Source organism: Bradyrhizobium sp. 63_E2_N1_3 (assembly GCF_052076005.1).
In the GTDB taxonomy this organism is placed as follows: Bacteria; Pseudomonadota; Alphaproteobacteria; order Rhizobiales; family Xanthobacteraceae; genus Bradyrhizobium; species Bradyrhizobium barranii.
The window spans coordinates 4,244,367-4,357,380 of record NZ_CP197235.1 but is presented as its reverse complement, the minus strand read 5'-3'; the positions used below and the strand labels follow the sequence as shown (position 1 = coordinate 4,357,380).

The 113,014-nt window shown below is 64.0% G+C and carries 107 protein-coding genes (1 of these 107 running past the window's edge); 37 read left to right on the top strand and 70 right to left on the bottom strand.

What is annotated here, in order from left to right; translation table 11 throughout:
* Positions 1-120: 120 nt before the first annotated feature.
* The 8 genes from AB7531_RS20715 to AB7531_RS20680 all read left to right on the top strand — a co-directional run bounded on the left by AB7531_RS20715 (position 121) and on the right by AB7531_RS20680 (position 6,810).
* Complete coding sequence (locus AB7531_RS20715) at positions 121-1,254, top strand: alpha-hydroxy acid oxidase (RefSeq protein WP_063983051.1); 1,134 nt, start codon at positions 121-123, stop codon at positions 1,252-1,254.
* 13 nt (positions 1,255-1,267) lie between these two features.
* A complete protein-coding gene (locus AB7531_RS20710; RefSeq protein WP_063983050.1) occupies positions 1,268-1,894 on the top strand; it encodes an HAD family hydrolase in 627 nt (208 codons plus the stop codon).
* Between the two features lie 197 nt (positions 1,895-2,091).
* Positions 2,092-2,244, top strand: coding sequence for a hypothetical protein (locus tag AB7531_RS20705; protein ID WP_207794746.1), 153 nt, complete (start codon positions 2,092-2,094; stop codon positions 2,242-2,244).
* 231 nt (positions 2,245-2,475) lie between these two features.
* On the top strand, positions 2,476-3,687 hold the full coding sequence (locus AB7531_RS20700; protein ID WP_063983048.1) for a molybdopterin molybdotransferase MoeA: 1,212 nt from the start codon (positions 2,476-2,478) through the stop codon (positions 3,685-3,687).
* A gap of 176 nt (positions 3,688-3,863) precedes the next feature.
* Complete coding sequence (gene lexA / locus AB7531_RS20695; RefSeq protein ID WP_014494969.1) at positions 3,864-4,565, top strand: transcriptional repressor LexA; 702 nt, start codon at positions 3,864-3,866, stop codon at positions 4,563-4,565.
* Between the two features lie 207 nt (positions 4,566-4,772).
* Positions 4,773-5,018, top strand: a complete 246-nt coding sequence (locus AB7531_RS20690) for a hypothetical protein (RefSeq protein WP_063983047.1) — start codon at positions 4,773-4,775, stop codon at positions 5,016-5,018.
* A 192-nt stretch (positions 5,019-5,210) separates the two neighbouring features.
* The gene (locus tag AB7531_RS20685; RefSeq protein ID WP_063983046.1) at positions 5,211-5,645 is read left to right on the top strand and encodes a hypothetical protein; all 435 of its coding nucleotides are present in this window, start codon (positions 5,211-5,213) and stop codon (positions 5,643-5,645) included.
* A gap of 223 nt (positions 5,646-5,868) precedes the next feature.
* Positions 5,869-6,810: a GAF domain-containing protein gene (locus AB7531_RS20680; protein WP_063983045.1), complete on the top strand. Its 942-nt coding sequence runs from the start codon at positions 5,869-5,871 to the stop codon at positions 6,808-6,810.
* A 9-nt stretch (positions 6,811-6,819) separates the two neighbouring features.
* Here AB7531_RS20680 and AB7531_RS20675 read toward each other — a convergent pair whose 3' ends face one another.
* The 4 genes from AB7531_RS20675 to AB7531_RS20660 all read right to left on the bottom strand — a co-directional run bounded on the left by AB7531_RS20675 (position 6,820) and on the right by AB7531_RS20660 (position 11,646).
* Positions 6,820-9,114 (bottom strand): ComEC/Rec2 family competence protein, encoded by a 2,295-nt coding sequence (locus tag AB7531_RS20675; RefSeq protein WP_063983044.1) that lies wholly within the window; start codon positions 9,112-9,114, stop codon positions 6,820-6,822.
* 95 nt (positions 9,115-9,209) lie between these two features.
* A complete protein-coding gene (locus AB7531_RS20670) occupies positions 9,210-9,443 on the bottom strand; it encodes a DUF2171 domain-containing protein (protein WP_028149639.1) in 234 nt (77 codons plus the stop codon).
* Between the two features lie 126 nt (positions 9,444-9,569).
* Positions 9,570-9,956 carry a nuclear transport factor 2 family protein gene (locus AB7531_RS20665; protein WP_063983043.1) on the bottom strand — a complete coding sequence of 129 codons (387 nt, stop codon included), beginning with the start codon at positions 9,954-9,956 and terminating at the stop codon, positions 9,570-9,572.
* Positions 9,957-9,969: 13 nt separating this feature from the next.
* Positions 9,970-11,646, bottom strand: coding sequence for a glutamine--tRNA ligase/YqeY domain fusion protein (locus AB7531_RS20660; RefSeq protein WP_063983042.1), 1,677 nt, complete (start codon positions 11,644-11,646; stop codon positions 9,970-9,972).
* 143 nt (positions 11,647-11,789) lie between these two features.
* Here AB7531_RS20660 and gltX point away from each other — a divergent pair, with 143 nt between their 5' ends.
* The 9 genes from gltX (at position 11,790) to AB7531_RS20615 (ending at position 21,565) form a co-directional block, all read left to right on the top strand.
* A complete protein-coding gene (gene gltX / locus AB7531_RS20655) occupies positions 11,790-13,217 on the top strand; it encodes a glutamate--tRNA ligase (protein WP_063983041.1) in 1,428 nt (475 codons plus the stop codon).
* Positions 13,218-13,386: 169 nt separating this feature from the next.
* Complete coding sequence (gltA, locus tag AB7531_RS20650) at positions 13,387-14,691, top strand: citrate synthase (protein WP_071913479.1); 1,305 nt, start codon at positions 13,387-13,389, stop codon at positions 14,689-14,691.
* 74 nt (positions 14,692-14,765) lie between these two features.
* The gene (locus tag AB7531_RS20645) at positions 14,766-15,266 is read left to right on the top strand and encodes a GFA family protein (RefSeq protein WP_441280047.1); all 501 of its coding nucleotides are present in this window, start codon (positions 14,766-14,768) and stop codon (positions 15,264-15,266) included.
* Positions 15,267-15,389: 123 nt separating this feature from the next.
* Complete coding sequence (locus AB7531_RS20640; protein ID WP_175627358.1) at positions 15,390-16,568, top strand: ROK family transcriptional regulator; 1,179 nt, start codon at positions 15,390-15,392, stop codon at positions 16,566-16,568.
* Between the two features lie 59 nt (positions 16,569-16,627).
* Positions 16,628-17,914 carry an ABC transporter substrate-binding protein gene (locus AB7531_RS20635; RefSeq protein WP_014494953.1) on the top strand — a complete coding sequence of 429 codons (1,287 nt, stop codon included), beginning with the start codon at positions 16,628-16,630 and terminating at the stop codon, positions 17,912-17,914.
* On the top strand, positions 17,911-18,831 hold the full coding sequence (locus tag AB7531_RS20630; protein WP_063983039.1) for a carbohydrate ABC transporter permease: 921 nt from the start codon (positions 17,911-17,913) through the stop codon (positions 18,829-18,831). Before AB7531_RS20635 ends, AB7531_RS20630 begins: the two co-directional genes overlap by 4 nt.
* A complete protein-coding gene (locus AB7531_RS20625) occupies positions 18,824-19,681 on the top strand; it encodes a carbohydrate ABC transporter permease (RefSeq protein WP_014494951.1) in 858 nt (285 codons plus the stop codon). Before AB7531_RS20630 ends, AB7531_RS20625 begins: the two co-directional genes overlap by 8 nt.
* A gap of 10 nt (positions 19,682-19,691) precedes the next feature.
* On the top strand, positions 19,692-20,801 hold the full coding sequence (locus tag AB7531_RS20620; protein ID WP_063983038.1) for an ABC transporter ATP-binding protein: 1,110 nt from the start codon (positions 19,692-19,694) through the stop codon (positions 20,799-20,801).
* On the top strand, positions 20,798-21,565 hold the full coding sequence (locus tag AB7531_RS20615) for an SDR family NAD(P)-dependent oxidoreductase (RefSeq protein ID WP_063983037.1): 768 nt from the start codon (positions 20,798-20,800) through the stop codon (positions 21,563-21,565). The genes AB7531_RS20620 and AB7531_RS20615 overlap by 4 nt, the downstream gene beginning before the upstream one ends.
* Positions 21,566-21,651: 86 nt before the next feature.
* Here the strand turns inward: AB7531_RS20615 and lpxB are convergent, their stop codons facing one another.
* From lpxB to lpxA, 3 genes are read right to left on the bottom strand one after another with little or no spacing between them, the layout of a single operon-like run.
* On the bottom strand, positions 21,652-22,845 hold the full coding sequence (gene lpxB, locus AB7531_RS20610; RefSeq protein WP_063983036.1) for a lipid-A-disaccharide synthase: 1,194 nt from the start codon (positions 22,843-22,845) through the stop codon (positions 21,652-21,654).
* Positions 22,842-23,699, bottom strand: a complete 858-nt coding sequence (locus AB7531_RS20605) for an LpxI family protein (RefSeq protein ID WP_049807903.1) — start codon at positions 23,697-23,699, stop codon at positions 22,842-22,844. The genes lpxB and AB7531_RS20605 overlap by 4 nt, the downstream gene beginning before the upstream one ends.
* A gap of 19 nt (positions 23,700-23,718) precedes the next feature.
* On the bottom strand, positions 23,719-24,513 hold the full coding sequence (gene lpxA, locus AB7531_RS20600; protein ID WP_063983035.1) for an acyl-ACP--UDP-N-acetylglucosamine O-acyltransferase: 795 nt from the start codon (positions 24,511-24,513) through the stop codon (positions 23,719-23,721).
* Positions 24,514-24,790: 277 nt separating this feature from the next.
* On the opposite strand from lpxA, the gene AB7531_RS20595 reads away from it, so the two are divergent.
* Positions 24,791-25,114 (top strand): KTSC domain-containing protein, encoded by a 324-nt coding sequence (locus AB7531_RS20595; RefSeq protein WP_063986340.1) that lies wholly within the window; start codon positions 24,791-24,793, stop codon positions 25,112-25,114.
* 24 nt (positions 25,115-25,138) lie between these two features.
* On the opposite strand, the gene fabZ is transcribed toward AB7531_RS20595, so the two are convergent.
* The 15 genes from fabZ to AB7531_RS20520 form a co-directional block, all read right to left on the bottom strand.
* Positions 25,139-25,600 carry a 3-hydroxyacyl-ACP dehydratase FabZ gene (gene fabZ / locus AB7531_RS20590; RefSeq protein WP_028151691.1) on the bottom strand — a complete coding sequence of 154 codons (462 nt, stop codon included), beginning with the start codon at positions 25,598-25,600 and terminating at the stop codon, positions 25,139-25,141.
* A complete protein-coding gene (gene lpxD, locus AB7531_RS20585; protein WP_063983034.1) occupies positions 25,597-26,664 on the bottom strand; it encodes a UDP-3-O-(3-hydroxymyristoyl)glucosamine N-acyltransferase in 1,068 nt (355 codons plus the stop codon). Before lpxD ends, fabZ begins: the two co-directional genes overlap by 4 nt.
* A 128-nt stretch (positions 26,665-26,792) precedes the next feature.
* Positions 26,793-29,333, bottom strand: a complete 2,541-nt coding sequence (bamA, locus tag AB7531_RS20580) for an outer membrane protein assembly factor BamA (protein WP_063983033.1) — start codon at positions 29,331-29,333, stop codon at positions 26,793-26,795.
* A gap of 174 nt (positions 29,334-29,507) precedes the next feature.
* Positions 29,508-30,659: an RIP metalloprotease RseP gene (gene rseP / locus AB7531_RS20575; RefSeq protein ID WP_028151694.1), complete on the bottom strand. Its 1,152-nt coding sequence runs from the start codon at positions 30,657-30,659 to the stop codon at positions 29,508-29,510.
* Between the two features lie 43 nt (positions 30,660-30,702).
* The gene (gene dxr / locus AB7531_RS20570) at positions 30,703-31,926 is read right to left on the bottom strand and encodes a 1-deoxy-D-xylulose-5-phosphate reductoisomerase (protein ID WP_063983032.1); all 1,224 of its coding nucleotides are present in this window, start codon (positions 31,924-31,926) and stop codon (positions 30,703-30,705) included.
* Positions 31,927-31,930: 4 nt separating this feature from the next.
* Positions 31,931-32,773 (bottom strand): phosphatidate cytidylyltransferase, encoded by an 843-nt coding sequence (locus AB7531_RS20565; protein ID WP_094184442.1) that lies wholly within the window; start codon positions 32,771-32,773, stop codon positions 31,931-31,933.
* Positions 32,770-33,528: an isoprenyl transferase gene (locus tag AB7531_RS20560; RefSeq protein WP_014494938.1), complete on the bottom strand. Its 759-nt coding sequence runs from the start codon at positions 33,526-33,528 to the stop codon at positions 32,770-32,772. The genes AB7531_RS20565 and AB7531_RS20560 overlap by 4 nt, the downstream gene beginning before the upstream one ends.
* Before the next feature lie 93 nt (positions 33,529-33,621).
* The gene (gene frr, locus AB7531_RS20555; RefSeq protein ID WP_014494937.1) at positions 33,622-34,185 is read right to left on the bottom strand and encodes a ribosome recycling factor; all 564 of its coding nucleotides are present in this window, start codon (positions 34,183-34,185) and stop codon (positions 33,622-33,624) included.
* A gap of 63 nt (positions 34,186-34,248) precedes the next feature.
* Positions 34,249-34,965 (bottom strand): UMP kinase, encoded by a 717-nt coding sequence (pyrH, locus tag AB7531_RS20550; RefSeq protein ID WP_028151698.1) that lies wholly within the window; start codon positions 34,963-34,965, stop codon positions 34,249-34,251.
* Between the two features lie 59 nt (positions 34,966-35,024).
* Positions 35,025-35,948, bottom strand: coding sequence for a translation elongation factor Ts (tsf, locus tag AB7531_RS20545; protein ID WP_028169462.1), 924 nt, complete (start codon positions 35,946-35,948; stop codon positions 35,025-35,027).
* Between the two features lie 134 nt (positions 35,949-36,082).
* A complete protein-coding gene (locus AB7531_RS20540) occupies positions 36,083-37,078 on the bottom strand; it encodes a 30S ribosomal protein S2 (RefSeq protein ID WP_028151700.1) in 996 nt (331 codons plus the stop codon).
* A gap of 219 nt (positions 37,079-37,297) precedes the next feature.
* Entirely contained in the window at positions 37,298-39,811 is a 2,514-nt protein-coding gene (locus AB7531_RS20535; protein ID WP_354102443.1) for a caspase family protein, read from the bottom strand.
* Positions 39,812-39,985: 174 nt separating this feature from the next.
* Positions 39,986-40,756, bottom strand: coding sequence for a carbonic anhydrase (locus AB7531_RS20530; RefSeq protein WP_063983030.1), 771 nt, complete (start codon positions 40,754-40,756; stop codon positions 39,986-39,988).
* A 325-nt stretch (positions 40,757-41,081) separates the two neighbouring features.
* On the bottom strand, positions 41,082-44,585 hold the full coding sequence (gene dnaE, locus AB7531_RS20525) for a DNA polymerase III subunit alpha (RefSeq protein WP_441280046.1): 3,504 nt from the start codon (positions 44,583-44,585) through the stop codon (positions 41,082-41,084).
* Positions 44,586-45,060: 475 nt separating this feature from the next.
* On the bottom strand, positions 45,061-45,780 hold the full coding sequence (locus AB7531_RS20520) for an outer membrane protein (protein WP_063983028.1): 720 nt from the start codon (positions 45,778-45,780) through the stop codon (positions 45,061-45,063).
* Positions 45,781-46,034: 254 nt separating this feature from the next.
* Here AB7531_RS20520 and AB7531_RS20515 point away from each other — a divergent pair, with 254 nt between their 5' ends.
* Together AB7531_RS20515 and AB7531_RS20510 are read left to right on the top strand one after the other, a co-directional pair.
* Positions 46,035-46,355, top strand: a complete 321-nt coding sequence (locus AB7531_RS20515) for a DUF3551 domain-containing protein (RefSeq protein ID WP_063986338.1) — start codon at positions 46,035-46,037, stop codon at positions 46,353-46,355.
* A gap of 1 nt (position 46,356) precedes the next feature.
* Positions 46,357-46,611, top strand: coding sequence for a DUF3551 domain-containing protein (locus tag AB7531_RS20510; protein WP_063983027.1), 255 nt, complete (start codon positions 46,357-46,359; stop codon positions 46,609-46,611).
* An 89-nt stretch (positions 46,612-46,700) separates the two neighbouring features.
* On the opposite strand, the gene AB7531_RS20505 is transcribed toward AB7531_RS20510, so the two are convergent.
* The 4 genes from AB7531_RS20505 to AB7531_RS20490 form a co-directional block, all read right to left on the bottom strand.
* Positions 46,701-47,351 carry a hypothetical protein gene (locus tag AB7531_RS20505; RefSeq protein WP_166341987.1) on the bottom strand — a complete coding sequence of 217 codons (651 nt, stop codon included), beginning with the start codon at positions 47,349-47,351 and terminating at the stop codon, positions 46,701-46,703.
* 29 nt (positions 47,352-47,380) lie between these two features.
* Positions 47,381-47,941 carry a papain-like cysteine protease family protein gene (locus AB7531_RS20500; protein WP_063983025.1) on the bottom strand — a complete coding sequence of 187 codons (561 nt, stop codon included), beginning with the start codon at positions 47,939-47,941 and terminating at the stop codon, positions 47,381-47,383.
* Positions 47,942-48,054: 113 nt separating this feature from the next.
* On the bottom strand, positions 48,055-48,888 hold the full coding sequence (locus AB7531_RS20495; RefSeq protein WP_187387688.1) for a phosphatase PAP2 family protein: 834 nt from the start codon (positions 48,886-48,888) through the stop codon (positions 48,055-48,057).
* 49 nt (positions 48,889-48,937) lie between these two features.
* On the bottom strand, positions 48,938-50,815 hold the full coding sequence (locus AB7531_RS20490) for an adenylate/guanylate cyclase domain-containing protein (RefSeq protein WP_084795119.1): 1,878 nt from the start codon (positions 50,813-50,815) through the stop codon (positions 48,938-48,940).
* 665 nt (positions 50,816-51,480) lie between these two features.
* Between AB7531_RS20490 and AB7531_RS20485 the strand changes: the two genes are divergently transcribed.
* The gene (locus tag AB7531_RS20485) at positions 51,481-52,788 is read left to right on the top strand and encodes an MFS transporter (RefSeq protein WP_063983023.1); all 1,308 of its coding nucleotides are present in this window, start codon (positions 51,481-51,483) and stop codon (positions 52,786-52,788) included.
* Positions 52,789-52,795: 7 nt separating this feature from the next.
* Here AB7531_RS20485 and AB7531_RS20480 read toward each other — a convergent pair whose 3' ends face one another.
* Both AB7531_RS20480 and AB7531_RS20475 read right to left on the bottom strand, forming a co-directional pair.
* On the bottom strand, positions 52,796-53,434 hold the full coding sequence (locus AB7531_RS20480; RefSeq protein ID WP_166341989.1) for an HD domain-containing protein: 639 nt from the start codon (positions 53,432-53,434) through the stop codon (positions 52,796-52,798).
* Between the two features lie 50 nt (positions 53,435-53,484).
* Positions 53,485-53,946, bottom strand: a complete 462-nt coding sequence (locus tag AB7531_RS20475) for a carboxymuconolactone decarboxylase family protein (protein ID WP_063983021.1) — start codon at positions 53,944-53,946, stop codon at positions 53,485-53,487.
* A gap of 109 nt (positions 53,947-54,055) precedes the next feature.
* Between AB7531_RS20475 and pdxR the strand changes: the two genes are divergently transcribed.
* Positions 54,056-55,465 carry a MocR-like pyridoxine biosynthesis transcription factor PdxR gene (gene pdxR, locus AB7531_RS20470; RefSeq protein WP_063983020.1) on the top strand — a complete coding sequence of 470 codons (1,410 nt, stop codon included), beginning with the start codon at positions 54,056-54,058 and terminating at the stop codon, positions 55,463-55,465.
* 138 nt (positions 55,466-55,603) lie between these two features.
* Positions 55,604-56,875 carry a hypothetical protein gene (locus tag AB7531_RS20465; protein ID WP_441280045.1) on the top strand — a complete coding sequence of 424 codons (1,272 nt, stop codon included), beginning with the start codon at positions 55,604-55,606 and terminating at the stop codon, positions 56,873-56,875.
* A gap of 52 nt (positions 56,876-56,927) precedes the next feature.
* On the opposite strand, the gene AB7531_RS20460 is transcribed toward AB7531_RS20465, so the two are convergent.
* Complete coding sequence (locus AB7531_RS20460; protein WP_063983018.1) at positions 56,928-58,541, bottom strand: winged helix-turn-helix domain-containing tetratricopeptide repeat protein; 1,614 nt, start codon at positions 58,539-58,541, stop codon at positions 56,928-56,930.
* 287 nt (positions 58,542-58,828) lie between these two features.
* Here AB7531_RS20460 and AB7531_RS20455 point away from each other — a divergent pair, with 287 nt between their 5' ends.
* The 4 genes from AB7531_RS20455 (at position 58,829) to tnpC (ending at position 62,435) form a co-directional block, all read left to right on the top strand.
* On the top strand, positions 58,829-59,830 hold the full coding sequence (locus AB7531_RS20455; RefSeq protein WP_231142082.1) for a Bug family tripartite tricarboxylate transporter substrate binding protein: 1,002 nt from the start codon (positions 58,829-58,831) through the stop codon (positions 59,828-59,830).
* Positions 59,831-60,049: 219 nt separating this feature from the next.
* Positions 60,050-60,481 carry an IS66-like element accessory protein TnpA gene (gene tnpA, locus AB7531_RS20450; RefSeq protein ID WP_063980519.1) on the top strand — a complete coding sequence of 144 codons (432 nt, stop codon included), beginning with the start codon at positions 60,050-60,052 and terminating at the stop codon, positions 60,479-60,481.
* A complete protein-coding gene (gene tnpB, locus AB7531_RS20445) occupies positions 60,478-60,834 on the top strand; it encodes an IS66 family insertion sequence element accessory protein TnpB (RefSeq protein WP_063980520.1) in 357 nt (118 codons plus the stop codon). The genes tnpA and tnpB overlap by 4 nt, the downstream gene beginning before the upstream one ends.
* Positions 60,835-60,956: 122 nt before the next feature.
* The gene (gene tnpC / locus AB7531_RS20440; RefSeq protein ID WP_063986009.1) at positions 60,957-62,435 is read left to right on the top strand and encodes an IS66 family transposase; all 1,479 of its coding nucleotides are present in this window, start codon (positions 60,957-60,959) and stop codon (positions 62,433-62,435) included.
* A 213-nt stretch (positions 62,436-62,648) separates the two neighbouring features.
* Here tnpC and AB7531_RS20435 read toward each other — a convergent pair whose 3' ends face one another.
* The 4 genes from AB7531_RS20435 to AB7531_RS20420 all read right to left on the bottom strand — a co-directional run bounded on the left by AB7531_RS20435 (position 62,649) and on the right by AB7531_RS20420 (position 65,552).
* Positions 62,649-63,242, bottom strand: coding sequence for a DUF6647 family protein (locus tag AB7531_RS20435; RefSeq protein ID WP_084795118.1), 594 nt, complete (start codon positions 63,240-63,242; stop codon positions 62,649-62,651).
* A 334-nt stretch (positions 63,243-63,576) separates the two neighbouring features.
* Positions 63,577-64,092 carry a hypothetical protein gene (locus tag AB7531_RS20430; protein ID WP_063983017.1) on the bottom strand — a complete coding sequence of 172 codons (516 nt, stop codon included), beginning with the start codon at positions 64,090-64,092 and terminating at the stop codon, positions 63,577-63,579.
* Positions 64,093-64,153: 61 nt separating this feature from the next.
* A complete protein-coding gene (locus AB7531_RS20425; protein WP_063983016.1) occupies positions 64,154-64,615 on the bottom strand; it encodes a YybH family protein in 462 nt (153 codons plus the stop codon).
* A 193-nt stretch (positions 64,616-64,808) separates the two neighbouring features.
* Positions 64,809-65,552: a hypothetical protein gene (locus AB7531_RS20420; protein WP_063983015.1), complete on the bottom strand. Its 744-nt coding sequence runs from the start codon at positions 65,550-65,552 to the stop codon at positions 64,809-64,811.
* Between the two features lie 903 nt (positions 65,553-66,455).
* Between AB7531_RS20420 and AB7531_RS20415 the strand changes: the two genes are divergently transcribed.
* Entirely contained in the window at positions 66,456-67,889 is a 1,434-nt protein-coding gene (locus AB7531_RS20415) for a DUF1254 domain-containing protein (RefSeq protein WP_063983014.1), read from the top strand.
* A gap of 206 nt (positions 67,890-68,095) precedes the next feature.
* Positions 68,096-68,395: a hypothetical protein gene (locus AB7531_RS20410; RefSeq protein WP_063983013.1), complete on the top strand. Its 300-nt coding sequence runs from the start codon at positions 68,096-68,098 to the stop codon at positions 68,393-68,395.
* 89 nt (positions 68,396-68,484) lie between these two features.
* Here AB7531_RS20410 and AB7531_RS20405 read toward each other — a convergent pair whose 3' ends face one another.
* The gene (locus AB7531_RS20405) at positions 68,485-69,258 is read right to left on the bottom strand and encodes a helix-turn-helix transcriptional regulator (RefSeq protein WP_063983012.1); all 774 of its coding nucleotides are present in this window, start codon (positions 69,256-69,258) and stop codon (positions 68,485-68,487) included.
* A gap of 109 nt (positions 69,259-69,367) precedes the next feature.
* Here AB7531_RS20405 and AB7531_RS20400 point away from each other — a divergent pair, with 109 nt between their 5' ends.
* The gene (locus AB7531_RS20400) at positions 69,368-70,447 is read left to right on the top strand and encodes an alcohol dehydrogenase catalytic domain-containing protein (protein ID WP_063986334.1); all 1,080 of its coding nucleotides are present in this window, start codon (positions 69,368-69,370) and stop codon (positions 70,445-70,447) included.
* 130 nt (positions 70,448-70,577) lie between these two features.
* Here the strand turns inward: AB7531_RS20400 and AB7531_RS20395 are convergent, their stop codons facing one another.
* The 11 genes from AB7531_RS20395 to AB7531_RS20345 all read right to left on the bottom strand — a co-directional run bounded on the left by AB7531_RS20395 (position 70,578) and on the right by AB7531_RS20345 (position 81,797).
* Entirely contained in the window at positions 70,578-71,282 is a 705-nt protein-coding gene (locus tag AB7531_RS20395) for an ABC transporter ATP-binding protein (RefSeq protein ID WP_166096967.1), read from the bottom strand.
* 7 nt (positions 71,283-71,289) lie between these two features.
* Complete coding sequence (locus tag AB7531_RS20390; protein WP_014494909.1) at positions 71,290-72,570, bottom strand: lipoprotein-releasing ABC transporter permease subunit; 1,281 nt, start codon at positions 72,568-72,570, stop codon at positions 71,290-71,292.
* Positions 72,571-72,643: 73 nt separating this feature from the next.
* Positions 72,644-73,963, bottom strand: a complete 1,320-nt coding sequence (gene proS / locus AB7531_RS20385; protein ID WP_063983010.1) for a proline--tRNA ligase — start codon at positions 73,961-73,963, stop codon at positions 72,644-72,646.
* Between the two features lie 151 nt (positions 73,964-74,114).
* Positions 74,115-75,677, bottom strand: coding sequence for a copper resistance CopC/CopD family protein (locus tag AB7531_RS20380; RefSeq protein WP_063983009.1), 1,563 nt, complete (start codon positions 75,675-75,677; stop codon positions 74,115-74,117).
* Entirely contained in the window at positions 75,677-76,195 is a 519-nt protein-coding gene (locus AB7531_RS20375) for a YcnI family copper-binding membrane protein (protein WP_063983008.1), read from the bottom strand. Before AB7531_RS20375 ends, AB7531_RS20380 begins: the two co-directional genes overlap by 1 nt.
* Positions 76,196-76,216: 21 nt before the next feature.
* A complete protein-coding gene (locus AB7531_RS20370; RefSeq protein ID WP_063983007.1) occupies positions 76,217-76,651 on the bottom strand; it encodes a hypothetical protein in 435 nt (144 codons plus the stop codon).
* Positions 76,651-77,172, bottom strand: coding sequence for a copper chaperone PCu(A)C (locus AB7531_RS20365; RefSeq protein WP_441280044.1), 522 nt, complete (start codon positions 77,170-77,172; stop codon positions 76,651-76,653). The genes AB7531_RS20370 and AB7531_RS20365 overlap by 1 nt, the downstream gene beginning before the upstream one ends.
* Before the next feature lie 28 nt (positions 77,173-77,200).
* Positions 77,201-77,698 (bottom strand): TlpA disulfide reductase family protein, encoded by a 498-nt coding sequence (locus AB7531_RS20360; protein ID WP_063983005.1) that lies wholly within the window; start codon positions 77,696-77,698, stop codon positions 77,201-77,203.
* A complete protein-coding gene (locus tag AB7531_RS20355; protein WP_063983004.1) occupies positions 77,695-78,906 on the bottom strand; it encodes a sialidase family protein in 1,212 nt (403 codons plus the stop codon). Before AB7531_RS20355 ends, AB7531_RS20360 begins: the two co-directional genes overlap by 4 nt.
* Positions 78,907-78,932: 26 nt before the next feature.
* On the bottom strand, positions 78,933-81,338 hold the full coding sequence (locus AB7531_RS20350; protein ID WP_441280043.1) for a TonB-dependent receptor family protein: 2,406 nt from the start codon (positions 81,336-81,338) through the stop codon (positions 78,933-78,935).
* An 84-nt stretch (positions 81,339-81,422) separates the two neighbouring features.
* Positions 81,423-81,797, bottom strand: coding sequence for a DUF2946 domain-containing protein (locus AB7531_RS20345; protein ID WP_175618088.1), 375 nt, complete (start codon positions 81,795-81,797; stop codon positions 81,423-81,425).
* Positions 81,798-82,295: 498 nt separating this feature from the next.
* Here AB7531_RS20345 and AB7531_RS20340 point away from each other — a divergent pair, with 498 nt between their 5' ends.
* From AB7531_RS20340 to AB7531_RS20325, 4 genes are all read left to right on the top strand, one after another.
* Positions 82,296-82,700 carry a globin gene (locus AB7531_RS20340; protein ID WP_063986333.1) on the top strand — a complete coding sequence of 135 codons (405 nt, stop codon included), beginning with the start codon at positions 82,296-82,298 and terminating at the stop codon, positions 82,698-82,700.
* A gap of 139 nt (positions 82,701-82,839) precedes the next feature.
* A complete protein-coding gene (locus tag AB7531_RS20335) occupies positions 82,840-83,862 on the top strand; it encodes a sugar ABC transporter substrate-binding protein (RefSeq protein ID WP_063983001.1) in 1,023 nt (340 codons plus the stop codon).
* Positions 83,863-83,868: 6 nt separating this feature from the next.
* The gene (locus tag AB7531_RS20330; protein ID WP_063983000.1) at positions 83,869-85,371 is read left to right on the top strand and encodes a sugar ABC transporter ATP-binding protein; all 1,503 of its coding nucleotides are present in this window, start codon (positions 83,869-83,871) and stop codon (positions 85,369-85,371) included.
* A gap of 12 nt (positions 85,372-85,383) precedes the next feature.
* Positions 85,384-86,412 (top strand): ABC transporter permease, encoded by a 1,029-nt coding sequence (locus tag AB7531_RS20325; protein WP_063982999.1) that lies wholly within the window; start codon positions 85,384-85,386, stop codon positions 86,410-86,412.
* Positions 86,413-86,661: 249 nt separating this feature from the next.
* Here the strand turns inward: AB7531_RS20325 and AB7531_RS20320 are convergent, their stop codons facing one another.
* From AB7531_RS20320 to AB7531_RS20305, 4 genes are all read right to left on the bottom strand, one after another.
* Complete coding sequence (locus AB7531_RS20320) at positions 86,662-87,705, bottom strand: medium chain dehydrogenase/reductase family protein (RefSeq protein ID WP_063982998.1); 1,044 nt, start codon at positions 87,703-87,705, stop codon at positions 86,662-86,664.
* A gap of 197 nt (positions 87,706-87,902) precedes the next feature.
* Entirely contained in the window at positions 87,903-88,607 is a 705-nt protein-coding gene (locus AB7531_RS20315; RefSeq protein ID WP_063982997.1) for an L-2-amino-thiazoline-4-carboxylic acid hydrolase, read from the bottom strand.
* Between the two features lie 41 nt (positions 88,608-88,648).
* A complete protein-coding gene (locus tag AB7531_RS20310) occupies positions 88,649-89,035 on the bottom strand; it encodes a RidA family protein (protein ID WP_063982996.1) in 387 nt (128 codons plus the stop codon).
* A gap of 1 nt (position 89,036) precedes the next feature.
* Positions 89,037-90,014, bottom strand: coding sequence for a VOC family protein (locus AB7531_RS20305; protein ID WP_231142086.1), 978 nt, complete (start codon positions 90,012-90,014; stop codon positions 89,037-89,039).
* Positions 90,015-90,034: 20 nt separating this feature from the next.
* On the opposite strand from AB7531_RS20305, the gene AB7531_RS20300 reads away from it, so the two are divergent.
* Complete coding sequence (locus AB7531_RS20300; RefSeq protein WP_063982995.1) at positions 90,035-90,661, top strand: LysR family transcriptional regulator; 627 nt, start codon at positions 90,035-90,037, stop codon at positions 90,659-90,661.
* 108 nt (positions 90,662-90,769) lie between these two features.
* Here the strand turns inward: AB7531_RS20300 and AB7531_RS20295 are convergent, their stop codons facing one another.
* A complete protein-coding gene (locus AB7531_RS20295) occupies positions 90,770-91,045 on the bottom strand; it encodes a hypothetical protein (protein WP_231142087.1) in 276 nt (91 codons plus the stop codon).
* A gap of 258 nt (positions 91,046-91,303) precedes the next feature.
* On the opposite strand from AB7531_RS20295, the gene AB7531_RS20290 reads away from it, so the two are divergent.
* Positions 91,304-91,810 (top strand): methyltransferase family protein, encoded by a 507-nt coding sequence (locus AB7531_RS20290; protein WP_063982994.1) that lies wholly within the window; start codon positions 91,304-91,306, stop codon positions 91,808-91,810.
* Between the two features lie 1,059 nt (positions 91,811-92,869).
* Here the strand turns inward: AB7531_RS20290 and AB7531_RS20285 are convergent.
* The 6 genes from AB7531_RS20285 to AB7531_RS20260 form a co-directional block, all read right to left on the bottom strand.
* Positions 92,870-93,088: a hypothetical protein gene (locus tag AB7531_RS20285; protein ID WP_063982993.1), complete on the bottom strand. Its 219-nt coding sequence runs from the start codon at positions 93,086-93,088 to the stop codon at positions 92,870-92,872.
* A gap of 207 nt (positions 93,089-93,295) precedes the next feature.
* Positions 93,296-94,348: an ABC transporter ATP-binding protein gene (locus tag AB7531_RS20280; protein WP_063982992.1), complete on the bottom strand. Its 1,053-nt coding sequence runs from the start codon at positions 94,346-94,348 to the stop codon at positions 93,296-93,298.
* Complete coding sequence (locus tag AB7531_RS20275; protein WP_063982991.1) at positions 94,341-95,321, bottom strand: ABC transporter ATP-binding protein; 981 nt, start codon at positions 95,319-95,321, stop codon at positions 94,341-94,343. The genes AB7531_RS20280 and AB7531_RS20275 overlap by 8 nt, the downstream gene beginning before the upstream one ends.
* Positions 95,318-96,139 (bottom strand): ABC transporter permease, encoded by an 822-nt coding sequence (locus AB7531_RS20270; protein WP_028149070.1) that lies wholly within the window; start codon positions 96,137-96,139, stop codon positions 95,318-95,320. The genes AB7531_RS20275 and AB7531_RS20270 overlap by 4 nt, the downstream gene beginning before the upstream one ends.
* Positions 96,136-97,059: an ABC transporter permease gene (locus tag AB7531_RS20265; protein ID WP_063982990.1), complete on the bottom strand. Its 924-nt coding sequence runs from the start codon at positions 97,057-97,059 to the stop codon at positions 96,136-96,138. Before AB7531_RS20265 ends, AB7531_RS20270 begins: the two co-directional genes overlap by 4 nt.
* 60 nt (positions 97,060-97,119) lie before the next feature.
* Positions 97,120-98,709, bottom strand: a complete 1,590-nt coding sequence (locus AB7531_RS20260; protein ID WP_187387686.1) for an ABC transporter substrate-binding protein — start codon at positions 98,707-98,709, stop codon at positions 97,120-97,122.
* Positions 98,710-98,985: 276 nt separating this feature from the next.
* Between AB7531_RS20260 and AB7531_RS20255 the strand changes: the two genes are divergently transcribed.
* The gene (locus tag AB7531_RS20255) at positions 98,986-99,837 is read left to right on the top strand and encodes a hypothetical protein (RefSeq protein ID WP_231142088.1); all 852 of its coding nucleotides are present in this window, start codon (positions 98,986-98,988) and stop codon (positions 99,835-99,837) included.
* A gap of 13 nt (positions 99,838-99,850) precedes the next feature.
* Here the strand turns inward: AB7531_RS20255 and mtnK are convergent, their stop codons facing one another.
* From mtnK to nuoG, 14 genes are all read right to left on the bottom strand, one after another.
* Positions 99,851-101,137, bottom strand: a complete 1,287-nt coding sequence (mtnK, locus tag AB7531_RS20250) for an S-methyl-5-thioribose kinase (protein WP_063982988.1) — start codon at positions 101,135-101,137, stop codon at positions 99,851-99,853.
* 89 nt (positions 101,138-101,226) lie between these two features.
* Complete coding sequence (locus AB7531_RS20245; protein WP_014494873.1) at positions 101,227-101,574, bottom strand: hypothetical protein; 348 nt, start codon at positions 101,572-101,574, stop codon at positions 101,227-101,229.
* A 36-nt stretch (positions 101,575-101,610) separates the two neighbouring features.
* Entirely contained in the window at positions 101,611-101,886 is a 276-nt protein-coding gene (locus tag AB7531_RS20240) for a DUF1467 family protein (protein WP_063982987.1), read from the bottom strand.
* An 11-nt stretch (positions 101,887-101,897) separates the two neighbouring features.
* Positions 101,898-102,302, bottom strand: a complete 405-nt coding sequence (mce, locus tag AB7531_RS20235) for a methylmalonyl-CoA epimerase (RefSeq protein WP_028149063.1) — start codon at positions 102,300-102,302, stop codon at positions 101,898-101,900.
* 41 nt (positions 102,303-102,343) lie between these two features.
* Positions 102,344-104,014 carry a ribonuclease J gene (locus AB7531_RS20230; RefSeq protein WP_354102437.1) on the bottom strand — a complete coding sequence of 557 codons (1,671 nt, stop codon included), beginning with the start codon at positions 104,012-104,014 and terminating at the stop codon, positions 102,344-102,346.
* Positions 104,014-104,820, bottom strand: coding sequence for a biotin--[acetyl-CoA-carboxylase] ligase (locus AB7531_RS20225; protein ID WP_063982985.1), 807 nt, complete (start codon positions 104,818-104,820; stop codon positions 104,014-104,016). Before AB7531_RS20225 ends, AB7531_RS20230 begins: the two co-directional genes overlap by 1 nt.
* 1 nt (position 104,821) lies before the next feature.
* A complete protein-coding gene (nuoN, locus tag AB7531_RS20220) occupies positions 104,822-106,258 on the bottom strand; it encodes an NADH-quinone oxidoreductase subunit NuoN (RefSeq protein ID WP_063982984.1) in 1,437 nt (478 codons plus the stop codon).
* 22 nt (positions 106,259-106,280) lie between these two features.
* Positions 106,281-107,789 (bottom strand): NADH-quinone oxidoreductase subunit M, encoded by a 1,509-nt coding sequence (locus tag AB7531_RS20215; protein WP_135216787.1) that lies wholly within the window; start codon positions 107,787-107,789, stop codon positions 106,281-106,283.
* Positions 107,790-109,868: an NADH-quinone oxidoreductase subunit L gene (nuoL, locus tag AB7531_RS20210; RefSeq protein ID WP_063982982.1), complete on the bottom strand. Its 2,079-nt coding sequence runs from the start codon at positions 109,866-109,868 to the stop codon at positions 107,790-107,792.
* 8 nt (positions 109,869-109,876) lie between these two features.
* The gene (gene nuoK / locus AB7531_RS20205; RefSeq protein ID WP_008547737.1) at positions 109,877-110,185 is read right to left on the bottom strand and encodes an NADH-quinone oxidoreductase subunit NuoK; all 309 of its coding nucleotides are present in this window, start codon (positions 110,183-110,185) and stop codon (positions 109,877-109,879) included.
* Positions 110,182-110,820 carry an NADH-quinone oxidoreductase subunit J gene (locus AB7531_RS20200; protein WP_028149057.1) on the bottom strand — a complete coding sequence of 213 codons (639 nt, stop codon included), beginning with the start codon at positions 110,818-110,820 and terminating at the stop codon, positions 110,182-110,184. Before AB7531_RS20200 ends, nuoK begins: the two co-directional genes overlap by 4 nt.
* Before the next feature lie 9 nt (positions 110,821-110,829).
* Positions 110,830-111,318 (bottom strand): NADH-quinone oxidoreductase subunit NuoI, encoded by a 489-nt coding sequence (gene nuoI, locus AB7531_RS20195; protein ID WP_027529879.1) that lies wholly within the window; start codon positions 111,316-111,318, stop codon positions 110,830-110,832.
* A 14-nt stretch (positions 111,319-111,332) separates the two neighbouring features.
* Positions 111,333-112,400, bottom strand: a complete 1,068-nt coding sequence (gene nuoH, locus AB7531_RS20190; RefSeq protein WP_063982981.1) for an NADH-quinone oxidoreductase subunit NuoH — start codon at positions 112,398-112,400, stop codon at positions 111,333-111,335.
* 4 nt (positions 112,401-112,404) lie between these two features.
* Positions 112,405-113,014 carry the 3' end of an NADH-quinone oxidoreductase subunit NuoG gene (gene nuoG / locus AB7531_RS20185; RefSeq protein ID WP_063982980.1) on the bottom strand. It continues 1,466 nt past the right edge of the window, so only the last 610 of its 2,076 coding nucleotides appear in the window; its start codon lies off the right edge, out of view — the gene reads right to left on this strand; its stop codon occupies positions 112,405-112,407.

Here is a 113,014-nt window from a genome sequence, read left to right as displayed (position 1 = left end):
CGCAAGGCGGGAATCGGCCGGCCGGCCCACGCCTCTCAGCTATGCGATTTTAGGATGGTTTTGGAGGGCCGGACACGATAGGCGATGACAATAAGGCTTCAAATTCTCGGGAGGACAACAATGAACGACGCGCCCCGCATCCGGCCGGAAAGGAACGTCGAACTCGGCGCCAGCGCCGAGCCATTCCAGAACCTGCACGAATTCATCCGCAAGGCGCGCGCCAACCTCAACCAGAACGCCTGGGACTATATCGTCGGCGCCGCCGAGACCGAGACCACGATGCGCCGCAACCGCATGGCGCTGGACGAGATCGCCTTCCGGCCGCGCGTGCTGCGCGACGTCCGCGAGGTCGACGGCTCGGTCGAGCTGTTCGGACGAAGGATGCGGCTGCCGGTGGTGCTGGCCCCTGTCGGCGCACTGGAGATCTTCGATCCGGATGGCGCGGCGAGCGTCGCCCGCGCCTGCGGCACCTTCGGCGCGGCGCACATGCTGAGCTCGGTGTCCGAGCCCGGCCTGGAGAAGACCGCCGAGGCCGCCCCTGATGCGCTGCGGCTCTATCAACTCTATGTGCGCGGCGACGACGACTTCGTCGCCGATGTCGTCAGCCGGAGCGAGAAGAACGCCTACGCCGCCTTCTGCCTGACCGTCGACACCGCCCATTACAGCCGTCGCGAACGTGACATTGCCAAGCGCTATGTTCGCGAGAGCCGCCTGCGCGCCACCGGCGGCGATTACCAGAAGGGCCTGGAGTGGCGGACCGTGAAGATGATCAAGGACAAGTTCAAAATCCCGCTCATCCTGAAGGGCATCGCCACCGCCGAGGACGCCCGGATCGCGGTCGATCACGGCGTCGAGTGGATCTACGTCTCCAACCATGGCGGCCGCCAGCTCGATCACGGCCGCGGTGCCATGCATGTGCTGCCCGAGATCGTCGAGGCCGTGAAGGGACGCGCCAAGATCATGGTCGACGGCGGCTTCTGCCGCGGCAGCGACATCGTCAAGGCGATCGCGGCGGGCGCGGACATGGTCGGCATCGGCCGGCTGCAATGCTGGGCATTGGCGGCAGCCGGCGAAGCCGGCGTGAGGCGAATGCTGGAGCTGCTCGAGGACGAGGTGCTGCGCTGCCTCGGCCTCTTGGGCGCCACCTCATTCGCCGAGGTCGACAAGTCCTGCCTGCACCAGGCGACCGCAACGAATGCGCCGAGCGTGTTCAGCGCGTTCCCGCTGTTCGACCACGACCCCTATCGATATTGAGTGAAAGGATGCAATGAGCTCGCTCTCTCCCGGCAGCGCGGACGCGCTCCTGTTCGATCTCGGGCGCGTCGTGCTCGACATCGATTTCTCCAAGGCGATCGCCTGCTGGGCGGGACATGCCGGCTGCAAGCCGGAAGCCATCGTCGCGCGCTATGTGCGGGACAGCGAAGCCTACCGGCTGCACGAGGTCGGCAAGATCAGCGACGAGGCCTATTTTGACTCGCTGCGTGTCGCGCTCGGGATCGGCATTTCGGACGCGCAGTTTTTGGAGGGCTGGAACGCAATCTTCGCCGGCGAGATGCCCGACATCGCCGAGCTGCTGCCGCGCGCGGCGAAGCAGTTGCCGCTCTACGCCTTCTCCAACACCAACCGGCCGCATGTGGACCACTTCTCGAAGGAATATGCTGGCCTGCTCGGCCATTTCCGCGAGCTGTATCTGTCGTCGAGCATCGGCCTGCGCAAACCCGATGTGGAGGCCTTCGACCATGTCGTGGCCGCGATCGGCGTGCCGGCGAACCGTATCGTGTTCTTCGACGATCTTGCCGAGAACATCGAAGGAGCGCGGTCGCGCGGCCTGACCACGGTCCACGTGACCTCGCCCCGCGACGTCGGGAACGCCCTCAAGGCGCTCGGAATCTGATCTCTGACCGGCAAGCCGACGGGCCGCGAATGGAACTATTTTGCCCGGGGGCGAGGAACCAAGTCCCTTTGTGCATTTTTATACAGAGTTCCCGGAACGATTGCCCCTCTCAGGACTCATGAGTCCGTTGGGAATTCTACATCGGGCTTATCGTCGTGTTAGGCAAAACCTACCTTACCAAGCAGGCCTCTCTGCTGATGAAATTCGCCAGAACCACCTCGGATTCTGACCTTTCCGCAAAACTGATCAGCAAGGCCGCCGACCTGAAATCCCAGGCCGACCCGCTGCCTGACAAGGATCAGGGCCCCGCAGCGCCGGACGTCAGTCCGTACAAGCAGCCGGGGGGCTGACCGATGCTGGCCGTGGCTCTCGTCTTTCTCGTCCTCGCCATGGCCATCCTCGTACCGGTCTGTCTCGCCTTCTGGATCATGCCGCGGCGGACTTGATGCTCACCCTTCATCGCAGAGCGGATGACGCAGGATAAATCATCCTGCGCGGCCACTGTTTTGCCTCTGCGCCTGCACTCGGCTAGAACTCTCGCCGCCGATTTGCCCGAACGGGCCCAGCAGGAGTTTTCACCCGTGGCCCTGATGCCGGTTTCCGACGCGCTCGCCGCGGTGCTGGCGGGCGCAGAGCCGTTGCCTGAAGAGATGATCGCGCTCGACGCAGCCTTCCACCGCGTGCTCGCGCGCGATGTCGCGGCGCGGCGCACGCAGCCGCCGCAGGCGATGTCGGCAATGGACGGCTATGCGGTGCGCGCGGTCGATGCGGCGAAGATCGACTCCCAGCTCACCCTGATCGGCGAGGTCGCGGCGGGCCGCCCGTTTGCGGGATCGGTCGGCGCCGGCGAGGCCGTGCGTATCTTCACCGGCGGTGTCGTTCCCGATGGCGCTGATGCGGTCGTGATCCAGGAGGACACGATCGCGGACGGCAAGCGCATCACCATCAAGGAAGCCGCCGTAACGGGGCGGCACATCCGCCCCGCCGGCGTCGACTTCTCGGAAGGCGACGTGCTGCTGCGCAAAGGGGCCCGGCTCACCGAGCGCGACCTCGCGCTCGCCGCCGGCATGAATTACCCGCAACTGCCAGTCCGGCGACGCCCGAAGGTCGCGATCCTCGCCACCGGCGACGAGCTGGTGATGCCGGGTACGACGCCGGGCCACGGCCAGATTGTCTATTCCAACGGCTACGCCCTGCACGCGCTCGCCCGCAGCGAGGGCGCCGATACGATCGACCTCGGCGTTGCCGCCGATACGCTGGAGGCCACCACGGCCGGCATCGGCCGCGCGCGGGAAAGCGGCGCCGACATCCTGATCACGACCGGCGGCGCCTCTGTCGGCGACCACGATCTGGTCCAGCAGGCGCTGAGGGACGAAGGTATCTCGATGGCGTTCTGGAAGATCGCGATGCGACCGGGCAAGCCGATGATGAATGGGCGGCTCGGCGCGATGCGCGTGATCGGCCTGCCCGGCAATCCCGTGTCATCCTACGTTTGCGGCTTCCTGTTCATGGTGCCGTTGATTCGCGCGCTTTCGGGCCGTTCGATGATTCATCACCGCCGCGAACCTGCGGTGCTGGGCCGCGATGTCGGCGCCAATGACCAGCGCGAGGATTATCTGCGCGCACGCCTCGAGCTGCGCGATGACGGCACGCTCCTCGCCCTCCCCGTCAATCACCAGGATTCCTCGCTGCTTGCGAATCTCGCTGCGGCACAGGCACTTCTCGTGCGCGCGCCATTCGCGCCGAAGGCCGAAGCCGGCGCGCCTTGCGAGGTCTTGCGACTGCCCGTCTGATCGCTTCGTTCGCGTGCGTTCCGCGAACTTTGTCGCGTTCACGGTAAATTAAGCAGTTGCGGAACATGTATCGAACATATAGTGTCCGTTCATGATTTGTTTCGAGAATGTAGCGGCTTACTGCTGAATTCAGCGTCTCGGAATCGAACGACATCAACCGGGGGATTTTGGTCGAGATGTTAACGCGCAAACAATACGAGCTCCTGCGGTTCATCAGCGAACGGCTGAAGGAAAGCGGCGTGCCGCCCTCCTTCGACGAGATGAAGGACGCGCTCGACCTGCGCTCGAAATCGGGCATCCATCGCCTGATCACCGCGCTCGAGGAGCGCGGCTTCATCCGGCGCTTGCCCAACCGCGCCCGCGCCATCGAGGTGATCAAGCTGCCCGAGCTTCAGGCCGCCGCCGGCAGCCGCCGCGGCTTCACGCCGAGCGTCATCGAAGGCAATCTCGGCAAGGTCCGCACGACTTCCAGCCCGCCAGCGGACGAGGGCGAGCGCCCCGTCGCGGTGCCCGTGATGGGCCGCATTGCGGCCGGCACGCCGATCGAGGCCTTGCAGACCCGCAGCCACACCATCAGCGTACCGCCTGACATGCTCGGCTCGGGCGAACATTACGCGCTCGAAGTGCGCGGCGATTCCATGGTCGAGGCCGGCATTCTCGACGGCGACATGGCGCTGATCCAGCGCAACGAGAGCGCCGATACCGGCGATATCGTGGTGGCGCTGATCGACGACGAGGAGGCGACGCTGAAGCGCTTCCGCCGCCGCGGCGCCTCGATCGCGCTCGAGCCCGCCAACGCCGCCTATGAGGTCCGCATCCTCCCGCCCAACCGGGTGAAGATCCAGGGCAAGCTGATCGGGCTGTACCGGAAGTATTGATACCGGACGTGCCGGTATCGGTTATTGGGCGCCCCGCGCGCTTTCGATCGGCATCGCCGATCCGAGATTGGAGCGGACGATTGTCCGCTTCCGCTGGATAGTCTTTCTGGTTTCGCGCAGATTATCCGGCCCCTCCTCCAGCGGTAAATCCTCGGCACGCCGCGCGAAGCAGCCCTGCTTCGCGGCCTTCAGGTTCGAGGAGAAGTCATGCGCCGGATCGTTCTGAGCACAGTTGCTGTGGCGCTGATCGCAGCATCAGCGTCGCAAGCCTTGGCCGTGCAAGCCTTGGCCGTGCAAGCCTTGGCCGTGCAAGCCTTGGCCGCGCAATCGCGGCCCCATGTCCGCAAGGATACCGCCATGAGCGAGCAAGTCCGCAAGGCCCTCGACGCCGTCGACCAACCGTCGCGGCCGGGCTGGCAATATTCCGGCTGGTCGGCGCCTCCGGGGCGCTGACACGCGCCTGCAGAATGCAAAGGGGCGGGCTTTGTTCCTGGTGGATTCGGGAAAGTTAATGTGATTGCGGCCTGCGGCGGCGAGCCGTAGATTTGCCTACAACCCGGCAGAACGTTTGGTATTTCCACTCTGATAGAGGCCTGCGCCTCGATTAAGAGACGTGGGTCGCTATCCCTGCATGAGGAGCACCCGATGTGTGACTACAGCCTGCATGCCGTCGCGTCGCGTCCCGCCGAAGTCGGCGAGACGATCGTCACGACAACCTTCCGCGGCACCTCGACGCGCGGCTTTGCCTCCGCGGCCGATCCGACCGTCGCGGTCTGCCTGCTCCCGGGGACGGAGCTCGCCTTCGCCGACAACGTCCGCTACGACAATCGCTGGATCTGGACGCGCACCGTCAATTCGCGCGTCGGCAAGTTCGGCAAGATCGATCCGCACATTCCCGATCGCCATCATGATGCGATCGAATTCCCCGACGGCAAATCCGTGCTGGTGACGCAGCTGGTCGAAGGCCAGCGCGCGACCGTGCTGCAGCTACCGGTGACCCAGCCGCTCGGCGAGCGCGAGCACAAGCCGCAGACCATCACCGACAGCCGGACAACCATCACCCGCCTGCCGATCGGCTGATGCAGCCATTCCCGGCCGGCAGGTCGGGCCAGGATTGAAATCGCCATCGCCGGCCGAGGCCGGCGAGATGGTGTCGTTTGTGTCCCGCGAAACTCCATCGGGCGGACCAAGCCGTGGCGTCTCCCACCGCACGAAGTTTGCGCTGTCCTGCCTGAATTTTGAACGTCCGTTCCGCAGCCAAATGGCCGATGCTTGGTGCGGCTTGAGGCGGCGGGCACGTTCGATGAAGACCTTCATTCGCGTCGTTGAACTCTGGGTGCCTGACCGCACGCGGATGCGGCTGGAATTCGGCGGCGGCCTCTACGGGGAAGGGTTGTCCGCGTTCAGGGACGTGAGCGAGGATCTGCATTTCGGATATGACGAGGGGCTTCCCGGCAAGGCCTGGGCCAGCGGCCACCCCGTGATCCTCACCAGATTCACCGATTCCTACTTCAAGCGGACCGATCAGGCCATCGCCGCCGGGCTGACCTGCGGCGTGGCGGTGCCGGTGTTTTCAGGCGAGTTCCTGCAGGCCGTCATGGTGCTGTTCTGCGGCGACGACGAGGCCCATGTCGGCGCGATCGAGCTTTGGCACAACGATGCCGAAACCTCCCACGAGATGGCGCTCGTCGACGGCTATTACGGCACCGCCGACATGTTCGAATTCAACTCCCGCCATACCAGATTTCCGCGCGGCTTCGGCCTGCCCGGCCGCATCTGGAAAGCCGGCCTGCCGCTGATCATCAAGGACCTGCACGATGCCAGGAGTTTTCTGCGCTGGGAGGACGCCGCCAAGGTCGGAATCAATCTCGGCGTCGGCGTTCCCTACCGGACCGGCACCGATCAGACCTGGGTGCTGACATTTCTCTCCGCGCAGGCGACCCCGATTGCGCGACGCTTCGAGATCTGGGTCCCGGACGAGGCCCGTTCGGCGCTGGTCTTCCGCGCCGGCGATTGCAGCGCGCAGACCGACCTCGCCACGCTCTATGCGACGAAATCCATCGCCAAAGGCGAAGGCAGCATCGGCGGGGCCTGGGCCACCGGCATGCCCGCACTCAACGACGATCTCGCGCGTGACGGCTCGGTCGCGGCCTTGCAGGCCAGCGCCTCTGGACTGAGCCAGATGGTCGTCCTGCCGGTTATCGGCAACGCCAGGCTCGACGCCGTGCTGGCCTGGTATCTGTAACCCGTCCGCTCAATCCTCGGCCTGCAGGTCGGCTTCCGATGGCGTCGCGTCGCGGTTGCGGGGAGCCGCCGCCTGCGGCGCAAGGCTCGCGCCGAAATCCGCCTCGCCGGCGGCCGCCGGCGACCACGGACGGTCTGCCCCCCTTGCCTTCGCCGCCTGAACCGCGAAGCCGTCGCCGCTTTGGGTCAGCGCCAGCGCGCCCTGTCTTGCGAGACGCTGACGGTCGACAACCATCGCCGCGCAATCCGGCGGCGCCGGCCGCGCCGTCACCACCAGCGCGGCCCGGCTGCAATCGTCAGCCAGTGAATCGATGCGCAAGGCTAGCGCGACCAGGCGCCCGTCGGCGAGCGGCGTCACGCAGCCGGCCTCGTCGCACGACACGCCGGCGGCCAGTGAGGCACTGCCGGCGTCGCGCGGATCGGCGTCGGCGGCGAGCCATTCCTTCAGAAGAAAACTGTCCTTGCTCGACCTGATGAGATGCAGGTGCCCATCCCTGCCCCGCACCGCGACGCTCTGGCCGTCACCGGCGATCAGGACATCGGGCTGCCGCGCACACAGTCCCCAGAGGATCGCGGCCAACAGCGCCACCGCGCCGGCCCAGCGCAACGGCGTGCGCAACAGGCCCATCACGATGATCCCCAAGCTTGCCGCGATCAGCGGTGCGATGCCGAAAGCCGAGATGCGGCCGACCGCGCCCGGCAAAGCGGCCACCCAGCGGGAGACCGCAACCATCCAGTCGATGCCGATCCCCATCAGCCACCAGAACGGACCATCGAGTCCGAACGGCGCTGCAATCAAGCCCAACAGGCCCGCGGGCATCACCAGGGCCGAGACCACCGGCATCGCCCCGAGGTTGGCGAGCACGCCGAACGGCGTCACGCGGTGAAAATGGAAGGCGGCATAGGGCGTGGTCGCGAGCCCCGCGATCAGCGAGGCCAGGAACAGCATCGCGATCTCGCGCCCGCCCCACATTGCAACCCGCGCGGTCGCGGAATGATCTGGCGACGCAAACAGGTTCGGCATGCCGATCTGCACCAGTGCCACCAGTCCGAGCGTCGCGGCGAAGGACATTTGAAAACTCGGATGCACCAGCGCCTCCGGCGCGACCGCGAGCACGATCAGCGCGGCCACAGCCAGCGTGCGGAAGGTGATGGCACGGCGATCGACCATGACCGCGATCAACACCACCGCCGTCATGAAGAACGAGCGTTGTGTGGCGACCTCCGCACCCGACAGCAGCAGATAGAACGCGGCTGCGACCAGCGCGGCGGCCGCCGACCATTTCTTGATGGCAAAGCCGGCCGCCATTCCAGGAATCAACGCCAGCAGCGCGCGCACCGCGAAGAAGACCACGCCGGCGACGACCGCCATGTGATAGCCGGAAATCGAGAGCACATGTCCGAGCCCCGAGATGAACATGGCGTCGTTGACGGGCGTGGTAATCGCGTCGCGCCGGCCCGTGAGCAGCGCGGTCGCAATCGCCCGGTTGTCGCCCTCGAGCGTGGCGCGGATGCGCGCGTCGATCGCATCGCGCAGACCCTGCATGAAGGCGGCATAACGCAGCCGCAAGCCGCCGGCATCCGGCGGCACCGATGCCGCAATCGTGCCCATCACGAAGCCGGAGGCGCCGATGCCCTGGAAGAACATGTCGCGCGAAAAGTCATAGCTGCCGGGGCGCACCGGCGACAACGGCGGCAACAGCCGCGCCTTCAACTGCACGAAGCTGCCGACCTCGGGCGCAGTCCCCTTGCGCACGGAGAGGCGCACGCGCTCGAGCTTGACGTCGCTGCGCTGCGCCTCCATCGCGGTGACGCGCAGCACGAAGCGGTCGGTGCGCTCGCGGATGTCGCGGGTCTCGACGAAGCCCGACAGCGAGACGGAATAAAGCGGCTTTGCCAGCACCGTGTGCGCGATCCGCGCCGTCTTCCAGGTCGCCGTGGCAAAGCCGGCCGCGACCGCCGCGATCATGATCGCCGGCGCAAACAACCGGCTCCGCCGCAACAGCACGGCGCCAAGCATGAGCGCGATGGCCGTCGCGGCAACGACCCACAGCACCGGTTCATGATCGGCGGCAAAGTAGAGAGCGATGCCGCCGCCGAACGCGACCGGCACCCATGGCAACAACCGCCCGGCGCCGGCCTCGGCGCGCGCCCATTCGCTCAGGGTCCCGGCCAGCGACGTCCAGAGGTCGAACCCAGCCGGCGCGAGGCCGCCCGCGGATGCAGCTCGGCCGACGGGCCAAGTCCCCGCAATCCAAGTCCCCGCGATCCCCTGGGACCGAACTGGCCGGCCCGGCTCCGCCATTCCCTGCACCTTACGATACGCGACAGGCCAGGAGGCTACCGGAACGTGCGGCTGCGCGAATAGCGGTACGGATCAGGAACGGAGCGAACGGCCCCCTACTTTTCCTCTTCCATCGTCACGGCGACGTCCGCCTTGGCCGAGAGCCGAACCTTGTTGCCCTCGACACCGGCAACGAGGCCCTTGTCGATGAAGTGATGGTGGCCCTTGTGGCTGCCCTCGCCGCTGTCCTTCTTGGTCAGCTTGATGCGATGGCCCTCGACCTTGTCGACCGTGCCGATGTGGACGCCATCGGCGCCGATGACTTCCATATGCTCTGCGATGTTCTGCATGGTGGGTTCCTTGTTGGACCCACCCCAACGCGCGGGAGCAGAGTTCGTTGCTATCGCCATTCCGGGGCGCGCCACTTGGCGCGAGCCCGGAATGACGAAAGAGAAAGAGGCGGAGTAGCGCGACTGCTAGATCAACGGCGCGCGCGACGAGGCGTGGTGATTGACGATCTTCCAGTCGCCGTCCTCGCAGAGGATGACCCAGCTCATCTTGACCGAGAACTCCTCCCTCTCGCCGGCGAGGTCAAACGACACGATCGCGGCCATGTTGATCAGGTCCGGGCTGGCTTGCGTGGCGCGCACCTCGGAAAACACGGCGCTCGGCTGGCGCCAGCGCGGCAGGTCGCTGAAGTAATCGGCGACGCCGTCCCTGCCCCGATAGAGTCTTGGATTCGAGCCGAAGAAGAACGCGTTCTTCGCATAGAGCGACGACAGCGCAGCCGCATCGAGTGTCGCGAAGCCGGCGCACCATTTCGCGATGATGGCGGAAACGATCGCGTCGGCTTCACTGCTCATAGGCCCAATCCCCTCAGCCCTTGGCCACTTCCTTCGCGAACGTGTCGCGCAGGCCGATGGTGCGCGAAAACACCGGCTTGCCCGGCCTCGAGTCCTTGTCGCGCACGAAATAGCCCTGACGCTCGAACTGCATCGGCTCGGTCGAATTGCTCTCCGCAACCGATGCCTCGATCCGCGCGTTGGAGAGGATCTCCAGCGACTGCGGATTGAGATCGGCCGCGAAGTTCGAGGCGTCCGGGCTCGGATTGGAGAACAACTGGTTGTAGATGCGGATCTCCGCCGGCACCGACGTCGCCGCCGGCAGCCAGTGCATGGTCGCCTTGACCTTGCGGCCGTCGGGCGCGTTGCCGCCCTTGGTCGCGGGATCGTAGGTGCAGCGCAGCTCCACCACTTCGCCCGCGTCGTTCTTGATCACGCCGGTGCACTTGACGAAATAGGCGTAGCGAAGCCGCACCTCGTTGCCCGGCGACAGGCGGAAGAACTTCTTGGGCGGATTCTCCATGAAGTCGTCCTGCTCGATATAGAGCTCGCGGCCGAACGTGATCTTGCGCGTGCCAGCCGAGGGATCGTCGGGATGGTTGATCGCCTCGAGCTCTTCGGTCTGCCCTTCCGGATAGTTCTCGATCACCACCTTGAGCGGCCGCAGCACGCCCATGCGCCGCTGCGACGTGCGGTTCAGCTCCTCGCGGATGCAGAATTCCAGCATGCCGACGTCGACGACGCTGTTGGCCTTGGCAACGCCGATGCGCTTGACGAATTCGCGCAAGGCTGCGGGCGGCACGCCGCGGCGGCGCATCCCCGCTACAGTCGGCATGCGCGGATCGTCCCATCCGGCGACATGACCGTCGCGGACGAGCTGGGTCAGCACGCGCTTGGACAGCAGCGTGTAGGTCAGGTTGAGCCGCGCCATTTCGTACTGGTGCGGCTTGGACGGCACCGGCAGCTTTTCGATGAACCAGTCGTAGAGCGGCCGATGGTCCTCGAACTCCAGCGTGCAGATCGAGTGCGTGATGCCCTCGATCGCGTCCGACTGGCCGTGCGCATAATCGTAGCTCGGATAAATCGACCACTTGGTGCCGGTGCGCGGATGGTGCGCATGCAGGATGCGGTACAGCACGGGGTCGCGCAGGTTGATGTTGCCCGCGGACATGTCGATCTTGGCCCGCAGCACGCGCGCGCCGTTCGGGAATTCACCCGCCTTCATGCGGCGGAACAGGTCGAGATTCTCGTCCACGCTGCGGTCGCGGAACGGCGAGTTCTTGCCGGGCTCGGTCAGCGTGCCGCGCGCGAGGCGAATCTCCTCCTGGGTCTGGTCGTCGACATAGGCGAGCCCGTCGCGGATCAGCTTCTCCGCCCATTCGTACAGGCGGTCGAAATAATCCGAGGCGAAGAACAGGTTCTTGCCCCAATCGAAGCCGAGCCAGCGCACGTCGGCCTGGATGGAATCGATGTATTCCTGCTCTTCCTTGACCGGGTTGGTGTCGTCGAAGCGCAGATGGCAGCGGCCCGGAAACTCCTGGGCGATGCCGAAATTGAGCGCGATCGACTTGGCGTGGCCGATATGCAGGTAGCCGTTCGGCTCCGGCGGGAACCGGGTCACGATCTCCTGGTATTTGCCCTGATCGAGGTCGGCCTGGATGATGTCACGAATGAAATCGCGCCCAACCTCGTTCGCCACCGGTTCTGTCATTACGAAAATCCTGTAGGGAAATCAGCGGCCCTTCTGCCAAATTCGCTTGGCTGAGCCAAGAGCTTAGCGGTCCACTGCCGGGCTTTAGTTATGCTCCGGTCCTGTTATATACCACCGCCTCCAATGCATAGGCCCTGCCAAGAATGACCGATTCCGTCGTCACCCGCTTTGCTCCCTCGCCGACCGGCTTCCTCCATATCGGGGGCGCCCGCACGGCGCTGTTCAACTGGCTCTATGCGAAGAAGCACGGCGGCAAGATGCTGCTCCGGATCGAGGACACCGACCGGGAGCGCTCCACCGAGGCTGCGATCGGCGCCATCCTCGACGGCCTCAAATGGCTGGAGCTCGGCTGGGATGGCGACGTCATCTACCAGTTCAGCCGTGCCGCCCGCCACCGCGAGGTCGCCGAGCAGCTGCTCGCCGACGGCAAGGCCTATCGCTGCTACGCGACCGCAGAGGAGCTCACCGCCATGCGCGAGAAGGCGCGCAGCGAGGGCCGCACCCGCCTCTATGACGGCCTATGGCGCGACCGTGACCCGGCAACAGCGCCTTCCGACGTCAAGCCCACCATCCGCCTGCGCGCGCCGCAGACCGGCGAGACCGTGATCGAGGACCAGGTCCAGGGCCGTGTGGTCTGGCAGAACGAGAACCTCGACGACCTCGTCCTGCTGCGCGGCGATGGCAACCCGACCTACATGCTCGCAGTGGTCGTGGATGACCACGACATGGGCGTCACCCATGTCATCCGCGGCGACGACCATCTGATCAACGCCGCCCGCCAGAAGCAGATCTACGACGCCATGGGCTGGGCGCTGCCGAGCATGTCCCACATCCCCCTGATCCACGGCCCGGACGGCTCGAAACTGTCGAAGCGCCACGGCGCGCTCGGCGTCGATGCCTACCGCGCCATGGGGTACCTCCCGGCCGCGCTCCGCAACTATCTTGTCCGGCTCGGCTGGAGCCATGGCGATCAGGAGATCTTTTCAACCGAGGAGATGATCGCCGCGTTCGACCTCGCCAGCGTCGGCCGCGCCGCCGCCCGCTTCGATTTCGCCAAGCTCGAAAACCTCAACGGCCACTACATCCGCCACGCCGACGATCAATCACTCGTGAAGATGTTCGAGGACGTGCTCGACCACGTCGTGCCCAGCCGCAACGAGCTTAAGGCCAAGTTAAACGACACGACGCGGGCGCAGCTTCTCAAGGCCATGCCGGCCCTGAAGGAGCGCGCCAAGACGCTGATCGAGCTGATCGACAGCGCCTATTTCATCTTCGCCGACCGGCCGCTGGAGCTCGATCCCAAGGCGGCAGCGCTGTTGACGCCCGAGAACCGCAAGCTGATCGGCCAGCTTCATTCCGCGCTGGAGAAAGTCGAGACATGGAGTGCGGCGAATGCGGAGGCCGCGCTGCGCGCCTTTGCCGAGGAAAATAGTCTCAAGCTCGGCGCCGTCGCCCAGCCGCTGCGAGCGGCGCTGACGGGACGGTCGACATCGCCTGGTATATTTGAGGTTTTGGACGTGCTGGGACGCCCGGAAAGCCTGGGCCGGCTTAAGGACCAGGCCAAGGACTAGGCCAAGGACCAGGCTACGACGTAAGTCGACCATGCGTGCGGCGATCTTGCAGCGCACACAGCAATAATATACCCATCTCACCCGTACCTTCTGGAATATCCGGCCTGCCCCACCAAGTCATTGGGGCCTTCCGGGTCCGGCCCGTTTCACCACACATCGGGGACCTCTGATGGACGCAAAAGCAAGCAATAAGACCGCCACGCTGACGGTCGGAAACAAGAACTACGATCTCCCGATCCACAGCGGCAGCGTCGGGCCTGATGTCGTCGATATCGGCAAGCTCTACGCCCAGTCCGGGCTGTTCACCTACGATCCCGGCTTCACCTCGACCGCAAGCTGCGAGTCCAAGATCACCTATATCGACGGTGACGCGGGCGTGCTGGAATACCGCGGCTATCCGATCGAGCAGCTCGCCGAGAACGGCGACTTCCTCGAGACCTGCTACCTCCTGCTCTACGGGAACCTGCCGACCGCCGCGCAGAAGAAGGATTTCGACGACCGCGTGATCCATCACACGATGGTGCACGAGCAGATGGCCCGCTTCTTCCAGGGCTTCCGCCGCGACGCCCATCCGATGGCCGTGATGGTGGCTTCCGTCGGCGCGCTCGCCGCGTTCTACCACGACTCCACCGACATCAACGATCCGAAGCAGCGCATGATCGCTTCCATGCGCATGATCGCGAAGATCCCGACGCTGGCGGCGATGGCCTACAAGTACACGATCGGCCAGCCCTTCGTGTATCCGAAGAACTCGCTGAAGTTCGCCGAGAACTTCCTGCACATGTGCTTCGCCGTGCCATGCGAGGAGTACAAGATCAATCCGGTGCTCGCTGACGCGCTGGACAAGATCTTCATCCTGCACGCCGACCACGAGCAGAACGCCTCGACCTCGACGGTGCGCATCGCCGGCTCATCCGGCGCCAACCCCTTCGCCTGCATCGCCGCCGGCATCGCCTGCCTCTGGGGCCCGGCGCATGGCGGCGCCAACGAAGCCGCGCTCGCGATGCTCGCCGAGATCGGCTCGGTCGACAAGATTCCGGAATTCATCGCCAAGGTGAAGGACAAGAACAGCGAAGTCCGCCTGATGGGCTTCGGCCACCGCGTCTACAAGAACTACGATCCGCGCGCCAAGATCATGCAGAAGATGTGTCATGCCGTTCTCAAGGAGACCGGCCATGGCGACGATCCGATGCTGAAGGTGGCGCTCGAGCTCGAGAAGATCGCGCTCAGCGACCAGTACTTCATCGACCGCAAGCTCTACCCGAACGTCGACTTCTATTCGGGCATCACGCTGAAGGCGATGGGCTTCCCGGTCTCGATGTTCACCGTGCTGTTCGCGGTCGCCCGCACCGTCGGCTGGATCAGCCAGTGGAGCGAGATGATCGAGGACCCGCAGCAGAAGATCGGCCGTCCGCGCCAGCTCTACACCGGCGTCACCCGCCGCGACTACGTCGCGATCAAGGATCGCAAGTAAGATCGGCCATTGCGGCTTTTGGAAACGGCGCCATCCTGCGATGGCGCCGTTTTTGTTTTGGAGGACGCCGTAGGGTGGGCAAAGCGAAGCGTGCCCACCACCTCTCCGAGACCGAGCCAGAAACGGTGGGCACGCTGCGCTTTGCCCACCCTACCGATACGGAGAACCCGATGCTGACCGGAAGCTGCCTCTGCGGAGGCGTTGCCTACGAGGTCGATGCGACCCTGGGCACCATCATGCACTGCCATTGCCAGACCTGCCGGAAGACGCACGGATCGGCCTTCTCCACCGTCACGAACGTGCCACGCGACCGCTTCCGCTGGACCAAGGGCGAAGACTTGCTGCGCGGCTTCAAATCCTCGCCCGGCAAAACCCGCTATTTCTGCTCGCACTGCGGATCGCACATCGTCGCCTCGCGCGAGGGCAAGAACACGGTCCTGCTGCGGATGGGCTGCCTCGACACACCGATCGCAGAGCGGCCTGAGATGCACATCTGGCGATCGGATTCTGCCAACTGGTACGACCCGAAGGCCGAATTACCGGAGTGGGCCGAAGGCACCGCACCGAAAGCCTGATCAGTTCTTCGCCTCATCTTGCTGCCACGCACAACAACAAGTCGACTCATCATGTCCGCAATCGCTTGACAGTCGAAACGCTCCGCGCGCAAATTCTTACACTAAGTAAGAATGACGACAGGGATGGAAATGCCGGAGCAGCCGAGAAGTCGGCGGCAGACACGTGCTGCCATTTTGACTCATTTGCTCCAGTCCGGCGGCTCGTTCCGGCCGCCGCTGGCCAAAGCCGTGCGCCTGTCCGAGGCGAGCCTGTCGCGCATCCTGTTTGACCTGAAAGCCGAAGGCCTGATCGAGGAAGTCCGGCGCCCTGCCCCTTATGTCGGCGGTCCGACAGGCCTCGTGTCGCTCGATGGCTCCGTGGCGCTGGCGGCCCTCGAGCTGACCGGCCAGTGGCTCGGCATCGGCGTCGGCGGCCTGTCGGGCGAGCTGCATTACACCGAGCGCCTCCCGCTGCCGGCCAAGCTGACGGTCGAGAGCGTCGGCCGCGTCTTTCGCGAGGCGATTACGTTATTGCGCGACTGGGCGCGCCGCCGCCGCATCACGCTTGCGCAGATCGGCATCACCATTCCCGGCCTCGGCCGCTTGAGCGAGTTCGGCAATCCGATCATTCCCTGCGATGTCGAACGCATCGGCGGCATGTTCGGCGAGCTGTTTGCGGACGTCCCGGTCGTCTTCACCAATTCGGTGGTCGCGCACGCCATTTTTCATCGTTGCCGCACGGAAAACTACCCGTTCAGCGATGCGCACCTGTTCGTCTTCGTCGGCCAGGGCGTCGCGGGGACGTGGATGGGCGATCCGATCGAGGAGGATGCGCTCCAGCCGGTCGAGCTTGGCCACATGGTGTTCGGCAACGATGGACCGCGTTGCCGCTGCGGCCACCACGGATGCGTCGAAGCCTATACGTCTCTGCCGGCGCTGGCCGAGCTTCTGCGCACCACCGAAGCGGAATTGCTCCAGCTCGGCAGTGAATGGGTGACCGCGATCCCGCTCACCTCGCGTGTGCGGCAGGAATTGCGACAGCGGCTGTTCAGGCTGGGCCTTGCGATCGGCAACACGCTCAACGTCAAACCATGCCGCGGCGTCGTCGTCAGCGGTTGGCCGTCGGCTCTCTCTGAGGAGGATCGCAAAGCGGTGGTCGATGGGATCGACGCCTGCCTCCTCGGCGGGCGGAAACTGGCGCAGGTGTCGCTCGCCTTCGTGCCGCCCTCGAACGGCAATGATCCGCAAGCAGCTCTCGCCTTCGCCGCCTTTTGTCTCGCCAGCCGCGGCGGGATGCCCGCGGCTTCGACGGAGGCCGCCTGACATGCCCTGAGCCGCGTGGCTCAACGCGCCAAGAAAGTTTCACACCGGGAGGAACTGCCATGCCGATCACGACAACAAGGCGCCGTCTACTCGCTGGATCTGCGGCCGCACTCGCATTACCGGCATTCGCCCGCGCGCAAGGCGCGGCCAAGCCGCGCCTGACCGCGATCTCGCAATGGTCCGCAGGCAGCGATGGGGCGGCGATCACCGCACTCGGCAAGAAATTCGAGGAGAAAGGCGGCGTCTGGCAGCACTCGCCCGTCCCCGGCTTCACCACCGAGATGATGAACAAGCTGCGCGCTCAGATCATCGCCGGCGATCCGCCGGCCTGTTCGCAGCTCAAGGGCCCCGAGATTGCGGCCTGGTCGAAGATCGCCCCGACCGTCGATCTCGACGCCCTCGTCGCGGCCGCCGGTTACGAAAAAGTTGTCGCTCCGGACCTCGCAAAATTGCACAAGCCGGGCGGCAAGTGGATTGCGCTGCCGTTGCAGATCTACAGCACCAACATGCTGTTTCTCTCCAAGCGCGCGATGGACAAGGCAAAGGCCGACAAGGTCCCGGTCACCTGGGCCGACTTCAACGATCTCGCCGACAAGATGAAGGCGGGCGGCATCACCTACCCCATCGCCAACGGCGGCACCCGCCCCGATGACGGGCAGAAATTCGAGGCCTCTTTGGCCGGCATCAGTCCCACGGCATACCGTGCGGCCATCATGAATCTCGACAAGAAGGCCCTGGAGGGCCCCGAGATCAAGGCTGCCTTCGTCCAGGTCCGCAAGATCGCCAACTGGATGGACCCCAACGTCGGTGCCCAACCCTACGCCACCAATTTGAAGCGCTTCGTCGACGGCGACATGGGCATGATGATCATGGGCGGGTGGGCGCAGGGCGTGTTGCGCAACGCCGGTTTCAAGTTCGACGACTTCATGATCACGCCCGGCCCGAGCGACAATGGCAAGCCGGTCTTCCTGTTGAATGCCGACGCCTTCATCTTCTGGCAGCGCAAGGAGCCCGACCTCCAGGCCGGTCAGACGTTGATGGCCCAGCTCGTCATGGATCCGGCGATCCAGACCATGTACTCGCAGATCACGGGATCGATCCCGGTGCGCACCGATGTCGACCTCTCCGGTGAGGGCTGGTCGGACGGTCAACGGCGGACCGCAGCCGCGCTCAAGGACGCTGTCGCCAACAATCAGGCCGTCTTGAGTCTTGCGCACAACATGGCGCAGGAAAACGGCCTGACGGCGGCGATGATCGACGTGCTCACCGAGTATGTGAAGAACAAGACGATCACGCCGGAGCAGGCGGTCACCCGCCTCGCCGAGGCCGTCGAGGGTTCGCGTTGACCGACACCGTCTCCACAGCAACGCGGCCGGCGACGTCTGATCTCGTGCGCCGGCTGCCCGAATATCTGATGATCTGGGTGCCACTGCTGTTGTCGGCTGCGCATCTCATTTCGTTTTCGCTGTGGACGATCTGGATTTCGTTCACGCCCTCCACGCTTGTTCCTGTTACGGGCTGGGTGGGTTTGCGCAACTACAACGCGGTCCTGGCATCGCGGAACTGGCAGATCGCATTCGACAATCTGCTGCTGTTTGGCAGTGCTTTCGTGCTGCTGAGTTTGATCACCGGCCTTATGCTTGCGATCCTGCTCGATCAGCGCATTCGCGGCGAGAATGTGCTGCGATCCATCTTCCTGTATCCGCTTGCGGTGTCGTTCGTCGTCACCGGCACGGTCTGGAGCTGGCTACTCAATCCCGGCATCGGGATCCAGAAGCTCGTCCACGACCTCGGCTGGACCTCCTTCCGGTTCGACTGGCTGATCGACCGCGACATGGCGATCTGGACGATCGTGATTGCCGCGATCTGGCAATCCTCCGGATTCGCCATGGCGCTCTTCCTCGCCGGCCTTCGCTCCGTCGATTCCGACATCATCAAGGCCGCCCAGATCGACGGCGCCGGACCGGTCCGAACCTATTGGCGGGTCATTCTGCCGACGCTCTGGCCGATCACCATCACCGTCATCGTCGTCCAGTTGCAGTTCGCGATCTCGGCCTTCGATCTCGTCCGTGCGCTCACCAATGGCGGGCCGGGAATCGCGACCCAGCTGCCGGCCCTTGTCGTCTACGACCTCATGTTCCAGCGCAGCCAGCTCGGCCGGGGTGCCGCGGCGGCGGTGCTCATGCTGCTCATTCTGCTCGCGGTGCTGCTGCCCTATGCAGCGTGGCGCTATGTCCAGCGAAGGCAGGCCACCCATGCGTGACCGCAGCTTCGCACCGAGCCGAATTCTGATCTATCTCGTCGTGACATTGTTCGCTGCGGCCTATCTCGCGCCACTCGTTGTTGTCGTCCTGAACTCTCTCCGCACCAACGAGGAGATCGCGCAGGGTTCGATGATCGGCTGGCCGCAACACTTGGCCTGGAGCAACTACGCCAAGGCCTGGAGCGGTTTCTGCGTCGCCGAGACCTGCGCCGGCATCCGGCCATACATGCTGAACTCCGCGCTCGTCACCATCCCGGCGACGATTTTCTCGACCCTGCTCGGTGCTGTCGCCGGTTACGCCGTGTCGCTCTGGCGCTTTCGCGGCGATAGCTGGATCTACGGCATCGTGACCCTCGGCCTCTTCCTTCCCCAGCAGATGCGCCTGCTTCCCTGGACCATCGTGCTGCGGGACACCGGTCTCATCAACACGCTGACGGGCCTCGTGCTGATTCACACGATCCAGGGGCTCTCCTTCACCACGCTGTTCTGCCGAAACTACTATGTCGCCATTCCACACGAGCTGATCAGGGCCGCACGCATCGATGGCGCCGGGTTCTTTCGTATTTTCTGGCGCATCATCCTGCCGCTCTCGGCTCCTATTCTGATCGTCACCGTGATCTGGCAGTTCACGCATATCTGGAACGAGTTCCTCTATGGCGTGACATTCACCACCGGCCAGCAGCAGCCCGTCACGGCCGCGCTCATCGCGCTCTCTGCCGCAATTGCGGACATTCCGCAGCATGGCGTGCAGAGCGCGGCGGTGATCATCGCGGCGCTACCCACTTTGTTGATCTATCTCCTCGGCGGACGGTACTTCGTGCGCGGCCTGACCGCCGGCGCAGTGAAATGATGGGGTCGTCATGGCAGCACTGAGCATTCGCACCCTGTCCAAGCGCTACGCCAATCTGGAGGTGCTGAAGGGGATCAACCTCGACATCGAGAGCGGCGAGTTCACCGTGCTGGTCGGGCCATCCGGCTGTGGCAAGTCCACCCTGCTCAACATCGTCGCCGGGCTCGATCGTCCGAGTGACGGAACGATCGAGATCGGCGGACGCGTCGTCAACGACGTCCCGCCCAAGGATCGCGACATCGCCATGGTGTTCCAGTCCTACGCGCTCTATCCGTCGATGACGGTGCGCCAGAACATCACCTTCGGCATGGAATGCCGTCACGTTCCGAAGGCGGAGCAGGAGAAGGCGCTGGCGAATGTGGCGCGCCTCCTCCAGATCGAGCCCCTGCTCGGCCGCAAGCCGTCGCAGCTGTCCGGCGGGCAGCGCCAGCGCGTGGCGATGGGCCGGGCGCTGGTGCGCGATCCCCTGCTCTTCCTGTTCGACGAGCCACTCTCCAACCTCGATGCGAAGCTGCGCGTCGAGATGCGGATGGAGATCAAGCGGCTGCACCAGCGCATCGGCGCCACCATCATTTATGTCACCCACGACCAGATCGAGGCGATGACGATGGCGACGCGCATCGCCGTGATGCATCGGGGCGTGGTGCAGCAGTTCGCCGATCCGGACACGGTGTACCGCTATCCGGCCAATCTGTTCGTCGCCCGCTTCATGGGTTCGCCGCCGATGAACACCATGCCGGGGCGGCTCGAGGCCGATAGCGGCGGACCTGTGGCCGTGATCGGCGCGGGGCGACCGGACGAGGTTCGTCTGCGCCTGCATGGACACGATGCGGCAGCATCTTATGTCGGCCGCGACGTGGTCGTCGGGATCAGGCCGGAATGCATCGCCGAGGCCAGCCGCGTCTTTTCCGGCGAGGCGCCCGTCCTCGTCGACGCGCCGGTCGAGATGATCGAGCCGACCGGCGCCGAGACAATCGTGCTGCTGCGTCTCGGCGGCGAGACTGCGCTGGCGCGCATCACCCCGGATATCCGTCCCGCGCCCGGCGCGACCGCCACCTTCGCGCTCGACACGCGGCGCATTTGCCTGTTTGACCCCGAGACGGAGCGGCTGATCGCATGACCCGGACCATCTTTCCCAGCCTTGCCGGCCGCGTGGTGTTGATCACCGGTGGCGCCAGCGGCATTGGTGCCGTCTTCGTGCGCGCCTTCGCGACCCAGGGCGCCCGCGTCGCCTTCCTCGACATCGATGCGAGCGCCGGCGAAGCGCTGGTGCGGGACGTCGCGGCCACATCCGGCTCCGCGCCCCTGTTTGTGCCCTGCGACCTCCTCGACATCGACGCCTTGCGCGCTGCGATGGCGCGGGTGCACGGATCGCTCGGCGATGCCGCAGTCCTCGTCAACAATGCCGCCAACGACCAGCGTCAGGTGCTGGCCGAGGTGACGCCGGCCGAATTCGACTGGACGATCGGTGTCAATCTCAAGCACGTCTTCTTCGCGGCCCAGGCGGTGGTGCCGCAGATGCAGGCGCGCGGCGGCGGCTCGATCATCAACATGTCGTCGGTGGCGTGGATCCGCGGTGCGCCGGCGCTGCCGGTCTATGCCGCGGCGAAGGCGGCGATCGTCGGCTTCACCAATTCGCTGGCCAGGTCAGTCGGCCCCGACCGCATTCGCGTCAACGCGATCGCGCCCGGCATGGTGATCACCGAACGCCAGCGCCGGCTCTGGTTTCCGGACGAGCAGAAGATCTCCGAGCTGCGCACCCGCCAGGCCGTTCCCGATGCGGTGACGCCCGAGGACATCGCCAGCATGGCGCTGTTTCTCGCATCGGACGAGAGCCAGCGTATCACCAGCCAGTGTTTTCGGGTCGATGGCGGCCTCGCCTAGGACCGTAGGGTGGGCAAAGCGCAGCGTGCCCACCACCTCTCCGCAACCGAGAAAGAAATGGTGGGCACGCATTCGCTTTGCCCACCCTACGAAGCCGTCTGTTGCCGCCGCCCCTTGCGCATCGTCGCGAGCACGATGTCGGCGGCGAGCACGCTCGGCGACTTGTTGCCGGTGGACATGATGGTGTCGAGCCGGGCGAACGAATCGACCTGTCGTTTGCGCAGCGGCGTGTCCGTGAGCAGCTCCGACAGCGCCGGCGCCAGCTTCTCCGGTACGCAGTCCTCCTGCAAGAACTCCGGAATGACATCCTCGCCGATCACGAGATTGGCGAGGATCACCGAGGAGACGCGGATCGCGCGGCGCAGGATGAAGGCTTCGATCGCGCCGACGCGATAGGCCGTCACCATTGGAATGCCGGACAGCGCGAGCTCCAGCGTCACGGTGCCGGATTTGGCCAGCGCCGCGCGCGCGGTTCGGAACGCGGCGCGCCTCTCGGTCTCGCCGACCACGATTTGCGGCTTGACCGGCCAGCTCGCGATGCCTTCGCGGATGGTGGCTTCGAGATGCGGCATGGTAGGCAGTTTCAGTTCGAAGGCGCGGCCTTCGGCCTGGAGCCGTCCGAGCGTCGCGCCAAACACGTCGAGATGGTGCCTGATCTCGCTGCGGCGGCTGCCGGGCAGCACCAGCAGAACCGGCGGCTCGGCATCGCGGCGCCGCTGCTCCTCCGCGTTTGGCCGCAGCGACGGCAATTGCTCGATCAGGGGATGGCCGACATAGCTGCAGGGCGGTCCGCCCAGCTTGCGGTATTCCTCCGGCTCGAACGGCAGCAGGCCGAGCACGTGATCGACATAGCGGCGCATGGTGCGCGCCCGCCCGGGTCGCCAGGCCCAGAGCTGCGGCGCCACGTAGTCGACAATCGGGATCTCCGGCGTCTTCGCGCGCACGCGGCGGGCGACGCGATGGGTGAAATCGGGACTGTCGATGATGACGAGCGCGTCGGGTGCGGCCGCAGTCACGGCATCCGCGGTCTGGCGGATCAGCCGCAAAATCTTCGGCAACTGCTGGACGACCCCGGCGAAGCCGACGATCGACAGCTCCTCGATCGGAAACAGCGTCTCGAGCCCCTCACGCGCCATGGTCCGGCCGCCGACGCCCACAAACTGCACGCCGTCGCCGAGCCGCTGGCGCAACACTTTCATCAAGGCGCTGCCGAGCCGGTCGCCGGATTCCTCCGTCGCGATCAGGAAGATCTTCCGCTTGGGATCGCGGCTCTGCATCATGCCGTCAGGCCGATCACGAAGAGATATTTGGCGTCGGCGAGCGAGATCATCGCCTGCGGCTCGGCGGCGATGGTGTTGCCGGCGACGACGGCGATGCCGGCCAATCCGGCGCGAGCGACGCCCTCGAGGGTACGCGGGCCGATCGTCGGCAGGTCGAAGCGCAAATCCTGCCCGCTCTTCGGCACCTTCACCAGCACCCCGCGTCCTGTCGCAGCGCGGATGCGCCCCTCCTCGCGCAGGCGTGCCACGCGCGCGAGCAGCGCGTCGGTGCCCTCGATATCCTCGATCGCCACTACATGGCCGTCGATCACGACCGCGGCCTGGCCGATGTCGAACGGGCCGAGCGCGGTCAGCACCGCGCGGCCGCGCTCGATGTCGGCCTTGCTGTTGTCGTTCGGCCAGGCGCGGCTGATGCAGCCCTCGGGCATCAGCAGATCCGGCGCAACATCCTTGATGCCGACCATGCGAAAGCCGCCCTGCTCGAGAATGCGCCCGACGCCGGACAACAGATGATCGTCGCCGCCGCGGAAGGCGCGGATGACGTTGCCGAGCAGGCGCAGTGTCGTGACGTCGAACCTTATTTCGGACAGCGCGGGCCGCACCAACGTGCCGATGAAGATCAGATCGCGGCAGCCCTCCTCGCGGAACAGCCGCATGGCGCGGCCGAGCTGGCCGACCGAGATCCAGCGATGGCGGAATTGCTCCACCCGCGTCGGATCGCAGGCGCCACGCAGCGGGAACAGCACCGGCGTGATGCCGCGCGCGGCAAGCGAGTCGGCGACCGCGAACGGCATGGCGCCGCCGCCGGCGACGACGCCGACCGGCGACGAAATCTCCGAAGCCGCCGATGTCATGCCCGCGGCCATCCCGAAATCACTTCTCGATGGCGGGGAGACAGATCGGGCGATGCTTGCGCTTGCCGATGAAGTCGAGGATCTCGGCAATCGCGGGGTCTTCGCCCGCGAGCGGCTGGGCCGCCGCGAGCCGCTCGGCGAACGTGCCGGGGCCGTGGAAGAGTTTTTGGTAGAACGATTGCACGGTCGCGCGCCGCTGCTTGGTGAACTGCCGCCGCTTCATCCCGATGAGATTGAGGCCTTCCAGCGCCGCATACTGGCCGTTGGCGAGGCCGAACGGAATGATGTCGTCGCGCACGCCCGAGAGGCCGCCGACCATCACCTGCGGGCCGATGCGCGTGAGTTGATGCACCGCCGACAGGCCGCCGATATAGACGAAATCGCCGATCTCGCAGTGGCCGCCGAGCGTCGCCGAGGTCGCAAAGATCACGTTGTTGCCGACCATGCAGTCATGGCCGACATGGCTGTTGTTCATGAAGTAGCCGCCGTTGCCGACGCGCGTCAGCCCGCCGCCCTTGATGGTGCCGACATTCATCGTCGCACCTTCACGGATGGAGCAACCGGAACCGACCTCCAGCCTGGTCGGCTCGCCCTTGTAGCTGAGATCCTGGGGCGCCCCGCCCAGCACAGCGAATGGCGAGATCACGCAGCCATCGCCGATCGAGGTGTGGCCGATGACCGTGACTTGTCCGATCAGCTTGCAGTTCGCGCCGATCACGGCATTCGGACCGATGATGCAGAAGGGTCCGATCTCGGTACCCTCGCCGATCACGGCGCCGTCCTCGACCCGTGCGGTGGGATCAATCTTACTCATCAAGCAATCTGACTCATCAAGAAGGTCTGATTATGTGTTGAAGTCGCTCAGTTTTCCGGTGGTTAGCGCGACTATGCCCAATCTGTCCAGTGACGTATCATCTCGGCCTGTTTCAGGCGCCGGATGAGCCGGCCGTCCTAAAGCACGATGAAATTGGGATGAATCATCATCGCGCTTCAGGCTATTGTTTAAGCATGATCCTTTCGGAAAACCGCTGCACCCTTTTCCGGATCATGCTCTAGCCCTTCAACGCCTTCATGTGGAGCTTGAAGTCATCGTGGTCAGGGCCCTGGCAGTTCTGCTCGCACAGCTCGCGGCCGCCCCGATCGTCTCCGAGACGGTCGAGACCGGCGAACGCCGCTTCGTCGATCTCGGCACGTTCGAGTGCCGCGACATCACCCGCAGCTCGGTGCTTCAGCGGGTCTGCTACGACCGCGCGCGGCAGGACCTCATCGTCGCGATCGACGGCCAATATGATCGCTATTGCGGAGTCGCGGCCGAGACGATCGACAGCCTGCTCGGCGCGCCGTCGATGGGCCAGTTCTTCAACCGGAATATCGGACGCGAGACGGCCGGCGGCCGTTACGGCTGCGGCGCATAATCCATTTCCGCTGGCCTGAGCCGCTCAGTCCGTCAGCATGGCGCCGACGTCGGCTTCAGCAACGATCTGTCCGTTGACCTTGGCGTCGCCGTGAAACCACCACATCGCCTTGCGGCGGCCGATCGAACGCATGTGATATTCGATGGTGTCGCCGGGCAGCACCGGCTTGCGGAACTTGCACTTGTCGATGGTGAGGAAATACACCGCGCGCGGCTTCTCGGTGCCCTCGACCGAGGTGATGCCGATCACGCCCGCGGTCTGCGCCATCGCTTCGATCATCATCACGCCGGGATAGACCGGGCGCTCCGGGAAATGCCCCTGGAAGGCCGGCTCGTTGAAGGTGACGTTCTTGATGCCGATGCCGCTGTAATCGGCGCGGATATTGATCACACGGTCGATCAGCAGCATCGGGAAACGGTGCGGCAGAGTCCGGAGGATCGCGTTGATATCCACCAGCTCGAATTTGATCGGTGATTCCTCCGTCATTCCCGTCCCTCGTTCTTCGGATCGGCCCTGCTGTCGCGTACCAGGCGCTCCACCGCGATAATTTCCTTGAACCACTGCTTGGTCGGCTTGGCGAAAAAGCCGCCCCAGCGCCCGTTCGGCGGGATGTCGTCCTTGACGCCGCTCATCGCGGTGACCTGGGCGCCATCGCCGATCTTGAGGTGATTGTTGATGCCGACCTTTGCTCCCAGCGCCACGTTGTCGCCGATCGTCAGGCTGCCTGCGAGCCCGATCTGGGCCGCCAGCAGGCAGTTCCGACCGATGGTCACATTGTGGCCGATCTGGACCTGGTTGTCGATTTTGGTGCCCTCCCCGATCACGGTGTCGCGCAGGGAGCCGCGATCGATGGTGGTGCCGGCGCCGACTTCCACATTGTTCTGGATCAGCACGCGGCCGGTCTGGGGCACCTTGAGATGGCCCTCGGGGCCGAAGAAGATGAAGCCATAGCCGTCCTGGCCAATCGAGCAGCCGGGATGGATCAGTACGTTGTTGCCGATCAGCGCGCACTGGATGGCCGTGCGGGCGCCGACATTGCAGTCCCGGCCGATCTTGACGCCGGGACCGATGACCACGCCGGCCCCGATCACGGTGCCGCCGCCGATCTCGACGTCAGGGCCGATGACGGTCAGGGGATCGACGATGACGTCGTCCTCCAGCCGGGCCGAGGGATCGATGATGGCCGACGGGGCGATGCCGTCATTACCGACCCAGGACTGCGGGCGCAGCGCATCGCCATGCCATTCCCGGGCGAGCCCGACAAAGGCGCGGAACGGCTGCGCCACCCGCAGCACAGCCACATGCGCAGGCACCTGGGCCTCGAAGCGCGGACTCACCAGGCAGGCCCCGGCCTTGGTCGCCTTGAGCTCGTCGGCATATTTGAGGTTGTCGAAGAACGCCAGATGCATCGGGCCGGCTTCGTCGAGCGAAGCAAGACCGGTAATGACGTGACCGCCCCTGGCAGGGTCGACGAGCTGCGCCTTGGTCAGCGCGGCAATGTCAGCCAGCGGTGAGGCCGGCGGCTTTTTGAAGAAGGTCGGCTGCGCCATTCCACCCCATCGCGGTCCGGCTTCGGCATGAAGCGGTCAGGCCGCATCATGCCTTATCTCACGGATTGAGCACGATCTTTTTGGAAACCGGCCCCAACAAGGGGCCGGCTCATGCCCTGCTGATCGAATTAGAACGAGGTGCCGCCGCCGAACCTGAACTGCTGCACGCGATCGAACTGGCCCTTGGTGAGCGGCACGGCATAGTCGAACCGCAGCGGACCGAACGGCGACTGCCAGATCAGGCCAATACCAACCGACGAACGGACGACATTGCCGTTGTCATACACCAGGCCGGTACAGGTTCCAGCCGAGGGCGGGTTGATGGTCGACGGCGTACAGTTCGAGTTCCTGGTCGTGGTCATTTCGTTGGTCAGCGACCACGTCGTCGGGCCCTGATAGTCGAAGAGGCCGCCGGCGTCGGCGTAGACCGCGCCCTTCAGACCCACTTCCTTCGGCAGGAACCAGAACGGCATCTGCAATTCGAACGAAGCGCCCCAATATTTGGTACCGCCAAGCGCGTCTTGCGTGCCAAAGGGATTCAAATCGCGCGGACCGATGCCGTTCGGAGCAAAGCCGCGGACCAAGTTCGGGCCCATCTGGAACTGATCCAGCATGCGGATATCGTTGTTGCCGATCTTGTTCAGCATGCCGCCCTGAAGGTGAACGAGGCCGACGATGTCGGACACCAGCGGAGCGTAGTACTTCGCATCGACGACGGACTTCAGGTAGGTGACGTCGCCGCCCACGCCGGCGAAATCCTGACGGAAGTCGACGAGCAGACCGTCGGTGGGGTTCTTGTTGTTGTCCAGCGTGTTGTAGGTCAGCGTGTAGCCGAGCGCCGAGGTCAGGGTCTTGCCGCCGGCAAGCTCCTTGCGGACCGGCAGCGAGGCTTCGCCGTCGGAGTAGCAGCCGAGACCGCCGGTCGAGGTCAGATCGATCGGCGGCGTTTGCGATGCGGCAAAGGCCGGGCTCGGGTTGAAGGCCGACGAACCGAGGACGTTGTTACAGTTCGCCAGGTAGGACGGCAGCGTAATTTCCTGCTGGTAGATCGAGTAGCGCAGCTGGAGCGACAGATCTTCACGCAGGCTGAAGCCGAGGCGCGGGCTGAAGCCCAGCGTTTTCGTACCGTAGGAGATGTAGCTGTTGGACAGCTGTTGGCGCTGATAGAGGTCGAGACCGAGCGCGACGCGGTAGTCGAGCAGATACGGCTCGACGAACGACAGCGAATAGCCGCGCGCATACTGGCCGTAGGTCACCGACGCCTTGGCGAACAGGCCGCGGCCAAGCAGGTTACGCTCGGAGATCGAGACTTCCGCGAGCGCACCGTCCGTGGTGGAGTAGCCGCCCGAGACCGAGAAGTCGCCGGTCGATTTCTCTTCGAGATCGACGATCAGGACCACGCGGTCGCTGGAGGAGCCCGGCTCCGTCGTGATCTTCACGCTCTTGAAGTAGTCGAGGTTCTTCAGGCGGCGCTCGGCACGGTCGACCAGCGCGCGGTTGTAGGCATCGCCCTCGGAGATGTCGAACTCGCGGCGGATCACGTAGTCGCGCGTGCGGGTGTTGCCGCGGACGTTGATGCGCTCGATATAGGTGCGCGGGCCTTCGTCGATGTTGAACACGACGGCGACGGTGTGCGCCTCGAAATTACGGTCGCCGCCGGGACGGACCACGGCGAAGGCATAGCCGCGCCGCGACGCCTCGATCTGCATTTCCTCGACCGATTTCTCGACCGATTCGACGTTGTAGAGCGCGCCCACATTGACGCGCGAATAGTTGCGCATCGTGGTCGGATCGAAGTTCGGAATGGAGGAGCGGAAGTCGACGGTGCCGACGCGGTACTGCGAGCCTTCCTCGATCTTGAAGGTGACGTTGAAGCCCTTCTTCTCCGGATCGTATTCGGTGAGCGCGGCGACCACCTGGACGTCGGCGAAACCGTTCTTGAGATAGAAACGGCGAATCAGGTCACGGTCGGCCTCGACGCGATCGGGATCGTAGAGGTCGTTGCTGGCGAGGAAGCTCAGCAGGTTCGATTCGTGCGTCTTGATGACGTCGCGCAGGCGGTAGGACGAGAACGCGTTATTGCCGACGAACTCGATCGACTTGACGCCGGTCTTGGCGCCCTCCTCGACCGTGAAGATCAGGTCGACGCGGTTGTTCGGCTGCTCGATGATCTCGGGCGTGACGCGGACGTCATAGCGACCCGAGCGGCGGTAGATTTCGGCGATTCGCAGGGTGTCGGACTGCACCATGGCGCGGGAGAAGGTGCCGCGCGCCTTGGACTGGACTTCAGCGGTGAGCTGCTCGTCCTTGACCTTCTTATTACCTTCGAACGCGATGCGGCCGATCACCGGGTTTTCCACCACGGAGACGATGATCTGGCCACCGGAACCGCGATTGATTCGCACGTCCTGGAACAGGCCGGTCTCGATCAGGGCCTTCAGGCCGTCATCGATGGCGCCCTGATCCAGGCGGCCACCCGGGCCCGGCTTGAAATAGGAGCGGATCGTCTCCACCTCGACACGGCGATTTCCTTCGACGGAAATCGACTGGACGGTCTGAGCAAGCGCAGACGAAGACACAAAACCAGCCCCAACCGGGGCAAGCACCGGCGCGCCGAACAAGATCAGGGATGCGAGCAAGCCCCCCCGGAGTCGCAGTCCAAACTTCATTGCGCAACGCGCCCTTATCAGTACCAGACCCAACCCCAACGCCGGTCCGGGAGATTCCCCAAGTTCGAAGCCGCTTGTAGCCAATTTCCCCGATGTCGCAAACGGCCGCTGACACCGTAATTTCAATTTCATTCCAAGACGTTGCTCATGAGCAACGCCACAAAAAAGCCCGTATCAGGAAGCTGCCATCCGCAAGATGTCGTTATAGGTGGCAAACACCATCAGCATCAGCACCAAACCGAGCCCGATTCGGAACCCCATCTCCTGAGTCCGCTCGGACAGAGGTCGGCCCCGGACCACCTCCGCCGCGTAGAACATCAGGTGACCGCCATCGAGCAGCGGGATCGGGAACAGGTTCAACAGCCCGATCGACACCGACAGCACCGCACACAGATTGATCACGAACTGGAACCCGGCGCTGGCTGCCTGCCCCGACATCTTGGCGATGCCGAGCACGCCGCTGACCTCGTTGGGATTGCCTTGTCCGACAAACAGCGAGCCAAGGAACTTGAAGGTGCTGGTGATGATGAACCAGACCTGCTCGACCCCGATCTTGAGCGCTTCGCCGACGCCGACCGGCGTGGTCGAGGCCTCGCCGGCCTGGGACTTGTGCTCGACGCCGAGCACGCCGAGGCGGTGGCTGTTGCCGAACGGATCCTTGCGCTCGAGCAGCGCCGGCGTCGCGGTCAGGGAGACGATGGCGCCGTCCCGCTTGACCTGGAAGGCCAGCGCCGAACCCGCATTCATCGCAACGATTCGCTGCATGTCGGCAAAGCTCTCGATCGGCTTGCCGTCGATCTGCACGACGACGTCGCCGATCTTGAAGCCGGCCGTGGCCGCAGCGCCGTCGGCGACGACGCCGTCGACGCGGGCGATCGTGCTCGGCTTGCCGTAATAGAGCGCCATGGCGGCGAAGATCAGTGCGCCCAGGATGAAATTGGCGATCGGTCCGGCCGCAACGATGGCGGCGCGCGGGCCGACCTTCTTGTGATGGAAGCTGCCGGCGCGCTCCTCGGCCGTCATGGCCGCGAGCGTCTCGGCCGACGGGGTCGAAGCCTCGCTCTCGTCGCCGAAGAACTTGACGTAGCCGCCGAGCGGGATCGCCGAGATCTTCCAGCGGGTGCCATGGCGGTCGTTGAAACCGACCAGCTCCGGTCCGAAACCGAGCGAGAAGGTCAGCACCCGAACGCCCGCCCAGCGCGCGACCAGGAAATGGCCGAGTTCATGGAAGAACACGACGATCGTCAGGACGAACAGGAAGGGAACCGCGTAGCCGAGGAGCCCATGGCTCAACGTATTGAAACTATGGACGAAAAAGTCGATCATCGAATTCCCTCATCCAGCGCCGCAAGGCCCTGGCCCGTGCCATCTAGGATGCCTTTAAGGCAATTTGAGGCAATAGGGCGGCAGCTCTATTTCGCGCAACATGGTCAACAGAGATTGCATCGTCGGCGGACGTCAGGGGAGCCTGGTTCCCGCCGCGAATCCAGTCGTCCAACGTCGCCTCGACCAGCCGCGCGATCGCGCCAAACCGGATCTTGCCGGCAATGAAAGCGGCGACCGCAACCTCGTTGGCGGCGTTGTAAACGGTGGTCGCCCCCTTCCCGGTCCGGAGCGAATCGAAGGCCAGCCGAAGCCCAGGGAAGCGCTCGAAGTCCGGCGCCTCGAAGGTCAGCTGGCCGATCTTGGCCAGATCGAGCTTCGCCGCCGGCCCCTTGATGCGATCGGGCCAGCCGAGGCAGTGCGCGATCGGCGTGCGCATGTCGGGGGAACCGAGCTGGGCCACCACCGAACGGTCGGAGAACTCGACCATGCCGTGGATGATCGATTGCGGATGCACGAGAACGTCGATCTCGTCGGGCGAGAGCGCGAATAGATAGGATGCCTCGATCACCTCGAGGCCCTTGTTCATCATCGAAGCGGAATCGATCGTGATCTTCTGGCCCATGCTCCAGTTCGGATGCTTCAGGGCCTGCTCGAGGGTCGCCTGCTCGATGTCGGCGGGCTTCCAGGTCCGGAACGGCCCGCCCGAGGCAGTGATGATGACGCGGACGAGTTCGTCGCGGTTGCCTGAGCCGAGCGCCTGGAACAGCGCATTGTGCTCGGAATCGGCCGGCAGGATGCAGGCGCCCGCTTTCGCCGCGCGCTGCATGAAGAAATCGCCGGCGCAGACGAGACATTCCTTGTTGGCGAGCGCGACATGCGCGCCGCGATCGACCGCGGCCAGGGCCGGCTTCAGTCCGGCGGCGCCGCTTACGGCGGCCATCACCCAATCGGCCGGACGCGCGCCGGCTTCGATCACCGCGCTTTCGCCCGCGCCGCATTCCGTGCTCGTTCCCGCGAGCGCAGTCTTGAGCTCGGCGAACTTGGACGTGTCGGCGATCGCGACGTAGCGCGCGGAAAACTCCTTGGCGAGCTTGGCCAGCGCTTCGACATTGCCGTTCGCCGTCAAGGCTTCGACGCGATAGCGCTCGGGAGAGGCGCGCAGCAGATCCATCGTGCTGTCGCCGATCGAGCCGGTGGCGCCGAGAACCGTGACACTGCGGACGGTCGACGCCGCAGCCTTGTTGTTACGCAATGGGACCGCGCTCATATCCTCACCAAACCATAAGACCGCTTCCGGCGCTATGCACACCATGGCGGAGAAAGCCGATAATCCATGCCATCAGGATGGCGGCAACAAAACCGTCCAGACGGTCCAGTAGCCCGCCATGGCCGGGAATCAAGTGACTGGAATCCTTGACGCCGAAGCGCCGCTTCACCGCGGATTCGAACAGATCGCCCGCCTGCGATACCACCGACAGGATGGCGCTGACGAGCAGCAGTGGAACCGCCTTTCCGATCCCGCACGCCGCAAAGCCGGCCGCAACCAAAAGGCTCGCCGCAAAGCCGCCGAGCGCCCCGGACCAGGTCTTCTTCGGGCTCACGCGCGGCCATAGTTTCGGTCCGCCAATGCTGCGTCCGGCGAAATAGCCGCCGATATCGGTTGCCCACACCACGAGCAGCACGAACATCAGCGCGGCGAAGCCGTTGACGAGATCCTGCCGCACCAGGATCGAGGCCAGCAGCGCCGCCGATGCGTAGGCGAAGCCGGTGGCAGCCCAGATGAACTTGCCCCGCGCGATCAGCGTCACGATCGCGCCGCCGATGAGGCCGGTGATGATCGCGGTCTTGAGCGCGCCGAAGGCGACGCAAGCCCCCATCATGGCAATGACGATGGTCCCTGCCCCGGTCAGTGCGGCAGACCCCGCGCCCACCACCATCAGCCATTCCGCAAACAGCCCGATCGACACGAGCGTGACGAGAAGCGCCCACAGCCAGCCGCCGGCATAAGCGAGTGCAATAGCGAGCGGCGCCAGCACCAGCGCTGCGAGGACTCGCATTACGAGATTGCTCGGGGCAGGCTTCTCGCCCGCCGATGCGGCGTCGGGTTCGCTCACGAGGCGTTTTTCGCGACCAGACCGCCGAAACGGCGCTCGCGTCTGGCGAATTCGGCGATCGCGCCTTCCAGCGCCGCCTTGTCGAAATCGGGCCAGTGGATCGGCACGAAGACCAGCTCGCTGTAGGCGGCCTGCCACATCAGGAAGTTGGACAGCCGCTGCTCGCCGCTGGTGCGGATGATGAGATCGGGATCGGGGATGTCGGGCGCATCGAGATGAGCCCCGATCGTCTCGGCGTCGATCGTTTCAGGGGCGCGCTTGCCGTCTGCGACTTCCCGCGCGAGCTTCTGCGCGGCTTTCGCGATTTCCTGCCGCGAACCGTAATTGAAGGCGACGACCAGCGTCAGGCGCGTGTTGTCGCGCGTCAGCTCCTCGGCCTCGTTGAGGAGTGCGCAGATGTCGCTATCGAGTCCGTCGCGCTCGCCGATGATGCGGACCTTGACGCCGTCGCGGTGCAGGCTCGCGAGATCGTTGCGGATGAAGCGACGCAGGAGACCAAACAGATCCCCGATCTCGCTCGCCGGGCGCGACCAGTTCTCCGAAGAGAAGGAGAAGATGGTGAGATAGCGGATGCCGAGCTCGTGCGAGGCACGCACCACCCGGCGCAGCGCCTCGACACCGCGGCGATGCCCTTCGGCCCGCGGCAGGCCGCGCGCGGCGGCCCAACGCCCGTTGCCATCCATGATGATGGCGACATGCGCAGGCGCGTCGGACCGGTCGGGTCCTTCGGTTGCTGGCGCGGCGGCGTTGGACATGAAGGCGGCCCTAAAGCATGATCCGGACAAGTGCGACGCGGTTTTCCGAAAAGACCATGCGCGAACAATAACCTAAAGCGCGATGATCGCGCTTTAGACGGTGAGGATTTCTTTTTCCTTGGCAGCCAGCAACTGGTCGATCTCGGAGATGGTGCCGTCGGTCGCCTTCTGCACCTCGTCGGCGTGACGCTTCTGATCGTCTTCCGACATCTCGTGATTTTTCTCGAGCTTCTTGAGGACGTCGAGGCCATCGCGGCGGACGTGGCGCGCGGCGACCTTGGCCGCTTCCGCGTATTTGTGCGCGACCTTGACGAGCTCCTTGCGACGCTCCTCGTTGAGCTCGGGGATGCGCAGGCGCAGCACCTGGCCTTCGGTCGCGGGCGACAGGCCGAGATTGGAATCGACGATCGCCTTCTCGACCGGCTTGACCATCGACTTGTCCCAGACCTGCACCGAGATCAGCCGCGGCTCCGGTACGCTGACGGTGGCAAGCTGGTTGAGCGGCATGTGGCTGCCGTAAGCCTCGACCTGCACCGGGTCGAGCATCGAGGCCGACGCGCGCCCCGTGCGCAGGCCGCCAAGCTCGTGCTTGAGGGCCTGGACGGCGCCCTGCATGCGACGCTTCACTTCGTTGAGGTCGAAATTACCCGTGGCCATCACGTTTCTCCTTCAAAATCCCGGCGACCCACTCCGCGCCCCTCAGGCGCGACCGACGAGCCGTCAGCCGGCGACGACGGTTCCGTGGCCGCCGCCACGCAGCACAGCGCCGATCGACCCCGGCTCCGCGATCGAGAACACGATGATAGGCAGCAACGTCTCGCGGGCAAGCGCGAAGGCGGTCGCATCCATCACCTTGTAGCCGCCCTCGATCGCCTGCGAATGCGTCAGCCGGTCGAATCGCGTGGCGGTCGGATCCTTTTTGGGGTCGGCCGAGTAGACGCCGTCGACATTGGTTGCCTTCAGCACAGCCTCGGCTCCGATCTCGGCGGCCCGTAGCACCGCGGTCGTGTCGGTGGTGAAGAACGGATTGCCGGTTCCGCCCCCGAGCAGCACGATCCGGCCCTCGGCGAGGTATTTGTGCGCCGCGGTGCGGGTGAACAGCTCGGAAATCTCGGGCATGACGAAGGCCGACAGCGTACGTGCCGGCGTGCCCTTGCGCTCGATCGTCGCCTCCAGCGCGAGGCAGTTCATCATGGTGGCGAGCATGCCCATGGTGTCGCCGGTGGTGCGCGACACCCCTTGCGAGGACACTTCGACGCCGCGCACGATGTTGCCGCCGCCGATCACCACCGCAACCTCGGTGCCGAGCTGGCGGGCGGCGATCAGATCGTCCGCAACCCGGTCGAGGGTCGGCTGATCGATGCCAAAACCCTGCTGCCCCGCGAGATACTCGCCGGACAGCTTGATCACGACGCGACGATAGACCGGATCAGTCATGAGCACTTTCCCCGCCCGGGCGCCGCTTCCGGCGGCAGCCGGAAGGAACGTACCGGCGCTTACTTCTTGCCGCTGGCCGCTGCGACCTCGGCCGCGAAGTCGCTTTCCTGCTTCTCGATTCCCTCACCGAGAGCATAGCGCACAAAGCCCGCGATCTTCACCGCGCCGCCGACCTTGCCTTCGGCTTCCTTCACCGCCTGCGCCACCGACTTGCCGGTGTCGTGGATGAAAGCCTGCTCGAGCAGGCAGACTTCCTTGTAGTAGGTCTTGAGGCCGGACTCGACGATCTTCTCGATCACGTTCTCGGGCTTGCCCTGCTGGCGATATTTGTCGGCGAGCACGTCCTTCTCACGCTTCACGACCGCCGGATCGAGGCCGGACGGCTCGAGCGCGAGCGGGTTGGTGGCCGCGACATGCATCGCGATCTGGCGACCGAGGGCCGCGAGTTCGTCGGCCTTGCCGGGCGATTCGAGCGCGACGATCACGCCCATCTTGCCGGCGCCTTCGACGACGGCGCCGTGGACGTAGCTCGACACGACGCCCTGCGTCACTTCGAGCGAAGCTGCGCGGCGCAGCGTCATGTTCTCGCCGATGGTGGCGATCGCATCGTTGATCGCGGCTTCGATCGTGACGTCACCGACCTTGGCGGCCTTGATCTTCTCGACATCGGCGCCGACGTCGAATGCGACCTGCGCGACCATCTTGACGAGGCCCTGGAACTGACCGTTGCGCGCGACGAAGTCGGTCTCGGAGTTGACCTCGACCACGACGCCCTTGGTGCCCTTGGTGAGCGCGCCGATCAGGCCTTCCGCGGCGACGCGGCCGGACTTCTTGGCGGCCTTCGACAGGCCCTTCTTGCGCAGCCAGTCCTGCGCCGCTTCCATGTTGCCGTCGTTTTCGGTGAGCGCGGCCTTGCAGTCCATCATGCCTGCGCCGGTGGACTCGCGCAGATCCTTGACCATCGCAGCTGTGATCGTTGCCATCGTTGAAAATCCTTCTTGCCTGCCGGTTTGCCGCGGCGTGGCATCAAACAGCCCCGCCGCGGTCCATCTCAGGAATTCGCGTCAACTGAAATGGTGGCCGGACTTATATCCGGCCAACCCATCGCTCTTTTTGACTATTCCGCTTCCGCGGTCAGCGCCTTGGCCTTGGCCACCCAGGCATCCGCACGGCTCGGCAGACCGACTTCTTCGCCGATCTTGTGCGCGGTGTCGTGATCGAGCTCGGCGAGCTGCCAGAAGTGGAAGATGCCGAGGTCGTTGAACTTCTTCTCGATCGCGCCCGACACGCCCGGGAGCTTCTTGAGGTCGTCGGCGGTGCCGCGCGGACCGGCGAGGCCCTGGAAGCCGCTCGAGGAAGCGGCCGGCAGCTCTTCGGCGACCGGACGAGCCGAGGCGCCGATGTCGATGCCCGAATCGCCCTGGGCGCGCGAGATGCCGTCGATCGCCGCACGTGCGATCAGGTCGCAATACAGCGCGATCGCGCGGCCGGCGTCGTCATTGCCCGGGACCACATAGGTGATGCCCTTGGGATCCGAATTGGTGTCGACGATCGCGGCGACCGGGATGTTGAGCCGCTGGGCTTCCTGGATCGCGATGTCTTCCTTGTTGGTGTCGATCACGAAGATCAGGTCGGGCAGACCGCCCATGTCCTTGATGCCGCCGAGCGAGCGATCGAGCTTGTCGCGCTCGCGCTGAAGCGTCAGGCGCTCCTTCTTGGTGTAGGAGCTGGCGTCGCCGCCGGACAGCACGTCATCGAGATGACGCAGGCGCTTGATCGAGGCCGAGATCGTCTTCCAGTTGGTCAGCGTGCCGCCGAGCCAGCGCGAATTGACGAAATACTGCGCGCAGCGCTTGGCAGCGTCCGCGACGCCGTCCTGCGCCTGGCGCTTGGTGCCGACGAACAGGATGCGGCCGCCCTTGGCGACGGTGTCGCTGACCGCCTGCAAGGCGGTGTGCAGCAACGGCACGGTCTGCGCGAGGTCGACGATGTGGATGTTGTTGCGGGCGCCGAAAATGAACGGTGCCATTTTCGGATTCCAGCGGTGAGACTGGTGACCAAAGTGCACGCCAGCTTCGAGGAGCTGACGCATGGTGAAATCGGGTAGCGCCATAGTTTCAATTCTCCGGTTGGTTCCTCCGGAAACGTGTGAGCAAAACGGAGCGTTCTCGCCCCGGTTGCCACCGGACGGCCTTGTGAGCCATGTTTCCGTGTGAGATGGGGCGCTATATAGCGCCATTTCGGCCAGAAGCAAGGAAATAAGGGCCTTTCGGGGGCTGTTTTCGCCTCCCGAAGGCCCTCTTCCGTAAAGACCACGCCAGCCCGCAAAGACCTAGCACTTGGGCTGGTTCGGCGGGCACTTTTTCGCCGCCGGCGCCGCTGGGTGCGGCGGAGGTGCCGCTGGACGCGGCGGGGGCGCGACGGCCATCCGCGGCGGCGGCGGTGGTGCCGGCCGGGCGACCGGCGGTGGCGGCGCCGGCCGCGCCATGGGTGGAGGTGCAGGCCGGGCCACCGGCGGAGGCGCCGGCCGTGCAACGGCCACAGGCGGAGCCGCTCGGGCTGGCGGAGGCGATGCGACATGCGGCGGCGGTGCCGGGCGAGCGGCGGGCGGTGGCGGCGTCGGCCTCGCCACGGCCTGCGGCCGCGATGCTGGAGTTGACGGCGACGGCCGGGCGGCCTGCGCCGGAGGGGTCGCGGGCAAGTTCTGCGGTTTGACCGGCTCGCGCGCGGCCGAGGGCGGCGGCGTGATCGGCTTGCCCGCGGCGCCCGAGGGCGTGCCGGGCGACGTGCCCGCAGCAGTTGGCGGCGCGCCAGCCGGCTCACGGGTTGCAGACTTGCCGCCAACGGGCGCGCCGGCAGGCGGGGTCTGAGCTACCGGCGGCTTCGGCGGTTGGCCGGGCGCAGCCGGATTCGCGGTGGGCGCAACGGTCGTCGGAGTGCCGGCCGTTGGCGCGCCAGGATGGGACGGCAGCGTTGTGCCGGGCGCAGCCGTGGTCGGCGTCCCCGGATGCGTCGGCGCGGGCGCGCCGGGTGCATTTGCCGTCGGCGCCAAGGGCCTGCCGCCAGGCGACGTCCCTGCCCCGGCCGGCGGCGACGGCGGCCCGCCTTGGGCGCCGGGAACCGGCAGCGTGTTGATTTGCGGCAGCCTGGTCGGCGGTGCGGTGGGCGGCGTGCCGGTCGGCGCAACATTGGCCGGCGTCCCCGGAGGTATCCCCGGTCTCGCCGTCGGCTGGACCGTCGCGCTCGGCGGCATCGGCGCCTTGCCCTGCTGGATCAGCGCGGCGCGCTGCGTAGCGGCTTGCGGCAACATTGGCGCTACCGGGTTGGCGCGGTCGGCAATCGCCGGCCTCAGATTGCCAGGCCCGGTCCCTCCTCCCGCTCCCACGGGCGGGGCGGGCGGCCGGTTGATCACGGTGTTGATGACCGTGGTGTTATGGATGTTGTTGAAGACGATGTTGTTCGGCGGCGGCGCGACATAGACCGGCGGCCTGACGAACACCGGGATCGGCACGAACAGCGGCTGCGGCAGCACGAACAGGCCGACCACGGGCAGCGGCGGCTCCAGCACTATGAAATCCGGCGGCGGCGGCGGCAGATAATAGACCGGCGGCGGCGGTGGCGGCGCGAAGCCGAACACGGGGTCGCCGAACAGCAGCACGGGACGGTCGACATAGACGATCTCCTCCGGCGGCGGCGGCGGCACGTCATAGTCCATCATCGCGAAAGTCGGCGGCGGCTCGAGCGGCGCGGTCAGGATTGCAAGCCTGCGCCGTGCATCGCCGGCATGCGGACCGCGCGAATAACGACGCAGATACGACCAATAGGCCTCCGGCGTATCGTTCCGGTAGGTCCGCCGCCAGGTGATCGCCTCGCGGCGCGCCGCGACGATCGCCATCACGCGCTTCGACATCGGGTCACCGGGATAGGCCGCGAGAAATTCTTCGTAGGCCGGCAACGTGTCGCGCTCGAGCGCGGCCGCATAGGCGTCCTGCACGCCGAGATCGCGGATCGGCTTGTTGCGGATCGCGGCAACCTGGTCGGGCGCTGCCTCCGGCGGCGGCGCATCGGGCCCGCGCTCGAAGAACGAGAAGGGCGCCGATATCTTCGCCTCGTTCCACGGCACCTGCGCGCCCTTGCTGGCCTCGTTGACGCGGAGGCGGACGCGGTCGAACACCTCGGCCAGCGGCAGACCGCCGGTACGGATCATCTCCGCCAGCGATTGCGCATAAATGCCGTACGGGCCGGGCTCTTCCGGCGCGACCGTGCCGGGCGCGGCGTTGAAGGCGATCAGCATGTTCGGATCGGGCTCGACCAGCGCCAGTCCGCTCGCGATCTGCTGGCCGCCCTCGATGAAGGGCTGCGCGCGCGCCGCATCGAGCACGACGATGTTGGCCTTGAGCGGAATGGACGCGAGCTGGCGGGCGTAGTCGCTGATGCGCAAGCCTTCGGTCGGAATGTCGGTGTCGCGGATGATGTTGGAATCGACCGGGATGAAATAGTTCTCGCCCGCGAGCTGGACGCCAAAGCCGGCAAGATAGATCATCGCGACGGTGCCGGGACCCGAGGCCTGCGCCTTCTGGATGAAATCGCGCAAGCTCTTGCGCAGCGTGTCGCCGTCGAGATCGCGCGCGCCGACCACGTCGAAGCCCGCCGCTTGCAGCGTCTGCGCGATCAGGCCGGCATCGTTCGCGGTCGTCGCCAGCGGCGACTTGGCGTAGGCGCCGTTGCCGACCACGAGCGCGATGCGCTTTTCCTGCTGCTGCGCGCGCGCCGGATCGGGCGCGGCCGCAGCGAACGCCAGGATCGGCAAGAGAAAACAGATGAAGGCCTTGTAGGTCCCACGCATGGCTTGCTTGCCCGCTATCGTTGTTGAGCTGCCACCGTACATGAGACGCGCGGCCGGCTGAATGGCTCTTGAACGAAAAGCGCGGATTGAGGCGGCGGCATGGCGCCCCGCCCCATCAAGTCCCTGCGTCAGGCCCGCGTAAGCCTCGCGACCGCGCTGTGGCGCGAACCTCGTTCAGCCCTGCGCGATCAGATCGACTGTTCCCGTGGTGAGCCGATAGATGCCACCGACGACCTTCAGCTTGCCCTGCTCCACGGCCGCATTGAGGATCGGCGCGGCCGATTTCAGCTTCGCGACGTTGTCGATCACGTTCTGCCGGATCGCCTTGTTGAGCACGTCCCCGCCCTGCTGCATCGCAGCCTTTGCGGCGGGCGCGATCGCATCGACCAGCGAGGGAATGTGTCCCGGCGGCGACGTGTTGTCCTTGATTGCCTTCAGCGTCGCATCGACCGCGCCGCAGGCATCATGGCCAAGCACCAGGATCAGCGGTGCGTTGAGCACGGCCACCGCATATTCCATGCTGGCAATGGTTTCGGTGCCGGCAAAATTTCCGGCGACGCGGCAGACGAAGAGATCCCCGCGGCCGCTGTCGAAGGCATATTCCGGCGCGATGCGTGAATCGGCGCAGCTCAGAACCGCCGCGAACGGATTCTGTCCACCGGCCAGCGCCTCGCGCTCGTGCTTGAAATCGTGGCGCCGCGCCACACCGTCGACATAGCGCGCATTGCCCTCCATCAGCCGCTTCAGCGATGCGTCGGGCGACAACACGTTCTGCGGCTTGGGTGGCTGCTTGGCCTCCTTTGCCAAGGCACCGCTCGCGAAAGCTCCGCCGGCGAAGGCCATGCCGAACGCAGCGGCGCCAAACAGCATCGCGGATCGCCGCGACGGCGCGATGTCTCGATGCAGAGATTCATGATGCAGAGATTCAGAGCACTTGTCGCACATGTGACGTTTCCCCGGGTACAGTGGACGAATGGAAGCGTCGCGATGATAGGTGCATCGATGTGAAGAAATCACCAATGATAAATGATGCAACTGATGATTGCTGCAACGCGAACCATGCTGCAAAGCCGAAGCGATCGCTCGCCTCACGCGCAACGACCGCACAGAGCTGCGTCCATCTGCATATATTCGAGATCGGCTGCCAAAGCATGATCCGGAAAAGGGCAGCAATTCTCACTCACCACAAACGCGGCACGCGTTTGTGGTGAGATCATACGCCAGCGCCGATCCCCAGCACGATGACGATTCTTCCGGATATCATCGTGCTTTAGAGCTGCTGCACGTCCACGACGCCCGCGACCGCCTTGATCGCGCCGGCGATCTGCGGCGAGACCTTGAAGCGGCCCGGCAGCTTCATCTCGACCTCGGTCTCGAGGTCGAGCATCATCACCAGCGAGACCTCGCCGTCGCCGTTCGAACGCGGCGCGATGCCGGGACTGCCGACTTTTGGCGCGGCGCCGTTCGAGGCCGCCATGTCGGGTCCGGCCAGTCGCTTGGCGATCGACTCCAGCGGCTTGGTGTCGCGCACGAAGATGCGCAGGCCCTTCTGCGTCTTGGCGGCAGCGTCATCGAGCGGCTCGGCATGCAGCACGCGGGCACGAACGTCCTCGCCCTGCAATTCCGCGCCCAATTGGAGCAGCACGGCGGCGCCCGGCTCGAGCACATCGCGGTATTGCGCGAGGCCTTCGGAGAACAGCACCGCCTCGAAATGGCCCGTGGGATCAGACAGCCCCATGATGCCCATCTTGTTGCCGGTCTTGGTGCGCCGCTCCATGCGCGACACCACGGTGGCCGCGACCTTGCCGGCGGTGGCGCCGGTCTTCACCGCACGCGAGAACTCGGCCCAGCTCTGCACCCGCAGGCGCTTCAGGACCATCGCGTAATCGTCGAGCGGATGGCCCGACAGGAAGAATCCGATCGCGTCATATTCGCGGCGCAGCCGCTCGGCCGGCAGCCAGGGCTCGATCTGCGGCAGCATGATGGTCGGAGCGTCCGCCGACATGCCGAACATGTCGTTCTGGCCGATGGTCTCGGCCTGATGCGCACGCTGGCAGGCGGCCAGGATCGAGTCCGCGCCGGCAAAGACCCGCGCCCTGTTCGGCTCCAGCGTGTCGAAGGCGCCGGCAGCGGCGAGGCTCTCGATGATGCGCTTGTTGATCGCGCGTGGATTGACCCGCGCGGCGAAGTCGGCGAGCGAGGTGAACAGCCCTCGCCTGGTCCGCTCCTCGATGATCTGCTCGATCGCCTGGATGCCGACGCCCTTCAGCGCGGCGAGCGCGTAATAGATCGTCTTCTCGCCGACCTCGAAGGTCGGGCCTGAGCGGTTGATGTTCGGCGGCTCGACCTTGATGCCGAGGCGCTGCGCCTCGGAACGGAATTCGGAGAGCTTGTCGGTGTTGTTGAGATCGAGCGTCATCGACGCTGCGATGAACTCCACCGGGTAATGCGCCTTCATATAGGCGGTGTGGTAGGACACCAGCGCGTAGGCCGCCGCGTGGCTCTTGTTGAAGCCGTAGTCGGCGAACTTTGCGAGCAGCTCGAAGATGGTCTCGGCCTGCCCCTTCGGCACGCCGTTCTTGACCGCGCCGGCGACGAAGATGTCGCGCTGCTTGTCCATCTCGGCGCGGATCTTCTTGCCCATGGCGCGGCGCAGCAGGTCGGCGTCGCCGAGCGAATAGCCCGACATGACCTGCGCGATCTGCATCACCTGTTCCTGGTAGATGATGACGCCGAAGGTCTCCTTCAGGATCGGCTCCAGCACCGGATGCAGATATTCCGGCTCCTCGTCGCCGTGCTTGCGCGAGCAATAGGTCGGGATGTTCGCCATCGGGCCCGGGCGATAGAGCGCGACCAGCGCGATGATGTCCTCGAAACGGTCGGGGCGCATGTCGACCAGCGCGCGCCGCATGCCCTGGCTTTCAACCTGGAACACGCCGACCACCTCGCCCCGCGCCAGCATCTGGTAGCTTTCGGCATCGTCGATCGGCAGCGTCGCGAGATCGATGTCGATGTTGCGCGGCTTCAGGAGCTTCACCGCGACGTCGAGCACGGTCAGCGTCTTCAGGCCGAGGAAGTCGAACTTCACGAGCCCGGCCGGCTCGACCCATTTCATGTTGAACTGGGTCACCGGCATGTCCGACTTGGGATCGCGGTACATCGGCACGAGTTCGCTCAAGGGGCGATCGCCGATCACGATGCCGGCGGCGTGCGTCGAGGCGTGGCGGGTCAGGCCTTCGAGGCGCTGCGCGATGTCGAAGGCGCGCGCCACCACCGGGTCTTCATCGCGGAACGCCTGAAGCTTCGGCTCGCTCTCGATCGCGGCGGCCAACGTCACCGGCGCGGCCGGATTTTGCGGCACCAGCTTGGTCAGCTTGTCGACCTGGCCATAGGGCATCTGCAGCACCCGGCCGACGTCGCGCAGCACGCCGCGCGCCTGCAGCGTACCGAAGGTGATGATCTGCGCGACCTGGTCGCGACCGTAGCGCTCCTGGACGTACCTGATCACCTCGCCGCGGCGGTCCTGGCAGAAATCGATGTCGAAGTCCGGCATCGAGACGCGTTCCGGATTGAGGAAGCGCTCGAACAGCAGGCCGAACTTGATCGGGTCGAGGTCGGTGATGGTCAGCGCCCAGGCGACCAGAGAGCCGGCGCCCGAACCGCGCCCCGGTCCGACCGGAATTCCCTGGCCCTTCGCCCATTTGATGAAGTCCGACACGATCAGGAAGTAGCCCGCGTACTTCATGCGCATGATGACGTCGAGCTCGAACGCCAGGCGCTTGTCGTAGTCCTCCTCCGTGGTACCCTGCGACAGGCCGTGCACGCGCAGGCGGTTGGCGAGTCCCTCCTCCGCCTGGCGCTTCAGCTCGGCCGCCTCGACCGACGCGGCGTCGGAGCTTGCGGCGGCGCCGACCGTGAAGAACGGCAGGATCGGCTTGCGCGTCATCGGGCGGAACGAGCAGCGCTCGGCGATCTCCACCGTCGAGGCCAGCGCCTCCGGAATGTCGGCGAACAGCACCGCCATCTCGGCGCGGGTCTTGAAGCGGTGATCGGGCGTGAGCTGAAGGCGATCGGTCTCGGCGATCAGCCGCCCGCCGGCGATGCAGAGCAGCGCATCGTGCGCCTCGTAATCGTCGTTCGAAGCGAAATACGGCTCGTTGGTCGCAACCAGCGGCAGGCCTTTTGCGTAGGCAATGTCGATCAGCCCGCTTTCGACGCGGCGCTCCTTGTCGATGTTGTGGCGCTGCAATTCAACATAGAGGCGGTCGCCGAACAGGCCGGCGAGACGCTCGCAGCGCGTCGCCGCAATTTCGGCCTGCCCGCTGGCAAGCGCGAGCGAGATCGGCCCGTCAGGGCCGCCCGTGAGTGCGATCAAGCCTTCGGTCTCGCCGTCAAGCCAATCGAACTTGATGAACGGCGCGTGGCTGTCAGGCGATTCGAGGAACGCGCGCGAGTTCAGCCGCATCAGGCTGCGATAGCCGCGCTCCTGGGCCGCCAGCAGCACCACACGCGACGGCAGCAGCGCATTGCGCGCGTTGGGATCCTGGTCGCCGAAATCGATCGCGAGCTCGCAGCCGACGATCGGCTGGATGCCGGAGCCCGCCATCTTGTCGGAGAACTCCAGCGCGCCGAACATGTTGTCGGTGTCGGTCAGCGCCAGTGCGGGCTGGTGGTCTTTCTTCGCAAGCTCGGCGAGCTTGGCGATCTTGATCGAGCCCTTGAGCAGCGAATAGGCCGAGTGAACGTGATGGTGGACAAATCCGGCGCTCGGCATGGTCGCGTGACGGCCTCTTGCAGATGAGATGGAGCGGTCGCCGGCTCCAGGGGGGGATCACGAGGACATCTTCCGCCCACCCAGCCGACTCGCCTCACAATGGTGGGGCGTCACCGCTTCAGAGTCCACGCCGGAGCCACGAAACGGCCGCGTCGTCCCGCTTTTCCCCAAGGGCATGACCAAGGGCTCTGGCCAGCCGCGGCCTAGAGCTGCGGAATCACCTGCGCCCAGATTGCGATCATCCCGACGAACAGCGAGATCGAGGCGAGTGCGGCGGCTTCTTCCACGAAAATCCTGAACATGGCTTGCTCCATCACCAGAACGTATGAAGAACATTGTTCTCATTTTGTTCTTGAGAGTCAAGCCGTGTGAGCTTTCTCGAAAAGTGATGGTTAACTCGCTGAATTCACGCAACAAAAAAGCCCCGGCGCAAGGCCGGGGCTTTTCGACGATCGCTCGAAATGAGCGACCAGTCTCAGTAGCGACCGATCATCGGGCCGCCGAACTTGTAGTTCAGGCGGACGAGACCCATGTCGACGTCCTGGCGGATGCGCTCCGAGCCGGCGAAGCCAGCGAAGGTCACGTCCTTGTCGGACAGGAAGATGTGGTTGTACTCGACGCCAACCGACCAGTTCGGCGCGAAGCCGTACTCGAGGCCGGCACCGACCGTGCCACCCCAGCGGCTGTCGCTGGACGAGGAGAGCAGCGCGCCCGCCGTGCTGGAGATCTCGTACTTGTTGCTGACCACAGCCGCACCGCCCTTGACGTAGACCAGGACGTTGTTCCAGGCGTAGCCAACCTGACCGGTGATCAGACCGAACGCATCGATCTTGGTGCGGTTGCGGGTGGCGAACAGCGCGCTGGTGTTGTCGCCCGAGAAGTCGGCCCAGTTGCCCTGGCCTTCCACGCCGAACACCCACTGGCCGGACTGCCAGCGATAGCCGATCTGGCCACCGACCGTGCCGCCCGTCGCATCGTGCGAACCTTCGCGGCCAACGCCAACGAAATCCCAGGTCGCGTGCGACGAACCGCCGCCGCCGTTGATGCCGATGTAGAAGCCGCTCCAGTCATAGACGGTCGCGATCATCGCGGGCGCCTTGGTGTAAGGCCGCGCAGCGAGGTCAGCAGCCAGCGCCGGCGCAGTCGCGCTCAGCGCGACAAGGCTCACAGCAGCAAGCAACAGATTCTTGTTCATTTGATTCCCGTTCCAGTTTCGTCGTTAGGCCCCCGGGCCGTAGGGCCGTCATATCAGCGCTCGACGGAATTGCTGTAACCCCGACGCAACAGTCGGGGCCAAAGGGCTGTGCTGCGTTAATGAATGTTTAGCAGCGCGCGCGGGAAACCCTTTGAAACAAGGGTTTTCATGAGTTCCAATGTCGACTACACGACGTATGTTGCATCTGTGCCTGGACACCTGATGCACGCACGATTGTGTGATTGGAGATTGAGATGCGCAGACAGATTGCCCTCCCCATTGTCGCCACATTTTCGCTCGCAATCGCCACATTCGCGCTCACGCTGAGTGCAAGCACGCCCGCACGCGCATTCGGCACGCATCACGCGTTCTGCCTGACCGGCCAGGAATGGCCGGGGCTGAGCAATTGCACGTTCGACAGTTACGCACAGTGTCAGGCAAGCTCGTCGGGCCGCGCGCTGACCTGCATCGCGAATCCGTATTTCACTGGCCAGAGCGACGATCCCTACGCCTATCAGAATCGTCCGCGCGCGCAGACACCGGGCTATTCACCCGGCTACTACCCGCCGCGCTGAGATGCGCCGCGCCCGCTTCGCACTCGTCGCCACCGGCCTGTTCTTCTCGGGCGTGCCGGCGGACGCGCAGACCTACGATCCCAGCTATCCCGTCTGCATGCAGATCTACGGCCCCGTCGGCTATTTCGACTGCCGCTACACTTCGCTCGAACAGTGCAGATTTCTCGCCGTCGGCCGCTCCGCGAGCTGCGCCGTGAATCCGTACTTTCCGCAGAAGAGGTCAAAGGCTCCCCGGCGGCCGAAGCAGGCCGACTAGGCGTGCTCCCATGCCGGGACTTGCCAACTTTGACGCCCTTGCGAGCTTAACGCACTTGAGAGCTTTTCCATCGCGCCGACATTGCCCGCTCACCCCCTCGTCGCGTATTCGGAAGTTACTTTCCGAGCGAGGTCTTGCACGACAGTCAAGAACGCAGCCGACGCCATCGGCCGGTACGGCTCCAAGGCGAGGTCCGAGGGCGGCAACGTCAGCAGCAGGTCCGCATCGCCACGATAATCTTGACAATCTTGCAGCCAGAGCGCTGTCACATGGACCGCCGGCACGGTGAGCAGGAAAGCCTCGAAGGCTCCATTCCGAACCTCAGGAAGCTTCTCGGCGCGACGGATCGCCTCCGACGTCGCCGCCACAAACGGCCCTTCGTTCAGGTCACCCAGTTCATACGTCGTCTCATACGTCGTCGCTGCCGACTCCACGATTGTCGCGGCAGCGATCGGCTCCTGTTCCTCCCCTCCCCCATCATCAGCGGCGGTGCGCCGCTTCGCTTCAATCACAAGAAATCTCCAATTGCCTATCGCCGCAGCCGCTCTGAGGTCGTCCGCGCGACGGATCTTGCCAAAAGCCAGATAGGCAATGCGATGCGGCAGGGAAATGAAGACCGCGTCGCGGTTGGCAGTGGAAAGCCTTGATCGCGGGAATTTCGGGTTGCCCACCCGGATGGCCACCGCTCGCTTCACAGCTACGACCGCAGCCGCCGGAGGATCGCTGGGATGAATTGCCATCTTTTCTCTCCTTTCACGGTGGCGAGGTTCTAGACCGGGGGCTTGGTGAAGTAAGTGTCCGTCCAGACACCTTTGGCGTCCCGATAGTTTGAGCAAAATCGATTAAACTGGATCTCTGGTGTTAGGCCGAAAAGGGGATCCTCGATGACCAGGCTGTCGGTATCCTCCAGATATCCGACGATCGCGACGAAGTGCGCCGGTCCCTCCTCATCTTCGTCTCCCGACCAGACCGTGCGAACACAAATGGGTCGCCCTGCACTGATCTCCTGCTGCACCTCCATTCGTGTCGCTCGTTGGTCGTAGGCCAACAGGGCGAGGCAGCGGACTCGGTTGAGCGGTGATCCAAGAGTATGCGTCACATCGAATTCCAGGCCCGGCGTGCCGCAAGGGAAATCACAGCAATCATGCCGGTTCAATTCAAGGTCGGCGATGTGGCACTGCGTGAAAATGCTGGTCTCGTCGTAATAGCGCGAGATGCTGGAAGCGACGGCTGCCCAGCACCAATTGATGTGACACTGATGTTGCATCGTGAAATCTGGCGCCAACTGAATCCGCGTCCTTTCGATGACGGAAATTTCTTCCACACCCATTGCAATACCTCGTGGTTGAGATCGATTGGTCCAACTTCAATTCCTTGTGGCCGTGCGGAGCGCATCCTTGCAAAATCCAAGGATGCGATCTCGGCTGCGGCATTAGGCACTGTTCAATGCTCTTGTTTTGCTGCCTCGGTCACCGCATGGAAGGTGCCGCATTGCTGGAGGTACGGAAACACGGCTTCAGCAATGGCCTTCCCGGCAGCCGTGTCACTCGGGTAGTGGACGCCAGCGATCTCGCGATTCTTCCCGATCCGCGCGGCCAGCGCCCTCAGCGCACTCTTGGCACCGGGGATAATCTCTCCCAGCGCCAGTGCCATCAGGTGGCTCTCCAGCGAATGTCCGCTCGGATAGGAGGCGTGCCAGGGCGAAGCGACCATTGGGAAAAGCCCCGGCCACACCTGTTGCGGCCGCCCGCGATTGAACCTGAGCTTGTAGTAGACGGCGACCATCAGCCCAACATGATCGGCCATCTCCAGAATCTTGATCGTATTTGGATGCGCCGACGGCGAAAGCATGAGGACCTGCGCAAAATAGCCGACAAGTCTCACGTCCTGATCGACGATCTCATCTGCCAACCTCTTGCGACGATCCATCGACGCCCCGAGCAGTTCGTCGATCTCCCCGAAAATGACATCGTGATCCGTTGGCGGGCCGGCGACAGTGATGGTTTGCCAATCGGTTCTGGCAAATTCGAGCAATGCTATTTGAGCAAAAAAGTCAGGGCGCCAGGCAGACAGCGGGAATGTCGCCCCGTAATTCAAGCCACCGGGCAGGACTCCGACGAAACTCTCGAAGATCGGGAAAGGACGCGGGGGAATTCCACCACCAACGTAACCGCCGCTGACTGCGCCGTTTCCGCCACCACCGCCGCCTCCGCCACCGCCGCCGCCGCCGCCGCCGCCACCACCGCCGCCACCGCCTCCTCCTGCAACACCAGGCATTGTGCTCTCCATCGAGGGGCTAATAATTTGAACCGGGCTCCTGGCCCCATCAATCCGGCAACCCAGCTGCTCCTAATCGCTCGACATACAAAGACCCCTGGGGCTCCTTGAACGGACAACGGCGCGCATAGTCCGATACCCTGAAGCCGGGCAGGATGTTCTTATGGTGCTGCGAAACCTGCCGCGCTTCCTCCAGGCGACCAACCGCGACGAGGCTTGCGGCGAGGACGCGCGCGGCGTTTCCAAAACGCGGGCTGAGGGTCAAAGACTTCTTCGACCAGCGAATGGCATCGTCAAACGTTCCGTTCAGATAATGATTTTGGCCGAGCAGGCAGAAATTGAAAAAGGCCTGTTGGCCAAGTGGTGAAAGCCGGATGGCGCGCTCCGCACGGGCAATTCCTGTTGAAGCATCGCCGATGAACCCGGGGGTCCCGCTCCCGAACACCCATGCCCACGAATTGCTGGGGGATATGGCAAGAGCCCGCTCACACAGGTCCAATCCGCTGTCGTAGTCACGAAAGAACATGCTCTTGCCGTGCCCCTGTATCGCGAGCGCGAGAGCATTTTGCGGGTCTCTTTCGATGGCACAATTGGACAGCCGGATCACGTCGGCCGAATCCGCATCGAAATCCGACGACCACCCCTCCGCGATCTTGAAATTGTGCCACTTCGCAGCGAACGCGTACGGCGCCGCGTATTCGGGGTCTTCCTCGCTGGCTTTCTCGAGCAGCCCTTTGGCGCGCGAGAAGCTCGCGAAATCGAATTTGTAGAGCAGCTCAAGCGCCCGCAGGAGATAGTCATACGCATTGAGGCTCTTCGGCGGCTTTCGCAGCGCCCGCTTGATCTCCGCGCGACGCACATAGGCGGCGATCTTCTCAACGACACCAATGGCGATCTCGTCCTGGACTTCGAAAACGTCCGCGAGGTCCGTGTCGTATTTCTCGGCCCACACCACGGAGCCAGTCGCAACATCGACCAGCTCGACCGAAAACCGGAATCGCTTGCCCGATCGGCGAACGTGACCGCTGACGTAATAGCGAACGCCAAGCTTCTCGCCGATTTCGACGGGATCGATCTCGCGCTGACGAAACGGCATCGTCGACCCGCGAGACACCACCAGAAGCTCCTGAATATTACTCAGGCTGACAATGATGTCTTCGACGAAGCCTTCGGCAAAATAGCTATCGTCGACCTCCGAAGAGCTGTTCGCAAACGGAAGAACGGCGATCGAGGGCAGTTTGGTTCGTCTCGAGGATTTGGTGGAAGCGCCGATCACCGTGCGGCGGTCCACTCCCGGCGAGAGCAGGAGAAAGGCATGAACCGGCCGCGACAGGTTCTTGAGATGAAGCTCACCCAGGTCGTCAAACTTGAATTCGCTCAGATCGGCGACTACTCGCAAAAGGGCCGACGACACCACAACGCCGCCCGCGGGAGCGACAGATTGCAAGCGTGCTGCGATATTGACGCCATGGCCGTAGACATCGTTCAGATCAAAGATGACAGGCTCCCAATGGACGCCGATGCGAAAGGCTATGCGGCGCTCGGGAGGTTGCAGGGTTTCAAGCCCGGTGACTTCACGCTGCAACTCGGAGGCACAGCGAAGGGCATCGAGCGGGCTCTCGAACACCGCGACGAAGCCGTCGCCGGTGTTCTTCACAATCTCGCCTCGTCGACCGATCAAAGCAGGGTCGATGACGCTCACGCGAAGAGCCCGATAGCGACTATGCGTCTCGACCTCAGCAGCTTCCATAAGTCTGGTATAGCTGACGACGTCCGCCACGAGGACGGCGCGGAAAGGTCTTTCGAATTCGAGGATCTTACCTACTTGGGAATTAAAGTCCTGTTCGGCAGCACCAACCAACCTCGCACCACTGTCGTTGGCGGTGTTCGGCGACGACGGGGGGTCGCTCGTAGGCTCCGACTTCATTGATCCCTCAGCGGCGAATAAAGCCTCTTGCCGAGCAGAGTCTCGTCGTTGAACCAGTCTGCAACACGCTAAACGCAATTCGGTTGAGGCGCTACCAAAATCACCCGAATGGCTCGGAGCGGCAGCGCCACAACAAGTCGCGGCGGAGAGTAAAAGGGCTTCTTCGGATTACCTCATCTTGGCGATCAGCGGCTCGCGCTGGAATAAGGCGCCCGATCAACGCACTCTACCTTTCGAATTCCTTTTGAATTCCTTATGAATTCCTTCTGAATTTCGACAGCATTCGCGAATTCCCACTTGCACCGGACCCCGAAGTGGAAGCCCTCGCGCCGGGCGCGATGGCAAAAGGTCGCGCCGACCGCCTCAACCGCCAATACGCTTTGCTGCAGATATGCAACTGTTTTGCCCTCAAGCGAGTCGACCCCGTCTGTAGAGCGGATAGCGAAAGTCGCGGGAAGGCCGAAGCGCACCGATGAAGCCACAGGCTGGTGCACGACGCGTCCGGATGGCGCCACACTTAAATCGGGACGCTGATATGCGGCATGCCTTGCATCGCGCCTCCGATGTTGACGCGGGCTGGCGCGGGTTTAAGTACGACGACAAATCTTGCAGGGGTGGCGACGTTCGCTGGGCTGATTCCCGTTTGCGCCACCAATGCAGGACACATGACGACCTCGCCTCACGCGACCTCGCCCCGCGCCTCAGCGCCCCCTCACCTCGCCATCGTCCTGTTCTCGCTCGCGATGGGCGGCTTTGCGATCGGAACCACCGAATTCGCATCGATGAGCTTGCTGCCGTTCTTCGCTGCCGACCTCGGGATCGACGAGCCGACCGCGGGGCACGCGATCAGTGCTTACGCGCTCGGCGTGGTGCTGGGCGCGCCGCTGATCGCCGTGCTTGGCGCGCGGTTCGCCCGGCGCACCCAGTTGCTGGCCCTGATGGCCGTGTTCGCGCTCGGCAACGCGCTCACCGCGCTCGCGCCGGGCTTCGGCTGGATGATCGCGGCTCGATTTCTGTCGGGATTGCCGCATGGCGCCTATTTCGGCATCGCCGCGCTGGTCGCGGCGTCGCTCGTTCCGCAACACCGCCGCTCACAGGCGATCGGCCAGGTGATGCTCGGCCTGACCTCTGCCACGATCATCGGCGTGCCCTTGGCCAATCTGATCGGCCAGGCGGTCGGCTGGCGCGCGAGTTTTGGCTTCGTGTCGGTGCTGGCGTTGATCACGGTCCTGCTGTGCGCGCTGTTCGCGCCGCGCGATGCGGCCGGCCGGTCCGACCCGCTGCGCGAGCTCGGTGCGCTCCGAAACGGCCGCATCTGGATCACGCTGGCGATCGGCGCCATCGGCTTTGGCGGCATGTTCGCCGTCTATACATATCTCGCGACGACGCTGATCGAGGTCACCAAGGTCAGCACCGCGGTCATCCCGTTCTTCCTCGCCGTGTTCGGCATCGGCGCCACGCTCGGCAATCTATTCGTGCCGCGCTTTGCCGACCGTGCCTTGATGCCGACGGCAGGCGTCATCCTGCTGTTCGCCGCGGTCGCGCTCCTGGTCTTTCCGCTCGCCGCGGGCAATCCCTGGCTGCTCGCGGCCGACGTCTTCGCGATCGGCGCGAGCGTCTCGCTCGGCGCCGTCCTGCAGACGCGGCTGATGGACGTCGCAGGAGACGCGCAGGCGCTCGCTGCTGCGCTCAACCATTCGGCGTTCAACACCGCCAATGCGCTCGGCCCGTTCCTGGGTGGCCTTGCCATACGCGAGGGGCTGGGCTGGACCTCCACCGGTCCCGTCGGAGCCGCGCTCGCACTTCTTGGCTTCCTGATCTGGATCGTCGCCGCGCGCGAGGCCCGAGCCGCGCCGGTCGAGGACGCCTCGAGCGACGCTGCCTTGCTGAAGGACGCTCCCGCGCGGCCGGCGCCACCGCTGGCGCCGGATGACCGAAGCCGTTCGGATGCCGTCAGGGATCCGGTGGCTTAGCGGCAGCTCAGCTTTGCCAGGGCGTGTTGCGGATGCGCGTACACACGTTCGGCTTGTGGAAGCTGGGATCGTGATCCTGGATATAGTCGAAATTGACGGTCCCGAATGTCGTCTGCGGCTTCTTCAGCGCTGAGCAGGTCTGCACCTTCAGAAACTCGTTCTTGAAATCGCCGCGCGGGAACGCAGCGATCACCTGATCGCGCTGCTCCGGCGTGTACTCGTCATATCCAACGGCCCCGACGTCCACCACAACTCCTGCCCTCGTGAGGGCGATTTCCGGTCTCATATATTCCGGAATACCGGGTGTGGTGTGCAGCGCAATCGCCTCCCAGACCAGATCGGCCTGCGGCTCGGCGATGCCGCGTGCCCGGAGAAAGTCCCGCGCGGCGTCGGCACCGTCGACCTCAAATCGCTTTGTTTCGGTGTGGTAGTGATCGACCAGGCCGAGGTCGTGAAACAGCGCCGCGACATAAAGCAACTCGGAATCGAATTTCAGCTTCTGACGCAGCCCCTTCATCGCGCCGAACACGTAGACGCGGACCGAATGGTTGAACAGCATCTCGTCTTCGTAGCTGCGCACCAGCTCGGCGGCCTCGCGCGCCAGCTTGCTGTCGGGAATTTTCACGCCGGAAATCACGCTCGTCATTTTCTAACTCCTGCCTTGCATTGACGTCGGCCGATGCCGTTCGTGGCCCGTCAGGCTGTCTTCTCGACGGCGGCCTGCGGCGTCTTACGGAAGCTGATCGCCATACGATTATACGTGTTCATCAGGCCGATCGCGATGGTGAGATCGACGAGCTCGCGCTCCTCGAAGACCCCGCGCGCGGCTTCATAGGCCTGATCCGGCACGCCGGTATCCGCAACGCGGGTCACCGTTTCGGCCCATGCGAGGGCGGCGCGCTCGCGCGCGTCGAACAGATTGCCGGCTTCCTCCCACGCCTGCAGCAGAGCGATCTTTTCGATCTTCACCCCGCTCTTGAGCAGATCGCGCATATGCATGTCGAGGCAGTAGGCGCAGTTGTTGATCTGGGATACGCGCAGATAGACGAGGTTGATCAGCGCCGCCGGAAGATTGCTCTGCATGATGTAGCCGTACACACCGCCCAAGGCTTTCACACCCGCCGGCGCGATACGGTCGTAGTCGAGACGCCTGGTCATTGTCCTGCTCCTTGATGATCGATGCCCGGCCCGTGTCTCTGCCATAAATGCCCCTGCCCTGGTCCACAAAAAAGGACCAAGAACGCACGAAAATCGTGTACCAAGGGGTATGACCAAACCGCTGCGGCTGGAACTGGATCGCTCTGCGAAGACGCCGCTGGCCGAGCAGATCCATGGGGGCATCAGGGCCGCCATCGCGAACGGCGTGCTCGCACCCGGAGCGCGCCTGCCCTCCTGGCAGGATCTGGCCGCCCAGCTTGGCGTCGCGCGGGGCACCGTGCGCGCGGCCTATGAAAAGCTGTCCTCCGCCCAATTGATCGTCGCGTCACGCGCGACCGGCACGCATGTAGCGGATCGGCCGTCCTTTCCCGTTCGCAAGGACAAGGCCCCGGCCCCCGGCTCGTTCATGGAGATGTACCAGGAGCTCACGGCGGGGCCGGCGATTTTCCAGATGGGCGTGCCTGCGCAAGAGACTTTTCCTGCGACGCTGCTCGCAAGGATGCGCGCGCAGGCGGTTCGCGTCGAAATGAGCGCGCCGCCGATCTATCCGGATCCGCGCGGCGAGCTCGACTTGCGACGCGAGATCGCAGCCTACCTTGCGCTGGCGCGCGGGATCGCGTGCACGCCGTCGCAGATCATCATCACCAGCGGTTTCAGCGGCGGCCTCGGATTGGCGCTCCGTGTCCTCGGCCTCGAGTCAAAGACGAAGGTCTGGATGGAGAATCCGGGCTTTCCCTTCACGCGGCACGGTCTCGCGCTTGCAAGACTGTCGATCGCGCCGATCCCGGTCGACGCTGACGGCATCGATGTTGATTACGGCCTGAAACATGCTCCCGACGCCGCGCTGGTTGTCGTGACGCCCGGACAGCAGGCGCCACTCGGATCCACATTGTCGCTGGCGAGGCGTTCGCGCCTGCTCGACTGGGCCGCCCGACGCAAGGCGTGGGTGATCGAGGATGACTATCTCAGCGAGCTTCAGCTCAAGGGCCGGGCCACGCCGGCGCTCGCCTCGCTCGATCGCGCGGGCCGCGTCATCCATATCGGCTCTTTCAGCAAGACCGTGACCCCTGCCCTGCGGCTCGGCTTTGTCGTTGCGCCGGCCGCTCTGGCGTCGCGATTTGCCGAAGCCGCGGCGTGCCTCGCGCCGGCGCCCGGGCCCGCAGTGCAGCTCGCCACCGCCGATTTCATGCGCGATGGCCATTATCTGCGGCATCTCCGGCGCACGAAGCGGGTCTACGCCGCGCAAGGCGATACATTGCTGAAACAGCTTCGGACACACACCGCCAACGTTGCGCTTGCCGGATTGGCAGCGGTCCTGCGGCTGCCGGATGGAGCGCCCGATCTCGCCATCGCCAGGGAAGCGGCATCGTTCGGACTGGCACCTACCCCGCTGTCGCTGTGGTATGCGTCCACGGCTTCGGCGCGCCCCGGCCTGTTGCTGGGTATCGCCACATCGCCGCAAAAGCGGATCGAGGCGTCCTGCGACAGGCTCTTCGAAATCATCGATCGTCTGACGTGACGAACGCTGTATTTCGAGAAAGCACGATGTGACGCCCGGCGCAATAAACGCGGGCCGGCATGCCACCGAAAGTTGTAGGCGCGCCGATGATCATGTAACGTCGACGTCTATCTTCACCGCGCGTGGCCCAATCGTTACATGCTTGCCCGTATTTTGTTTGTCGTGGCCGTGCTGCTTCCATGCGCGCTGCATGCCGAGGAAACGCCTGCAGAGAAAGTCGGATTTGCGCGCAGGCTGACGATCTATCTTGCCAAGGGGGCACCGGACGCGTGCGGGCCCGGCTGCGACCGCTGGATCGCCATCGAGGGCGAAATCGATGGGGACGCCGCACCGCGCATTCGCCGCTTCCTGGCCGGCGTCAAGGACACGCAGCGTCCGATCTACCTTCATTCGCCCGGCGGGAATGTGGAGCAGTCCTACGTCATCGGCCGGCTGCTGCGCAGTCGCAAGGCGGTCGCACGGGTCGGGCGGACGATCGCAACGGCGTGCGCCGCCGGCACACAGGTGGACGCCGCATGCCTGAAGACCAAGGCCGCCGGCGGCGAGGTCGAGGCGGAGCTCACGACCTACCATGCGATGTGCAACTCGGCCTGCGGTTATCTGTTTCTCGGCGCGACATCACGCGAGGTCGCTCCCGACGCCGCCCTGGCGGTCCATAACTCCAGGCTGGTCCTCGTCTTTCACGGGCATCCGGCGGCGCAGGCGGTCGCGGAATACAGGCAACGCCGGATCGCGAACGCCGACCGCGACCGCGCTGCGTTCATCGCGGCGATGGGGATCAGCCGCGGGCTCGACGATCTCATCCGGACCGTGAAGTTCGAAAACCTGCATATGCTGACGCGAGCCGAGCTCTATCGTTTCGGAATCGACACGCGACCGTTTGCCGAAGGGATGTGGACGCTGGAAAAGGCAACGCGGCCGTTCATCAGCAAGATCGCGGTGATGAAGAAGGAGAGCGGCTCCTCGTTCCGGACGATGGAATGGCGCATGTTTTGCGAAACCAGGAATCGCGTGCCGCTGCTGTTCGCGGGCGAGATGGACGAGGCGAGCGTCGGCAAAAGCACGATCATGATGACGGCGGACGCCGACAAGGACCAGGAGGCCGGAGGGTTTCCGGTGCGGGCCGCGAAGTACGAGATGTGGAGCGGCAGCATCGACCCTGACATGGTCAAGGCGATCATGGCGTCCCGCTCCCTCCATGTCCGGCGGACGACGCCGATGCCGGACGAAAAGGTGGACGTCGCGAAATTCGACATCGACCTGACGGGCCTGGCGTCGATGCGGACGCAGCTTGCGGCGGCGTGCTCGTCGGTTGACGCCAAGCCGAAAGGTCCCTGGCCGGCAAGCCCTTGGCCAGCAACTCCGCTGCCGAACGTCACCGCGCCGCCCTCGGCCGTGCCGTCGCCGTAAGCGCAGGAGCGCCCGATCCTTGTTGGGTCGCGCACCGGCGACCTCCTGCCGTTCATCCCTCCGGCACCCCGGCCATGCGCATGCCCTCATACACACGCTCGCGTCCGGCGAGATAAGCCGGATGGTCGTTCGTCACGCGGGCCCGGTAGCGGCGGAGAGTGAAGGTCGGATTGAGCACAAGACCCGCCTGCGCGGCGGCCCGCGCCTCGTCCGGTGAGCCGAGCAGCGACAGTGCAGCGGCGAGATAGTAATGCGGGAGGGGATGATTTCGGTTGGCCTCGATGCTCCGGCGCAGCCAGGCAACCGCTTCCACATCGGCGCCGAGAAACAATTTGGCGAGACCGACAAACATGAACCACCGGTAGGCGTAGGAATCGCGAGGAGAGAGGCGAAGCGCCTCGCGGATATGGGCCTCGGTCTCGCTACTGCGACCGAGAAAAAACTTGGCGAGACCGATGAAGGCATGAGCATCGGCCAAATTGTGATCCAGTGCCAACGCCCGCTCGCATTCAGCGATGGCTCGGGCCGGGTTGCTAAATGATTGGACCAGACCCAGGATGCTACGGGCCCGAGCATGGTTTGGCGCAAGGGACAGAGCCCTGGTTGAGGCTGCCTCGGCCGCCGCCAAGTGCGCTTTCCAGTCGTCGGTGACAAGATTGGCCCCAAGCGCCGCTTCAACCCGCGCCGAGCCGACCAGCGCCTCGATATTGTCGGGATCGAGTGCCAGGGCGCGGTGGAAAAAGGCCTGCGCTTGTGTCATGTATTGCGGGGTCGTCCCATTGTTCTCGTAAGCCCAGCCCTGGAAATACAGGTCCATTGCATCGGGATGGGTTGAACGTTCCGCTCGCCGCGCTTCAACCTGAATGAGCTGGGCATTTAGCGTGTTTGCGAGCCGCGATACGATCTCGTCCTGCATGTCGAACAGGTCGGCGACGGGTTTCTCAAACCGCTCGGCCCATAGGTGATTGCCGGTTTCGGCATCGATCAGCTGAACATTCACCCGAAGCCGATTGCCACCTCGCTGCACGGAACCTTCGAGCACATAGCGGACGTTCAACTCGCGTCCGACTTGCTTTACATCGACGGCTTTGCCTTTGAAGGTGAATGCGGTGTTACGCGCGATCACGAATGAGCCACTGATGCGCGAAAGGTCCGTGGTCAGGCTGTCGGTCACGCCATCAACGAAATAGTCCTGCTCGGGATCGCCTCCGAAGTTCGCGAACGGCAGTACGACGATGGAAAGGCGTGGCGCAGGAATCGACATCGCAACTGTCGCGGCATCGGACCGATCTGGATCAGCGGTACCCTGAAACTGTTCACCAGAATCGGCTGTGGGCGCCGCGTCTGCGGGCCTCTGCACTTCCTGCACCGTTCCAACGAAACGGAAGCCCTTGCGCTGCAGGGTTTTGATGAGACGCTGTTTTTCGCCGGAATCGCCAATCACACTCCGAGCGACGTTCAGCCGCGTCGTCAGTGCTGCATCGGACACGACACGGCCGTTCCAGATGGTCTTGATGAGGTCGTCCTTGCTTACGACCCGTTCCCTGTTGCGGATCAGGTAGTCGAGCAGGTCGAACACCTGCGGCGCAACCGAGACCACGTGCGCCCCGCGGTAAAGCTCGCGAAGGTCGGTGTCGAATGCGTACTCGTCGAAGAGATACCGCAAGCTGGCAATTCCCTGGGTGGCTTTCCCCCGTCGGTCTCTCGCGCCGGTTGCAGCGCAAGAATAAGCCGGCGGTGAAGAGAATGTAAGCAGAATGTCAAGAGCGCCCGCCCATGGCCTGCTACCATCCTCGGGACGGCACAATTTGCTCAGGAAGCAATCCATGAGCACGACCAACGGCTTGCCGTACCGCGCAGCAGTGCCCCGAGCAGCGGCTCAGGATTCAACGTAGGGCCGTCCGCTTGAAGGACTGGCAGCAACGCCACGACGCGCGTCCTCGGAATACAAACATGATGGAGACCGTGATGGCATTGAAGATCACGCGCCGCGCCTTCATCGCAACCGGCGCAGCCACCATCGCTTTGTCGTATCATGACAGAGGGTGGACGCAGACCTGGCCCTCCCGGCCGATCAAGATTGTTTGCGCCTATCCCGCCGGCGGACTTGCGGACACCCTCGCGCGCGTCTACGGCGAATACCTCTCCCAGAAGCTCGGCCAGCCGGTGATCGTTGAGAATAAGGCGGGTGCCAGCGGTTCGATCGCTGCAGCAGCCGTGAAGCAATCGCCACCGGACGGTTACACGTTACTCCTCGCCATCACCGCAACTCTGGTGCAAAGCCGCGTGCTATTTAAGACTTTGCCATACGACGCCGACAAGGACTTCGCGCTCATTTCCAGCATGTCGGCAGGATATCTGCCATTGGTCGCCTATAAGGCGACCAACGCCACCAATTTAAAGGAGTTCGTCGAATACGCCCGCAGGAACGTGACCAACGTCGGGACCTTCGGCGCAGGCTCCTACCCTCATATCGTCGTTGCAGAGCTCAACAAGCAGTACGGGCTGCAGATGAAAGCCGTGCACTACCGCGGCGAAGCGCCGATGTGGCAGGACCTCGCGGCCGGCGTGCTCCAGGCGGCGATGGGGAGTTACGCCAATGCCGTCAACGCGCTGGAATCCGGAGTTGGGAGGGCAATCGCCGTGCAGACGAGGACGCGGAGCAGAAAGCTTCCCGACGTTCCCACATTCTTCGAGCAGGGTGCCGAATCCGAGCTCTTTGCTATGACCGGTTACGTCTTTCTTGCCGGTCCCATCGGCATGCCGCAGGACATCGTGGAGCGTGTTTCCGGCCTGATGGTAGAAGCCGGCAAGACCGACAAGATACAGAAGCTGCTCGCCTCGTACGGCATCGATGAGTCCGCTCAAGGACATGTCGCGTTCAGAAAGCTGTACGACAGCGAAACGCCTCCTTTGTTGGCTGCCGTGAAGGCATTGGGGCTGACGCCTGAATAGCGTGCGGATGCCGGCGCCCGTCCGCCTTGCAGATCGCCGCGGGCCACGAGCGGACCTGTGCGCCACCGGCTGAATGGATGAACCCGTCACCTCAAGAGAACTCAGGGAACAAGCACCGCTGGCATTAGTCCTGTCGTAAGCGTCGTTCCGCTCCCACCTTTTCGGGGCAGATGGGATAGGCGAGTTTCACGATCTCTTTGAAGGGATCGGTTTGTGTCTATGTTTGACCATACGCTTAAGTCGGATGTAACGGCGCGCCGGCTGGAAGTGATCACGGAGACGGGACGACGTCGTTGGTTCTCCAAGGACGACAAGGCCCGGATTGTCGAGGAGACGCTGGTACCAGGCGCGGTCGTTTCCGAGATTGCCCGGCGACACGGGCTGACCCCACAACAAGTGTTCACTTGGCGCCGGCAAGCGCGCCGGCAGCCGGCGCCGATGGCTAACGATCCGCAGTTTGTACCTGCGGTGGTAGACGCCATGGCGCCGGTCGCGGTTGCGGGCCGTGAGCGCAAGACAGCGCGACGGAAGGCCAAGCCGGATGTTGGGGGCATCGAGATCGAAGCCGAAGGCGTCACTATCCGGGTCGGCCAAGGCGCGGACGTGGCGATGATTGCGGCCATCGTCCATGCGTTGAAGGCAAGCCGGTGATCGGCCCGTCCGGCACTGTCCGGGTGATGGTGGCAACCAAGCCAGTCGACTTCCGCAAGGGAATGGAAGGGCTTGCTATGTTGGTACGCGAGCACATGAAGGCCGATCCGTTCTCGGGTGCTGTTTATGTCTTCCGTGCCAAGCGCGCGGACCGGATCAAGCTGATCTTCTGGGATGGTACGGGTTTGTGCCTGTTCGCCAAGCGGCTCGAGGAAGGCGTCTTCCGCTGGCCGAAGATCGAGGATGGCGTGATGCGTTTGTCAGCGGCAGAATTGTCGGCGCTGCTCGAAGGGCTCGATTGGCGGCGTGTCCACGCGGCACGGGAGACGGTCGTCCCGACGCAAGCCGGATAATTGTGGGCCGCGCTGCGGCGAAGTGAATCAGAGGCATCGAGTACGTCGTCAGGCGGGCGCGAATATGCTCTGATTTGCCCGTGAGCGATAACCTTCCTGATGATCCCGAGACGCTGAAGGCGATGCTGCTTGCCGAGCGGCACGAGAGCGAGCGGCTGCGCCAGATCATCAAGGAATTGCAGCGTCATCGCTTTGGCCGGAGGGCGGAGTCGCTTCCTGAGGAACAGATGCTGCTGGGCCTCGAGGACGTCGAGCAGGTCGCGGCCTCTGCCGAGGCCGGTCAGGACGAGACCGCCCCGGAAGGTCGGGCGGAACGGGCGCGCAAGCGCCGCGTCAACCGCGGGGCACTGCCGGCGCATCTGCCGCGGATCGAGGTCGTCGTCGACATCGACGACAAGACCTGCCCCTGCTGCCAGGGCGAACTGCATCGGATCGGTGAAGACAAGAGCGAGCGGCTGGACATGGTGCCGGCGCAGTTCCGCGTTGTCGTTACCCGGCGTCCCAAATACGCCTGTCGTGCCTGCGAGGATGGTGTCGTGCAGGCCGAGGCTCCGGCCCGGCTGATCGAGGGCGGCCTGCCGACCGAGGCCACGGTCGCCCAGGTTCTGGTGTCCAAATATGCCGATCATCTGCCGCTCTACCGGCAGGCCCAGATCTATGCCCGCCAGGGCATCGCTCTCGATCGATCGACGCTGGCGGACTGGGTTGGGCATGCCGCCTTCCACCTGCGCTCGCTGCATGAGCGCCTTCTCACGATGCTTCGAGCGAGGTCCAAGCTGTTCGCCGACGAGACGACGGTGCCGGTGCTCGATCCCGGTCGAGGGCGCACCAAGACCGGCCAGCTCTGGGCCTATGCCGCCGACGACAGGCCCTGGGGCGGCCTCGATCCGCCCGGCATCGCCTATGTCTATGCACCCGACCGCAAGGCCGAGCGGTTGTTCAGCCATCTTGCCGGCTACAAGGGCGTCCTGCAGGTCGATGGCTACACCGCCTATCCAAAGCTTGCCGAGCGCGGCGAGGTCGAGCTCGCCTTCTGCTGGGTGCACATGCGGCGCAACTTCTACGAACTCGCGACGGCGGGCCCCGCGCCGATCGCAAGCGAGGCGCTGAAGCACATTGCCGCATTCTACGCGATCGAGAAGGAGATCCGCGGCCGCAGCCCGGAGGAGCGCCGTCTCGTGCGTCAGCAGAAAAGCCGACCGCTGGCCGATGCCTTCGAGGCTTGGCTACGCGCCAAGCTGGCTCTCATCAGCCAGAAGATCAAGCTCGCCGCCGCCATCCGCTACGCTCTCTCGCGCTGGCAGGGGCTGACGCGCTTCATCGATGACGGTCGCATCGAGCTCGACAACAATACGGTCGAACGATCGATCCGCGGCATCAAGCTCAGTCGCAAGAACGCGCTGTTTGCCGGATCCGACGGTGGTGCCGAACACTGGGCGGTCGTCGCGTCCCTGGTCGAGACCTGCAAGCTCAACGACGTCGATCCGCTTGCCTATCTCACCGACGTCCTGACCAGGATCGTCAGTGGTCATCCGAACCGCGACATCGACCAGCTATTGCCTTGGGCCTACCGCACTCAGTTCCTCAAAGCCGTGGCCTGATAACGACGCTTACGTCCTGTCGGCAGCGGTACAAACTGATTCTGCTGCCCCCGAGCCATCGCCAGGATCGCCAATGCAATTGCGAGGACCGCCAGGAGTCTGGCCATCAATCAAATCCGCTGAAGATCTTGTTGGTACGTACGAGATGAGCTTGGCTTTGCGCTCCTTTGGAAAGGCAATCGTTCGACAGCGACTTGGATCGACCGGTCACACTCAATACATGCATGCTGAAGTAATCAGCACCGTGAACATGTCGACGTCGAACTCGTTCTCCAGGCTAAGCCCGAACCGCTCCAGCCATTTATCCTGAGCCAGGTAGGCCAACTTCTCTCGCGCCTGTGGGCAGACAAATTTGAGCCCTCCAACATTCTGAAGGTGATGGACCATTTCGTGTACCAGGACCGATTGGTCGGTTGGCGAAGTGCCGCCCCAATCATCAGGAAGCAGGATCGTTCTCGTCTCGTTGTCGTAAAGTGCAACGACCTCGCGCTGAGCTAGTTGCCCATCGCTTTCCATGAAGCCTTGCGAAGAAGTACGGTCCCTTGCACGCAACCTCGCAAGCTCCATCTTCGACGCAAATTCAACGACGGGACGCTGCTTGATGGCAGGCAGGTCGAAATTCGATGAGAGCCAAGTCACAATGTCATCCAACAGGGCTTCCGCAAGTTGAGCTGCATCAGAATGCAACGAAACCGAACGCGACTCGGCGGACGCGCCGCGCTCCAAAGCATATTCGCAATCGGCTTTAGAGGATGTGGCTAACGTTAGGGAGGCTATCGCCGCGACCAAGAGGAATTGCTTGAACATGACCCTCTCCTCAGAGGCTGTTCGAAAAACACTCTTCAGAAAATCAGTCGGCAGTAGAATGGCTGGAACATAGCACTTGCCTGGCGACGTCGTTGTGAACCCATTCACACCCAAAGAACTCACAACGCCGCCGGTCACCGAACATGCTGGCGAGCGGCGTACCTCGTACTTCACCGGGACACCGGCCGGCCGTTCAGCAGACGACGGAACCACGTCGCTAGTGCGTGACATCGGACATGAGCGCCAGGGCAAACCGTTCAGAAGACGTTGCTGCCTTGGCATCCCGAACTGCAGCAATCAAGGCCGTACGCCCGCTGGAATTCGGCGGACGAGCCTAGTTCGTCTTGACGAACTTGTACGTCCCCTTCTTGTGGCCAATGACCTGACTGATGCCATCGAAGTTGCTCTTGAGAGGGTCGATGGTGACGACGAGCGCGGCCTGGAGACCTTCGAATTTGCCGGTCCCACCCGTTATGTTGCAATTGTTGGGGGATGCGGGCATCCAGTCGCATTGCTCGAACAACTGGTCGCCGTCCTTGTCGACGTAAGTACAGAACCCGTGAATTTCGGCGGTCTTCGCAGACGGATCCGTCAGGCGGCTGAGCTGACAACGTCCACCCATGTTGTTGAGTACAGGATTTCCCGCCTCGTTTGAGGCTGCCATGGCTTGGTTCATGACAGCAAATTCTCTGCCGCCGCCGATCGCCATCGGCTTGGGAGCAGGAATCGGCGTCGCGGTGAATATGACCGAGACGGGGCCCTCCGGCGGCATGCTCTGAGCCTGGACACTCGTCGTTGCCAGCACTGATGCGACTGAAAGCAACGCGAGGTTTGCGTGCAAATTGGCCATCGTTGGCTCCCTTTGATGTGGTGCAGAGAACGATTGCGGGCAGAGAAGGCTATGCCTTGAGTTACTTTGCGGCCTGCTGCGGCTGGGGCGGCGGCGGTTTGGGGACCGACGTGAGCATGCGAATCTTCCATTGCCCGTCCTCACGAACATCGAGAGCGGTCCAAACAACGGTGAAGTCTATGGGAGCGCCTGTCTCGCTGTTGCCGGTAACGCGAGATTCGCCGGTGACCAGAGCCATGCTTTCTGACAATGACTGAACCTCGATCGTCTTGACCTCGAGGCGACTGACTCCCGCCTTGAAAGCGTTCTCATAGTATCTGGCATTGTCCACGACGCCGTCTTCCGTCACACGCATATAGTTCTTGGTGTAAAGCGAAGTAATCCCGGCAGCGTCCTTGTTGCTGAAGTACTGCTCGTATGCTGAACCTATCTTTCCAAGTTCTTCCTTGAGATTTTGATCTGACGCAGTCGCAGGAATTGCCGATAGTAACAGTGAGATGCATACAGCTCCGAATCCGCGCATGATGTCACTCCCTACTGTTGACGCCGCTCCAGACGAGACTTGAGACGAGGCTTGCCTCCATCCCCGTGAACTCCCGACGCCGCTGCATTTGAGCCGGCAGCCTCGTTGTTCTCCATGGACAGGAAATCTCCCTTGATCTGACGCAAGGAATTTTCTCCGCAGTCAGCGCTGCTCGAAACTTGGTTGTTCGTCTTCATGGTGGCAGCAGAGCGGCCGCGATTCCGCCGCTAAGGTCAGGCGGCCGCACGAAAAGAAAACGGGAGGTCGCCGGTATTTCAGCGTCATCTCGGCCGTCCTGGCCGATCAGGATCAATCCGGCTCCGCCATTTGCCACGTTGAGAACCACGGGCTCTCCGCTCCACGTCTTGATCGGCTGCATTCCCACGATGAGGAATTCGCCCATGGGCTGATCAAGATATTGAAGGCGCAATTGCGGACCGACCTCCGCTGCAGCAAGTTCAAAGCCGAGTTGTCGGGCCCGCGCGTAAATGACGGCCAGAGGCACGCTATCGGTTTTGAAGCCGAGCTGGACCGCGGATACCGCCAAAAGCTCCACGTCCATCTTGTTAGAACTGACGGTAAATGCCGGTCGAGCGAGAACTTCCGCGGCCAACCCGCCGATATTGCAACCCACGGCATCCAATGCATTGCGCAACGCGAAGGAGTTGCCAAAAGTGCCGACCGCAATCGTCTTCCAAGTCGGAACGTCGCGGGCGGACCCGATGAGTTTTTGCGGCAAATCAACTGCACGAACTTTGCCGAGTTTCAGTTGATTCTGTAACACGTCGCGCGCCGAGCATTGTCCCCACGCCCTGGGCGCGAACTGAAACAAGGAAGCGGCACAGAGCAATGCAACCATCAAGCAATGGCTGCCCCACCTCGCGTTCAGATGGTGATGTGGTGCGGCGCGATCCGCGTGGCTTGTCAGAATGCACATGTCGAAGATCGACTTGCTGCAAAGTTCAACTGAAAAAAGCCCGCCTCCGAGTCAATGGGAAGAACGGAGGCCAATGAAAAACATCGTCCGACCGCACTCAAAAGGGGGGCCGGAGGCGGGACACGATTGGCTCAACTATTCCAACTTCAAATAAACGGGCGGCGGTCCGTAAGCCCGATCGCCCGCCGCATCAAACCGAAACGGAATGACGTGCTCAAACGTAGCACCACGAGTCCCTCGGTACAATCAGCAACTCCGCCCACCAGCGTGCATTGCGATCACTCGATCGCGCTTCGCCGCGAACACCACTCTGAGGCCGCAGTCGTTTGTCATAGGTCACAAGCCGCGACTGTTCGCCGCAAGCTCATCGGCGACAATCGCGCGATCGCGCCATCGCGCGTCCGTCGGCCGCGCCCTCGCCCGCATCGCCACTCCGTATTTCACCGGGCAACGTGACGATCCCTGTGCCTATCACAATCGACCGCGCGCAGACGCCGGAGTATTCATCGAGCTATTCTCGGCAGATGGGCTCACATCGTCAGCGTCCGACCTCAAGACGATGAATCATCGGATGAAGAGCTGCTCCATTTCGAGCACACGAGGTTGCAATCCAATGACGATCCGGCGCTGAAGCTCGTCATCTAAACGCCGGTCTCGGGCGTCGGCTCAAGATCGCCTGGCGTCCGCTTTTGAGGGCCAAGCGGAGCGCAGCGATCCGTCAGAGCAACGCCGCTCGTGACCCGTCGGCGGACGTCCCTTGATCTAGATCAACCAGAACGCGGGGCTTCGCCGCTTAGCTGGCTCATCCTCCTTTGCCTGAGTTGGAAGGAGATAGGAAAACACCCGCAGTGGGGCACTACATCGCCCCACTCGGCCAATGCAGCGAATTTCAGGAGTACCCTTATGCAAAAGCATCTGTTGTCGCTTGCTGCGATCCTGTCGGGTTTGAGTCTCATCGTATCGACATCGACCCCGAGCGCCGCTCAATCGATTTCTGCGGAAGAGGCACAAGCGATCGCTGCAGAGGCGTATGTTTACTTCTATCCGCTTGTGACGATGGACCTGACGCGCAAGCAGCTCATCAATTCCGATCCCAAAACTGCGGCAATAGGCGGCCCTCCCAACACGTTCGACAATATCCAGGCCTACCCGACCGCAGACATGAAGGCGGTGGTGCGGCCCAATTTCGACACGCTGTATTCGAGCGCCTGGCTCGACCTGACCCGCGAACCCATGGTCGTTTCGGTTCCTGATACCAGTGGCCGCTACTACCTGCTGCCGATGCTCGACATGTGGACCGATGTGTTCGCGTCGCCGGGATGGCGTACGACAGGCACCAAGGCAGCGAATTTCCTGGTCGTGCCGCCGGGCTGGAACGGAAACGTGCCGGCGGGCTTCGCGCGTATCGACGCGCCGACGCCTTATGTCTGGATCATCGGCCGCACCAAGACCGATGGTCCTGCCGACTATGCTGCGGTTCACGAGGTACAGAAGGGGTACAAGATCACACCGCTATCTGGATGGGGTAAGCCCCCGGTCGCCGTGACACAGACCATCGATCCCAACGTTGACGTCAAGACGCCGCCGAAGCTGCAAGTCGACACGATGGCAGGCGATAAGTTTTTTGCCTATGCGGCGGAGCTATCCAAGGTCCACCCGCCACACATCACAGATGAGCCGATCATCGCGCGCATGGCGCGGATAGGTCTCGAACCGGGCAAGAACTTCGATATGACCAAAGCCGATGCCACGGTACGGAAAGCTATCGAGGATGCGCCGGCTCAGGCGCAAAAACTGATGGCATGGAAAATCCCAACGCTGGCGCGCGTCGCAAATCACTGGTCCATGAACACGGACACGATGGGCGTTTACGGGAACTACTACTTGAAGCGCGCGATCGTCGCGCAGCTCGGACTCGGCGCTAATCTGCCGGAGGACGCGATCTACCCGAACAGTGTTGGCGATGAAAACGGCAAGCCGCTCGACGGCGCAAACAAATACATCGTCCGCTTTGCCAAGGACGCGGTGCCGCCGGTCGAGGCATTCTGGTCAATCACCCTGTATGACGATGAAGGCTTCCAGGTTGCCAATCCACTCAATCGCTTTGCGGTGAGCAGCTGGATGCCGTTCAAGCGCGACGCCGACGGATCGCTCACGCTCTACGTCCAGAATGACAATCCGGGCGGCGATCGCGAAGCCAACTGGCTGCCCGCGCCCAAAAGCCCGTTCAACCTCACCATGCGTCTTTATGCGCCAAAGTCGGAGGCGTTGACCGGCGTGTGGAATCCACCCGCCATCAAGCGGGTCGATAGTGAAACCGTTGGCCGGCAGCAATGACAATGCCAAGGGAGCCCGGCTGGGCAAGGCACGCGCGGCGCATTTAAAGCGCCCGAGAAGGGGCAGAGTTGATTCCGCTCGCGAAGCCTGAACCAGGATCACGCCGCCGAAGACGAACCTTCATCGAGATCGAACGGGAGGTTCGCTCCTCAAACGTCGCTCGATACATGCCTCTTGGACAGTTTACACAGCTATGGAGGTAGCCCATGCCGATCGTTCAATTTACTCGCTTCAAAACCGACAAGGTCGAGGAAACGGTCCAGATCATCCGGCAGGCGAAGAAAATCTTTGAAAAACACGGTGCCGAGTTTCTTCGGCTCTCCCGTTTCCACACCGGTCACTGGGCAGGAGAGTTGCTGGTTACGACGCGCTACTCCAATTGGGAAGTCTACGGCAAGGTGCAGGAGGCCGTGGCAAAGGACCCGGAGTTCGCGCAGCTGCAGGCTGATGGAATGAAGATTGCCGAACTACAGGGCCGCAACATCGCCGTCAGCATCGATCTCTAGCCGGGGCGCGCCCCGCAAACCACAATAAGCGCGGAGGCCGCCGGACATATGCCGGTGGCCTTCCCGATCTGATGACTGCGTTCTACGCCCTAGACCGACGTGTAGATCACGAGCTTCAGCGCGGGATCGTCGTTGGCCTGAAAACTCGTGTGCTCGAAATGCAGCACGCCCATAGTTGGATGAGACATCGTCTTGAGGCCCGAGGCGGTGCTGCGGATTTCGTGGGCTTCCCACCATTTGACGAATTCCGGGCTGCCCTGCCGCAGCCGCGTCAGCAACTCCGCGAACGCGGGATCCCCGGCCCAGACGTCGTGGGTGGCGCGAAACATCGCGACCATGCGCTTGGCGACCTCCGCCCAGCCCGCGCCGTAAGCCTTACGCGTCTGCTTGTTGGTCATCATCAGGAGCATCGTGTTGCGATCCTCCTCCGGCAACCGGCCGAACGCAAAAACCTGCTCGGCGGCTTCGTTCCAGGCCAGCACGTCCCAGCGCCGCCCGGTGATATAGGCCGGATGCGGCAGGCTCTCGATCAGCCGCAGGATCGGCGGCGGCACGATCTCGCGCGTGAAGGCCCGCTTGTCGCCGTCGCGCGCCAGCGCCTTGAGATGCGCATGCTCGGTCTTGCTCAGCCGCAGCGCACGGGCGAGCGCATCGACGGTGGTGACCGACGGGCTGACGGTGCGGCCCTGCTCGAGACGGATGTACCAGTCGACACCGATGCCGGCGAGCTGGGCGACCTCCTCGCGGCGCAGGCCCGCGGTGCGCCGGCGGCTGCCCGCGGGAAGACCGACCGTCTTCGGCGTCAGCTTTTCGCGGCGGGACCGCAGGAAGTCGCCGAATTCGATGCGGCGCGGGTCGCCCATGATGTTGCGCTCCGATGGAGGGCCTTCGTAATACTAGGATAATACCAGGCCTTCCTCGCCTTTCCAAAGCGGCGCATATGCCCTTTCACCCGACTTTGAGGTGAACATCATGAAAGCTGCCGTACTCAAATCCTTCGGATCGCCGCTGGTGATCGAGAATGTGCCGGAGCCGGTGCTCGGCACCGGCGAGGTCATCGTCGACGTCGTCGCCACGCGCGTCCTGTCCTACATGAACGAGGTCTTCAGCGGCGAACGAAACTACGCGCTCGACCTGCCGATCATCCCGGGTCCCGGCGGCATCGGCCGGGTGCGCGCGACCGGCCCCGACGCGACCAAGCTCGCCGTTGGCGACTGGGTGTTCTGCGACCCGACGGTGCGTTCGCGCGATGACATCGTGGCGCCCGATATCGCCCTGCAAGGGCTCACGGCCGCCGGCCCCGGCGGTATGCGCCTGCAACGGCATTTTCGCCACGGCTCCTATGCCGAGCGGATGCGCGTGCCTACCGAGAATGTGAAGCGGCTTGGCGCGATCACGTCCGCGGAAGCCTCGCAATGGTGTGCGCTGGGCACGCTGCTGGTGCCCTATGGCGGCTTCCTCGCCGCCGACCTTCAACCCGGCGAGACCGTGCTGGTGAGTGGCGCCACCGGCAATTTCGGCAGCGCGGCCGTCTCGGTCGCGCTCGCGATGGGCGCGGCCTGCGTGGTCGCGCCCGGTCGCAACGACAGGATTTTGACCGACCTCGTCCGCCGCTTCGGCGATCGGGTGAAGCCGGTGAAACTCACCGGCAACGCGAGCGACGACTGCGAAAGCATGAAGCGCGCCGCACCCGGGCCGATCGACTGCGTGTTCGACATCATGCCCCCCTCGGTCAGCACGACCGTCGTACGCGCGGCGATCATGACGGTGCGCGCTTACGGCCGCGTCGTGCTGATGGGCGGCGTCGGCATGGCGGGCGGCGCGGGCCTTGATCTGCCGTACCCCTGGATCATGCGCAACTGCATCAGCATCCACGGCGTCTGGATGTATCCGCCGGATGCGGCGAGCCGCCTGATCGCGCTGGTGCGCGCGGGATTGTTGCGGCTCGACGAATACGCGACGACGGATTTCGACCTTGACCACGTCAACGAGGCGGTGGAACACGCCGCAGCGAATGGCGGGCCGTTCAGATTGACGGTGATCAGGCCATAACGGCCCCGCCGCTGCGGCGATGCGCCGTCGCAGCCGATAGGCCCGACATGCCAAATGGTCGGAAGGCGTCACCCCGATCGTAGCCGGCCAAGGCCGGCTACTGTGCATGGGGTTGTTTTCGCAATTTTTATTATTCGAGCTCGATGACCTGGCCGTTCGACAGCGACACGCGCCGGTCCATGCGGCCGGCCAGCTCCATGTTGTGGGTCGCGATCAGCATGGAGACCTTGGTCGCCTTGACCAGCTGCATCAGGGCCTGGAAGACGTGATCGGCCGTGTGCGGATCGAGGTTGCCGGTCGGCTCGTCCGCGAACAGCACGCGCGGCGCGTTGGCGACCGCGCGCGCAATCGCGACGCGCTGCTGCTCACCGCCCGACAGTTCCGCGGGCCGATGGGTGATGCGGTCGCCGAGGCCGAGATAGCCAAGGATCTCCTTGGCGCGCTTGACGCTCTCCGACTTCTTCAGGCCGCGGATCATCTGCGGCATCATCACGTTCTCGAGCGCCGAAAACTCCGGCAGCAGCCGGTGCGACTGGTAGACGAAGCCGATATCGGTGCGGCGGAGCTGGGTACGCTCGATGTCGGGCAGCTGCGAGGTCGGCGCGCCGTTGACGTAGACCTCGCCGGAATCGGGCGCTTCAAGCAGCCCTGCGATGTGCAGCAACGTCGATTTGCCCGAGCCCGACGGTGCGACCAGCGCGACCGATTGCCCGGCCCACAGCGCGAGCTTGGCGTTGTCGAGGATCGTCAGCGGCACCTCGCCCTGCAAGTACTGCCGCTTTATCTCATGGAGATAAATGACCGGTACATCTTCCGCCCCCTGCTGGCTCTCCATCAGCCCCTCACTCGTACCGCAGCGCTTCGACGGGATCGAGGCGCGCGGCACGCCACGACGGGTACAGCGTCGCAAGGAACGACAGCGTCAGCGCCATGATGACGACCGCCGTGGTCTCGCCGACGTCGATCTCGGCGGGCAGTTTCGACAGGAAGTAGAGCTCCGGCGAGAACAGCTCGGTGCTGGTCAGCCAGGACAGGAATTGCCTGATGGACTCGATGTTGAGGCAGATCACGAGGCCGACGAAAAAGCCGACCAGCGTCCCGACCACGCCGATCGAGGCGCCCGTGATCAGGAAGACGCGCATGATCGAGCCTTGCGAGGCGCCCATCGTGCGCAGGATCGCGATGTCGCTGCCCTTGTCCTTCACCAGCATGATCAAGCCGGAGACGATGTTGAGTGCGGCGACCAGCACGATCATGGTCAGGATCAGGAACATCACGTTGCGCTCGACCTGGAGCGCGTTGAAGAAGGTCGAGTTGCGCTGCCGCCAGTCGACCAGGAAGACCGGCCGGCCCGCGGCCTCCGTCACCGCCTTGCGGAAGGCGTCGATCTTGTCGGGGTTGGTGGTGAACACCTCGATCGAGGTGACGTCGTTGCTGCGGTTGAAATAGGCCTGAGCTTCGGCCAACGGCATGAACACGAAGCCGAGATCGTATTCGGACATGCCGATCTCGAACACCGCCACGATCTTGTAGGGCTTGATGCGCGGCGTCGTGCCCATCGGGGTGACTGCGCCCTTCGGCGCCACCAACGTCACGCTGTCACCGGCATGCAACGACAGCTGGTCGGCGAGGCGGCGGCCGATCGCGACCCCCTGCCCGTCGTCAAAGCCCTCGAGCGAGCCCTGCTTGATGTTCTTGGCGATCGAGGTGAGGTTGTTGAGGTCATCGGAGCGGATGCCGCGCACCAGGACGCCCGAGGCGTTCCACGGCGAGGACGCCAGCGCCTGGCCGTCGACCACGGGCGCTGCGAGCCGGATGCCCTGGACCTGGCTGAGGCGGTCGGCGACGTCCTTCCAATCGGTCAGCGGCGATTCCAGCGGCTGCACCAGGATGTGGCCGTTGAGGCCCAAAATCTTGTCGAGCAGCTCTTTGCGGAAGCCGTTCATGACAGCCATGACGATGATCAGCGTCGCCACGCCGAGCATGATGCCGAGGAAGGAGAACCCGGCGATGACCGAGATGAATCCCTCCTTGCGGCGCGCCCGCAGATAGCGCGCCGACAGCATCCACTCGAATGGCGCAAAAGGCGCGGTTTGCTTGGTCTCGGTCATGGTCTCATCCATCGCTCGATAATCCCATGATTCGGGGTCAATTGTGGCCGGATTGGCGGCCGCGATATCGCGCGATGAACAATATTCAGCCGACCAGCCGGGCGACCGCGTCCGCAGGCGACATCGTCTCGCGGGAGCCGTCACTGCGCTTCTTGATCTCGATCTTGCCCTCGGCGAGCCCCTTCGGCCCGATCATGATCTGCCAGGGGATGCCGATCAGGTCGGCCGCGGCAAACTTGGCGCCGGCGCGCTGGTCGGTGTCGTCGTAGAGCACGTCAACGCCCTTGGCGGTGAGCTCGGCGTAGAGCTTCTCGCAGGCCGCATCGACCGCGGCATCGCCCTGCTTGAGGTTGAGAATCGACACGCGGAACGGGGCCACCGCCTCCGGCCATTTGATGCCGGCATCGTCATGGCAGGCCTCGATGATGGCGCCCAGCAGGCGCGAGACGCCGACGCCGTAGGAGCCGCCATGGATCGGCACATCGACACCGTCGGGGCCCGCAACCAGTGCCTTCATCGCATCGGAATACTTCGTGCCGAAATAGAAGATCTGCCCGACCTCGATGCCGCGGGTGTTCACCCGCTTGTCCGCAGGCACTTCCTGCTCGAAGCGCGCGGCGTCGTGCACGTCTTCCGTCGCCGCATAGACCGAGGTCCATTGCTTGATGATCGGCGTCAGGTCGCTGTCATAGTCGACGTCCTCGCCCGGCACCGGCAGGTCCAGCACGTCGCGATTGATGAAAACGCCGGATTCGCCAGTCTCCGCAAGCACGATGAACTCGTGGCTGAGATCGCCGCCGATCGGGCCGGTCTCGGCGCGCATCGGGATCGCCTTCAGCCCCATCCGCGCGAAGGTGCGCAGATAGGCGACGAACATCTTGTTGTAGGCGACGCGCGCTGCGGCCTCGTTGAGGTCGAAGGAATAGGCGTCCTTCATCAGGAACTCGCGGCCACGCATCACGCCAAAACGCGGACGCTGCTCGTCGCGGAATTTCCATTGGATATGATAGAGGTTGAGCGGCAGGTTCTTGTAGGACTTGACGTAGGCGCGGAAGATCTCGGTGATCATTTCCTCGTTGGTCGGCCCATACAGCAGCTCGCGCTTGTGGCGGTCGGCGATGCGCAGCATTTCCGGGCCATAGGCGTCGTAACGGCCGCTCTCGCGCCAGAGGTCGGCCAGCTGGAGCGTCGGCATCAAGAGTTCCAGTGCGCCGGAGCGGTCCTGCTCCTCGCGCACGATCTGCTCGATCTTCTTCAGCACGCGGAAGCCGAGCGGCAGCCAGGCATAGATGCCGGCCGCCTCCTGCCTGATCATGCCGGCGCGCAGCATCAGCCGATGCGAGACGATCTCCGCCTCTTTCGGATTTTCCTTCAGGATGGGCAGAAAGAATCGCGACAACCGCATGGTAATACTCTGAGAATCAGTGATCGCCTGCAGTGAAAGCGGATTGGGAGCGAAAACACAAGACCGGGAATGAGGAAAAGCCGCTAAGGCGGCGAAATTCCTGTCATTTTTCCGTTGCCTTCAGGTTCAGCATGAACTGCACCGGCGCGCTTTAAGGTAGCCCCACATCGAGCTCGTCCTCCAGCGTGACCTTCTCGAAATCGGTCACCAGCGCGTCGATCCGCACATGCCAGCGGCCGGCGAAGGGAAGCTCGACCTTGCGCACATGCCAGTAGCCGTCCGGCTCGAGCGAGGCGCCCCGCTCCATCGGCTCGATGCCGCGCTCCGGCAGGCTCAGGGTCAGCGTCACCTCCTTCGCGATCAGCGGCGTGGCCTCGCCGGTCATGAGCTGAAGCACGAAATCGTCGACGCCGGGTTTCCCAGGAGACACCAGAACCTGGAACATCGCCTTGTCGCTGTGGATGTGGATCGCCAAAGGCGTCTCGGGAATGATCGTCCGCGGCGGCGGGGAGAAGCGCCAGCCGGCGACGACGGCAAGGATGGCGAGTGCGATCGCGCCTTCCAGCAGGATCGAGCGCTTGAGCGCGGGCGTCCCATTCCCGTCCCGGGCCAGGGCCGGTGTCAGCCTGAACCGATTGAGCGCGGCGAGCGCCAGCAATCCCGTGACCAATGCAAGCTTGATCGAGAGGATGAGTCCGTAGCGGGTCTCGACCAGCGCGACCGGCTTTTCGAGCTGAACGATCGCGAGTGCGAGGCCGGTCAAGGCCAGCACGCCGACCGCCAGCGCAGCGATGCGGGAAAAGCGGTTCACGACGGGAAGCGTCGCAGTCGTCGGACTCGACACCAGCGCGACCAGCGGCGCGAGAGCACCGATCCAGATGGTGACGCCGAGGCCGTGGAGAAAGATCGCCGGCCGGGTCAACGCCTCCGGCGGGGCCGTTGCGGCGTGCCCGGTCATGGCAAGCGACAGGCCGACGCCGACGAGCGCGATGATCGCAAGAGCGCGCGCGTACCATGCGCTGCGCAGCGCCATCAACGCGAACAGCATCGCAGCAATCGCAACCAGCAGCGCGGGACCGGCGCTGGTCGCGAACGCGACTTTCCAGGGGGCGGCCGTCGCGAGAGCCGCTGGCGGCAGCCCGAGAAGATCCAGGCCTAACACCCCGAGAGAGACAGCGGCGCTCGGAATGCCGATGGCGAGCGCGACGCGTGGCACGGTCATGCCCGTCGTCGACCACGCAACCCAGCGCGCAAAGAACACGCCTCCGACACCGACGAACAGCCCGAGATAAAGACCAACCCGCGCCAACCAGATCAGCACGTTCAACCCGCGATCGGCATTGGCGGGAGGTTGCGTCCCCGTCGGCATGCCGATCGAGAAGATCACCGATCCCGCGACGGGATGGCCGTCCTGCGAGATCACGCGATAGCTGACGACCGCAGTGCCCTGCGGCAGGTCGGGCGGCATCGCGACCGAGATCGTTTCGCCCGACGCGCTGACGCGCGCATCGTCCCGCGCCCTGCCCGCGCCGTCGATCAATTGGATTGCGCCTGGCGTCACCGCCTCGTTGAAGCGCAACTCCACCGCCTTCGGCGCGCTCGCAAGCATGCTGCCGCTCGCCGGCTCGACCGCGACGAGCGCTGCATGCGCAGACGCGCCGGTCGTGAAGCCGACAACGCAGAGGAGCGTCGCGAGCGCGGCGAGCAGGCGCATCAGGGCTTTGGCAGGAGCTTCACGCCCGGTGCCGGCGATTTGCCCTCGTGCGAATGCCCTTCCCGGTCCGCCGGGATCTCGATCCAGCGGCTGACGCCAGTCTCACACTCTTGGACGACAGGGAAATACAGCGTCGTGTTCGGCTTCAGACTGTTGGTCAGGAAGCTGCTGATGACGAACTCGTCGTAATTGTGATCCGGCAGCTTGCCGCCGGACCAGGCCACCTCCCTGACGCCGGAGGCAAGCTTGTTGCCGTGATAGTCGTATTCATTGGCGTACTTGCCTTCGACGACATCGACGCTCCAGCCCGCCTTTGGCATCGGCTTCACCGCAATCACGCCTTCCGGAATCTGCACCCTGATCTTCACCGTGGGCGAACCCGCGCAGCCGTGCGGCACGGCGAAGACGGCCTTATAGTAGGAACCAACCGTCGCCTGCTTGGTCTCGAGCGTGATATGCGCCGATGCAGGCGACGCGGCCAGCGCGGCGATCAGGAACAGGCAGGATTTCTTCGACATGTTAGTGCCCCTTCGACATCGTCATTTAATCAGGATCGGCGATTCCACGCTGACATGATTGGCCTCGGAGATCGAAATTCCGAGGCCTAGCATCCAGCGGCCGGGCGTCAATTGCGCGACCTTCACGTGCCAGCTGTCCTCGCCGTCGCGCGAAGCCTCGACCGGCGCGAGCTTCCGCCCGGACTGCGTGTCCACGAGCGTCACCGACACGGCTCTCGCCGCGAGCGGCGTCTCGTCCGTGGTTTCGAGCTGGATGGCGATCTCGACCGGGCCGGCGCGCCCCGGCGAGACCGTGACGTTGGCCATCGCCTTCTCGGTGTGCAGGTGCGTGAAGAAGCTGTCGTCGTCCGTCGCCGCCGCAAGCGGTGTCGCGGCAACCGACAGCAAGGCAGCCATCGCGAGCGCAAGGCCCGCGAAATTTCGAGGCGAGGTCATCGGAGACTTGATCTGTTTCATCACATCTTCATTCCCGAATGATCCGGCATTTTCTTCATCATGTGCCCGCCGTCGCCGGGCGCCTGCGCACCGACGCCCTGGACGTCGAGGGAGACGGCGACCTTGCCGGCCTTCTCGAACTCCAGCGTCACCGGTACCTTGTCACCCTGCTTGAACGGCCCCTTCAGCTCCTGGAGCATCAGATGATTGCCGCCGGGCGCGAGCTTCACCGTCTTGCCGGCATCGATCACGAGCCCCTTGTCGAGCGGACGCATCTTCATCACACCGTTGTCCATCGCCATCTCATGGACCTCGGTCTTCCCCGCGATGTCGGCGGAAACGCTGACCAGCCTGTCCGCCGTTGTCCCCTTGTTCCCGATGGTGAGATAGCCGCCGGCGACCTTGGCGCCGCCCGGCGTCGCCCGGCTCCAGGCCTGCGAGATGACGAGATCGCCGGCCTTGACGTCCTCGGCCGCCGCTGGTGCTGCGCAGAGCGCGAGAGCAAACGCTGCGAGCAGCACATCTTTCAACATGGTCTTCATATCGATATTCCCGTTTGCAGATTGAATTTCAGTGTGTGGCGAGCTGTTGGCCCGACCATTTTTCGAGATCGGCCATCTCGGCCGAGCCTTCGATCGTCGTGATTGTCCCGTCCCGGGAGATGAGCATGGTCCGGGGAATGTCGCCCTGCCAGGCGGGATCGATCTCGAACCTCAAACGCTCGACAAAACCGTCGTTGAAGATGAAGTTCTCGGTCGACGACAGCCCCGCCTTATCAAGCATCGACTGCGTTGCCGCCGGCAAGTTCGGCACGAGATCGGCGCTGATCGTGGCCACGTCGATCCCGGGATGGTCCTTCGCAAACTGCCCGAGCAGCGGCAGCTCGACCTTGCAGGGCCCGCAGGTCACGCCCCAGAAATGCACGAGCGTCGGGCGGCCCGCATGCCCCCTAAGGACGCCTTGCCAGGTGCCGCGCTCGAACGGTTTCAGGGCCGGCGCTGCTCCCAGCGTAGCCGTTGACGCGATCAGGATACCCAGACCCAGAATGCCTGCAAATCGACGTCTCATGGCTGGTCCTCGATTGCTGTGAGCCGATAGCCGTCCGCTTTCGTCATCCATGACAAATAGACCTGTTGGCCATTGGAAACGAGCAAGGGATGATCGGATGTGTCGGTCGTGCTCGATATCGTCTTCGGCGGCGACCAGCTTTCGCCATCGTCGCGGGAAATCATCATCTGGACCGAGGTCTTCTCGCCGTCGAACTCCTTCCAGACCATCACCGTTCCCACAGCACTTGCGAGCACGTAAGGACGCGTCGGATTGCGGCCCGGCTGCCCCAGCGCCATGGGCGCAGAGAAGGTGCGGCCTTCGTCGCGCGAATGGGCGTAGAACAGTCCCTTGCGCGCCTTGCCGCTCGTGTACCAGGCGACGTGATAGGTCCCGTTCGGCGCAACGGTGAGGCTCGGTCCGTGATGCGGGCAGGCGTTGATCTGCCAGTCGTCATTGCTGACCCGATGGATCTCACCCGGCGTCGAGACGTCGGCGAAGGTCATGACCGCGTGATCGCGCACGCCGCCCTCAAAGATATTTCTGAAGATCACGGCCGGCCGCCCTGGCGCCGCGAATGTCAGCCCCAACCGGCAGCATTCGCAAGTGTTGTCACGCGCAAGCTTCGCCTCCGCGTAGGTGGCGCCGCCATCGCGCGACGAGGCGAAGAACAGCCCCGCTCCCTCGTACCTCCGTCCCGCCTCCTTCGCGGGAACGCGATTGCGCTTGTCCAGCCATGCCGCAAAGACCGTTCCGTCCTGATCGAGCGCCAGCGCCTCAAAGCGCTGGCTCTCATTGTTGGCGGTGATGGGCCTCAGCTCCGCAAAGCTCTTCCCGCCGTCGCTGGATCGCGTGTAGAGCACCTGTCCGTTGAAGGCCTCATCCCTGAAGATCGAAAATGCGAGCGCGATGCCGCCCTTGCGGTCGACCACGATCTTAGGCCGCGCATCCGGTCCCCAATCAAGGTTCAGCCGCTTCGTCGTGACCTGGGTGGGCGCCGAGAAACTGCGCCCCGCATCCGGCGAACTCGCAACCGACACCTGCCCGCCCGCCATCCAGGCCAGCCACAGCGTTCCGTCCGGTCCGAATGCGGGCGTCACCTTGGTTGCGCAGCGCAGCGTCGGCTCCTCGCACGCCGCTTCGGAGGCATGTTGGCCGTGCATCTGCGCGAGCGCCGCCCCTTGCAGGAATGCAAGAGCGACTATCCCAAGCAAGCCACTTCGGACCATGGCCCTATTCCCTTCGAGAGCCCGGATCATCTGAATGCCACCTTCATACCCGCAACGAACAGGCGCGGCGAGCCCGCGTAGATCGATCCCGTCGTGTTTGCGAGCACGCTCGCAGGATTTTGAAGGCCGGCCGCCGTCACCGTATTGGCGATGTTGTTTGCCGACGCGACGTAGGTGCGGTCGAAAACATTCCTGACTTCGAGGAACAGGTTCAGGGATCTGAAAGTGTCGGACACCAGATCGGTCTTGTAGTGGACGTTCAGATTGACCAGCTCATAACCCGGCGCCTTCAACAGATTTGCATTGTCCATGTAGAAGGAGTCCTTCCACTGGACCTCAACAAAGCCACCGAGACCTGCCAGTGGCCCCGCAAACTCGTCGTAGCCAACGCGGGCTGTCAGCTCGTTGGGCGAAATGCCGGGGATCTTGTTGCCGGCCCGGTTGAAGCTGAACACTGCGCCATTGGTGATGTTCTCGACATACTCGGTATAGACCTCGTCGAGGTAGGTGTACGCCGCCATGAACCTCCAGCCCGGATAGAACTTCCAGTCGGCCGCAAGCTCGATGCCGCGATGCTCCGAGCGCGGCGCATTGAACGTGTAGCTCGTGTTAGGTGAATTGACAGGTGTTGCCTGCGATACAAGTTCGTCGCGAAAGAACTCATAGAAGCCCGTCGCGCTAACTTTGAGCGTGTTGTTCGGTGTCCAGTCGAAACCGAGGTCGTAGCCCAGATTTTTCTGAGCCTGGAGCTGGGTATTGTTGCCCGACAGCCCACTCGGCAGGACAAACAGGTTCGAAACCTGCGGAGTGCCGTACCCCGTAGCAACCCGCCCCCTGAGCACCCACTCGTTGTTCACCGTATAGAGCAACGCTAGTTCAGGCGCAGTGTTCTGGAATTGCCTGTCCGCGGTCGTCAGCGTCGTCGTGGTAGTGCCAGTGGGGCCAGCGTACGCATACGCAGTGTTGATCCCCTTGAGAACGGTAGTTTCCCAGCCGATGCCTGCGACAGCCGTCAAGGATGTCGTCAGCTTGAGCTCTTCCCGCGCGCGAACGCCGTAATTGGTCGTCTGGCTATAAAGATTGCTCGACAGACTGCCGAGTGTGGCATTGCCCCCCGGCATGACGTTCCGCGTGTCGCTCGAGGCCGTCAGGGTGTTGTAGAAGGCACCGAAGAACGTGGTCGATTCCAGCCCGAGAATCTCGCCCCGCTTGGTGACGTCGCTCATGAAATTGTACGAGGGAAAATCGCCGATCGCGCTGGTCGTGCCGGTCGGCTGATTGATGTTCCTGTCGTCGAACACGAACTGGTTGCGCCAGGTCGTGGTGTTGTCGAAATCGTGCTCCCAGCGGCCGCCGACGATGGTGCGGCGGTCATTGCGGCCAAGCCCGGCCTGCACGGCCGTCTCCTTGTCGGTTCCAGCGGTTGCATTGAAGCCGTTGTTGAACAGTGTGACCGTGCCGCATCCGGCGGCGGCCGAGACGCCGGTCGCACAGCCCTGCTGGAAAGGGTTTTGATAGTACTGGTTCAGCGACTGCCGGATCGGCAGCCGCGTGCTGAGATCGTTGTTGATGATCTTGACCGTGAAACGATCGTCCGGCGTCGCCTTGAGCGTGCCGAGGAAGTTGACGGTCCGCGTATTGAACCAGCTATTGCCGATATAGCCGTCGCCTCGCGTGTCGCTTGCGAACAGCGAGCCCTCGAAGTTCCCGACCTTTTTGCCGGCCGCGAGATAATTGTTGAGATAGCCGTAGCTGCCGCCGTCGACGCCATATTCGACGCCGTCGATCGTGTCGCCCGGGCGTGTCCGGAAATTGAGCGCGCCGCCGGTCGCGTAATTGCCGTAGAGCGCCGACGACGGGCCGCGGATCACATCGATCGCACTGTAGGCCCGCGGATCGATCAGGTCACTGCGGGACAGCCCGTCCGGTTGCGTGACCGGGAAGCCGTCGTCGAAGATCACGAGATTGCGGATGCCGAAGCCGTTGCGGGCGTTGGAGCCGCGGATCGAGATACCGATATCGCGGGGTCCGTTGCCCTGCTTCACCGATATGCCGGGGCTCTCGCGCAGCACGTCGGCCACGGTAACCGCCGGCCGGTTGTCGAACTGGCTGCGATAGATGGTCGTCTCGGTCTGGCCGGTTGGCGCCTGATTGAGACCGTCTCGCGCCGCACCGGCCGTCACGGCCCCGTTTGGGGTCGATGCGCTGACGCTCGCACTCGGCGCAACGGGCCTCGCCGCGCGGCCGGCCGAAGCGGCTCGCGGCCGCGCAGGCCGAGTGACTGGTTTGGCACGGGCAGTCTGCGGCGCCTCAACGGTCACCGCCGGCAGCTCCGTGTTCGTGCTTTGGGCAAAGACTCCGCTCGACGACGCAAGCAGCGCGGCCTGAACCGCGACGGCGCTCACGCCACGGCGGGCATGACAACGTAACATGGGGCATTCCTGACGCCGGCTTTCTCTCCGGCCCTTCGACAGTATCGATCGCCAGCGGACGGACCGCGGCAATCACGAGGGTCGTCAGGAAAATTGAGGTGGTGCGCGCGCCTGGGCGCTCGTGCCCTTATGGATTGCGACGGCGGATACATCCGCCGCATGCCACACCACGCGCGCGGCGTGGCGGAAGGGAATGGCGAGCGCAACGTGCGGCGGCGAATCGAGCGATGCGCCTGCCTGAGCCAGGCAGCACAGCGCGCACGCGGCGCCATGTGCGGTCGGCGCGCCGGTCTGGTCGTCCAGACCGCCCTGCTCGCTGGCGCTGTGGCAGATGACGCCGGCAGACAACGGATCGGCCACGGCCTGACCGGCCGCCAGACAGGCGGCAATCGGCGCCAGCACCTGCATCGCCAAAGCGAGCAGGACCAGGGGTAGGAATTTTTGCAGCCGTGCGCGCATCCGCCGAGCCATTCGTCGCCTACGAACTAAACACCTCGGCGAGACCTGAGTCGAGGTCAGTTCCGCCGGCTTCTTGGCCCAGCGCAAATTTCTCGAAAACTGTGGTCCCGCCGCCCCATGGGCTAGGACGTCCGGCATTTGAGGCAGTCCGGTAACCCCGCCCCGTCCACAGATTTCTTATATTTGTCATATGCTTACGGGCTAAACAGCCCGATCATTTCGTCAGCTGCTCTAATTTTGAACAATCGTTGCCGAAAATGATGACAAGTGAGAAAAGTTGATCTAGCATCCCTCTTGCTCAGGCTGGCCGCGAGGTCGAAGTCTGGTGGTCCAAGTCTCGGGAGGAGCCCCTGGCGCGCAAAACGCAGCGTCGCCCCGTCAATCAAGAGCAAATCTTAGAATCGGGGATAATAGGGTCGACACAATTTTCGAGCGGGGCTAGGGCCCCGCTCTTTTTTTGCTCGCAAGGCTTCTTTTGCCCGCATGGCTACGATGCCGATGAGCGCTCCCTCTAATCCAATCGAAAACAGCTTCGAACTCGCAGCCTCGCGCTGCGCGGATCTCACGCCGCTCGTCTACCAACGGCTGTTCGAACAGCATCCCGAAACGCAGACCATGTTCCGCTCGCAGGGCAGCGAGCTGGTGATGGGATCAATGCTTGCGCTGACGATCGAGGCGATCCTCGACTTCGCCGGTGAGCGTCGGGGCCATTTCAGGCTGATCGCCTGCGAGGTCGCCTCGCACGATGGCTACGGCACCCCGCGCGAGCTGTTCATCGCGTTCTTCGCCGTCATCAGGGATGCGCTGCGCGACCTCCTCGGCGACGAATGGTCGCCGGAAATCGCACAGGCCTGGGACCAGCTGCTCGTCGAGATCGACGCCTTCGCCACTATTCCGGCCTGACGCTTTGCGCTGCACCAACACGAGCTGCGGCGATCTCGCGATCGATTGCAGATTGAGTGGCAGGAACTCTTGTGAGAGACTTTCGGACATCGGTCGCGCAATCAATGACGCGCCGACGAAAATTTTATGGGAGCGAGCGATGTCCGGGACGAAAGATTTCTCGACGACGAGGCGCGATCTTCTTCAGGCGGCGGCGACCGCCGGCGCCGCGACTGCCCTTCTCGGCAGCATGGGTATAAACCCCGCCCTTGCAGCCGAGGTCGGACGATCCGAGAAGCCGCTGAAGGCGGCCTTCTCCAATGCGGGCCTCCAGGCCACCTGGTGCGCCCAGGGCAAGCAGGCGGCGGAATTCTGGGGCAAGCTGTTCAATGTCGAGGTGACCTGGTTCGACGGCCAGCTCGATGCGGTGAAGCAGCGCGCGGCGATCGACAACATGGCCTCGCAAAAGTGGGACTTCGTCGCGATCCAGGCCTTCGGTATCGGCACCCTCACCCAGCCCGTGCAGAAGATGATCGATGCCGGCACGCCGGTGATCGACATGGACACGCTGATTGCCCCGCTCGACCAGATCAACGTCCACTCTTTCCTTGCCCCCGACAACGAGTTCATGGGCGCCTCGGTGACGCAGGCGCTGTGCAACGCCATGGGCGGCAAAGGCAAGATCATCATGACGCAGGGCGCGCTCGGCCATACCGGGGCGCAAGGCCGTGCGAAGGGCTTCAACACCGTCGTCAAGCAGTTCCCGAACATCGAGGTGCTCGACACCCAGCCTGCCGACTGGGACGTGTCGAAAACCGCGCGCCTCTGGGAAACCTATCTGACCAAATATCCGCAGATCGACGCGGCGTTCTTCCACAATGACGACATGGCGCTCGCCGCCGCCAACATCATGAAGGCGCGCAATCGCACCAACATCCTGATCGGCGGCGTCGATGCGATGCCACCGGCGATCCAGGCGGTGAGCGAGGGCCGCATGTTCGCGACAGTGCGCAATCCGTCCTGCCGCATCCACGGCGGCGCGATCATCGCGGGTGTTTCCGCGGTCGTCGGCGGCGAGAAGAGCGGACAGGGCATTCCCAAGCACGTCATCACCGACGGCCCGGTCGTGACCAAGGCCAACGCCGCCGGCATGCAATGGATGGAAGATCACTTCCTGATCTGAGCCTCCATGCCTGAGGTTCGTTCGCCCATCCTGGAACTGCAAGGCATCACGAAGAGCTTCGGCGGCGTCGAGGCGCTTCGTGGTGTCGACTTCGCGCTCTCACCCGGCGAGATCCACGGTCTCGTCGGCGAGAACGGCGCCGGCAAAAGCACGCTGATGAAGATCATCGCCGGCGTGCACAGCGAATTCTCCGGCCGCTTCCTGATCGACGGGAAGGAGACGCATTTCCGCTCCGCCCGCGATGCACACGCGGCCGGTATCGCCATGGTGCATCAGGAGCTCAGCGTCGCGCCCGATCTCACCGTCGCCGAGAACGTGTTCCTGGGCAACCAGCCGACCAACCGGTTCGGCCTCGTGCAATGGCGGCGCATGGCGCGCGAGGCCGGCGAGCAGCTCGCCCGCTTCGGCATCGACGTCGATCCGATGTCCAGGCTCGGCGACCTCCCGATCGGGCTCCAGCAGCTGATCGAGATCGCCCGGGTGCTGTTCTCCGGCGCCCGCATCGTCATCCTGGACGAGCCGACCTCCGCCCTCTCCCCGCCCGAGGTCGAGCGGCTGTTCGCGACGCTCCGGCGGCTGCGCGAGGAAGGCACTGCGATCGTCTTCATCTCGCATTTCATCGAGGACATCCTGCTTGTGTCCGACACGGTGACCGTGTTCCGCAACGGGCGGAAGGTCGCCGAGACCGCGGCGGCTGCGACCAGCAAGGGCGCTCTGATCGAGGCCATGATCGGCCGCGGCGGCGAAGCGCTCGAGCACAGCTACACCGATGACCTCATGCTGCCACGGTCGAGCGAACGCTCCGTGGTCCTGAAGGTCGACCAATTGTCGCTGGCCCGCAGCCTGAAGGACATCTCCTTCGAGGCGCGCACCGGCGAGGTGCTCGGCATCTACGGTTTCATGGGCTGCGGCCAGCAGGAGCTGTCGCGCATCCTGTTCGGCAAGCTGAAGCCGGACGGCGGCACGCTCGCCGTCGAGGGCAAGCCAAAAACCTTCGCCAGCACGGCGGCGGCGCGGCGCGCCGGCGTGGCGCTGGTGCCGGAGAGCCGGCGCGCTATGCTGTTTCATCAGGAGCCGGTCTACAAGAACATCTCGATCAGCATTCTCGACCGCATCTCGTCGCTGCTGCTCAAGCCAGCGCAGGAGCGCGACATCGCCAAGCGCCAGGTCGAACAGTTGCAGATCAGGCCGCCGGTGGTCGGTCTCGACCTCGGCATGCTCTCCGGCGGCAACCAGCAGAAGGTGGCGCTGGCAAAATGGCTGACCTATCCGCCGAAGCTGCTGGTGCTGTGCGAGCCGACCCGGGGCATGGATGTCGGCGCCAAGAATGACGTCATCAACATCGTCCGCGATCTCCGCGCCAAGGGGCTCGCGGTCATCGTGCTGTCGACCGAGCCGGAAACGGTGCTGTCGCTGGCCGACCGCATCCTCGTGCTCAAGCGCGGCGCATTGGTGCGGGAATTCAAGAACGAGCCGGTCAGCAAGGACCGCCTGCTGGAAGCGGCGTGACGGAGAAGCACCATGGCGAGCAGTGAGACGGCTTTGGCGGCGGGTCAGCGGCCGCGCGGCGTTGCGCCCTTCCTGCGCTCGCAGATGCGCAACATCGCGCCGTTCCTCACCCTGATCTTCCTCTCCGCCTTCTTCGCCCTTGCCAGCCCCTCCTTCGCGACGTTGGACAATCTCGGCAACATCCTGACGCAGGTGTCGGTGACCGGCATCATCGCGGTCGGCCTCACCTTCGTGATCCTCTGCGCCGAGATCGACCTCTCGATCGCCAGCATCGCCAACGTCACCGGCATCGCGGTCGCCTACTTCACGCTGCAGGAATCCTACGTCAACATCGCCAACATCCCTCTGCCCGGCGCGGTCGCGATCATCCTGTCGATCCTGCTCTGCGCGCTGCTCGGCCTCGTCAACGCGCTCGGCCTGACCGTGATCGGCATCCCCTCCTTCATCATGACGCTGGCCATGATGCAGATCGCGGCCGGCGTCTCGGCGCTGCTGGTGCGCGGCCAGATCGCCTACAAGGTGCCCGGCCTGATCGCCACGCTCGGCTCGGGCTCGATCGGCGGGATCCCCTGGATCGTCATCGTCGCGGCGATCATGCTGCTTGGCGGCCATCTGGTGCTGACCTACACGCGCTTCGGCCGCTACGTCTACATGGTAGGCGGCAACCGCGAGGCGGCCGAATATTCCGGCCTCAACGTCAAGCTCATCCTCGGCGCCGTCATGGTGATCTCGGCGGTGTGCTCGGGGATCGGCGGCATGCTCGGCGTCGCCCATTTCGGCAGCGCGCAGCAGAACGAGTTCGACACCTATCTGCTCGACTCCATCGCCGCCGTCGTCGTCGGCGGTACCAGCCTGTTCGGCGGCCGCGGCGGCATCGGCAACACCATCGTCGGGCTCTTCGTTCTCGGCGTCCTCAATAACGGCCTCGACCACGTCAACATCGACAGCTTCCTGAAGATCCTGATCCGCGGCCTGATCCTGCTCGCGGCGCTGGTCATCAACGTCTACGCGCAGCGGCTCAGGGAAAAAGCGGCGGAGTAGGCAGCCCTCAAAACAAAAACGCGAAAACAACCCCATGCACAGTACAAATCATTGAAGAATTTGGCGCGAGGTGGCTTGAGCCCCCGCCGCAACGACGTTTGACACGTCGGGCAAAACAGGAGCACAACGTCATCATGGCGCCGTGCCTTTAAGGCCGATGGGCTCAGGACCGCGACCCAAACTCCGTCATTGCGAGCGCAGCGAAGCAATCCAGGAATCTATCCGCGGATACATGTCTGGAGCGCCGTTTCAGGCGGCGCGCTGGTTGTGTCGCGACGAGAGATCCGGGCACAGCACGAGCTTGCCCTCGAGGCCACCAGTCTCGAGGCGACGGTGAGCATCGGCGACCTCGTCGAAGGAGATCCGCTCGGCGATGCGCGGCCGGATGGCACCAGTTGCCAAAAGCCCGAACAGACGCTCCAAGTCCTCCTTGAACCAGGTGGGATGTCGCGCCCGCATGGCATTTACCGAGTAGAACCGGGCCCGCTTGCCGCCGGGCAACAATCTCCACAGGTAAAGGCGCGCGATCTCCATCACGATAGGGAGCATGCGACGCTGCGCTTGCACGCTTGCCGAGAAACCGATGGCACAGAGCAGGCCGCCTGGCTTGAGCGCCGCGTATGAGCGGCGATAGCCGTCTTCGCCAACGCCGTCGACGATAACGTCGAACCCGCCCGGCAGGACCCGCGTGAAGTCCTCATGCTGGTAGTCGATCGGCGTTGCCCCTAGCTCTCGGACGAGCGCCATGTGCTCGCCGCGCGCGGTGCCCCACAGCTCGATGCCGGCCAGTCTCCCGAGCATGAGCAGCGCCTGGCCGACGGCGCCGGCGGCGCCGTGCACGAGCACGCGCTGGCCTCGCTGGACCCGGGCCGCGCGGTGCAGAAGCTGGTACGCGGTCGTCCAGGTCAAGATCAACGTGGCCGCCTCCGCCGCGTCTACGCCCTCCGGCACGCGGACCACGTCGTCCGCCCGAAGCGTTCGATAGTCGGCGTTTGACCCGACCACCGTCATGTCGGCCACGCGGTCGCCAATCCGAAAGTCGTGCACGCCTTCACCGAGCTGGTCGATTGCCCCGACCACGTCGTAGCCCATTACGAACGGCGGCCGGGGGCCCATCGTTTGCGGGTATAGATGGCGCCTGATCAACACCTCGGTGTAGTTGAGGCTCGACGCAAGTACACGGACCCGTATCTCGCCCCGGCTGGCGGTCGGCAAGGGAGCGTCGACCACCTCCAGCCTCTTGGGATCACCGAAGAGGCTGACTTGAACAACTCGATTGCGCGGCTCCATCATCGGCGATCTCCTTGCAATGTCGTGATCCAGCGCAAGGACGGACACACTGCCGCAAACTACTTTGCATCGCCACGTCGGCAAGCATTGAGGATATGGCCGGCCTGAAGTTCTACCTTGATCTGGCTCAAAGCATGCGATGCGCAATTTGATCGCTACCGGGGCATAGCGGACTTTCGCGAGCCGCCAGCGCGGCCGATTTATGGGTTCAAAGCCTCATCCGGCGGTAGCCGCGAGAAGCGGAAATTGCAGTGGCTCGCGCCGCCCGCCAATGTTTGTGTGCGCTCCAGACGGATGCCTCGCGCTGCGTAGGCGACGAAATCGAGGCCGCAGATGTTCGGCAGGATGTCCTTGTCCCCGTGGCGCGCTGCGAGCTTGCAGAAGCCGCAGGCCTTGTAGTTGATGCCGAATTCGAAGCTGTCTTGCGGACCCGGCTCTACGAAATCGTAGACGAAGTCTTCCGGAAACTCTTCCTGATGAGCCTTTGTGACGCTCCCTGCCGCCTGCTCGCGCAGCAAGTCCTGGTTCTCCGGCGACATGAATTGCCGCCCTGAGGCGAGACGCTCCGCTTCTGATACGGTCAGCAATTGCGCCTTGTAGGTGTCTCGCTCGATCTCGCCAATCACAGGCACCGGCACGCCGTGTCGTCGTAGCACCCGGCTGATGGCCATGAATCCCATCAGGCGCATGAAGAAATCGCTCATGCGGCTTGCCGCGCCGCCGACATAGGGCATCTGGGTGAGGACAATCTCGAATTCGTCCATCACCTCCCGCCTGATCCCGTCGATGTCGGTGACATGCGTGCGCTCGCGCAACATCGCTTCGGCAAACTCGAGCCGATCGCGCATGGCGGTCTCCATGGCGCTCCGATGCGTCTCGTAGAAGGGATGGATGTTCTCAGCCATTGGACACCTGAGGGCTCATTGCAGGGTTGGCGAAGCCGGTTTCATTCCGCGGCGATCGCCTCGATCTCCAGCAGCCATTTGCTGTCGACGGTCTCGACGACCACGACCGTCAGCGCCGGCCGATGTTCGCCGAGCACCTTGCTGCGAATGGTGCGGTTGGTCACGACTTGAGTCCGGTCAGTCAGGAACGTGGTGACCTTGACCAGATGCTCGACGCCAAGCCCCGCGGCGGCGAGCACCTCGATCACGTTGCGCCAGGCCTGCTCGCATTGCGCCTCGAAACCTTCGGGCACGGTGCCGTCGGTTTTCTCGGGCACCTGGCCGCTGACGAACAACAGTCGGCGATGCTGCGTCAATTCAAGTCCCATGCTGTAACCGCCGGCGGGAGGATGGACCGTTGCGGGATTGTGGTTGACGATGTGAGCCATGTCAGCTTGCCTCCTGTTCGACGAATTCGAGCGCCAGACCATGCGCGGTGGCGGGTGGCACCAACAGCACGGCACCGGTCATCGCGAAGCCGACGCCGTTGTGTTTCAGTGTTCGCCCTGTCGCATCCAGATCAGCGACCGCCAGACGCGCCGCGCAAAAGCGCGGCGAAGCGCTGTTCGCGAGGCCCGGTAGCCGGCGCGCCAGTTCGGACGGGCCGAGCAAGGTGATCTGATTGCCGCGCTCACCAATCGTCAGCCGCCCGGGCGCAAGCTCGGCCGCGCTTTCCGTGAGGCGCTCGAGGAAATCTCGATGCGCCACCGGCTCCGCCGCCGACATCACCACCTCGACCACGCGGAGGGCGCCGTTGGGATGACGCTGATACTGCGCCTTCCAGAACAGTTCCGGCGGGTGACGCTGCTGGCAGGTGAAGAACGCGATCCCGGGCATGGCGGGATCGGTGGCAAAGGCCAGCGAAAACGCGACGCGCGCCGTGCCTCCGCCCGGGAGCACCGCGTCGCGGCCGAAATCGAACGGCGCATAATCGCCGATGCGGTCGGCCCTGAAACGCACGGCATCGGCATGGGCGTCGGTGCTGTGTAAGACCAGCATCGACATTCCCTCGGCGGTCGCAAGAAAATCGCGGTTGTGGGCCGCGAAGCTGAAATGGCCCGGCGTGGCTGGCGGCACCAACGCATTGTCGGTGACGGCCAGCAACTCCAGAAAATTGTCGGCGAACTGCGCCAGGCGGTTGCTGGTTCCGAACGGATGCACACCGGTCGGCGTGAGGTTGAAGCCGAGCCGCTGCCAATCCAGCGCGGCCTGTTCCAGATCGCGGACGCAAATGACGAGATGATCTAAACGACGGGGCATGGGGGGTCTCCGGATTGCGGGCCGACCGTATCCGGCGATGACGGCGCCGATCAAAGCATTGTTGCTGCGGTTCAGCGCAAGAAAATCTATTGCAAGGCCAAGGCCCATCGGTGTCAAACTGCGGTGCGATGACCTACGCCCTTCCCCCGCTCAACGCGCTGCGCGCATTCGAAGCTGCCGCGCGGCATCTCAGCTTCAAGCTGGCCGCGCACGAGCTGCACGTGACGCCCGCCGCCGTGGGGCAGCAGGTGAAAGCGCTGGAGGCACGCCTCGGCGTGCAGTTGTTCGAGCGGCTGCATAAGCAGCTCATTCTCACCGCGGCCGGTCAGGCCTATCTGCCCGGGGTCTCCGAAGGTTTTCGTCACATTGCGGAGGCGACCTCGCAATTGAAGCCGGCGGGCGCGGTGCTGCTGCAGTTGGGGGTCCATGGCAGCTTCGACCTGCACCGGCTCGAATTGGCGGAATTTCGCAGCGCCCATGCGGAGCTCGGATTGCGGGTGCTCCAGCCGGCCGGCCTGCACGAATTGGTCGAGGGCAAGGTCGATCTGCTGATCGCCCGCGGTCTCGGCCGCCATCCGGGCTATCGCTGCGACCGGGTCAATGAGGGATCAGGCCTCGGTGATTGGCTGATCGCGCCTGAAGGCACCGCGGATTGCCCCGAGATCGTCAGCTTCCGCGACTGGCTGCGCGCCCTGCCAGCTGAGAACCCGCTCGCAAACCGCCGCCCGCGTCTGGTCGGCATCAGCGGAAGCTAAGGCGACCGTGAGGCATGGCTTGAGCCCTCGCCGCTAGGACGTTTGAGACGTCGGGCAAAACACCGGCACAAGTCCATCATGGCGCTGGTCCCGTAGAGACCACCGAGCTCACGGCAGCGGTTCGACCTTCGCCGCCATATCGGGAACCCGCGTGATCTTATACATGGCGTTGCTGCATCTAAGAACCCAAACGTCGCGATCAGGTCGAGACGCCTTCGTGTTCTTCTTTGCGCCGAGTGGCTTTTCGCAAGTGAAGCCTTGCGTGCGTATCTGGGCCGCAAGCATTCCCTGAACGGTTTCGGCCGGAATCTGCTGCGCCCGCACTTGCGGAGCAAATAGAATAAAAACGACGGCAAGTAGTAATGATCCAGATGCTCTGTGCATGATTTCAACCCTTGAAGCAGCCGCCCCGCAAGTTCGAACATCGCACTATAGCAGAAACACCGGTGTTGTCCGCGCCGGGCCTTCCGCGCCGTAGCGCGCTAGCTGCACTCATTGTCAGGACAACGAGCGCGGATTGGTGGCAATTTGCCCGAAAGCAGACCTATTGTGCTCAGTTCAAGCTTTGTCGTTCATGACCCGAGGCGGACCTGACGCGCTCCCGGTGCGGTGTGTTAAAATAGCAGGGAACGGATCGTGTCTATGCCAAGAACTGCTGCTGTCATCGGCACCGCCATCTTCTTCGTGTTCGCGCCCTGCGTGGTGGCTGGGGTGGTCCCGTGGTGGATTTCACGCTGGGAGTTCAGGTTGCCGTTTCTCGGCGTCGAGCTCACGCGCTTCGTCGGCGCCGCGCTAATTCTTGCCGGCTTAGCCGGGCTCGTGGATTCATTCGCGCGTTTCGCACTGCAGGGGCTCGGCACGCCGGCCCCGATCGCCCCGACCCAACATCTCGTCGTTACCGGCCTCTATCGCTATGTGCGCAATCCAATCTACGTGGCGGTCGCCGCCGTCATTTTCGGCCAGGCGCTCCTGTTCGGCGATTGGGGGCTGTTCGCCTACGGCGCAGTCGCCTGGCTCGCCTTCCACCTTTTTGTCGTGGGCTACGAAGAGTCGACGCTAAAAAGGTCATTCGGCGCGGAATACGAAGCGTTCTGCATCAATGTGCCGCGTTGGATCCCGCGCCTTACTGCGTGGCGAGGCGGTCGGTAGCTGCCGTAGCGCATGACCTCGGCGCTGATTTTTGATGAGCTTCTCGAAGGCTCCTCAACAAAGTTTGTCTGCAATTGGGCCCATCAGCGAAGTGGCGGCACGCCTCATTGAGGTCCGATCAAATAGGGCATAACGGACTGAATTTGCTCAGGTTGAGTTTTTCGTAGTTTGACCCAGAGCGGTCATCAGCCGCCGTATTCGGGCGAAGTTGATATAGATCAACCTTGATGATGTGCATAGTCGATACCGCAAAACGTTGCTTGCAGTCTCTTCGGTAGGAATGAGCCGCAAAGGATAGTCAGTCGTTCAATCATTGACACATAAGGAGACGCGCAAATGAGGAAGCTTGCTTCGGTAGGATTGATCGCCGCGGCCATGTTCGCTAGTCCGGCCATGGCCGCGTGGTACGACCAAAACGGCGCAGCCGTCCATCCGTCCCGCGTTGTTCATTGCATCCGGGCGCCAGACGTTGGCAGTTTTGCCGGAGGGCCGTTCAATAAGCCTCCCTGCGAACCGGCAAGCTGGCGTAGGTCGGCGTGGCGCGACAAAACCGGTGCAGTCGTCCCCACCTCTAACGTCGTTCACTGTGTCCGGGCTCCAGACGTTGGCAGTTATGCCGGAGGTCCGTTCAATAGGCCTCCCTGCGAACCGGCAACCTGGCGCTGAGGCGAGCGGCAAGATGCCGCCAACGTTCCCTGCGAAGCGAACGTTCAATGTCGGGACGGTTGGTTGACGCTGCGCGCTGGTGCCAAAATCACAGAGCGTAGACAAGTAGACAAAGAGAGCAACTGGCCGCCTGCGAGTGGCCAGTTCTCGCTTTACATCCGCGTCCACTGGGCGAGAGCAATATCCTCGATGGTCAGTGGAGACCGCCGTTTGTCAACCGAAGACAATCGAGCAGTTAACTACGGCGTCCGCGACGCGGTTCCGAGATGCGAACGGACGATATATCGAACGTCGGTTGTGGGCCCTTAACGGACCTATGGACGCTGTAGTGGATTTGTCTGCTGCTGACCCAGCTGAGACATCGGCGCGGGGCTCCTGCCCCGCGTTTTGTGTTTAGGACCACGGCGGCTCTTCGCTCTTCCCGACCGCCTCGTGGTGGGTCGTGACACCCGCCGAACGCAAGCCGGTCAGCAATACGGTTCTCACGGAGGCCGGATCGAATCCAATATCCTTGGCGTTTGGTGGATGTGCTTCGCTGCCCTTCAACCGGAGCGCCAAGTGCAATTGCTCGCAAAGGTGCTGAACGACGAGATTGACCTGATCGTCAGTCATGATCTGCCTTTCTTGCTACATTTTGCTACCGAACCATGTAGCACACATGAAAATAGGGCGGTACGCGATTGGACCGCACCAAGGATCAACCCCACGCGATGGCTCATGGGCGGGCCCCAAAAATCATCCGCCTGTCAGGGCAGACCGGACGTGACTAGCGGGCCGCTGGAACGACGCTTTTGACCGCGACGGACGCGCCTTCCATCCCTAGGGATGCCCGCCTCCGGTCGAAGCCAATTGCGTCTGCCCAGCAATCTCGTCAGCCCGCCAGCACCTCACCTCATGTCCATCGGCGCGCGTTTCCAGCACCGGACCGGGCTCGTGGCGACACACGGCCTCCGCGTACCGGCAACGCGGACTGAACGCGCATCCGTTCGGCGGATTGAGCGGATTGGGAAGGTCGCCCCCCGTCGTTGCTAGCGGCGCATGACGCAGCGGATCGGGGATGGCGGCGATCAGGGCTTGCGTATAGGGGTGCGCCGGCCGTTCGAAGATTTCGCGCCAGTGGCCATTCTCGACGATGCGGCCGAGATACATGACGGCGACGCGGTCGCTCATGTGCTCGACGACGCCGAGGTCGTGGCTGATCATGATGTAGGAAAGACCGAGCGTGTCCTTCAATTCCAGCAGCAAATTGATGATCTGGGCGCGGATCGAGACGTCGAGCGCCGACACGGGCTCGTCGCAGATGACGATCCTGGGATTGAGGATCAGGGCGCGCGCAATCCCGATGCGCTGGCGCTGGCCGCCGGAGAACTCATGCGGATAGCGATCGGCCTGTTCCGGCCGCAGGCCGACATGCCGCAGCATCGTCGCCACGCGGTCCTCGATCTCGCTTTTTGCGGTCACACCATGCACACGCAGGGGATCTTCCAGCGTGCGGCGGACGGTCTGGCGCGGATTGAGCGAGGCGTAGGGATCCTGAAAGACGATCTGCACGGTGCGGGCCAGCGACTTTCGGTCGCCGGCTTGCCTGTTCGTCACCACCTGCCCGTCCAGCACGATGCGGCCGCGCGTCGGCGTCAACAGACCCAGGATCGACAATGCGACGGTCGACTTGCCCGAGCCGGACTCGCCGACAAGGCCGAGGCATTCGCCTCGTCTCAGCCTGAGATCAACGCCGTCGACGGCACGGAGCACCCGCCGGCTGCGGCCGAGCCAGCCGCCCCCCATCGGAAAATGAACCGCGAGATCCTCGACGCTGAGAATGAGGTCGTCGTCCGGCCTCGCCTCCCCCTGCATGGCTTGCGGCTCATGCATGGTGGTAACACCGGACGAAACCGCCGGCCTCCAGCAAATCCGTCTGCGGCGCAACCGTGCGGCAGATCTCGGTGGCCTGCGTACAGCGCGGATTGAACCGGCAGCCATCCGGGAAATTCGTGATGGCTGGAACCACGCCCGCGATCTCCTTAAGCCTGGTGCGGCCAAGCGCGGCCCGACTGCCCAGCCGCGGCAGCGAGGCGACCAGGCCCTGCGTATAGGGATGCGAAGGCGCCCGGAAAATATCGGCGGAGCCGCGCTCCTCGACGATGCGGCCGGCATACATGACGGCGACACGGCGGCAGACATTGGCGACGAGGCCGAGATCGTGGCTGATCATCAGGATCGCCGTCCCCCTCTCGGCGCACAGATTGCGCATCAGCTCGATGATTTCGGCCTGCACGGTCACGTCGAGCGCGGTGGTCGGTTCGTCGGCGATCAGGAGGTCCGGACCGCATGCGAGGGCGATGGCGATCATGACGCGCTGACGCATGCCGCCGGACAGCTGGTGCGGGTAATCGTTGACGCGCCGCTCCGGTGCGGGGACGCGGACGCTCGCCAGCGCCTCGACCGCGAGCTGGTTGGCTTCCCGCCAGCTCTTGCCCTTGTGCAGCACGAACATCTCGGCGATCTGCCGTCCTACCGGCGAGACCGGGTTCAGCGCCGTCATCGGCTCCTGGAAGATCATGGCGATGCGATTGCCGCGCAGGTCCCGCTGCCTGGCCGCGGAAAGGTGCTGGATCTCCCGCCCCTCAAACCGGATGACGCCGCCGCCGATCGACAACGGTTGCCGCAACAGGCCGATCAAGGCGAGCGCCGTGATGCTCTTGCCGCAGCCGGATTCGCCGACCAGCCCAAATGTCTCGCCTCGATCGATGCGGAATGAAATGCCCTCGGCCGCCGCAACGCACCTCGCTCCGTCGTCGAGATCGATACGCAAATCCTCGACTTCGATCAGCGGCGCGCCGGTCATGTCCGCCGGCTCCGCGACTGGGGATCGAGAATGTCGCGCAGGCCGTCGCCGAGCAGGTTCAGGCCGAGCACCGTCAGGAAGATGGCAAGGCCCGGAAAGACCGAGAGCCACGGCGCCGTCGTGATCTGCTCGCGCGCATCCGACAACATGCTGCCCCAGCTCGGAAAGGGCGGGCGGACGCCGAGGCCGAGGAACGACAAGGCGGCTTCGGACAGCACCGCGCTGCCCATGCCGAGCGTGCCGATGACGACGATCGGCCCTAACATGTTCGGCAAGAGCTGCGTGACCATGATCCGCAGATCGCCGTAGCCGAGCACGGTCGCCGCCTGCACATAGCCCTGGCTCCTCAGCGACAGCGCTGAGGCCCGTGCGATCCGGCAGGTAAAGGACCAGTTGGTCAGGCCGAGCGCGATCAGCAGGCTCGTGAGGCCAGGGCCAAGCACCGCCATGATGGCGAGCGCGAAGATCAGCGAGGGGATCGCGAGCATCAGATTGGTCAGGCCGTTGACGAAATCGTCCCACCAGCCGCCCCAATAGCCCGCGCTCAAGCCCAGCGCGACGCCGATGACGCTGTTGATGAGCTGCGAGACGATGCCGACGGTCAGCGAGACGCGGGCGCCGTAGACGACGCGGGAATAGATGTCGCGGCCCTGGTCGTCGGTGCCGAACCACCAGGTCCAGCTCGGAGGCTCCTCCGCGTTCATGAGGTTGGCGTCCATGACGGGATCGGTGTGCGCCAGCCAGGGCGCGAGCAGGCCGACCAGGATCGCGAGCGCGAACAGCGCGCCACCGATGATGAGATTGGCGCGGAGCTTCATGCGTATCTGATCCTGGGATCGATCACGCCGTAGAGCACATCGATCAGCAGATTGATCGCGAGAAAGGCCAGCACCACCACGAGAATGGAGCCCTGGACGGCGGGAATGTCGCGCTGGAGCACACTGTCGACCAGCAGCGAACCGATGCCCGGCCAGGAGAACAGTTTCTCGACCACGACCGCCTGCCCCATCAACCCGCCGAACTGAAGGCCGACGGTGGTGAGAATGATGACGAGCGCGTTGCGCATCACGTGCCACTTCACGACGCGCGTCTCGCTCATGCCCTTCGAGCGCGCGGTGCGGACGAAATCAGCGGTCATGATCTCGAGGACCGCGGCGCGCGTCGTGCGGGCAAATAGCGCCATCGGCGAGACGCCGAGCGTCACGGCCGGCAGGAGCAGATATTTCAGCCCTCCATCGCCATAGCCGAAGCTCGGCAGCCAGCCGAGCTTCAACGCGAACAGATACATCAGCACCAGCCCGAGCCAGAATTTGGCAATGGAAAGGCCCGACACCGCCAGCACCATGGCGAGCGTATCGACGATGCCCCCGGGTTTCAGCGCTGCGATGAAACCAAGGGGAACACCGATCAAAATCGCAAACGTCATGGCCGTGAAGATGAGCTGCAGCGTCGGCCAGGCCCGTTTGGCGATCATGGTCGTGACAGGCTCGCGGGTCCGGAACGAGGTGCCGAAGTCACCGGTCGCGAGCTTGGCGATGTAGGCGCCGAAACGCCAATAGAGGGGATCGTCGAGGCCGAGCTGCTTCTTCATGCGCAGCTCGACCTGGGGATCGCTGTCGTCGCTCATGCTCGAGACAATGCTGCCGGGAACGACGCTGAACAGCACGAAGACCAGCAGCACGACAGCGAGCACGGTCGGAATGGTTTGCAGAAGACGGCGGAGCAGGAACGAGAGCATCCAGGCTTTTCCTCTCTCCCCCCACCGCTCGTCGCGATGGAGGGAGCGCGAGAGCGCGTGTCACTTCGCGGGCGAGGTCTCGTCGACCCAGAGGTCTTCGACGTTCTGATGGGTCAGCTCCGTCGCATTGAGCTGAACGCCCTTGAGCCACGGCTGCACCGCCATGACCGCCTTGTTGTAGTTGAAGAACCAGACCGGCGCTTCCTCATAGAGCAGCGCATTGGCCTTTTGCAGCAGCTCGGTGCGCTTTGCGGGATCGTCGGCCTGCCCTGCCGCATCGATCAGCTTGTCGAAATCGGCATTCTTGTAGTTCATGTAGTTGCAGGCCGGCTGCGGCGTCGAGGAGTGGAAGCATTTGAGCGCGGCCTGGGGATCCGGGCCGGTCGCCTGGGAATAGATGAAGGCCTGGTAGTCGCCGCTGCGCACCACCTCGGCCAGCACCGCGGTCTCGACCTGCTTGACCTTCGCCTTGATGCCGACCTTGTCCAGCATCGGGATCACGGCCGAGACGATCGGCAGGCCCCAGCTTTCATTCTGGCTGGTGGTCCATTCGAACTCGAAGCCGGAGGGATAGCCGGCCTCCGCGAGCAGCTGCTTGGCCTTGGCGGGATCGTAGGGGTAAGGCTTCATCGCCTTGTCGTAGGCTGGAGACGTCAACGGCAGCCAGCTGGTGGCGCGATAGGCTTTGCCCTTGACCAGCTTGCTGATGATCAGGTCGGTATCGATCGCGTAGTTGATCGCCTGCCGGACGCGCTTGTCGGTGAACGGCTTGAACGAGGGGTTCATGCCCATATAGCGCGTGAAGACCTCGGCGACCTCGACGATGGTGCCCTTGAGGTCGGCGTCGGACTGATAGGCGACATACTGGGCGGGCCCGAGCACCGAGGTGTCGATCTCCTTGTTGCGGAAGGCGACATCGCGCGCCGCGGCCTCACCCATGATCGACACGATGACCTTGTCGGCGTAGGGCTTGCCGGGCTTGTAGAACCGGTCCCACCGCTCCAGAACGATGCGCGATCCCGGCACGTGCTCGACGAATTTGAACGGCCCGAGACCGATCGGCTTCTGGATGAAGCTCTCCTTGGCGGCCTCGTCGGCCGGATAGATCGAGGTCAGCGCGGTGAAGAAGTAGAAGCCCGGATCGACTTTCTCGGTCAGCTTCATTTCGAGGGTGAAGTCGTCGATCTTCTTCAGGCCGGAGATCTCCTTGGCCTGGCCCTTCTCGACCGCGGCCGCGCCCTCGATCACCCGGACAAAGCGCGCGCCGGGATAGGCCTTGGTGCCGTCCATGATGCGGTTGTAGGACCAGATGACGTCGTCGGCGGTCATCTTGCGGCCGTTGTGGAAATAGGCGTCGTCGCGCAGCTTGAAGGTGTGAACGAGACCGCCGCCCGAGACCACGTCCTCCTTGGCGAGCTCCAGAACCGGCTTGCCCTCCGCGGAATTCCAGATGTAGAGCGACCGATGCAGCGCCTTGGCGTAGATCTCGTCCTGGGCGCGCTGCGTGGTGTGAATATCGAGGCTCGTGAAACTCGAACCGTAGGGCGCCGTCATGCGGATGGTTCCGCCCTTGCGCGGCGCCTGGGCCTCCGCCGAGGTGGCGAGCGCCAGCCCCAAACCAGCGACGATCGCGATCATCCTGAACATCATGTGTCCCCCAACAACGCAGGCATTCCGATCAGGGATTTGATCATTCGTAGCCCGTCGAACGCAAGCTTCGTTTTGATGGCGACGGGTTCCGGAACGCGGCGCTCGCGAGACCCTCGGAGGCCAGGTTGCGTCCCAAGCGGTGCAAGCCGCCGATTGCGGTGCATCATGAGCGACCAAGGGCAGTGAACATTTTTCGTGATCAACGCGACCAAGCTCAGGATCGTTATCTGAGCCCCAGGGATCGCGGAAAAAATGAATCGCCGAACGCTAGGTATCTTGCTCGCGGGCGGACTGCTCGCCGCCACGGCCGTGCTGGCAAGCCCGGTCGCGGCCAGCCTCGGCCGGTACAGCGAGGCGGACAGCATCCGGTTCAGCTGGAGTCGCACCACCGGCGTGAACGACTATCTTGACGAAACGTGGTGGGCGGTCCGGGGCCATGACACTCCGGGTAATTTCGTCGAACGACTGCTCAGCATCCCCGTCAGAGCGGTCGCGCGGGGCGCAGGTGCGGGTTTCGAAGCCAGGGTTTCCCAGGGCACCGGTCTGCCACTGCCCGAGAGCTGGAGCATCGCGACGGCGAAGAATTCGCCGTTCATCACGTCGGTCTACGCCGAGACCCCGCGCGATCTCGCGGCGGTGCTCGGCTTCTATCGCGCCGAGCTCGGCAAGCGTGGCTGGATCGAGACGGTGGTCGAACCGGACCGGGCCGTGATCACCTTCACGACGGCCCGTGGACCGGTCCTGGTCCGGCTTTCCCGTCAGGACGACAGGACAATCGCCGAACTTTCGCTGCGCAAGCCGGGTATCGCGAATGCCGGCCTCCTGCCGAGGCCGAGGCAGGCAAAGCTGATGCTCGGCAACAAGTCGGACGACGGGGCGGTCATCACCGTCGCCGACCAGACCATCAAGCTGGCGGCGCACGCCGGCGAGAAACTGGCGCACTCCGACTCCGCCGCAGCCGAAATACCGGACAGCCAAAAGATCGATCTGCCGCCCGGCAAGTACAAGGTCACCCTCAAGATCGAGGGCGGCACGGTCCAGAGCCGGGAGTTCGAGGTCGCGGCCAACGAGACCTGGGGTCTGCTGGCCGGCACGGACGGCGTCCTGCTGCCGATGCGGCTTTATTGAAGCGCATCGGCCCCTAGCCGTTCGCAAACTCCGGCTGCCAATCGCGCAGTTTTCGCGCTGCGCCGGTGACGTCCGAGATGTTCGGAAATGCCCCCGCCTCCACCATCATCGCCCTCGCCAGCCGCACCGCGCGCGCCTCGCTGATCGCCCGCCTCCGCGGGTCCTCGATCAGCTCGAAGTCGATGTTGTGGGCCAGGCCGAAGATACGGCGGAGGGTTTTGGCGGCAGCGAAGCCGACGGTGTCAGTGAATAGCCGCTGCATGTAAGCCTGCCGCTCGGCTTCCAGGCATGCAGCGCCCTTCTCGCCGGCAAAGAGCGATGCCGGATAGGCATCGCCGGTGGCGCCAGCGCGCCAGAGATCGAGGAACTTGCGGGCGAACTCGTTCCAGACCTGCTCGACCGTCTCCAGTACCCAGCTTTCGAACGCCTGCCGCTCACCCGGCGTGCGCTCGTGGCCGGCGGAGGCGAAATAGGCCATCAGGAGGTTCGCAAGCACGGCGCCGACGTCGAATCCCATCGGGCCGTAGAACGCGAATTCGGGGTCGATCACCCGCGTTTGGCTCTCCGTCACCATGATCGAGCCGGTGTGGAGATCGCCGTGGAGCAGCGCCTCGGGACTTGCCATGAACTTCAGCTTCAGCCGGGAGATCGCGACATGCAGCTCCATGTCATCGCGCAGCCCTGCGGCCAGGCGGTCGAGATAAGGCGCAGTCCACCGGTTCTGCTCGGCAATGCGGTAGGGATCGGTGAAGATCAGATCCTCGGTAATCTTGCACAGCGCGTGGTTGCCGGCAAAGGCGGCGATGCCCTGCTTCTTCTCGGCCGCCGACAGGGCGAGGTCGGAGGTGAAGAACAGGGTGCGCGCCATGAAGGTGGTGATGTCGTCCACGAAACCGGGATATTGCGTTGCGGCGACCATCCCCTTGCGCATGATGATGTGGGGCTCGAGCAGCTCCATCACCGTCAGCGCCAGCGTCTCGTTGTGGTGCAGCAGGGCCGGCACGAGGCCGGGCGCGAGCTGGGCCTGCTTCGACAAGGCGAGATATTCGTAATGGGCCCGCGACAGCGGCAGCGGCCAGCTCTCGCCGACGAGGCGAACGTAGGGCAGCGCCTGCTTCACGGCGACGCCGCCGCGCGTGCCCTTGACGATGAAGACGAGATTGAGATTGCCGTCGCCGACCTCGGTGATCTCCCAGGCGGCCGGCTCGCCACCGAGCAGTGCCTTCAGGTCGGATATGCCCGCGAGATAGTCCCGCAAGGCCGCCTCATGCAGAATCCGGTAGTCCCCCGCGTCGGCCATGACGATCCCACCCCATGATATTTGAGCACGATCTTATCGGAAAACCGCTTCGCACGTTTCCGGATCATGCTCTTGGCATGGCCGGATCGTTACTCCCGCTCCAGGAAGCTTGAGCCGATCTCGGCCTTTCTTTTGATGGGATCGTAATCACAATAGACGCTGTCCGCCACCAGCGTGTAGCTGGCGCTGACGGTGTATTTGTCCAGCTTGACCGAGTTCAGGCCGATCACCGAGGTGCTCTTGCCCCCGTTCCACTTGAACGGCGTCGAACTCTTGGCCTGCTCGCAGGCCATCACGGCTTCGTTGAAGACAGAGCCCTCGACGAACGCCTTCAGCGTTCGGACCTGCACGGCCATCTTCCACTCGAAATAGCCGATGGCGCCAAGGCCGGCGACGATCAGCACCAGAAGCGCGATGACGATCCGCTGAAAAGTCATTCGTTTCCCCCAAAGCAATATTGTCGGCAAAAACGTCTAGAACGGCATTCCCATCAATCTGGACAAGCGCTCGATCGAAAGATAGCCGGCATGATAGGCCGCGATGCCGATCCCGTAGATGATCGCCGAGATGATCGTGGTCCAGATCAGCTTGCCTCTCATCCGCGTCAGGACCGGTGCGCCGGGGTCGGTGCCGGGCGCGCCGACGCCGTCCTCGTGCTGGCTGCGCACGCCGAACGGCAGCGTCAGAAACAGCGCGATCCACCAGATGACGAAGTAGATCGCAAGCGCGGTCGATATCTGGATGGCCATGATCCGGCGCCCTACGCCTGCTCGATTTCGACCAGCGCCCCGGAAAAGTCCTTCGGGTGCAGGAACAGCACCGGCTTGCCGTGGGCGCCGATCTTCGGCACGCCGTCGCCGAGCACCCGCGCGCCCTCCTTCACCAGCGTGTCACGCGAGGCGATGATGTCGACGACCTCGTAGCAGATATGGTGGATGCCGCCGTCGGCATTGCGCTCGAGGAACTTCGCGATCGGCGAGGCCTCGCCGAGCGGCTCGATGAACTCGATCTTGGTATTGGGCAGCGTCGCGAACACGGTGGTGACGCCATGCTCGGGCAGCGCGACCGCCTCCGAGATCTGCGCCCCGAACGCGGCGCCATAGATCTTGGCGGACTTGACGGCGTCCTTGGTCGCGATCGCGACGTGGTTGAGGCGACCCAGCATGTTTCTTCTCCCTCAGCGCATGATCCGAAGACCATGCTCAACTACACCGTCAGGACGTGTACCAGACAGGGGGGCTTTTTGCCCCAATGTTCGTTGATGACGGCCCGGACAGCGCGTCGCACCGACTCAGCCAGGGCATCCGCATCGCGGCGGCGCGCCTTCGGCAGGCCCTCGATGGTGGAGACCACGGCGTCGAAGACGATGTCGTCGAAGGGCTCGCCGTCCCGGTTCTTCTCGGGAATGCCGACGAGATCGACCTCGGGATCGTCGGCAAGCTCGCCCTGCTCCGTCATCGCGACCGCGACGAAGGCGCAGCCGGAGAAAGCCATGCGGCGACGCTCGACCACGGCGCGGGACTTGGAGTCCTCCAAGATCGTGCCGTCCTTGTAGATCCGGCCGGAGGGCACCTCGCCGATGATGCCGGGATCACCCGGGCCGAGCTTGATCAGGTCGCCGTTGCGAACGACCAGGACGCGCGGCACGCCGGCGGCGCGCGCGAGCTTGGCATGCTCGTTCAGGTGCAGCGCCTCGCCATGGACGGGGATCAGGAGCTGCGGCTTGGTCCAGGCGATCATGTCGCGCAATTCGTCGCGGCGGGGATGGCCGGAGACGTGGACCAGATGGTCGCGGTCGGTAAGGACCTCGACGCCCTGCAGCACCAGATTGTTGATGATGGAGCCGACGGCCTTCTCGTTGCCCGGGATGGTGCGCGAGGAGAAGATCACGCTGTCGCCGCGGTTGAGCGTGATCTCGGGATGGTCGTCATTGGCGATGCGCGCCAGTGCCGCGCGCGGCTCGCCCTGGCTGCCGGTGCACAGCGCCAGCACCTTGTCCTGCGGAAGATGGCCGTAGACCTCGGGCGAGCGGAAGTTCTGCACGCCGTCGAGATAACCGGTCTCGCGCGCGACCTGCACCACGCGCTCCATGGCGCGGCCGACCACGACGACCTCGCGATCGGCAGCCCTGGCCGCGGCAGCGACGGCCTTGATGCGCGCGACGTTGGAGGCGAAGGTCGTCACCGCGACGCGACCCTTGGCGCCCTTGACCAGATCGATGATGGTTCGCGCGACCTCGGCTTCCGAGGGCGAGCGGCCGTCACGCACGGCATTGGTGGAATCGCCGATCAGGGCGAGCACGCCCTCCTCGCCGAGTTCGCGCAGCCGCTTCTCGTCGGTCGGGCTCCCGAGCGTCGGGGTCGGGTCGATCTTCCAGTCGCCGGTGTGCAGCACCGTGCCGACGTCAGTGTGGATCGCCAGCGCGTGCGCTTCCGGGATCGAATGCGCGACGGGAATGAACTCGACGTTGAACGGGCCGATATCGACGCGGCCGCCCGACGGCACCACCGTCACGGGGATTTTCGGCGCGTTGCGCTCGGCGGCGCATTTGGCCTCGAACAGCGCCGCGCTGAACTGCGTGGCATAGATCGGGCATTTCAGCTTCGGCCAGAGGTCGATGATGGCGCCGAAATGGTCCTCATGGGCGTGGGTGAGCACCAGGCCCATCAGATTCTTGCGTTCCTTCTCCAGGAAGCTGATGTCGGGCATGATCAGGTCGATGCCCGGCAGATGCTCCTCGTCGCCGAAGGAGACGCCGAGATCGACCGCCAGCCAGGCGCGCTGCTGGCGGTTGCCGAGGCCGTAGATCGACAAATTCATGCCGATCTCGCCGACGCCGCCGAGCGGCGCAAATACCAGTTCGTCAGGCTTCGCCATCACGCAGCTCCCACGGAGGCGGCCGAGCCGAAGAACACCTCGCCGGCCGCCACCGGCAGGCGTCGGCCGTCAACGGTGCGGACGATCAGGCAGCCAGTGTCGTCGATGGTGTCGAAAATGCCTTCCAGCGTCATCGTTCCCGTGTTGATCGCGACCCGTTCGCCGAGGCCGCAGGCGCGCTCCAGCCAGAGTTTGCGGATCTCCGCAAAGCCGCGGCCATTGTTCCAGATGCCGAGGAACTCGACCCAGGCGTCCGACAGCGCCGAGAACAGCTCTTCCGCGCTGATCTGGACGCCGAGTGCGGCCAGCGAAACGGCCGGCGTCGGCGTCCCCTCCGGCGCCGCCACGACGTTGGTGCCGATGCCGACGACGACGGCGAGACGATCGCCGATAGCCTCGGCTTCGAGGCCAATGCCGACCAGCTTCTTGCCGCCCGCGAGGACGTCATTCGGCCATTTCAGGGCGTATCTGGGCCGCTCAGGACCAAGCCGCAACGCGGCCTCGAGGCTGACCTTCTCCAGCGCCGCCTCTTCCGCAAGCCCCGCCGCAAACCCGATGGTGGCGGCGACTGCAGGCGCAATATCCAGGACCTCGAGGACGCTGGCGGCGAGATTGCCCTTTGGCGCGATCCAGGCGCGCTGGCGGCGGCCGCGGCCGGCGGTCTGGTCGGAGGTGACGAACCACATCGGGCCGCGTTCGCCGGCCCGCGCGTGCTCGATGGCGTCGGTGTTGGTCGAGCCGGTCCGTTCGAAAGCTGCGAGCTTGTAGCCCGCCGAGAGTGCGCGAGGACCGAGCGCGAACCCCATCCTAAAACAGCGACTTTGCCGCGGCGGAGGCGACGCTCACCACCGGGCCCGCGAACAGCGCGAAGAGGATGTTGAACAGGCCAAAGACAGCCAGCACAGTCTTCACCTCGACGCGCACCGGATCGACCTGACCGGCCGGCTCGTCGAAGTACATCGTCTTAACGATGGTCAGGTAGTAGTAGGCGCCCACGACGCTGGTCAACACGCCGATGACGGCGAGCGTGAACAGGTTCGCCTTGATGGCGGCGACGAAGACGTACCATTTGGCGAAGAAGCCGGCGAGCGGCGGGATTCCGGCGAGCGAAAACAGCAGCATCGCGAACATGAAGGCGAGCAGCGGATTGGTCCGCGACAGACCGGCGAAATCGCTGATCTTCTCGACGGCCTGGCCGTTGCGCTTCATCGCCAGAATGACCGAGAACGAGCCGAGCGTCATCGCCACATAGATCACGATGTACATCAAGACGCCCTGCGCGCCCTCGACCGTGCCGGAGGCGAGGCCGACCAGGGCAAAGCCCATGTGGCCGATCGAGGAATAAGCCATCAGGCGCTTGATGTTGGACTGGCCGATCGCGGCGAAAGAGCCGAGCGCCATCGAGGCGATCGCCACGAACACCAGGATCTGCTGCCACTGCGAGACGATGCCGGGGAACGCGGTCAGCGTGACGCGCGTGAAAACGGCGAGCGCGGCCACCTTCGGCGCCGAGGCGAAGAAGGCGGTGACCGGCGTCGGCGCGCCCTCGTAGACGTCAGGCGTCCACATGTGGAACGGCACGGCCGAGACCTTGAAGCAGAGGCCGGCGAGCAGGAAGACCAGGCCGAACACCAGGCCGATATTCGAGACCGTCGCGGCCGCCGCGATGCCGGTGAAGCTGACCGTGCCGGTGAAGCCGTAGACCAGCGAGGAACCGTAGAGCAGCATGCCCGAGGACAGCGCGCCGAGCACGAAGTACTTCAGGCCGGCTTCGGTCGACTTGGCGTTGTCGCGGTTCGAGGCCGCCACGACATAGAGCGCGAGCGACATCAGCTCGAGGCCGAGATAGAGCGAGATCAAGTCGCCGGCCGAGATCAGCACCATCATGCCGAGCGTCGAGAGCAGCACCAGGATCGCGTATTCGAAGATCCGGCGCGACGGGTCCGACAGGAACTCGGTCGACAGCACCAGCGTCACCGCCGAGCCGATCAGGGCCAGGATCTTCATGAAGCGGGCAAAATCGTCGACGATGAAGCTGCCGCCGAAGGTGACGTGCTTGCCCGCAGGCTGTGCGTAGACGAGCACGCCGACCACGACCAGCAGCAGGACCGAAAGCGTCGTGACGGTCTTGGTGGTCTCCTGCCCGCGATAGGCCCCCAGCATCAAGAGTGCCATGGCGCCGACCGCGAGCACAATCTCGGGCAGCACCGGCGCCAGTTGATAACCTGCAGTCTCAAAGCTCATGGCGATATCCTGACCTGCCCGATCACTGGAGCAGTGCGGCGGCCTTCACGGCCGTCACAGCGGTGTTGTAATTATTGACGAGTTGCTGGACCGAGACTGCCGACATGTCGAGCACCGGCTTCGGATAGACGCCGAACAGGATCGTCAGCGCGATCAGCGGGAACAGCGTCACGCACTCGCGGAAAGTGAGATCCTTCATGCTCGCCAGCGACGGCTTGACCAGCGCCCCGAACACGACCTTGCGGTACAGCCACAGCGCGTAGCAGGCCGACAGGATCACGCCGAAGGTCGCGAAGAACGCGGTCGGGATCGAGACCTTGAAGGTGCCGAGCAGCGTCATGAACTCGCCGACGAATCCGGAGGTGCCGGGCAGACCGACATTGGCCATGGTGAAGATCATGAAGGTCAGCGCGTAGAGCGGCATCCGGTTGACGAGGCCGCCATAGGCCGCGATCTCGCGGGTGTGCATGCGGTCGTAGACGATGCCGACGCAGAGGAACAGCGCGCCGGAGACGATGCCGTGCGAGATCATCTGGAACACGCCGCCGGCGACGCCCTGCATAGTGCCGGCGAAGATGCCCATGGTGACGAAGCCCATATGCGCCACTGACGAGTACGCGATCAGCTTCTTCATGTCCTCCTGCATCAGCGCCACCAGCGAGGTGTAGATGATCGCAATCGCGGAGAGCGTGAAGATCAGCGGCGCGAAGTCGTGCGAGGCCAGGGGGAACATCGGCAGCGAGAAGCGCAGGAAGCCATAGCCGCCCATCTTCAGCAGGATCGCGGCCAGAACCACCGAGCCCGCGGTCGGCGCCTCGACGTGGGCGTCGGGGAGCCAGGTGTGCACCGGCCACATCGGCATCTTCACCGCGAACGACGCGAAGAAGGCGAGCCACGCCCAGGTCTGCAGGGATCGCGGCACGGCGGTGTGCATCAGGGTCGGGATGTCGGTGGTGCCGCCGTTCCAGTACAGCGCCATGATGGCGAGCAGCATCAGCACCGAGCCGAGCAGCGTGTAGAGGAAGAACTTGAACGACGCGTAGACCCGGCGCGGACCGCCCCAGACGCCGATGATCAGGAACATCGGGATCAGGCCGCCCTCGAAGAACAGGTAGAACAGCACGAGATCGAGCGCCGAGAAGGTGCCGATCATCAGCGTTTCCAGGATCAGGAACGCCATCATGTATTCGCGGACGCGGTTGGTGATCGCCTTCCAGCTCGCGATGATGCAGAACGGCATGATGGCGGTGGTCAGGATCACCAGCGGCAGCGAGATGCCGTCGACGCCCATGTGGTAGGTGATGCCGGTGGCGAGCCAGTTCGCCTTCTCGACGAACTGGAAGTCGGCGCTCGACGGATCGAAGCGCATCACCAGGATCACCGACACCGCGAAGGTGATCAGCGTGGTCCACAGCGCGATCCAGCGCGCATTGCGCCGGGCCGCCTCGTCATCGCCTCGGCTGAGATAGACGATCAGCGCGCCAACCAGCGGCAGGAACGTCGTGACCGAAAGGATTGGCCAGGTTGTCATTTACTGGCCTCCAAAGCCGAACATGAACCAGGTGATCAGGCCGGCGGCGCCGATCAGCATGGCGAACGCGTAGTGATAGAGATAGCCGGTCTGGATCTTCACCACGTTGCGGGTGACGTCCAGCACGCGGGCCGAGATACCGTCGGGACCGAGACCGTCGATGATGAAGCCATCACCCTTCTTCCAGAGCTGATAGCCGATCCACTTCGCCGGGCGGACGAAGATGAGATCGTAGAGCTCGTCGAAGTACCATTTGTTGAGCAGGAACTGGTACAGCATCGGCTGCGTGTTCGCGAGCTCGACCGGCAGATACGGCCGGCGGATGTAGAACAGATACGACACCAGGAAGCCCAGCACCATCATCACCGTCGGCAGGATGGCGATGGTCTCGGGGATGTGGTGCATCTCCTCGATGATGTGCGGGTTCATCTTCACGGACTCGCGGAAGAACTCCTCGACGCCGTGACCGGCGAACAGCTCCTTGAACGGGAAGCCCGCGACGATCGAGCCGACCGCGAGAACGCCGATCGGGATCAGTATCCAGAGCGGAGCCTCATGCGCGGCCTCGTAGTGATGCTCGTCATGGGGCTCGCCGTGGAAGGTCTTGAAGATCAGGCGCCAGGAGTAGAACGAGGTCAGGCCGGCGGCGACGACCGTCATCAGGAAGCCGTACATCGCGAACGGATTATGCGAGGCGTAGGCGGACTCGATGATCGCGTCCTTGGAGAAATAGCCCGCCGTGAGCGGGAAGCCCGTGAGCGCCAGCGTGCCGATCACCATCACCGCATAGGTGTAGGGGATCTTGCGCCAGAGGCCGCCCATGTTGCGGATGTCCTGCTCGTGGTGCATCGCGTAGATCACCGAGCCGGAACCCAAGAACAGCAGCGCCTTGAAGAAGGCGTGCGTGAACAGGTGGAACATGCCGACCGAATAGGCCCCTGCTCCCATCGCCACGAACATGTAGCCGAGCTGCGAACAGGTCGAGTACGCGACGATGCGCTTGATGTCGTTCTGGACGAGACCGATGGTCGCGGCGAAGAACGCCGTGGTGGCGCCGAAGAACATCACGACGGCCTGCGCGTTCGGGGCGAGTTCGAACAGCGGCGACAGGCGCGCCACCATGAACACGCCGGCGGTGACCATGGTCGCGGCGTGGATCAGCGCGGAGACCGGGGTCGGGCCTTCCATCGCGTCCGGCAACCAGGTGTGCAGCAGGAACTGCGCCGACTTGCCCATCGCGCCCATGAACAGCAGGAGGCAAGTCAGGGTCAGCGCGTCGGCGTGCCAGCCGAGGAAGTCGATGGTCTTGCCGGTCAGGCTCGGAGCTGCATGGAAGATGGTCTCGAAATCGGTCGAGCTCGTCAGCATGAAGATCGCGAAAATGCCGAGCGCGAAGCCGAAATCGCCGACGCGGTTGACCACGAAGGCCTTGATCGCCGCCGCGTTCGCCGACGGCTTCTGGTACCAGAAGCCGATCAGGAGATAGCTGGCGAGACCCACGCCTTCCCAGCCGAAGAACAGCTGCACGAGGTTGTCGGCCGTCACCAGCATCAGCATGGCGAAGGTGAACAGCGAGAGATAGCCGAAGAAGCGCGGCCGATACGGATCCTCGTCCATGTAGCCGATGGAATAGAGGTGCACGAGCGAGGACACGGTCGTCACCACCACCAGCATCACGGCGGTGAGCGTGTCGACCCGCAGCGTCCAGTAGACCTGGAGGTCGCCCGACATGATCCAGGGCAACAGCGGAATCCGCATGTCGTGGTGCATGAAGCCGACATCGACCAGCGTCATCCAGGACAGCGCCGCCGAGACGAACAGCAGCGCGGTCGTGATCAGCTCGGCGCCGCGCGAGCCCGCGGCCGGCGGCTCGACCGGGCCATGGCCGTGGTCATCATGACCGTGATCGTCGTGACCATGGTCGTCATGGGCCGCCGACGCGTGCGCGTCGCCGTGGCCATGATCGCCGTGATGCTCGACCTCATCGCCCGAGGGGTTGCGGGCATGCGCGCCGAATAGCGCGATCAGGCCAGCAAGGATGGCGCCCAGCAGAGGCAGAAAGACAATCGCCTGAACCATGACTGAGCTCAGCCCTTCATCAGATTGACGTCCTCAACCGCGATCGAGCCGCGGTTGCGGAAATAGACCACCAGGATGGCGAGACCGATCGCGGCTTCCGCGGCCGCAACAGTCAGCACCAGCAATGCGAAGACCTGGCCGACGATGTCGCCGAGGAAGGTCGAGAACGCGACGAGGTTGATGTTGACCGAGAGCAGGATCAGCTCGATCGACATCAGGATGACGATGATGTTCTTGCGGTTCAGGAAGATGCCGAGGATCCCGAGCGTGAACAGGATCGCGCCGACCGCCAGATAATGTCCGAGCCCGATCGTCATTTCACCCACTCCGCCGCGTCGCTGTCCTGGAGCCCCTGCCCCGACGCCACCTTGCGCATCGCCATCGCCATCTCGGGCGTGCGTGCATTCTGAACGTTGATGTCCTGCCGCTTCACGTTCGCCTTGTGGCGCAGCGTCAGCACGATGGCGCCGATCATGGCGACCAGCAGCACCATGCCCGCGAGCTGGAAGTAGTGGATGTACTTCGTATAGAGCACGAGCCCGAGCGCCTCGGTGTTGCTGACATTGGTCGGGATCGCCGCCGTGATCGTCTTGGAGACGCCGGGGTTGATGACCCAGAAGCCGACGGTGAGCAGCAGTTCGAACAGGAAGATGCCGCCGATCACGAGGCCCACCGGCAGGTACTCGATGAAGCCCTCGCGCAGCTCGAGGAAGTCGACGTCGAGCATCATGATCACGAACAGGAACAGCACCGCGACGGCGCCGACATAGACGACGATCAGGATCATCGCGAGGAATTCGGCGCCCATGAGCACGAACAGGCCGGAGGCGTTGACGAAGGCCAGGATCAGGTACAGCACGGAGTGCACGGGATTGCGCGAGACAATCACCATCACCGCCGAGGCGACGCAGACGCCGGCGAAGAGATAGAAGAACAGCGCGGGAAGGATCATGCTCTCATCTCACCGGTACGGCGCGTCGAGCTCGATCGCTTTCGCGATCTCGCGTTCCCAGCGGTCGCCATTGGCGAGCAGCTTGGCCTTGTCATAGAACAGTTCCTCGCGGGTCTCGGTCGCGAACTCGAAGTTCGGACCTTCGACGATGGCGTCGACCGGACAGGCCTCCTGGCAGAGGCCGCAATAGATGCACTTCACCATGTCGATGTCGTAGCGCACGGTGCGGCGGGTGCCGTCGTTGCGGCGCGGGCCGGCCTCGATGGTGATGGCCTGCGCCGGGCAAATGGCTTCGCACAGCTTGCAGGCGATGCAGCGCTCTTCGCCGTTCGGATAGCGGCGCAGCGCATGCTCGCCGCGGAAGCGCGGCGAGATCGGGCCCTTCTCGAAGGGATAGTTCAGCGTCGGCTTCGGCTGGAAGAAATAGCGCATGGCGAGGAAGAACGCCGAGACGAATTCCGACAGCAGGAGCGAGCGTGCGGTGGCGTTGATGTTGATACCCATGACGGCCCTCACTTCGGCGCGATGCCGGCGAAATGCAGCACACCGGCCACCACGACCACCATCGCCAGCGACAGCGGCAGGAAAACCTTCCAGCCGAGGCGCATCAATTGGTCGTAGCGGTAGCGCGGCACGATCGCCTTTGCCATCGCGAACAGGAAGAACATGAAGAACACTTTGAGCGAGAACCAGATGATCCCCGGCACCCAGTTGAAGGGCGGCAGATCCACCGGCGGCAGCCAGCCTCCGAGGAACAGGATCGTCGCCAGCGCGCACATCGTGACGATCGCGACATATTCGCCGAGCATGAACAGCAGATACGGCGTCGAGCCGTACTCGACCATGAAGCCGGCGACGAGCTCTGATTCAGCTTCGACGAGGTCGAACGGCGGACGGTTGGTTTCCGCCAACGCCGAGACGTAGAAGATGACGAACATCGGGAACAGCGGCCACACATACCAGTTCAGGATGGTGAGCTGCGGCAACCCGATCAGGCTGGCAAGGCCGCGGGCATGCTGTGCCTCGACCACGGCCGACAGGTTCAGCGTGCCGGCGCAGAGCAGCACGGTGATGATGACGAAGCCGATCGAGACCTCGTAGGACACCATCTGCGCCGCCGAGCGCAGCGCGGCCAGGAACGGGTATTTCGAGTTCGACGACCAGCCGGCCATGATGATGCCGTAGATCGACAGCGACGAGATCGCGAAGATGAAGAGCACGCCGACATTGATGTCGGAGATCACCCAGCCGAGATTGGTCGGGATCACCGCCCAAGCCGCGAGCGCGAGCACGCATGAGACCAAGGGAGCAAGGAGAAACACGCCCTTGTTGGCGCCGGACGGGATGATCGGCTCCTTCAGCACGAACTTCAGCAGGTCAGCGAAGGACTGCAGCAGGCCCCAGGGGCCGACCACGTTCGGGCCGCGGCGGATCTGCACCGCCGCCCAGATCTTGCGGTCGGCGAGCAGGATGTAGGCGATCGCGACCAGCAGGACGACGAGCACCAGGACGCTCTCCGCGACCATGATGATCAGCGGCCAGAGGAAACCGGTCCAGAATGCGCTTTCGAAGAATTCCATCGGCTCACTCCGCTGCGGTCAGCATCTGCCCGGAGGCAAGCCGCGAGCATTCCGCCATCACGGCGGACGCACGCGCGATTGGGTTGGTCAAATAGAAGTCCTCGATCGCCGGCTTGAACGGCGCCTTCTCCGGCGAGCCGCCCTTCCCCGCCAGCTTCTTGATCTGGTCGGCGGCGCCGGCTTCGATCTGGTCGAGACGGATCAGGTGCGGCACGGCCTTGAAGATCGCCTGGCGGAGCGCCGACAGCGAGTCATAGCCGAGCTTCTTGCCGAGCGCCTCCGACAGCGCGCGGACGATCGCCCAGTCCTCGCGGGCTTCGCCCGGCGGGAACGCGGCACGGCCGGTCATCTGCACGCGGCCTTCGGTGTTGACGTAGATCGCGGACTTCTCGGTGTAGGCGGCCGCCGGCAGGATGACGTCGGCGCGATGCGCGCCGCGGTCGCCATGGGTGCCGATATAGACGACGAAGGTGCCGTCCGACGGCTTGATCTCGTCGGCGCCAAGCAGGAACAACAGGTCCAGCGTGCCGAAGGTCGTCATCTGCGCCGCGTTCAGCCCGCCGCTACCGGCGACAAAGCCGACATCGAGCGCACCGACGCGCGAGGCGGTCTCG

Excerpts from the sequence above, each read along its gene's own strand:
- AB7531_RS20415 (WP_063983014.1), top strand. The coding sequence starts at position 66,456 with ATGCAAAAGCATCTGTTGTCGCTTGCTGCGATCCTGTCGGGTTTGAGT.
- dnaE (WP_441280046.1), bottom strand. The coding sequence starts at position 44,585 with ATGCCGAGCGCCGGATTTGTCCACCATCACGTTCACTCGGCCTATTCG.
- mtnK (WP_063982988.1), bottom strand. The coding sequence starts at position 101,137 with ATGGCCGACGCGGGGGACTACCGGATTCTGCATGAGGCGGCCTTGCGG.
- AB7531_RS20430 (WP_063983017.1), bottom strand. The coding sequence starts at position 64,092 with ATGGCCAATTTGCACGCAAACCTCGCGTTGCTTTCAGTCGCATCAGTG.
- frr (WP_014494937.1), bottom strand. The coding sequence starts at position 34,185 with ATGGCCACGGGTAATTTCGACCTCAACGAAGTGAAGCGTCGCATGCAG.
- AB7531_RS20380 (WP_063983009.1), bottom strand. The coding sequence starts at position 75,677 with ATGCGCCTGCTCGCCGCGCTCGCGACGCTCCTCTGCGTTGTCGGCTTC.
- AB7531_RS20395 (WP_166096967.1), bottom strand. The coding sequence starts at position 71,282 with ATGGAGAGCCAGCAGGGGGCGGAAGATGTACCGGTCATTTATCTCCAT.
- AB7531_RS20425 (WP_063983016.1), bottom strand. The coding sequence starts at position 64,615 with ATGCGCGGATTCGGAGCTGTATGCATCTCACTGTTACTATCGGCAATT.
- AB7531_RS20225 (WP_063982985.1), bottom strand. The coding sequence starts at position 104,820 with ATGGGGTTCGCGCTCGGTCCTCGCGCACTCTCGGCGGGCTACAAGCTC.
- AB7531_RS20465 (WP_441280045.1), top strand. The coding sequence starts at position 55,604 with ATGCTTGCCCGTATTTTGTTTGTCGTGGCCGTGCTGCTTCCATGCGCG.
- AB7531_RS20715 (WP_063983051.1), top strand. The coding sequence starts at position 121 with ATGAACGACGCGCCCCGCATCCGGCCGGAAAGGAACGTCGAACTCGGC.
- nuoH (WP_063982981.1), bottom strand. The coding sequence starts at position 112,400 with ATGGAATTCTTCGAAAGCGCATTCTGGACCGGTTTCCTCTGGCCGCTG.
- AB7531_RS20690 (WP_063983047.1), top strand. The coding sequence starts at position 4,773 with ATGCGCCGGATCGTTCTGAGCACAGTTGCTGTGGCGCTGATCGCAGCA.
- AB7531_RS20400 (WP_063986334.1), top strand. The coding sequence starts at position 69,368 with ATGAAAGCTGCCGTACTCAAATCCTTCGGATCGCCGCTGGTGATCGAG.
- AB7531_RS20335 (WP_063983001.1), top strand. The coding sequence starts at position 82,840 with ATGTCCGGGACGAAAGATTTCTCGACGACGAGGCGCGATCTTCTTCAG.
- AB7531_RS20245 (WP_014494873.1), bottom strand. The coding sequence starts at position 101,574 with ATGACTTTTCAGCGGATCGTCATCGCGCTTCTGGTGCTGATCGTCGCC.
- AB7531_RS20280 (WP_063982992.1), bottom strand. The coding sequence starts at position 94,348 with ATGCATGAGCCGCAAGCCATGCAGGGGGAGGCGAGGCCGGACGACGAC.
- AB7531_RS20405 (WP_063983012.1), bottom strand. The coding sequence starts at position 69,258 with ATGGGCGACCCGCGCCGCATCGAATTCGGCGACTTCCTGCGGTCCCGC.
- AB7531_RS20635 (WP_014494953.1), top strand. The coding sequence starts at position 16,628 with ATGCCGATCACGACAACAAGGCGCCGTCTACTCGCTGGATCTGCGGCC.
- AB7531_RS20365 (WP_441280044.1), bottom strand. The coding sequence starts at position 77,172 with ATGAAGACCATGTTGAAAGATGTGCTGCTCGCAGCGTTTGCTCTCGCG.
- AB7531_RS20485 (WP_063983023.1), top strand. The coding sequence starts at position 51,481 with ATGACGACCTCGCCTCACGCGACCTCGCCCCGCGCCTCAGCGCCCCCT.
- AB7531_RS20625 (WP_014494951.1), top strand. The coding sequence starts at position 18,824 with ATGCGTGACCGCAGCTTCGCACCGAGCCGAATTCTGATCTATCTCGTC.
- AB7531_RS20230 (WP_354102437.1), bottom strand. The coding sequence starts at position 104,014 with ATGGCGAAGCCTGACGAACTGGTATTTGCGCCGCTCGGCGGCGTCGGC.
- AB7531_RS20490 (WP_084795119.1), bottom strand. The coding sequence starts at position 50,815 with ATGAAGTCGGAGCCTACGAGCGACCCCCCGTCGTCGCCGAACACCGCC.
- nuoN (WP_063982984.1), bottom strand. The coding sequence starts at position 106,258 with ATGAGCTTTGAGACTGCAGGTTATCAACTGGCGCCGGTGCTGCCCGAG.
- AB7531_RS20660 (WP_063983042.1), bottom strand. The coding sequence starts at position 11,646 with ATGACAGAACCGGTGGCGAACGAGGTTGGGCGCGATTTCATTCGTGAC.
- AB7531_RS20270 (WP_028149070.1), bottom strand. The coding sequence starts at position 96,139 with ATGAAGCTCCGCGCCAATCTCATCATCGGTGGCGCGCTGTTCGCGCTC.
- fabZ (WP_028151691.1), bottom strand. The coding sequence starts at position 25,600 with ATGACGGAGGAATCACCGATCAAATTCGAGCTGGTGGATATCAACGCG.
- AB7531_RS20515 (WP_063986338.1), top strand. The coding sequence starts at position 46,035 with ATGCGCAGACAGATTGCCCTCCCCATTGTCGCCACATTTTCGCTCGCA.
- AB7531_RS20320 (WP_063982998.1), bottom strand. The coding sequence starts at position 87,705 with ATGATGGAGCCGCGCAATCGAGTTGTTCAAGTCAGCCTCTTCGGTGAT.
- AB7531_RS20615 (WP_063983037.1), top strand. The coding sequence starts at position 20,798 with ATGACCCGGACCATCTTTCCCAGCCTTGCCGGCCGCGTGGTGTTGATC.
- AB7531_RS20275 (WP_063982991.1), bottom strand. The coding sequence starts at position 95,321 with ATGACCGGCGCGCCGCTGATCGAAGTCGAGGATTTGCGTATCGATCTC.
- AB7531_RS20670 (WP_028149639.1), bottom strand. The coding sequence starts at position 9,443 with ATGCAGAACATCGCAGAGCATATGGAAGTCATCGGCGCCGATGGCGTC.
- AB7531_RS20640 (WP_175627358.1), top strand. The coding sequence starts at position 15,390 with ATGGAAATGCCGGAGCAGCCGAGAAGTCGGCGGCAGACACGTGCTGCC.
- rseP (WP_028151694.1), bottom strand. The coding sequence starts at position 30,659 with ATGATCGACTTTTTCGTCCATAGTTTCAATACGTTGAGCCATGGGCTC.
- AB7531_RS20495 (WP_187387688.1), bottom strand. The coding sequence starts at position 48,888 with ATGCCTGGTGTTGCAGGAGGAGGCGGTGGCGGCGGTGGTGGCGGCGGC.
- proS (WP_063983010.1), bottom strand. The coding sequence starts at position 73,963 with ATGCGGTTGTCGCGATTCTTTCTGCCCATCCTGAAGGAAAATCCGAAA.
- AB7531_RS20475 (WP_063983021.1), bottom strand. The coding sequence starts at position 53,946 with ATGACCAGGCGTCTCGACTACGACCGTATCGCGCCGGCGGGTGTGAAA.
- AB7531_RS20435 (WP_084795118.1), bottom strand. The coding sequence starts at position 63,242 with ATGTTCAAGCAATTCCTCTTGGTCGCGGCGATAGCCTCCCTAACGTTA.
- AB7531_RS20295 (WP_231142087.1), bottom strand. The coding sequence starts at position 91,045 with ATGCACAGAGCATCTGGATCATTACTACTTGCCGTCGTTTTTATTCTA.
- AB7531_RS20500 (WP_063983025.1), bottom strand. The coding sequence starts at position 47,941 with ATGGGTGTGGAAGAAATTTCCGTCATCGAAAGGACGCGGATTCAGTTG.
- nuoK (WP_008547737.1), bottom strand. The coding sequence starts at position 110,185 with ATGACGATCGGGCTCGGACATTATCTGGCGGTCGGCGCGATCCTGTTC.
- AB7531_RS20540 (WP_028151700.1), bottom strand. The coding sequence starts at position 37,078 with ATGGCGCTACCCGATTTCACCATGCGTCAGCTCCTCGAAGCTGGCGTG.
- pdxR (WP_063983020.1), top strand. The coding sequence starts at position 54,056 with ATGACCAAACCGCTGCGGCTGGAACTGGATCGCTCTGCGAAGACGCCG.
- AB7531_RS20300 (WP_063982995.1), top strand. The coding sequence starts at position 90,035 with ATGACCTACGCCCTTCCCCCGCTCAACGCGCTGCGCGCATTCGAAGCT.
- lpxD (WP_063983034.1), bottom strand. The coding sequence starts at position 26,664 with ATGGCGCAGCCGACCTTCTTCAAAAAGCCGCCGGCCTCACCGCTGGCT.
- AB7531_RS20375 (WP_063983008.1), bottom strand. The coding sequence starts at position 76,195 with ATGTCGAAGAAATCCTGCCTGTTCCTGATCGCCGCGCTGGCCGCGTCG.
- AB7531_RS20685 (WP_063983046.1), top strand. The coding sequence starts at position 5,211 with ATGTGTGACTACAGCCTGCATGCCGTCGCGTCGCGTCCCGCCGAAGTC.
- pyrH (WP_028151698.1), bottom strand. The coding sequence starts at position 34,965 with ATGACTGATCCGGTCTATCGTCGCGTCGTGATCAAGCTGTCCGGCGAG.
- AB7531_RS20370 (WP_063983007.1), bottom strand. The coding sequence starts at position 76,651 with ATGAAACAGATCAAGTCTCCGATGACCTCGCCTCGAAATTTCGCGGGC.
- AB7531_RS20265 (WP_063982990.1), bottom strand. The coding sequence starts at position 97,059 with ATGCTCTCGTTCCTGCTCCGCCGTCTTCTGCAAACCATTCCGACCGTG.
- AB7531_RS20675 (WP_063983044.1), bottom strand. The coding sequence starts at position 9,114 with ATGGCGGAGCCGGGCCGGCCAGTTCGGTCCCAGGGGATCGCGGGGACT.
- AB7531_RS20285 (WP_063982993.1), bottom strand. The coding sequence starts at position 93,088 with ATGACTGACGATCAGGTCAATCTCGTCGTTCAGCACCTTTGCGAGCAA.
- gltX (WP_063983041.1), top strand. The coding sequence starts at position 11,790 with ATGACCGATTCCGTCGTCACCCGCTTTGCTCCCTCGCCGACCGGCTTC.
- AB7531_RS20520 (WP_063983028.1), bottom strand. The coding sequence starts at position 45,780 with ATGAACAAGAATCTGTTGCTTGCTGCTGTGAGCCTTGTCGCGCTGAGC.
- tnpC (WP_063986009.1), top strand. The coding sequence starts at position 60,957 with ATGCTGCTTGCCGAGCGGCACGAGAGCGAGCGGCTGCGCCAGATCATC.
- AB7531_RS20345 (WP_175618088.1), bottom strand. The coding sequence starts at position 81,797 with ATGCGCGCACGGCTGCAAAAATTCCTACCCCTGGTCCTGCTCGCTTTG.
- AB7531_RS20200 (WP_028149057.1), bottom strand. The coding sequence starts at position 110,820 with ATGATCCTTCCCGCGCTGTTCTTCTATCTCTTCGCCGGCGTCTGCGTC.
- AB7531_RS20215 (WP_135216787.1), bottom strand. The coding sequence starts at position 107,789 with ATGACAACCTGGCCAATCCTTTCGGTCACGACGTTCCTGCCGCTGGTT.
- tnpA (WP_063980519.1), top strand. The coding sequence starts at position 60,050 with ATGTTTGACCATACGCTTAAGTCGGATGTAACGGCGCGCCGGCTGGAA.
- AB7531_RS20510 (WP_063983027.1), top strand. The coding sequence starts at position 46,357 with ATGCGCCGCGCCCGCTTCGCACTCGTCGCCACCGGCCTGTTCTTCTCG.
- AB7531_RS20665 (WP_063983043.1), bottom strand. The coding sequence starts at position 9,956 with ATGAGCAGTGAAGCCGACGCGATCGTTTCCGCCATCATCGCGAAATGG.
- AB7531_RS20705 (WP_207794746.1), top strand. The coding sequence starts at position 2,092 with ATGAAATTCGCCAGAACCACCTCGGATTCTGACCTTTCCGCAAAACTG.
- AB7531_RS20325 (WP_063982999.1), top strand. The coding sequence starts at position 85,384 with ATGGCGAGCAGTGAGACGGCTTTGGCGGCGGGTCAGCGGCCGCGCGGC.
- AB7531_RS20620 (WP_063983038.1), top strand. The coding sequence starts at position 19,692 with ATGGCAGCACTGAGCATTCGCACCCTGTCCAAGCGCTACGCCAATCTG.
- AB7531_RS20680 (WP_063983045.1), top strand. The coding sequence starts at position 5,869 with ATGAAGACCTTCATTCGCGTCGTTGAACTCTGGGTGCCTGACCGCACG.
- AB7531_RS20710 (WP_063983050.1), top strand. The coding sequence starts at position 1,268 with ATGAGCTCGCTCTCTCCCGGCAGCGCGGACGCGCTCCTGTTCGATCTC.
- tsf (WP_028169462.1), bottom strand. The coding sequence starts at position 35,948 with ATGGCAACGATCACAGCTGCGATGGTCAAGGATCTGCGCGAGTCCACC.
- AB7531_RS20315 (WP_063982997.1), bottom strand. The coding sequence starts at position 88,607 with ATGGCTGAGAACATCCATCCCTTCTACGAGACGCATCGGAGCGCCATG.
- AB7531_RS20480 (WP_166341989.1), bottom strand. The coding sequence starts at position 53,434 with ATGACGAGCGTGATTTCCGGCGTGAAAATTCCCGACAGCAAGCTGGCG.
- AB7531_RS20290 (WP_063982994.1), top strand. The coding sequence starts at position 91,304 with ATGCCAAGAACTGCTGCTGTCATCGGCACCGCCATCTTCTTCGTGTTC.
- AB7531_RS20340 (WP_063986333.1), top strand. The coding sequence starts at position 82,296 with ATGAGCGCTCCCTCTAATCCAATCGAAAACAGCTTCGAACTCGCAGCC.
- AB7531_RS20455 (WP_231142082.1), top strand. The coding sequence starts at position 58,829 with ATGATGGAGACCGTGATGGCATTGAAGATCACGCGCCGCGCCTTCATC.
- AB7531_RS20330 (WP_063983000.1), top strand. The coding sequence starts at position 83,869 with ATGCCTGAGGTTCGTTCGCCCATCCTGGAACTGCAAGGCATCACGAAG.
- AB7531_RS20535 (WP_354102443.1), bottom strand. The coding sequence starts at position 39,811 with ATGCGTGGGACCTACAAGGCCTTCATCTGTTTTCTCTTGCCGATCCTG.
- lexA (WP_014494969.1), top strand. The coding sequence starts at position 3,864 with ATGTTAACGCGCAAACAATACGAGCTCCTGCGGTTCATCAGCGAACGG.
- AB7531_RS20350 (WP_441280043.1), bottom strand. The coding sequence starts at position 81,338 with ATGTTACGTTGTCATGCCCGCCGTGGCGTGAGCGCCGTCGCGGTTCAG.
- AB7531_RS20260 (WP_187387686.1), bottom strand. The coding sequence starts at position 98,709 with ATGATGTTCAGGATGATCGCGATCGTCGCTGGTTTGGGGCTGGCGCTC.
- AB7531_RS20305 (WP_231142086.1), bottom strand. The coding sequence starts at position 90,014 with ATGGGCCTTGGCCTTGCAATAGATTTTCTTGCGCTGAACCGCAGCAAC.
- AB7531_RS20420 (WP_063983015.1), bottom strand. The coding sequence starts at position 65,552 with ATGTGCATTCTGACAAGCCACGCGGATCGCGCCGCACCACATCACCAT.
- lpxB (WP_063983036.1), bottom strand. The coding sequence starts at position 22,845 with ATGATGCAGAGCCGCGATCCCAAGCGGAAGATCTTCCTGATCGCGACG.
- nuoL (WP_063982982.1), bottom strand. The coding sequence starts at position 109,868 with ATGGTTCAGGCGATTGTCTTTCTGCCTCTGCTGGGCGCCATCCTTGCT.
- dxr (WP_063983032.1), bottom strand. The coding sequence starts at position 31,926 with ATGAGCGCGGTCCCATTGCGTAACAACAAGGCTGCGGCGTCGACCGTC.
- lpxA (WP_063983035.1), bottom strand. The coding sequence starts at position 24,513 with ATGAGTAAGATTGATCCCACCGCACGGGTCGAGGACGGCGCCGTGATC.
- AB7531_RS20390 (WP_014494909.1), bottom strand. The coding sequence starts at position 72,570 with ATGGATGAGACCATGACCGAGACCAAGCAAACCGCGCCTTTTGCGCCA.
- AB7531_RS20410 (WP_063983013.1), top strand. The coding sequence starts at position 68,096 with ATGCCGATCGTTCAATTTACTCGCTTCAAAACCGACAAGGTCGAGGAA.
- gltA (WP_071913479.1), top strand. The coding sequence starts at position 13,387 with ATGGACGCAAAAGCAAGCAATAAGACCGCCACGCTGACGGTCGGAAAC.
- AB7531_RS20240 (WP_063982987.1), bottom strand. The coding sequence starts at position 101,886 with ATGGCCATCCAGATATCGACCGCGCTTGCGATCTACTTCGTCATCTGG.
- AB7531_RS20605 (WP_049807903.1), bottom strand. The coding sequence starts at position 23,699 with ATGACATCGGCGGCTTCGGAGATTTCGTCGCCGGTCGGCGTCGTCGCC.
- AB7531_RS20310 (WP_063982996.1), bottom strand. The coding sequence starts at position 89,035 with ATGGCTCACATCGTCAACCACAATCCCGCAACGGTCCATCCTCCCGCC.
- AB7531_RS20530 (WP_063983030.1), bottom strand. The coding sequence starts at position 40,756 with ATGTGCGACAAGTGCTCTGAATCTCTGCATCATGAATCTCTGCATCGA.
- AB7531_RS20355 (WP_063983004.1), bottom strand. The coding sequence starts at position 78,906 with ATGGTCCGAAGTGGCTTGCTTGGGATAGTCGCTCTTGCATTCCTGCAA.
- bamA (WP_063983033.1), bottom strand. The coding sequence starts at position 29,333 with ATGAAGTTTGGACTGCGACTCCGGGGGGGCTTGCTCGCATCCCTGATC.
- AB7531_RS20560 (WP_014494938.1), bottom strand. The coding sequence starts at position 33,528 with ATGTCCAACGCCGCCGCGCCAGCAACCGAAGGACCCGACCGGTCCGAC.
- mce (WP_028149063.1), bottom strand. The coding sequence starts at position 102,302 with ATGCTGGGTCGCCTCAACCACGTCGCGATCGCGACCAAGGACGCCGTC.
- AB7531_RS20360 (WP_063983005.1), bottom strand. The coding sequence starts at position 77,698 with ATGAGACGTCGATTTGCAGGCATTCTGGGTCTGGGTATCCTGATCGCG.
- AB7531_RS20505 (WP_166341987.1), bottom strand. The coding sequence starts at position 47,351 with ATGGCAATTCATCCCAGCGATCCTCCGGCGGCTGCGGTCGTAGCTGTG.